The sequence below is a fragment of the Mycoplasmopsis gallinacea genome (assembly GCF_900660495.1).
GTDB lineage: Bacteria > Bacillota_I > Bacilli_A > Mycoplasmatales > Metamycoplasmataceae > Mycoplasmopsis > Mycoplasmopsis gallinacea.
The window spans coordinates 115,344-230,686 of sequence record NZ_LR214950.1; the positions used below are offsets into that span (position 1 = coordinate 115,344).

At 27.7% G+C, this 115,343-nt stretch carries 70 protein-coding genes, 1 tRNA gene, 1 other RNA gene and 2 pseudogenes (2 of these 74 cut by a window edge); 23 read left to right on the forward strand and 51 right to left on the reverse strand.

Features of this window, described 5'->3' with window-relative positions; all coding sequences use genetic code 4:
* From EXC51_RS00410 to EXC51_RS00430, 5 genes are all read right to left on the reverse strand, one after another.
* Positions 1–5,956, reverse strand: partial view of a hypothetical protein gene (locus EXC51_RS00410; protein WP_129620015.1) — the 5' portion only. It extends 2,630 nt beyond the left edge of the window; only the first 5,956 of its 8,586 coding nucleotides appear in the window; the start codon lies at positions 5,954–5,956; its stop codon lies beyond the left edge, outside the window.
* The gene (locus EXC51_RS00415; RefSeq protein WP_129620016.1) at positions 5,949–15,110 is read right to left on the reverse strand and encodes a hypothetical protein; all 9,162 of its coding nucleotides are present in this window, start codon (positions 15,108–15,110) and stop codon (positions 5,949–5,951) included. The genes EXC51_RS00410 and EXC51_RS00415 overlap by 8 nt, the downstream gene beginning before the upstream one ends.
* Positions 15,111–15,520: 410 nt before the next feature.
* On the reverse strand, positions 15,521–15,787 hold the full coding sequence (locus EXC51_RS00420; RefSeq protein ID WP_129620017.1) for a hypothetical protein: 267 nt from the start codon (positions 15,785–15,787) through the stop codon (positions 15,521–15,523).
* Between the two features lie 108 nt (positions 15,788–15,895).
* Positions 15,896–17,719 (reverse strand): ABC transporter ATP-binding protein, encoded by a 1,824-nt coding sequence (locus EXC51_RS00425; RefSeq protein WP_129620018.1) that lies wholly within the window; start codon positions 17,717–17,719, stop codon positions 15,896–15,898.
* Between the two features lies 1 nt (position 17,720).
* A complete protein-coding gene (locus EXC51_RS00430) occupies positions 17,721–19,496 on the reverse strand; it encodes an ABC transporter ATP-binding protein (RefSeq protein WP_129620019.1) in 1,776 nt (591 codons plus the stop codon).
* A gap of 619 nt (positions 19,497–20,115) precedes the next feature.
* Between EXC51_RS00430 and EXC51_RS00435 the strand changes: the two are divergent.
* A pseudogene (locus EXC51_RS00435) lies at positions 20,116–20,344 on the forward strand (IS1634-like element ISMsy1 family transposase); the annotation flags it as partial.
* Positions 20,345–20,570: 226 nt separating this feature from the next.
* Here EXC51_RS00435 and EXC51_RS00440 read toward each other — a convergent pair.
* Positions 20,571–20,684: pseudogene (locus EXC51_RS00440) on the reverse strand (23S rRNA (pseudouridine(1915)-N(3))-methyltransferase RlmH); the annotation flags it as partial.
* A 126-nt stretch (positions 20,685–20,810) separates the two neighbouring features.
* On the opposite strand from EXC51_RS00440, the gene EXC51_RS00445 reads away from it, so the two are divergent.
* Complete coding sequence (locus EXC51_RS00445) at positions 20,811–22,439, forward strand: IS1634 family transposase (protein ID WP_129619975.1); 1,629 nt, start codon at positions 20,811–20,813, stop codon at positions 22,437–22,439.
* A 164-nt stretch (positions 22,440–22,603) separates the two neighbouring features.
* Here EXC51_RS00445 and EXC51_RS00450 read toward each other — a convergent pair whose 3' ends face one another.
* Entirely contained in the window at positions 22,604–23,038 is a 435-nt protein-coding gene (locus EXC51_RS00450) for a 23S rRNA (pseudouridine(1915)-N(3))-methyltransferase RlmH (RefSeq protein WP_129620020.1), read from the reverse strand.
* A complete protein-coding gene (gene mnmG / locus EXC51_RS00455; protein ID WP_129620021.1) occupies positions 23,028–24,869 on the reverse strand; it encodes a tRNA uridine-5-carboxymethylaminomethyl(34) synthesis enzyme MnmG in 1,842 nt (613 codons plus the stop codon). The genes EXC51_RS00450 and mnmG overlap by 11 nt, the downstream gene beginning before the upstream one ends.
* Positions 24,870–24,920: 51 nt before the next feature.
* Here mnmG and EXC51_RS00460 point away from each other — a divergent pair, with 51 nt between their 5' ends.
* The 3 genes from EXC51_RS00460 (at position 24,921) to thiI (ending at position 28,455) form a co-directional block, all read left to right on the forward strand.
* On the forward strand, positions 24,921–25,760 hold the full coding sequence (locus tag EXC51_RS00460; RefSeq protein ID WP_129620022.1) for an HAD family hydrolase: 840 nt from the start codon (positions 24,921–24,923) through the stop codon (positions 25,758–25,760).
* Between the two features lie 93 nt (positions 25,761–25,853).
* A complete protein-coding gene (locus EXC51_RS00465) occupies positions 25,854–27,320 on the forward strand; it encodes a hypothetical protein (RefSeq protein ID WP_129620023.1) in 1,467 nt (488 codons plus the stop codon).
* Positions 27,313–28,455, forward strand: coding sequence for a tRNA uracil 4-sulfurtransferase ThiI (gene thiI, locus EXC51_RS00470; protein ID WP_129620024.1), 1,143 nt, complete (start codon positions 27,313–27,315; stop codon positions 28,453–28,455). The genes EXC51_RS00465 and thiI overlap by 8 nt, the downstream gene beginning before the upstream one ends.
* Before the next feature lie 438 nt (positions 28,456–28,893).
* Here thiI and EXC51_RS00475 read toward each other — a convergent pair whose 3' ends face one another.
* The 3 genes from EXC51_RS00475 to dcm form a co-directional block, all read right to left on the reverse strand.
* Positions 28,894–30,522 carry an IS1634 family transposase gene (locus tag EXC51_RS00475; RefSeq protein WP_129619975.1) on the reverse strand — a complete coding sequence of 543 codons (1,629 nt, stop codon included), beginning with the start codon at positions 30,520–30,522 and terminating at the stop codon, positions 28,894–28,896.
* 593 nt (positions 30,523–31,115) lie between these two features.
* Positions 31,116–34,058, reverse strand: coding sequence for a DUF262 domain-containing protein (locus EXC51_RS00480; protein ID WP_129620025.1), 2,943 nt, complete (start codon positions 34,056–34,058; stop codon positions 31,116–31,118).
* Positions 34,042–35,301 (reverse strand): DNA (cytosine-5-)-methyltransferase, encoded by a 1,260-nt coding sequence (gene dcm, locus EXC51_RS00485; RefSeq protein WP_129620026.1) that lies wholly within the window; start codon positions 35,299–35,301, stop codon positions 34,042–34,044. The genes EXC51_RS00480 and dcm overlap by 17 nt, the downstream gene beginning before the upstream one ends.
* A gap of 184 nt (positions 35,302–35,485) precedes the next feature.
* Between dcm and EXC51_RS00490 the strand changes: the two genes are divergently transcribed.
* Positions 35,486–46,768, forward strand: coding sequence for a lipoprotein 17-related variable surface protein (locus tag EXC51_RS00490; RefSeq protein WP_129620027.1), 11,283 nt, complete (start codon positions 35,486–35,488; stop codon positions 46,766–46,768).
* Positions 46,769–47,082: 314 nt separating this feature from the next.
* Here the strand turns inward: EXC51_RS00490 and EXC51_RS00495 are convergent, their stop codons facing one another.
* On the reverse strand, positions 47,083–48,870 hold the full coding sequence (locus EXC51_RS00495) for a DEAD/DEAH box helicase (protein WP_129620028.1): 1,788 nt from the start codon (positions 48,868–48,870) through the stop codon (positions 47,083–47,085).
* Positions 48,871–49,501: 631 nt separating this feature from the next.
* On the opposite strand from EXC51_RS00495, the gene smpB reads away from it, so the two are divergent.
* The 9 genes from smpB (at position 49,502) to EXC51_RS00540 (ending at position 58,864) form a co-directional block, all read left to right on the forward strand.
* Positions 49,502–49,942 carry an SsrA-binding protein gene (gene smpB / locus EXC51_RS00500; protein ID WP_129620029.1) on the forward strand — a complete coding sequence of 147 codons (441 nt, stop codon included), beginning with the start codon at positions 49,502–49,504 and terminating at the stop codon, positions 49,940–49,942.
* A gap of 11 nt (positions 49,943–49,953) precedes the next feature.
* Positions 49,954–50,329: a transfer-messenger RNA gene (gene ssrA, locus EXC51_RS00505) on the forward strand.
* 3 nt (positions 50,330–50,332) lie between these two features.
* Positions 50,333–50,407: transfer RNA gene (locus EXC51_RS00510), tRNA-Thr, on the forward strand.
* A 126-nt stretch (positions 50,408–50,533) separates the two neighbouring features.
* A complete protein-coding gene (locus tag EXC51_RS00515; protein ID WP_129620030.1) occupies positions 50,534–52,123 on the forward strand; it encodes an MAG5620 family putative phospho-sugar mutase in 1,590 nt (529 codons plus the stop codon).
* Positions 52,124–52,187: 64 nt separating this feature from the next.
* On the forward strand, positions 52,188–53,528 hold the full coding sequence (gene hisS / locus EXC51_RS00520) for a histidine--tRNA ligase (protein ID WP_129620031.1): 1,341 nt from the start codon (positions 52,188–52,190) through the stop codon (positions 53,526–53,528).
* 11 nt (positions 53,529–53,539) lie between these two features.
* On the forward strand, positions 53,540–55,255 hold the full coding sequence (gene aspS / locus EXC51_RS00525) for an aspartate--tRNA ligase (protein ID WP_129620032.1): 1,716 nt from the start codon (positions 53,540–53,542) through the stop codon (positions 55,253–55,255).
* A gap of 18 nt (positions 55,256–55,273) precedes the next feature.
* Entirely contained in the window at positions 55,274–56,626 is a 1,353-nt protein-coding gene (gene asnS, locus EXC51_RS00530) for an asparagine--tRNA ligase (protein WP_129620033.1), read from the forward strand.
* Between the two features lie 73 nt (positions 56,627–56,699).
* The gene (locus tag EXC51_RS00535) at positions 56,700–57,506 is read left to right on the forward strand and encodes an alpha/beta fold hydrolase (RefSeq protein WP_165001806.1); all 807 of its coding nucleotides are present in this window, start codon (positions 56,700–56,702) and stop codon (positions 57,504–57,506) included.
* A gap of 143 nt (positions 57,507–57,649) precedes the next feature.
* Positions 57,650–58,864: a hypothetical protein gene (locus tag EXC51_RS00540; protein ID WP_129620035.1), complete on the forward strand. Its 1,215-nt coding sequence runs from the start codon at positions 57,650–57,652 to the stop codon at positions 58,862–58,864.
* A 238-nt stretch (positions 58,865–59,102) separates the two neighbouring features.
* Here the strand turns inward: EXC51_RS00540 and EXC51_RS04195 are convergent, their stop codons facing one another.
* From EXC51_RS04195 to EXC51_RS00580, 9 genes are all read right to left on the reverse strand, one after another.
* Positions 59,103–60,026, reverse strand: coding sequence for an ATP-binding protein (locus EXC51_RS04195; protein ID WP_223211640.1), 924 nt, complete (start codon positions 60,024–60,026; stop codon positions 59,103–59,105).
* Positions 60,027–60,178: 152 nt separating this feature from the next.
* Positions 60,179–60,667: an AlbA family DNA-binding domain-containing protein gene (locus tag EXC51_RS04200; protein ID WP_223211641.1), complete on the reverse strand. Its 489-nt coding sequence runs from the start codon at positions 60,665–60,667 to the stop codon at positions 60,179–60,181.
* 229 nt (positions 60,668–60,896) lie between these two features.
* Complete coding sequence (locus EXC51_RS00550) at positions 60,897–61,700, reverse strand: TIGR00282 family metallophosphoesterase (RefSeq protein ID WP_187468994.1); 804 nt, start codon at positions 61,698–61,700, stop codon at positions 60,897–60,899.
* A 590-nt stretch (positions 61,701–62,290) separates the two neighbouring features.
* Positions 62,291–63,469, reverse strand: coding sequence for an IS30 family transposase (locus EXC51_RS00555; protein ID WP_129620037.1), 1,179 nt, complete (start codon positions 63,467–63,469; stop codon positions 62,291–62,293).
* Between the two features lie 110 nt (positions 63,470–63,579).
* On the reverse strand, positions 63,580–64,554 hold the full coding sequence (recA, locus tag EXC51_RS00560; protein ID WP_129620038.1) for a recombinase RecA: 975 nt from the start codon (positions 64,552–64,554) through the stop codon (positions 63,580–63,582).
* 122 nt (positions 64,555–64,676) lie between these two features.
* Positions 64,677–64,943 (reverse strand): 30S ribosomal protein S15, encoded by a 267-nt coding sequence (gene rpsO / locus EXC51_RS00565; RefSeq protein WP_129620039.1) that lies wholly within the window; start codon positions 64,941–64,943, stop codon positions 64,677–64,679.
* A gap of 114 nt (positions 64,944–65,057) precedes the next feature.
* Complete coding sequence (locus EXC51_RS00570; protein ID WP_129620040.1) at positions 65,058–65,918, reverse strand: FAD synthase; 861 nt, start codon at positions 65,916–65,918, stop codon at positions 65,058–65,060.
* A 2-nt stretch (positions 65,919–65,920) separates the two neighbouring features.
* Entirely contained in the window at positions 65,921–66,733 is an 813-nt protein-coding gene (locus EXC51_RS00575; protein ID WP_129620041.1) for a YcsE-related riboflavin metabolism phosphatase, read from the reverse strand.
* Positions 66,721–67,587 (reverse strand): pseudouridine synthase family protein, encoded by an 867-nt coding sequence (locus EXC51_RS00580; RefSeq protein ID WP_129620042.1) that lies wholly within the window; start codon positions 67,585–67,587, stop codon positions 66,721–66,723. Before EXC51_RS00580 ends, EXC51_RS00575 begins: the two co-directional genes overlap by 13 nt.
* Positions 67,588–67,720: 133 nt before the next feature.
* Here EXC51_RS00580 and EXC51_RS00585 point away from each other — a divergent pair, with 133 nt between their 5' ends.
* Positions 67,721–71,026, forward strand: a complete 3,306-nt coding sequence (locus tag EXC51_RS00585; RefSeq protein ID WP_129620043.1) for a coiled-coil domain-containing protein — start codon at positions 67,721–67,723, stop codon at positions 71,024–71,026.
* Positions 71,027–71,081: 55 nt separating this feature from the next.
* On the opposite strand, the gene EXC51_RS00590 is transcribed toward EXC51_RS00585, so the two are convergent.
* The 5 genes from EXC51_RS00590 to EXC51_RS00610 form a co-directional block, all read right to left on the reverse strand.
* Positions 71,082–71,945, reverse strand: a complete 864-nt coding sequence (locus tag EXC51_RS00590; RefSeq protein WP_129620044.1) for a PTS glucose transporter subunit IIA — start codon at positions 71,943–71,945, stop codon at positions 71,082–71,084.
* Positions 71,946–72,052: 107 nt separating this feature from the next.
* Positions 72,053–73,654 (reverse strand): MHO_4530 family protein, encoded by a 1,602-nt coding sequence (locus EXC51_RS00595; RefSeq protein ID WP_129620045.1) that lies wholly within the window; start codon positions 73,652–73,654, stop codon positions 72,053–72,055.
* Positions 73,654–75,840 (reverse strand): ATP-dependent helicase, encoded by a 2,187-nt coding sequence (locus tag EXC51_RS00600; RefSeq protein ID WP_129620046.1) that lies wholly within the window; start codon positions 75,838–75,840, stop codon positions 73,654–73,656. Before EXC51_RS00600 ends, EXC51_RS00595 begins: the two co-directional genes overlap by 1 nt.
* Positions 75,841–75,872: 32 nt before the next feature.
* Positions 75,873–76,526, reverse strand: a complete 654-nt coding sequence (locus EXC51_RS00605) for an RDD family protein (RefSeq protein WP_129620047.1) — start codon at positions 76,524–76,526, stop codon at positions 75,873–75,875.
* Positions 76,527–76,534: 8 nt separating this feature from the next.
* On the reverse strand, positions 76,535–77,548 hold the full coding sequence (locus tag EXC51_RS00610) for a glycosyltransferase (protein WP_129620048.1): 1,014 nt from the start codon (positions 77,546–77,548) through the stop codon (positions 76,535–76,537).
* 214 nt (positions 77,549–77,762) lie between these two features.
* Between EXC51_RS00610 and EXC51_RS00615 the strand changes: the two genes are divergently transcribed.
* Entirely contained in the window at positions 77,763–78,599 is an 837-nt protein-coding gene (locus EXC51_RS00615; RefSeq protein ID WP_129620049.1) for a DegV family protein, read from the forward strand.
* Between the two features lie 76 nt (positions 78,600–78,675).
* The gene (locus tag EXC51_RS00620) at positions 78,676–79,269 is read left to right on the forward strand and encodes a hypothetical protein (RefSeq protein ID WP_129620050.1); all 594 of its coding nucleotides are present in this window, start codon (positions 78,676–78,678) and stop codon (positions 79,267–79,269) included.
* A gap of 67 nt (positions 79,270–79,336) precedes the next feature.
* Here the strand turns inward: EXC51_RS00620 and EXC51_RS00625 are convergent, their stop codons facing one another.
* The 9 genes from EXC51_RS00625 to EXC51_RS00665 form a co-directional block, all read right to left on the reverse strand.
* Positions 79,337–79,897: a hypothetical protein gene (locus EXC51_RS00625; RefSeq protein ID WP_129620051.1), complete on the reverse strand. Its 561-nt coding sequence runs from the start codon at positions 79,895–79,897 to the stop codon at positions 79,337–79,339.
* A 248-nt stretch (positions 79,898–80,145) separates the two neighbouring features.
* Positions 80,146–80,418 (reverse strand): hypothetical protein, encoded by a 273-nt coding sequence (locus EXC51_RS00630; RefSeq protein ID WP_129620052.1) that lies wholly within the window; start codon positions 80,416–80,418, stop codon positions 80,146–80,148.
* Between the two features lie 5 nt (positions 80,419–80,423).
* Positions 80,424–81,146, reverse strand: coding sequence for a CDP-diacylglycerol--glycerol-3-phosphate 3-phosphatidyltransferase (gene pgsA / locus EXC51_RS00635; RefSeq protein WP_223211642.1), 723 nt, complete (start codon positions 81,144–81,146; stop codon positions 80,424–80,426).
* Positions 81,112–81,666, reverse strand: coding sequence for an MHJ_0274 family protein (locus tag EXC51_RS00640; protein WP_129620053.1), 555 nt, complete (start codon positions 81,664–81,666; stop codon positions 81,112–81,114). The genes pgsA and EXC51_RS00640 overlap by 35 nt, the downstream gene beginning before the upstream one ends.
* 11 nt (positions 81,667–81,677) lie before the next feature.
* Positions 81,678–82,001: a hypothetical protein gene (locus EXC51_RS00645; RefSeq protein WP_129620054.1), complete on the reverse strand. Its 324-nt coding sequence runs from the start codon at positions 81,999–82,001 to the stop codon at positions 81,678–81,680.
* Positions 82,002–82,028: 27 nt separating this feature from the next.
* Entirely contained in the window at positions 82,029–83,534 is a 1,506-nt protein-coding gene (mgtE, locus tag EXC51_RS00650; protein WP_129620055.1) for a magnesium transporter, read from the reverse strand.
* A 4-nt stretch (positions 83,535–83,538) separates the two neighbouring features.
* Positions 83,539–84,120, reverse strand: a complete 582-nt coding sequence (locus EXC51_RS00655; RefSeq protein WP_129620056.1) for a diadenylate cyclase — start codon at positions 84,118–84,120, stop codon at positions 83,539–83,541.
* Positions 84,120–84,356, reverse strand: a complete 237-nt coding sequence (locus tag EXC51_RS00660; RefSeq protein ID WP_129620057.1) for a hypothetical protein — start codon at positions 84,354–84,356, stop codon at positions 84,120–84,122. The genes EXC51_RS00655 and EXC51_RS00660 overlap by 1 nt, the downstream gene beginning before the upstream one ends.
* Positions 84,357–84,501: 145 nt before the next feature.
* A complete protein-coding gene (locus EXC51_RS00665) occupies positions 84,502–84,933 on the reverse strand; it encodes a bis(5'-nucleosyl)-tetraphosphatase (RefSeq protein ID WP_129620058.1) in 432 nt (143 codons plus the stop codon).
* Between the two features lie 118 nt (positions 84,934–85,051).
* On the opposite strand from EXC51_RS00665, the gene EXC51_RS00670 reads away from it, so the two are divergent.
* Entirely contained in the window at positions 85,052–85,726 is a 675-nt protein-coding gene (locus tag EXC51_RS00670; RefSeq protein ID WP_129620653.1) for a deoxynucleoside kinase, read from the forward strand.
* Positions 85,710–86,360 carry a deoxynucleoside kinase gene (locus EXC51_RS00675; protein ID WP_129620059.1) on the forward strand — a complete coding sequence of 217 codons (651 nt, stop codon included), beginning with the start codon at positions 85,710–85,712 and terminating at the stop codon, positions 86,358–86,360. Before EXC51_RS00670 ends, EXC51_RS00675 begins: the two co-directional genes overlap by 17 nt.
* A gap of 41 nt (positions 86,361–86,401) precedes the next feature.
* Here the strand turns inward: EXC51_RS00675 and EXC51_RS00680 are convergent, their stop codons facing one another.
* From EXC51_RS00680 to EXC51_RS00720, 9 genes are all read right to left on the reverse strand, one after another.
* Positions 86,402–87,214 carry a hypothetical protein gene (locus EXC51_RS00680; protein WP_129620060.1) on the reverse strand — a complete coding sequence of 271 codons (813 nt, stop codon included), beginning with the start codon at positions 87,212–87,214 and terminating at the stop codon, positions 86,402–86,404.
* Positions 87,215–87,229: 15 nt separating this feature from the next.
* Positions 87,230–87,778: a hypoxanthine phosphoribosyltransferase gene (gene hpt / locus EXC51_RS00685; RefSeq protein ID WP_223211643.1), complete on the reverse strand. Its 549-nt coding sequence runs from the start codon at positions 87,776–87,778 to the stop codon at positions 87,230–87,232.
* Positions 87,768–88,436 (reverse strand): deoxynucleoside kinase, encoded by a 669-nt coding sequence (locus tag EXC51_RS00690; RefSeq protein WP_129620062.1) that lies wholly within the window; start codon positions 88,434–88,436, stop codon positions 87,768–87,770. The genes hpt and EXC51_RS00690 overlap by 11 nt, the downstream gene beginning before the upstream one ends.
* Positions 88,437–88,466: 30 nt before the next feature.
* Complete coding sequence (greA, locus tag EXC51_RS00695) at positions 88,467–88,949, reverse strand: transcription elongation factor GreA (protein WP_129620063.1); 483 nt, start codon at positions 88,947–88,949, stop codon at positions 88,467–88,469.
* A gap of 33 nt (positions 88,950–88,982) precedes the next feature.
* A complete protein-coding gene (locus EXC51_RS00700; protein ID WP_129620064.1) occupies positions 88,983–89,720 on the reverse strand; it encodes a BC85_0335 family putative methyltransferase in 738 nt (245 codons plus the stop codon).
* Complete coding sequence (gene ruvX, locus EXC51_RS00705; RefSeq protein ID WP_129620065.1) at positions 89,695–90,147, reverse strand: Holliday junction resolvase RuvX; 453 nt, start codon at positions 90,145–90,147, stop codon at positions 89,695–89,697. Before ruvX ends, EXC51_RS00700 begins: the two co-directional genes overlap by 26 nt.
* Entirely contained in the window at positions 90,135–92,759 is a 2,625-nt protein-coding gene (gene alaS, locus EXC51_RS00710) for an alanine--tRNA ligase (protein WP_129620066.1), read from the reverse strand. Before alaS ends, ruvX begins: the two co-directional genes overlap by 13 nt.
* An 8-nt stretch (positions 92,760–92,767) precedes the next feature.
* Entirely contained in the window at positions 92,768–93,883 is a 1,116-nt protein-coding gene (gene mnmA / locus EXC51_RS00715) for a tRNA 2-thiouridine(34) synthase MnmA (RefSeq protein WP_129620067.1), read from the reverse strand.
* A 152-nt stretch (positions 93,884–94,035) separates the two neighbouring features.
* Positions 94,036–94,872 (reverse strand): histidinol-phosphatase, encoded by an 837-nt coding sequence (locus EXC51_RS00720; RefSeq protein ID WP_129620068.1) that lies wholly within the window; start codon positions 94,870–94,872, stop codon positions 94,036–94,038.
* A 39-nt stretch (positions 94,873–94,911) separates the two neighbouring features.
* On the opposite strand from EXC51_RS00720, the gene EXC51_RS00725 reads away from it, so the two are divergent.
* Positions 94,912–95,658, forward strand: coding sequence for a MurR/RpiR family transcriptional regulator (locus EXC51_RS00725; protein WP_129620069.1), 747 nt, complete (start codon positions 94,912–94,914; stop codon positions 95,656–95,658).
* Between the two features lie 225 nt (positions 95,659–95,883).
* Here the strand turns inward: EXC51_RS00725 and EXC51_RS00730 are convergent, their stop codons facing one another.
* The 6 genes from EXC51_RS00730 to rpsF all read right to left on the reverse strand — a co-directional run bounded on the left by EXC51_RS00730 (position 95,884) and on the right by rpsF (position 100,224).
* Positions 95,884–97,563 (reverse strand): PTS transporter subunit EIIC, encoded by a 1,680-nt coding sequence (locus tag EXC51_RS00730; RefSeq protein WP_129620070.1) that lies wholly within the window; start codon positions 97,561–97,563, stop codon positions 95,884–95,886.
* A 113-nt stretch (positions 97,564–97,676) separates the two neighbouring features.
* A complete protein-coding gene (gene rplL, locus EXC51_RS00735; RefSeq protein ID WP_129620071.1) occupies positions 97,677–98,048 on the reverse strand; it encodes a 50S ribosomal protein L7/L12 in 372 nt (123 codons plus the stop codon).
* A gap of 52 nt (positions 98,049–98,100) precedes the next feature.
* Entirely contained in the window at positions 98,101–98,598 is a 498-nt protein-coding gene (gene rplJ, locus EXC51_RS00740) for a 50S ribosomal protein L10 (protein ID WP_129620072.1), read from the reverse strand.
* Between the two features lie 366 nt (positions 98,599–98,964).
* Complete coding sequence (gene rpsR, locus EXC51_RS00745; RefSeq protein ID WP_129620073.1) at positions 98,965–99,219, reverse strand: 30S ribosomal protein S18; 255 nt, start codon at positions 99,217–99,219, stop codon at positions 98,965–98,967.
* A gap of 28 nt (positions 99,220–99,247) precedes the next feature.
* Positions 99,248–99,781 (reverse strand): single-stranded DNA-binding protein, encoded by a 534-nt coding sequence (locus EXC51_RS00750; protein WP_129620074.1) that lies wholly within the window; start codon positions 99,779–99,781, stop codon positions 99,248–99,250.
* A gap of 32 nt (positions 99,782–99,813) precedes the next feature.
* Positions 99,814–100,224 carry a 30S ribosomal protein S6 gene (gene rpsF / locus EXC51_RS00755; RefSeq protein ID WP_129620075.1) on the reverse strand — a complete coding sequence of 137 codons (411 nt, stop codon included), beginning with the start codon at positions 100,222–100,224 and terminating at the stop codon, positions 99,814–99,816.
* Positions 100,225–100,484: 260 nt separating this feature from the next.
* Here rpsF and topA point away from each other — a divergent pair, with 260 nt between their 5' ends.
* The gene (topA, locus tag EXC51_RS00760) at positions 100,485–102,347 is read left to right on the forward strand and encodes a type I DNA topoisomerase (protein ID WP_129620076.1); all 1,863 of its coding nucleotides are present in this window, start codon (positions 100,485–100,487) and stop codon (positions 102,345–102,347) included.
* A 178-nt stretch (positions 102,348–102,525) separates the two neighbouring features.
* Here topA and EXC51_RS00765 read toward each other — a convergent pair whose 3' ends face one another.
* Positions 102,526–104,154, reverse strand: coding sequence for an IS1634 family transposase (locus EXC51_RS00765; RefSeq protein WP_129619975.1), 1,629 nt, complete (start codon positions 104,152–104,154; stop codon positions 102,526–102,528).
* A gap of 836 nt (positions 104,155–104,990) precedes the next feature.
* Here EXC51_RS00765 and EXC51_RS00770 point away from each other — a divergent pair.
* On the forward strand, positions 104,991–115,343 hold the 5' portion of the coding sequence (locus EXC51_RS00770) for a lipoprotein 17-related variable surface protein (RefSeq protein WP_129620077.1). The gene runs 4,404 nt beyond the window's last position; 10,353 of the gene's 14,757 nt are visible here — the first part of the coding sequence; the start codon lies at positions 104,991–104,993; its stop codon lies off the right edge, out of view.

The window sequence follows — 115,343 nt, forward strand, 5'->3', positions numbered from 1 at the left end:
GTTCGTTTCAATTTTTTTCTTTTTGGTTTTCAAATTCTTTATTTGCGTAATAAATTTTCAAGTTAACATCTTTAATTGTTATATTTTCAGGTAATTTAGTATTTGCTGTTCCATTATTTTCAGTAATAGTTTTTAAATCATTGATTGCTTTAGTTTGATAACTTGAGGTAGCACTTCAACTTTGAGTAGTAATTTCGCTGCTTAATTTTTCAGTTTGTACTAAAAGAGCTTTAACTTGATTTAATTTTTCTGTGCGAATTTCATCAATTTTTTCTTCAAGTTCATAAGCTTTATGAGCTTTTGCGTTTTCATCATTTGGATTAGCCGCAATTACTTGTTCTGCTGAATCAATAATTACTTTTAATTCAGCATAAAGCTCTTTAGATCTTGGCGTATCGATGATATTTGAATTATCACCTTGTTGTCTTTCATTGTAATAGTAATTTGCAAGATCAATTCTTCTTCTTAATTCTTTTGAATCTTCAAAAGCTTGAAGAACGATGTTGTTTTTGCTTGCATCAATTGAATCACTTTCGCCAGTTACGCTGATGTATGAATCATTAAGAGCTCTGCTAAGGTATTTATCCTTAATAGCTTTTAATTTTTCAGAATCATCACCTGTTTGTGCTTTAAATTCAGTAAGGAATTGATTTAAAAGCGCGTTAATAGGTGCTTTATCTGTTTGTGAAAGACTTGATGTTTGAATTGTTTCTTTGATTTTTTGGTAATCAACTAAAATTTCAATTTTAAGCATCTTGATTTTAATTGAATCGATAAGCTTAGAAATTTGATCATTAGTTGTAAATGTTAAAAATCCTGCTTTTGCTTTTTTAATTTCAGCACTTAAAGATTCAATTTCTTTGTTAACTTCAGTATCAGTTGAAACATTTGATGAAATTTTTTCTTCAGCTTTTTTAACAATAGTTGAAAGATCAATAAATTTGTTTTGAAGTGTTTGTTCAATTATTTTTTTATAATCATCTACTGTTATAGTTGCAGATGTTAAATCAGATAAAGATGTTGATTTTAATACTTTATTTTTGTATAAATCATCCACTCTCTTTTTAAGAGCATTGTAAAGATCTAAATGATTGTTTTTAAGATCTATATTTTCAAGACCATTTGTAGAATCATTTTTGTACTCTTCAATTAAATTATTAAGCGCTTTTCTTTCATCATTTAAGTTTTGAATTTGAGCATTTTTATCATCTAAATTGTTAATTACATTTGTAATTTCAACGTTGTCTTTATCTTGTGAGTAAGGCTTTTTAGCTGTATTTTGTCATAATGCTTGAATAAGAAGTTTAGCGTCTACTTCATTACCTTCAAAAGTATTTGTTAAGTTTTTGTATGTTTGAATTTGTTCTGAAATCTCTTTGTATTTTGTAACAACTTCTTGAGCTTTTTCTGCTCTAATTTTTATCTTATCAAGTTCATCTTTTGATTTTTCATTGAAAGCATCTTGTTGAATTTTGTCTAATCAATTATCAACTTCAGTTTTCTTGATTTCACTATCTTGACCGTTGTATACGTAATAATTAATATCTTCATTAGCTTTACGTGTTTTTTCGATTATTTCATGAATTTCTTTTATAACAGCTAATCTTTCTAAGTATTTATTAATTTCAACTGTTTTAGCATTAATTGCTTCTGAATTATCACTTTGCTCAACAACAAGTGCTTCACCTTCATTAATTAAACGAGTAAGTTCAGTATTTAACGATTTCGAGAATGCTGAATCACTATTTTTTGAAAGGAAATCATCATTTGCCACTTTGACAGCCTTAGCAAATTCTGTAATTGCAGGTAATTTATTTTCAAAAAGTTTAACTTTTTCGTTAACTGATTCAAAAGTATCTAAAGTAGAAGCTTTATTTACTTGATCAAGGAAAGTATCATAAACACCATTTAAGTTTGTAAGTCCATTTGGATCATAAGCACCAATAGCATCTTCTGTTTTTTCTCTCAATCTTTGAATAAATCCTAACGATTCATCTCTTTTAATTTCGAATGTTTTATATTCTTCGAATTGTTCATCTAAAACAGATTTTTTGTTTTCAATATCTTGTTTTGAATCAGTAAAGTTAACAAGAGAATTTGAAAGCATATCATTAAGGAGGTTAATGTCGCTTTCAAGTTTATCTCTATCACTACCTCTAGTTTGTTCTTTAGCAAGTTCCTCTTTTAAAAGCAGAATTTTTTTAGCAACTAATCTTTGAACATCAAATAACTGAGTTGCTGAATCTACTTTTTCTTTAGTCGCAACTGGATCATAGTTACTGAAAGTATTTTTTGGATCATTTAATTCAGTAAGAACATTATCTGTGAAAAGATCGACAGCTTTTTTAACTGATGCATATCCTGATTTAGAATCACTTGTAAGTTCATTATAAGGGTTATTTGAATCATCAGCATTTGGCGCTACATCTGATTTTAATCTTTGAGTAGATTTAATTGCTTCATCACGATCAAATTCAAACTGAATTTTGTCATGCATATCATCAAGATCTTGTAAAGTGGTTATTGGATCATCTTTTAAAGCATTGTATTCATCAATTGCTTTAAGATAATATGGTTTTTCACTTTCTGGAAGATTTTGTTTATCTGCATATTTAGGATCGATTTTTTTCTTAAGAGCTTCGATTTTGTCAACTTTTTGTTGATATGATTCTTCGTTTTTTCTAATTTCGTTTTGGATATCGCTTAATTTAGCAAGAATTTCATCATTTTTAGCTTTAATTTCTTCAGCTGTAGCAATGCGAGATTCTAATAAAAGCTCAGCTTCGTGTTTAAGTTGTTCAAGGTCATTTACAAGTTGCACTTGAATTGCTTTATCTTTAATTTGATCAAGAACAGCTTGAACATCTTCTTTAACTGAATTATTAAGTTCTTTTTTAGCTTCTTCTTTAACAAGGAAATCTTTAAGAGCATCTGTTTTAGCCTTAATTTCGCTTGGTGAATCAGCAAGGTTAATTCCGTTATTTTTAATTGCTTCTTTAATTTGATCAATTAATTTTTGGTTTTTATCAGTATTTCCCTGATCAGCAATTAATTGATTCATTAAATCTGCAGCTTTTTTAAGTTCATCTACAAGAGGGTTAAATGCTGCCACTTTTTCTTCGGCAAGCTCAATATCGCTAGCTTGGTTTTTGTTAGCAAGAGCATCTTGAACAAAATCATCAACGGCTTTAATACCTTCATTAATTTTGTTTTCTTCTTCGGTTGTAGGGTTATTAACTTTGTTATTTTGAATTAAATTATTTAAAGCAACAATATTATCTTTAGCTTTAGCAACTTTTAAGGCATTAACTTCATTTAAAGCATCATTGTTAAGTTCTGCAACTTCACTTGAGTTAGGGATGTTATCTGATTTAATTCCGTCAATAAGATCGCTAATTTTATTTTCAATTTCATTAGCTTTTGGAAGTTCTTCAGCTGAATAAGCACCTTTATTCGGTGATTCTTCTGTGTCAATAATAGCTGGTTTAAGAGCTTTAAGCTGTGTATCTTGAAGATCTTTTAGTGAAGGAAGAAGTTGCTCAAGTTTAGCTAAATCTTCTTTAGTTTTATCAATGTTTTCAGGGTTTGTTTTATCTCTTTCATAAGCTTCTTTAATGCTATCTAATTTATCTAAAAGAGCTTTTTCAATTGGTGTTAAAGGATTAGAAGTTTTTGTATTTGGGAATGTTTCATTGATTTTCTTTTTAAGATCATTGAACATTTTGTTTTGTTCTTTTTCACTAATTGCATTTGCTAATTTATCATTTGCAGCTGAAAGAGCTTCATGAGCTTGTTTTAACTGTTCTTTGGTTGTGTTTGGATCTTTTAAAATTGCGTCAAGAGCAGCTTTTTTAGATGCTACATCTTGCATTTCTTTTTGTGGTTTATCAACTAAAGTGTTAGCTTTGGCAAGAAGATTGTCACTTCTATCCATTGCATCAATAGAATCTTTAGCAATAAGAGCTTTTTCGGTGTTTTCTTGAACTTTTATAGCAATTTCTTCAAGGGCAGCTTTTGCTTGATCAGCATTTTCTGCATTTAAAGAATTTTTAAGAGTCTCAGCTTGTTTTTTGAAATTATCTAAATTAGTAGCGAAAACTTTTTCCACCTCTGTAGGTACATAATTTGGATCATTATGAACATTGAAAATATCATCTAAATGATCTTTTTTCTCATCAATTAACTTTTGCACATCAATGTATTGATCAACAACTGGTTTGATAGTAAGAAAATCGTTCATTTTCTCAATTGCATCTTTTAAGTTGCTAATTGTAATAGGATCGGTTGCACTTGAAAGTTTTTTGGTTAAATCATCAAAATCAGCAATTTGTGCAAGCATATCTGCTGCGTAATCGCTTGGATCGTTGTTATAAAGATCTTTTAATGCTTGAATTTGGCTATTTAAGTTTTGAGCTTGGTCTAAATAATCATTTTTAAGTTCATTTGATCAAGCTTTGTAAATTTGTTTAAGCTCAGCAACAGGGATGGTCCCAAGATTTTTAGTTGCATCAATTTTGTTTTCAAGCTCATCTAAATCAGATGAAATATTTGGTTTAAGATTTTCTTGATCTTTTAATCACTTGATGTCATTTCTTAAATTATCAAGCTCGTCCATCATAATTTTTGAATCTGAAACAGCTTTATCAAAGACTTTTTTCATTTCATCAAGGATTTTTTGAGCTTCTTCTTTTGAAGCGGCTTTTCTGAATTTATCTTCTAAATTATCAAGTTTTAATTTATCAATGTCAGAAAGGAATTTTTTATCATAAGCATCATCAATTTGTGCTTCTAAGTCTTTAAATTCATCTTCTAAAGCTTTAAGTGAATTATATTTATCATTAATTTGCTTTTTAAGATTTGCAAGTGATTCAACATCACTAGGAAGGTTATCTAAATCTGGCAGATCTTTTCTGAATAAATCATCAAAAATATCAAGTTGCTCAGTGGCAACAAAATCTTTAATTGCTTTTTTAAGTTCTTCAGGACTCTTACGGTAATCACTTTCTTTTAATAAAGTGGTTTGTAAGTTTTGAATTGCTTCATCTAAATCAGCTTCTGAATTTAAGTTATTTTTAACATTATTGTATTGATTTATGGCATCTTGAATTTCTTGTTTAAGTTTTGGGTTAATATCTGAATTTAATAATTGGTTAGCTTTATCAACAAGCGAATCACCAGTGTTTATTTTTTTATCTAATCTTTGTTTAAGTTCTTCAAGTTTATTTAATTTATTTTGAACAACAATTTCTTTAGTTTCAAGGTCATTTAAAGTAAATTCGTATTCATTTGAGTATTTTTCTAAGCTATCAACTGATTCAAGAAGATCATTTTTTAAGTTAGGGTAAGGGAAAGTTTTTTCAAACTCTCTCGCTTTAGCTACTAATTCATCAGCAACTTGTAAGTATCCATTTTGTTTTGCAAGCTCTTCTTGAAGTTTTCTTTGATATTGTGCAAGCGCTTCAGAAATATTGTATGAAGGATCGCTTTCGTATCTTGCAAAAGCTTTTTCAAGTTCAATTGTAGGACCTAAACTAAAGTTACTTTTTAAAGTTGTTTCACGTAAAAGGTTTCTTTGCTTTTCTAAAATATCCTTAAGAATTAAATAATCTGCTTTAGGCATATTTGGTGAAAATGCATTTGATAATTCCTGAGCTAACTTATTTAATGAATCAGACATTGTTTTAATTTTTTCTCGATCAGTTAAGCTTTTGTTATTTAAAACAACATTATAGTTTTTAATGTTTTCAAATGATTCGGAACTAATTTTGTCTTTAAAGTAGTTTGATTTACTTGCTTGCTCCATTGCAGAGTAGCTATAACTTAATGTAACTAAAGCTGAATTTGGGTCAAGACCCATAGTTTCTTTGATAAACACTAAGTGCATGGTAGAAGCGGCTGCAGCTACAGCAGCTGCAGCGGCTACACCACCAATTATTTTTTTAGTTTTATTACTCATTTGTTTCCCTTTCTTCATCATTTTGTAATTCAAGATCTGATTTATAAATTTTAGCCATGTAATCTGTATTAAATGTATTAACGAAGTTTGTTGATCCAAAAGTCATTCCAAATGAATCATTTACATCATTTGAAGCACCATTCGAATTTTTACTTGTGATATATGTTCCACTTTCATCTACATTTCAAAACGCATCTGTCTTTGATCTAGGACCACTAGGACCACCGGTTGTGTTTTCAATTTTATAAGCAATATCCTTGTTAACGTATTTTGAAAGAACATCTTTAGCCATTTGTAATGATTTTGTGTAATTTTGTTGCGCATCAGTATCTGAATATGTATATGAATTAGATACGTAAGCAACCATTCTATTCCCTCAAGGAATACCAGCAATAAAGTATTTAGCATTTGATGAAGGCACAATTTGAAATAATCAAAGAATAATTCCCATTTTCTTACTATCAACATCATAAACTGGAATAGCAATTAAGTGAGGCACATATGAAATTGCACCATAGTTATCTGATGGTAATAATCTTCAGAATGTAAGGTCTGAACTTTTAGCATAGTTTTTGCCTTTGTATCTAAAGTTTCCATTATTTTTAACTGAAATGTTGATATTAATTCTTTCTTTTTGGATATCTAAAGTACGTTTTCATTTTTTAACTTCTTCAGTTCATTTTGCACCTTGTTCATTTGAAGGATATTTTAATACTCTTGTTTTAGCAGCAGATAAGTTAGGATCTAAATCAACAAAAGGATCATTTATTTGAATTGTTTTTGCTTTTAATTCAGTAAGTTTAGATTCTGAATACATTGGTAAATAAGTTTGTTCATTGTAAAGTGATTGTAAGTCATTGTATCCTGAAACAATAACACTAGGTGCTGTTTGTGGTGTAACTCCACCTTTTGCATAGTCAAATAATATTCCACCTGGAAGGTTTTCGACTGCAGTAGATTTTCAGTCTTTACCCATTTCTCCAGATCAATCACCTTTGTAGAAACCTCTTGTATTTGTGAATCAATTGTTATTAATTTTAATTTCTGAATAAGTTTTAAATCTTGATTCAGCTCCTGTTCAGTAAACTATAACTTCCCCTGTGTCATTAAATACTGAAGTTGTTGAATTATTATTTGAAGGCATTGTGAATTTAACTAAAATGTTATATCTTACATTTTTGTAACTTGGGTTAGCTTGAACAATGTCTGTTAATAAAGGTTGACCATCTTCATCAATGTATAAGTACACTTTAACGTTGTTGCTATTAAATATTTTGCTATTTTGTTTTACAATTGAGAATTTGGTAAATAAACTTAAGAATGATTGTCCGTCAACTAAAAGAGCTTTTTTATCAACCCCACCAACTCTAACTGTTGTATATGAAGCGTCCTGAATTTTATTTACAGCATCTGTTCAATCATCAACATATTTACCAGAAACAAGTTCTAAATCATTGTAATTGTAGTGGTATGAATCTTGACTTGGTTTATTGTAAAGGTATTCAAAAAGATCTTGTTTATTAACTGGACTGTTTAATCAATCTCTAAATCCTTTAGCAGAACTTAAAGCTCTTTTTACTTTAAGAAGAACCATTGATGGTGAATTTAAATCAGCAGCATCAAGTTCTTTTTTAACTAATGAAGTATTTGTGTCATTTTTGATTTTTTCAGCTTGAGCGCTTTGAACATTAAATTGTTTTTTAAACTCAGCAAAGATAGCATCTTTTTGATTTAATGCACTAGCATCAAGTCAAAGATTTAAGTACTCATCAATTTGAGATCTTCTGTTGATGTAATCAATATAAATATTTTTAAGTGCTTTATTGTCAGAGTTACTATCACCAAAAATTAATTTATTTCACTTTGTATTTTGATCTAAGATCGCTTTTGAATAATCTAAGAATTTATCTTTTGAAGCAACAAGAGCATCTTTATCAGCATCATTAACTGGTTCATCTAGTGGGTTTACTCCTCGAGATGCATTTGTTGCGCTATCGAAGCTTGTTGTATTTAAGAATGAATTTAAGTATTGGCTACTTGAAGTGTCAAAATGCATATCATCAATGATAGTTCTTAAGTTAGAAGGAGTTGTTCCATCATCACCTGGAGTTGGAGTTGTAAGCTCTTTTTTAGCTTCATCAAATTCTGTTTTAAAGCTCTTAAGTTTTAAGGTTGTACTTTGTTTTACAAGTGTATATTTAGAGTTAAGATCTTTTCTTTTCTCTTTAAGTTCAGTGATTGTATTACTGTAATTTTGATATTGCTCTTCTGAATAATTAGCAGTTGAATCTGTATAATCACTATCAATATTTCATGAAGAAGGATCAAAACTTTCAATAGCTTGAATGCTTGCAATCAATGAATCGATATCGCTTGATGATAATCCATATAATTTAGCTAGTTCAGCTTTATCAATTGATTTAGACTGAATTGCAGAATCTACACCTTTGAAAATTTGTGAGTATTGTTTTGATCTTACAAGAAGTGATCTTAAGCTATTTCTTTCATATTCAAATAATGCTAAAAGTTGAGCTTTAATTTTGTCTTTTGATTGCTTAATTAACTCATTGCTTTTTCTAATGAATTCAATTTCTTCAATTTGCCCTTGGTTATAAAGAGTTTGAAGCTCATCGATAGCTTTAGCATCAAAATCATCCATTTTTGGACCATGATTAAATCCATAATTGCTATCTACATATGATTTAATATCTTTAGCAACATCAAGTTGTGCTTTTAATTCTCTACGTTTTTGGTCTTTTAATTTAGCAATAAGTCCTGTTGAACCATCATCGATTTTGTCAATTTCAAGTGATTTTGAAATTTCGTCGTGATTTGATTTGGTAAGTTGTTCTTTGGCTTTGCTAATTTCTTGATTTAATTGCTCATAAAGATCATTCATTAAAGCTGTATCATCATTTGCGCCTTGTTCATTTACTTTTCTAGCATCATAAATTGCTTGAGCTTTAGTAACAACTTTCTTAAGGTTAATTGAGTTATTAAGCGCAACTTTTAATGAAGTATCACTATCACCTGTTAAGTATCTCTCTTTGAAGTTTTTGTTAAATTCTTCAGAAGAATAATACGAATTTGTATAGTAAATTTCTTTGAAAATGTCATTTAAGATTTTTTGAAGTGGCGCAGATTCATTTGCTTCAAGATATACATTTTCACTATTAGCAAGAGCTGAATCTCTATTTTCCACTTTATATGAATCAAGTGTTTTTTGGCTTGTTACATATGTTTTATAAAAATCAAGTTTATCAATTTGGAATTGTAATAATCTATTTCACTCATTAATAATGTTTTGATCCACATTGTTTTGGTACATTGAAACAATGGCTTTAGAATTAACATTTAAATCACCTTTAATAAAGCTAATTTCTTCTTTAATTTGGCCAATTAATGATTTCATATGTGCATTTTCTTTAGCATAATTATCAGTTTCAATTTCAGCTACTTTAGCTTCTAAATCGTTTACTTTATCAGCAATTACTTTGTATGGATCAACTACTTTATTTACAGCTGAAATATAATCTGAATAATTATCTAAATCAGTTGTAGTATAGCTTTCAGAAATGTAGTTAATAATATTAAGGTATGCTTGACTGATTTTGCTATTAGCAACTGCATATTTAGGTTCATCTTTAGACAATTTTGTATTAAGGGTAGTGATATTAGCTAAAATGTTTTGAATTTTTAATGCTCTATTTGTAAATAGTGCATTTTTTTCTTCAATTTGAGCTTCTAAATCACTAACTTTAGTATTTAATACTTGATTTTTTCAAGTTAAAGCAGTATTTTTTAAGTTAAATCTAGCATCATTGCTTGTTTCTTGTGAAGCAACAACAAATAATGCTTCAGCTAATTTGTTTTGAAGATCAAGGTTTTCTTTGTATTTAAATAAATCATATTGAATTTGGTAGAAAGCTTTTTTAGCTTCATTTTTAGTTTCTTCAAGCTGTGTTTGTGCAGCATCTAATTTTTCTTTAAGATCAACAATTAAAGCCTCAATTTCAGATACATTAGCTTGCGCGCTAGTTACGCTAGATTCATCAAGAGATGAATCATAGCTTCTTTGAGCTTGAAACTCAGTAACTCTTTCTTTAGCAATTTCAAGTTCTTTAACACGTAAGCTAATTTGATTGCTATATCTTGTAATTTGTATCACTAATTCATCAAGTGTATCAGTAATTTCTTCAAGTTTTGCTTTATCAGCTGCAATTTTAGATTTAATTGTTTCATTTTGCTCTTGAGCTTGAATATGTTGCTCTTTAATAGCTTCAGCATCACTAGAATCTAAATTATCTGAAGTTTCTTTAGCAGCAACTTCTGAATTTAAAATTGATTCACCAATGTTTTTAGTGTCAAAATCATATCCAAAATCTTTTAATGAGTCAGGAGCAACATTTAAAGCACTAAATTTAGCTTTTTTAGCTGTGTCATTATCTTTAATATTTTTATAATCATTATTAATAGATTTTTCTTGAGTTGTAACTAAGTTTTTGAAGTTATCAAGTGAAACTAAAATAATTGCAAGTTCTTTTTTGACGTCAAGAATATTAACTTCTTTATTTGCATAATCAATTGAATCTGCAAAGTTTTTAAATACTTCAAGCGAAGCAAGCATTTTAGCTTTAACCGAGTCTTTAGTTAAGCTACTAAAACTTTCTTCGATAGCTTCTTCATTAATTTTGAATGTTAAATTATCAACATTTCCAAATCCATCAGAATAAGTAAGCGCTTCTAATTTATCTTTAACGCCTTTATACTCTTGATCAAATTCTTTAACAGCATTTAAAAGTGCTTGGTAATTTTTAACTTCTTCATTTAATTCACTAATTCCTAATGAATCGGGTTTTAAATACTTAGAATTAGCTCTTTTTTGTAAATCTTCATTAAATCTATTTTGAAGAGCTTCAATTTTTGAATCTCTAGGTTCACTAAGAGAATCGTTAATATTTTGGGCAAGCTGATCAACATTACCTGCAAGAACTTTAATTTCATCAATGTTTTGATTAATTTTTTTGTAAACATCTTCAATTTCTTTAATAGCATCTTTACCTTTAACACTTGCAAGTTCAGTTTGTTTTTCATTAAGAAGTTGTGTAAGATCTGCTAATTGACTTGTTCCATATGAATCATTAGGAATTTCAGCTTTTAATGCTTCAAGCTTGTCATTAACTTGTTTACGTAATTTTTCTTCTTCAACTGCATTATATCTAGCTGTATTAAGGTTTTCAGCTTTAGCTTGAATTTGAGCTTTATCATCATTATCAGGATCAATTAAGTTATCATTAATTGCATTGATAATTTCATCTTTGTTTTGAGTTTCACCATATGCATCAAGTAAGCTTTTTGACTCATCAGCATAAGTTTTAAGTGAATCCATTTTACTAATATATTCATTTAACTGCGCTTCTGTTAATTTAGGCTCTTCTGAATTTACTTTTTCAAGTCAATTATCCATTGCTCCCTGGATATTTTGAGCAAGTTTTTCAGTTGGGCTTTGATCACCTTCTTGGGTTGAAGTTGTCTGTGCAAAAGTATCTTTAATAGCTTCAATTTTAGCTTTTTTATCTTCAAAGACATCTTTAAGGTATTCAAGCTTCATTTCTTTCATAAGCTCTTCAATTTGGCTAGGAGTAGCTGCATTAATAAAGTTATCACCTTCTTTTTGAGCAGCAATTTTAGCTCAAGCAGCATTAAGTTTATCTAAGTTATCTGCATTAATTCCACGTTTTGAAGTAGCTTCTAATGTAAGTTGATCATATAAAGCTTTTGCTTCTTTATATTTATCATCTAAAGCTTTTTCTAAGTTTTGTTTTTCAGTGGTTCCTAAATCATTAGCTCTTTGGATGTCTCTTTGAAGTGCAACAAGTTGAGCAGCTGTTAAATCTGGATTAGCAAATCTTTCTTTGAAAGCCGCAATTTTCTCTTCAAGACGAGGTTTTGAGGTAACAAAAATTGCTTTGTCAGCCTCTTCATTAGAATAAACTTTTTCAATTTCTTTAAGCGCGTCAGCAACACGTTTTTTAGCTTCAATTTTGTTTAATTCTTCAGCAATTCTTTGGATTTTTGCATCAATTTCTGAAGATGGATCATCTAAGTTAATTGTGTTTGCCTCAATAACTGCTTTAAGTTGGTCAGCTACTTCTGGATAAGTATCAATAAGTTCCTTGTATTTTGCTTGTGCTTCTTTTAATTTAGCAGCAAGTGGAATGTTGTTTTGAACTTTCTTAGTTGTATCTTGAATAGTTTTAATGTTTGTAGATGGATTTACAATTCCTTCAGCTAAATTTTGCTGATTGGTAATGTTATCTGTAATTACTTTTTCTAATTCTTTATACGCTTCAGGATCAGTCTCTACTGAAGGTGTAATATAAGCTTTTAAATCATCAAGAGCATTTTTAAATTTAGCTTTTTCTTGAGCAATTTGTAAATCTTGTTTTTCTTTAATAGCAGCAGCTTTTAATTCACCATATTTACCTGTACCAACAGCTGGATCTGTAAGATTATTAATAAAATCATTAATTTCATCAAGTTTAGCTTGTGCCTGTTCAATTTGGTCAGCTGGCTTATTAGCCCCAAGACCCATATCTTCAGTTTTTCTAATTTCATCTTGTAAAGCAAGACGTTCTTTTTCTAAATCAGCAGCAGCTTTAATGTTATCTTGAAGTTTTTTAATAGCATCCACAGCAGCATCATAAGCTGCTTGGTTAGTGTTTGGATTATCTAAAATGGCTTTTTGTTTTTCAAGTTCTGCTTTGAATTTTTTCTCAAGCTCACTTGGAATTACACCATTACGGTAAGGAGCAAAACCATCGTTAATTGCTTTTAATGCTTTTTGATAGTATTGATCAGAAATAAGTTTATTTCTTTTATCTTTAATTAAGTCTTCAAGTTCTTTAACTTTTTCAACTTCACGCTCAATATCATTTTGATATGGATTTTTAAATACATCATTTTGAGCTTTTAAAAGACGGTCTGCATCATTAATCTCTGAAAGAAGTTGTCTTTTAATTTCTGGGTTAGCATCAAGGCTAGCAATAATATCTAAAAGTTTATCTTGCTCATCCATTAACTTTTGTAAATCAGCTTTTGGAGCTTCAAGAGCTTTAATTTGGTCATAAAGCTCGTCAATTTGTGCTTCTTTTTCTTCATTAGTTAAGTTTGGATTTGAATGAACAGCATTGATTTTGTTTAATAAAACATCAATTTTATCTTTGTAAAGATTTGCTTGAGTGTTTCTATCATTTCCATCTGCCATTGATGGAATTGCATCTTTAAATTCATTAGTTTCTTTATTAATTTGAGCTACTTTTTTGCTTAAACGTGCATCATCAAGTAATTTTTTGTACTCTTCAATTCTTGGTTCAATTTGATTGCTTGTAGCGCTTGAATAATCATTTGTAAGAGGTGTAGAAACTATTTCAAGAGCTTTTAATGCTTCTTTAATTGCTGGTAATACATCAGGGTTGTTTTGTGCCTCTTGCCCTGCAGCAATTAAGTTTTTAAGTTCATTTTTATTTGCATCTCTAAGTTTGTCAAAAAGCTCTGCAACTTTATCTTCAGCTTCTCAAGTGCGATCTTCTTCCCCATCAAGAACGTCTCATTGCTCTAAAGATTGCGCTTTTAAAGCTTCAACTTCAGCTAAAATTTCATTAAGAAGCTCTTTATCTGAAAATTCACTTGGAAGTTTGGTATTTACTAAAGCTTGTAATTTTTCTAAATCGCTATTGATTTTTTGGGCACGAGTTAATTTCTCAATTACATCATCAATTTTTTCATTTTCATCTTCAGATAATGCTAAAAGATCTTCACCATTAATTGAAGTCATTTCATCTTTTAATTCAGTTTCTTGTGGTGTAGAAATTAAGTTATTTGCTTTTGCTTGATCAATTAATGAATTAGTTTTATCAATTGATTTTTGTTGGCTTTGTGCAAAATCAATTTTAGCCTTAGCATCTTTTTTAAGCTCAATAAGTTTATCTTTAGAAATATTCGGATCATTTAAAGCGTCAGTAATTTTAGCAAGGCTGCTAATAAGAGTGTTATTTAAATTAGCATGATCAAGAGTTGGAGCAGCATCAATAATGGCTTTAACTTCATCTTTTAATGTTGCTTTGTCTTTGTTTTGATCATTTAATTCTTCTTGAATTGAATCTACTAATTTTTCAAGTTCTTTTAAATCGTCAAGTTTGTTATTTGCGTAAGTTACATCTTTTGAAGCTGCAGCTTCATCGTATTTATCCACTTTAGCAAGTAATTTTTCTTTTTCAGCATTGCTTAAATTTGAATCAAGAACGTTTTGTCTTGCAATTGCACTTTTGTTTAAATATCTTTGATACTCAAGCTCTGTTTCTTTTTTAATTTCTGAAAGATTTGAAAGTGCATCTTCAAGATCATCTGTAAGTTGCGAAACATTCTCAGCCGAAATGCTGTTAAGATCTAAAGCTGCTTCAAGAGCGTTAATAAGTCCTTGAACTTTAGCTTTATCTTCTGGTTTGTAATTTTCTGGATTTGCAGCAAGTTCATCTTTAATTTTTCATAAGATGTTTTGTGCTGGTACAATAATTTCATTTTGACGATCAAAAATTCCTTGAGTTTGCTCTTTTAACTTCTTCGCAAGTTCAAGTTTTTCAGTTTCATTAATATCACCATTTTTAAGTGAGTTAATAACATCTCTGTTGTTATCTAAAAATTGAGCTTTAAGTTCTGGATCTTTGATTTGATTAGTGATGTCTTCTAAAGTTTTCTCTACCCCTTCTTGAGAATCCTTTCTAATAGCATCATTTAAAAGTGCATAATCAAAATCACGATCAAGTTTATTAGCAAGTTGTTGAGCACTAAGTGAGTTGTAATCTGGATTTTGCTTATTGTGTTGAATTTCAAGTAAAATTCCGTATAACTCATCTTGTGTTTCTTTGCTTAAAGTAGATTGCTTAGTTTTTGGATCAATATGTGAATTAAGGTAATCAACAATTTTGTTTTCAAATTGTTTAATTTGACCAAATTCTTTATTAGCATAAACTTCGCGGTTATTTTTTGGCTCTTCTTTTAAAGCAAAAACAACTCCAGCTAAACCTGCAGCTGCAATAGCACCAGCTGCACCAACTGCAATAGCTGTATTAGATAAGGTTTTCTTTTTGTTCATATTTACCTCTCTTACTTATTTTTCAAAGTAATGTAAATTTATATAGTTGTTTATTTTTAAATATATAAATTTTGTTTACGTATATTTTTTACTTATATTTAGTAATACTAATATAGTAAATTAGTAATATATTTCTATTTTAAAGATTTAATAACAAAAAAAAAAAAAACAAGTCTAAAATTTGTTTTTTTGTCCCTAAAATATGGTATAAAAATAATTTAAGGGATTTTTTTATTGCAAAAAATAAAATATTCATTTTTTTAATTTAAAAATTTCGTTAATTTTTAAAAAGTTGTTTTTTGTGTTTTTTTTGGCACTTTTTTTAATTTTTGTATGAAATTACGTGCTTTAATGATAATTAAAAAATAGCAAGGGTTAATTTGCTATTTTTTAATTATCTGAAATACAAATTAGGCTGCTTCACCAAAAAGTCCTCTTTGTCTTTGGAGAACTGTTCATAAACGACCATCTACTCCTGTGTCTTTATATTTATAAAAATCAGCGATGTAAGCAATCTCAAGGCAAATTAAAACAAGTAAAACAACAATTAATAAAATCATAAGTGCTACTAAAATTTTTTTCTTTGTTGTTCAAACTGTTTTTTGTTCTTCTTGTTGATTGTTTTCGTTTTGTGTTTCTTCTTTGATTTCTTGTACTTGTTTTGTTTCTAATGACATTGTTTATTCTCCTTGCTTAGTCAGTTTTTCTAATTATAATACAAAAGCGCTATTTTATTAAATCTATTTAAAAACTGTTGAAATATTTTTTTAAACCTATTTTTAGGGCTAAAAATCTTTTTTAGCTTCATTTAGAATTGAGTTATATAAATTAAAATATTTTCCTTTATTATCTAAAAGTTCAAAATGTCTTCCTTGCTCAATAATTTTCCCTTTTTCTAAAACTACAATATTGTCAGCATTTATAATGGTGCTAAGGCGGTGAGCAATAATTAATAAGGTCTTTTTGTTACTTAAATATTTAAGTGCTTCTTGAATCTTTTTCTCAGTGATAGTATCGATATTTGAAGTAGCTTCATCCATAATAATAATTGGTTTTTCTGAAATTAAAGCTCTAGTAATTGAAAGAAGTTGTCTTTGACCTTCAGAAAGATTTCGTCCATTATTAATTAAAATAGTTTCATAACCTTTTGGAAGAACACTAATAAATTCATCTATTTTAGTGAGCTTGCAAATTTCTAAAAGCTTTTGATTGTCAATATTTGGATTGACCATTTTTAAATTATTAAAAATGGTATCTTCAAATAAGAATGTATCTTGAGAAATAATTGCAATTTTGTCTCTTCAAGATTTTTGATCAATTTTAATTGATCTTTGATTATCAATTAAAATATCTCCACTGCTTGGTTCATAAAATTTAGCTAACAGTTTGGAAATAGTACTTTTTCCACTTCCAGTATGCCCTACTAGTGCTAAACTGGTTTGTGCAGGTATTTTAAAACTAATATTACTTAAAACAACATTATCTTTTAAGTTTGGATAGTGAAAATTGACATTTCTAAATTCAATATCACCTTTAATAAATTTAAGAGAATCAAGTTTTTCATTTTCAAAAGGAATTTTATATTCTAAAATTCGTTTGATTCTATCCCAAGATGAAAGACCATTTTGTAATGTATTTGAAAAGCTAAGTACAGTCATAATTTGACTAGTTAGTGATGAAATATACATTGAAAAAGAAGTAATTACCCCAAAATCTAACTCTTTAATTCCATAGCTTGGAATTTTATTTAAGAAAAAATAAGTGCTTAATGACACAATAATTAGCTGATTTACAATGTTAATAAAATTATAGCTTGGGTGTAAAATGTGTCAAAAAAGAACTGATTTTCTTCCTGCATTTCGTTCGTTTAAACTAATTTGTTTAAACTTTTTATATACTAAATTTTGCTTTTGATGGATTCTAATATTTGGAAGTGAATCTAAAATTTCTTCAATATAACCGTTATATTCTCCATATGCATCTTGTGCTTTTCTAAAGTGTTTTTTGGTTTTTGAAATTATATAAATGAAAATAATACCAGTTAGTGGAACTAAAATAATTGAAATAAACCCTAAAATTGGTGCATATAAAAACATTAAAGTGGCATTTAAAACAAAAGTAAAAATGACCCTTAAAATGTTTGAAATAATACTTGAAAGTGAGTTAGCTAAATTTTCAGTATCATTGCTAATTGCAGCCATTAAATCACCAGTTTTTTCATTTTCAAAAAAGTTCATTGGCAGACTTTGAATTTTCAAATACAAAGTTTCTCTTAAGTTTTTAGTATATAAATTAAAAGCTTTTGAAAGCATCAGTGAGTTAAAAATGGAAATGAGCTTTTCAAAAATGTAAAAGAAAAACAAGATAATAACTAAAAGGAAATAGAAAGAATATTGTTCTTTTCAAATCTGTTCAAAGCTGTCGCTACTAAAAAAGTGGCCTACTAAAAAACCGATATATCAAGAAATTAAACTACCAATTCCAGCTGTTAAAAAGACAAAAAGAAAAAGTAAAAATCATTGCTTTTTACTAAATGGTAAAATTGAGAAAATTTCTTTAAGGTCTTTAAATGAAATTTTCTCACTGCGTTTTGATATTCTGATTCTCATTTTATTTTTCCTTTTGACTTTCGAATATTTCTTGATAGTATTGATTATCTTTTAAAAGCTGCTGGTGAGTTCCGCTTCCTACTATTTTACCTTTATCTAAAACAATGATTTTATCTAAGTTTTCAATTGTTCTAATTCTTTGTGAAATGATAATAAGGGTAATATCTTTAAAGTTGTTTAAAATTTCTTTTTGAACGTTTTTATCAGTTTGATTGTCTAAAGCACTAGTGGTATCATCTAAGATTAAAATTTTTGGTTTTTTAATAATTCCTTGCGCGATACTAATTCTTTGTTTTTGACCACCACTTAAGTTAATTCCGTGCTGACCAATTATTTGTTCATAACTGTTTTCATATTCATTGATAAAGTGAGATTGTGAAATATTAATTGCTTGATAAATTTCAATTTCAGAAGCATTTTCATTAGTTAAAGTAATGTTTTCTTTAATTGAACCACTTAAAAGCATATTCTTTTGCATAACTGCAGAAAGATTGCTTTTTAAATAATTTGTATCAATTAAGTTTAGGTCATAACCACCAATTTTAACTGTTCCTTGATCCGGAAGAATTTCTCTAGTAAGTAAATTCACAATCGTACTTTTTCCACTTCCAGTAGATCCAATTATTCCAAGTGAAGAGTTAGCCTTAACATCAAAAGTAATATTTTTAAGAGCATCTACATCTGGATTATTAGGGTAAATGTAAGAAACATTCTCAAAAGCAATCGATCAATTAGTAGGCTTAATTTCACTAATAACATCTTTAATTTTGCTTTCTAAATTTAGTACTTCATAAATTCTTTTTGAGCTAGCGCTGGCTCTAAATAGTTTATTTGATTCAAAACACACTTGGAAAATCCCTGAAGAAATAAGTGAAAGGTAAGCTAAAAATTGATAGATATTTCCAACTTGGCTTTGGATATTATCATTTGTATAATTTTTGGCCATGAATCCAAAAATTATAAATACTAAAATATTTCCAATTGAAATGCAAGCATGAATAATCGGTCATGCTAACGAATCTCTGAAAGATACTTTGTAATTTAGATTAAGTAAGTTATTATTTTCTTTTTGATAATGCTTAAATCTAGTTTCTTCTAAATTGTAAGCTTTAATTAGTTCAATTCCGTTAATATCTTCTTTTGCATTATTTGCTAATTTATCTAAAATGTAATTTTCCTTTCTAAATAAAGGAAAAAGAAATTTAATTGCTACAACTGAACCAATAATTACAATAGGGATATTTACAAAAATAGCAATTGATAAATGTAAATCTAAATTTAACGAGAAAAAGACACCTCAAATAATTAAGAATAAACCATTAAATAAAGAACGACATAACACAAAAAATCCAGAATTGATTTTACCAATATCATTTCCAAAATAAGTAATGATTGCAGCTTGTGAAAGATTGGTAATATCATCTTTGCTTAAGTGAATAATTTTGTCAAATAACTTTAACCTAATTAAATGACGAATATGGCTAATTGTATATTCACATAATCTTTGTGAAGCGAATCATAAAATTAAGTTAAGAAGTCCTGAAGCAAGAACTAAAATGATTAAAAATTGATACACACTTAAAAAAGAAGGTGGATAAATTTGTCAGTGAAAAATTCTAACAACTTCAATAACGTTGTTATGATCGCTCATTATAATGAATTGCTTTATAAACTGCGGAATTAGCATTTCAAAAAAGCTTGGCAGAATTGAAATTAAAGCACAAAGCAAAATTCTCAGCTTTGTTTTTGTATTTAATAAATTCAAAATTCTAATCATAATAAAATATTATAAACATTTAAAATGAATTAAGCTGGTGAATAATTCTTGTTATAGCATGAAAATTTGTGCTTGTTAATTCTTTAATCATAAAAAGATATAAATTAGAAAAGTCACACGCAAATTTAATGCATGTGACTTTTCTAATTTATAAAATAAATATCAATTTAGATGTTTTGATCATATTATCATAATTATTATATGTAATAATATTCATATTATTTGTATATTGTTTATACTCTTATATTTGTTTCTTTTGTGTTTCTTTTGTGTTTCTTTTGTGTTTCTTTTGTGTTTCTTTTGTGTTTCTTTTGTGTTTCTTTTGTGTTTCTTTTGTGTTTCTTTTGTGTTTCTTTTGTGTTTCTTTTGTGTTTCTTTTGTTTATAACTTCTCTACTTTATAGTATGAAGTTTTAAAGTTTATTAATTTACTATATACATTTCACTGGAAAAATTATTAATATCCTCTTTGTATTTTAGGTTTATTTGCTTCATGGGATTTACAAACTGCATTGTCACTATTTATTCATTTTTTGCACTAATTTTTTATAATTTAAACATTAAAAAAGCATTGTTATTTTTTTGACACTTAACTTGCGCGTCACTTTTCCAATTTTTGTTTGAATTATTGCATTTATAAATTAAAAAAAATTTTATAAAGATAATGGTGAGATCCAAAAACTCACAATGAATATGTTTATAGATGCTTTGAAACTTATAACAATCACAACGAAGACTGTGAATGATAAAGTTGTAAGTGAAATCAAGAATAATTTAGACCCAGTGCATAAGGAATTAAACAAAATATATAGTGATTTTCAATATGCCGTTGATAGTCTATCATTGTAATTTAAAAACGCAAAAAACGAATACGCCTTATTTGTAGGTGTATTCGTTTTTTCTTCATTACAACTTGGAAACTCAGGATATAAAAGTTTAATTATTTTCAAATTTTTCTATATTTTAGTCTTATTCGTTTTTTTAGTTTGTAAACTGTCAAACTATTATTACTAAAGTAATTGTTCCTAAACCAAAAAGCCACGTCATTACAGCGCGACTTTTTGGATTAAATGAATTATTTGTGATACTTAATATTATTTACAATTGAAAAACCACGGTAAATTTGCTCAATAAGCATTACTCTGAATAATTGATGTGGAAAAGTCATTTTTGAAAAATTGACTTTCCTTTCCTGAGTTTCCAAGTTGAGCCTATTTTTTAGGCTTATTTTTTATACATATATCAAAGATATATGACCTAAAGAAAAAAATGTTTTTTTACTTACATTACACACATAAAATGATATAATAAGAGCATGAGTTACAGTTTATGCAAGAAAAAACAAAATGGAAAATATTATTTAGTTTTAGCTATTTCTAAAGGTTTTAAAAAAGGTTATGGAAATCAGGTTGGTCTAGGATACTGAGAAGATATCAAAGAAAAGTATGGATTATCTTCAATTGAAGATATGAAAGAAATAGCAAAAAAAGTAGATACATCTTTAGATAAAGCTATTGCAAAAGAAGAATTTTTTAAATTATTAAAACCCACTTCTGTAAAAACAAGTATCCAAAATATTGGAGTTGATTTAATTTATAAAGTTATTAAAGAATTAGATTTATTTTCAGTATTGCCAAAAAGTAAACATAAATCGTTAGAAGAGGTTTTGGAATTTTTCATAGCAACTAGAATTATCCTTCCAAGAAGCTATATGTCACAATATAAAAATAAAAGCGATTTTATAAATGATATTAATGTTAAAAAATCATCAATATATAACTATCTTGATGTTATTTTTGAAAATAAGAACTCTGTTTTAGTCAATTTATTTCAAAAAATAAATGAATTTACAAATCGCAATAATAAAGTTATTCACTTCGATAACACAACAGTTTATTTTGAAAGCTTTACAAGAGAAGGGATGAGAAAAAACGGTTTTTCAAAAGACGGAAAACACAATGAAGATCAAGTAGTCATAGCAATGGCTGTAGACGAAAACGGAATACCAATACACTATAAAGTTTTCCCAGGTAACACGGCTGATGGTAAAACAATGTTATCCTTCGTTTTAGAACTTCAATCAATCTATAAAATAAAGGATATTACAATAGTTGCAGATCGTGGAATAAATAACAACGCAAACTTACGTTTCCTAGAACAAAAAGGAATTAAATATATATTCCAAAAAAGATTAGATACATTAAGTATTGGGATGAAAAAATTCATTCTTGAAGACAAACATTATGTTTTTAGAGATGAAATGTTTTGAAAAGAACAAATTGTTGAATCTGTTTGAAATAAAAATAGATTTAATGGTAAATACAGAAAATGATGTGTGTTTTTCAGTCCTGGGAAAAAGACTTTAGATAAATTAAAAAGAAATAATTTTATTGATAAATTGAATAAGAAAACTGTAAATGGAGAACTGCCACTTAGTTCTTTAGTTCCAGAATATAAAAAGAAATATATGGACATTGATGGCAAAACAGTGGGTAAATTAAATTGAGAGAAAATTAAGAAAAAAGAATCTGAAGATGGTTTTTACATTATTGAAACCAATATTCTAGATTTAACACCAGAAAAAGCTAATGAAATTTACAGAAAACAATGAAAAGTAGAAGAAAATTTCAGAACATTAAAATCTTCTTTACAAGTTAGACCTGTTTTTGTTCATAATGAACAGCATATACTTGCACATCTTTTATTATGTTTCATTGCTCTTGTTGTTTTAAAATACTGTCTTTATAAATTAAAGAAATATTATGAAATCAATGGAGAAATACAAAAAGTGACGTTAGATTTATTTGTGGATTCATTAAGAATGATGACTATAACAAAAAAAGAAGTAAATGGAAAAGTGGTACAAGAAATAATTAATGATTTGGATGAAAACCACAAAGAAAATATAAAAATTTATAAAGATTTCATCGCATGTATGAGTTAATTCTATGTGTGTAATTTTAAATGTAAAAAAACGAATACACCTTATTTATAGCTGTATTCGTTTTTTATAGTGTCTCAACTTGGAAACTCAGGATTATTACTAAAGTAATTGTTCCTAAACCAAAAAGCCACGTCATTACAGCGCGACTTTTTGGATTAAATGAATTATTTGTGATACTTAATATTATTTACAATTGAAAAACCACGGTAAATTTGCTCAATAAGCATTACTCTGAATAATTGATGTGGAAAAGTCATTTTTGAAAAATTGACTTTCCTTTCAAAATAAGATTCATCTACTCCATTTGATCCGCCGATAACAAAAGTTGTATTATCAATATTAGTAAAAAGTGAAGCAAATTCGACTGAATCATATTGTTTGGCTTTAGTTGATAAATAGATAACATTAGAGTTTTTTGGTATCTTACTTAAAATCATTTCAGTTTCTTTTTTAATTTTTAATTCAATATTATCGATTTTTTGTTCCTTAATTTCAATAACATTGACTTTGCAGAAAAACTCAATTTTCTTGACATAATCATTAAAAAGAACTTGGTATTCTTTACTAAGTGAACCAACTGCAACAATATTAAGCTTCATTGTTTCCTTTTTTAGATTTTAAGTGAAAAAGAAGCATTTGAATATCTGCTGGATTAATTCCGCTAATTCTTGAAGCTTGTCCTAAATTAATTGGACGAATTTTTTCAAGTTTTTGCTTTGCTTCAGTAGCTATATTATTAACTTGTGAATAATCTAAATTGGCTGGAATTACAATTTTATCTAGCTTATTCATTTTATTTGCTTCTTGCTCTTGTTTTTTGATGTATCCATCTAATCTTACAATTGTTGTTAATTCGTTTTTGAACTCAAAATCACCAACAACATCACTAGCGGCTACTTCAGGACGAGCAAGCACTTTTAACATACTTACACCATTTGTAATTCCGTATTTAAGAGCTAAATCACTTTTTGAAGAAACAAATGAATTTTCTAATTCAGCAATTTTATCTTCGATTTTTTTGTATTTATCAAGAACTTTTTGATAATCATTATCACTAATTAACCCTACCATATGTCCATATTTAGCAAGACGGATATCTGGGTTATCATTTCTAAGTAAAAGGCGATATTCAGCTCTAGAAGTAAGCATACGATATGGTTCTTTAGTTCCTTTAGTTACTAAATCATCAATTAAGACACCAATATAAGCATCATTTCTTAAAAGCACAAGACCTTCTTTGTTTTCAAGTTTTTGTCCTGCATTAATCCCTGCAATAAGACCTTGAGCAGCAGCTTCTTCATAACCGCTAGTACCGTTGATTTGACCTGCGGTGAAAAGATTTTCGATAATTTTAGTCTCTAAAGTAGGCTTAAGTTGAAGTGGGTTAATTGCATCATACTCAATAGCATACCCTCATTTTTGAACCTCACAGTTTTCAAGCCCTGGAATGGTTCTAAGCATTTGGTCTTGAACATCAATTGGCATTGATGTTGACATTCCATTAACATAAATAATACTTCCATCAGCTGTTTCGGGTTCAAAAAACACTTGGTGTCTTTCTTTATCAGCAAAACGCATTACCTTATCTTCAACACTTGGACAATATCTAGGTCCAATTCCTTCAATTAAACCTGAATACATTGCAGAGCGGTGGATATTATCTTGAATAATTTTATGTGTTTGAGCATTTGTGTAAGTTAAATAACATGAAATTTGCTTATCTAATTTCACACCAGAACGAGCAGAGAAACTTAAATATGAATCTTCTAAGTTTTCTTTTTCAACTTTTGAAAAATCAATTGAATGAGCATATACCCGAGCTGGAGTACCAGTTTTTAATCTTTGAATTTCAAAACCTAAATTAGCAAGCGACTGACTTACTTTTGGTGTAGTTTTTTGATTATCAGGTCCAGAAACTGTTACTTCATCACCACGAAGAATTCTTGAATTCATATATGTTCCAGTTGTGATAACACAAACTTGAGCATTTAAAACTCCATTTTGCTCTAAAACAATCCCGGTAAATTTATTACCATCAGTAACAATATCAGTAGCAACATCTTCGATGATAGTTACATTTGGATGTTTTGAAAGTGCTTCAAAAATTATTTGTGAATATTTTTCTTTATCAATTTGAGCTCTTATCGCTCTAACTGCTGGCCCTTTTGATTCATTAAGCATTTTAATTTGAATCATTGCTAAATCAGAAAAATACCCTTGAACTCCTCCAAGCGCATCAATTTCACGTGTAATAATACCTTTGGCAGGCCCTCCGATCGAAGGGTTGCATGGCATCATTGCAATTCTTGTTTTATCAAAAGAAACAAGTGCAACTTTATGACCTTTATTTGCAAGTGAAAAAGTTGCCTCAACTCCAGCATGTCCTCCACCAATTACGACTGCTTCAAAATTTAAATTTTTATTATTCATAGTATTTATTATTTTACTAAAAAAATTAAATTAATTTATAATATAAAAACTATGAATAAATGAGTAATTTTTAGCGATGTAGATGGCACAATCTACCCATTTCCTAATAAGGAACTTTCAAATGAAATTATTAACAAAACTAAGGAATTAGCTGATAAAAATATCCCTTTTGTAATCAATACTGGTAATGGTCCATATGAGAAAATACAAAGATTAGCTAATGAACTTTCAGGAAGATACATTGTTTGTTCTAATGGAGCATTGATTTTTGACAACTTAGAAAAAAGAATTTTAAACATTGAATATATGCCACTTAAAGAAGTGGAAAAGGTATGACAAATTTCTGATAAGTTAGGTATTGGACTTTACTATTTTGGAACTCATCAATACTACTTAAAAGACTTTAGCAAAGAAAATACGGAATTTCTAACTCGTTTTTGTGAGTATGACCAGTGAAACACTGAAGGAAAAATCAATCAAGACATTCATAAAATCGAAGTTTATGGAAATAGAGATGAAATTGAAAGATTTTACCAAGAAATATCAAAAATTGATATTGACTTAAATGTTTGCAACTTAAAAACTCACATTGAAATTACTAAAAGCGGAATTTCTAAAGCAAGCGGAATTAAATGACTTTGTGATAATGTATTTAATTGCAATCTTGAAGATGTTATGGGAATTGGTGATAGTCCAAATGACATTTCAATGCTTGAAACTGTTGGTTATTCATATGTTATGGATAATGCTGATCCTGAAACTAAAAAAGCAGCTAAATATTACACTTCAGATGTACGTCAAAATGGACTTGCTGAAGCAATTGATGATTATTTATACCGTAGCGATTATGAATTAAAAAGAATGATTTCACAACAAAAGTCAAAAAAATAGGTAGCAAAAATGAAATATTTCATAATATTTTTAATTTGTTTATTCTTAATAACACTTGTGTTATTAAGTTTTTTACTTTTTAGAAATATTTATATGAATAAAACTTTTAATAAAGTTACCAAAATTAAAAATGAAATAAATTATCTTATTTCTTATAATCTTTCAACACTTTCAAAGTATCAAAGCATTAAAAATGAAAATAAAACTTTTGATAAAACTTATGATGATCTTAATTCGCTAAATCAATTTATCAGCAGCTTTGTAACTACCTTAAAAAACATTTTTGACCAAATTAAGGAACATTATAAAAACAAGCAAATCATTCAGTTTTATCGCAAAGTGAAAGAATTTAATTACAACCACAATAAATTTAAAGGTTATAATAGCAAATTTGAATCACTTACATTTGAACTTAATCAAAAATGAAACACTTTTGATAATGATTGAGATCGACTTTTAGATGCACTCACTGAAACGCAGTATTTCCTTGATTCAAGCAAGGAATTTATTCCTAATACTTATGAAAAAGCAATTGTGCTCAATTATGAATACCGCTCTAATTTAACTAGCTTTAAGAACCTAAGAAAAAGCGGAGATTTTAAGCATACTAATGAACAAATGATTGAATTTTCAAAGCAAATTCAGCAATATATTCAAATTTGTGATTCACTTAAAAAATTAGACTGAATTTTGTTTGTCGCACTTCCAAGTCAAATTAAGTTTATTAAAAATAAATCTAATTCTTATGATCATAAATTTTATGATAATCTATCCAAAGAAGTTCTAAGTTTGCAAAATGAATGAAATGAGCTTTCTTATAATCAAATCATCCACAAAATTAAAGCAATTTATCAACTCCTTTTTGAAATAGCAAGGGAAAATCATAATAAAAACTTAGTTGAATCTTTTAATGAAAATAACGCTCATTTTTTAGAAACTATTATAAAAGAGATTCAAGAAGATAAAATTGATCAAAATGTATTTAATGAGCTAAAAAACATTGCTAAAAGCATTTCTATAGCTAAAAATTACTCAAAGACTCTAAGTTTATACAAAGAATTTATTGACAAAGCTTCAAATGCATTCCAAAGTAGGCAAAACAAAGAAATAAAGCGCAGCTCCTATTTTCACAAAATGCAAGCTTTTAATATTGAAGTATTACAAACTATATCTTTATACAAAGAATTAATTGAAGATAAAAATTGAACCAGTAGTTTTAAAGCAAGAAAAATAAAGCTTGAACTTGATAATTTTTACCAAGAAAATTTATTAAAATTAACTAAAGAAACAGTGATTAATCTTAGTGAAAATAAATACAAATGAAATAACTGAGTTGATCTAATTTCACAGGGAATTAAAATTGTAAGCGAAAATTCAGCTTACAAAAAATTAATTAATGAACTAAGAAAAGTTTTAACTGATAAATATCAATATTCATCTAAAAAAAGTGAATCTATTAATGAAATTTTTACATTAGCTCAAAACGAATTAAAAAACAATGATTATAAAATGCTTTATCGTGATTTAAAAGATAAACTTAAGGAGAAAAAATATGTATAACAAGATTTTAATTAGATATGGAGAACTTGTTCTTAAAAAGAAAAATCGAAAAACTTTCATTAAAACATTAGAACAAAACATCCAACACATCACTGGTGAAAAACCACAAGTAGAATTTGATCGTATGTACCTAAATTACACTGAAGAAAATTTAAAAAACTTAAATTATGTTTTTGGAATTAGCTCATATTCTCCAGTGGTTGTGGTAGAAAATGATATTGAAATTTTTAAATCAACTATTTTAAAAATGGTGGATCCAGCTGCTAAAACATTTAAAATTGCAGCGCGTAGAAACTTTAAAAAATTTGAACTCACTTCAGATCAAATTAATCATGCTTTAGGTGGTTTTGTTCTGAAAAATACCCAAATGAAAGTAGATGTTCACTCTCCAGATCAAACTTTTTATGTTGAAGTTAGAAATGGACGTACTTATATTTTTTCAAAATATATAAATGGGCTTGGTGGACTTCCTGTTGGCGTATCTGGAAGAATTTTGCACCTTATTAGTGGGGGATTTGACTCTCCAGTAGCTGCTTATGAACTTATGAAACGGGGACTTAAAGTTGATTTTTTAACTTTTATCACTCCTCCACAAACTGATCAAAGAACTATCGAGAAAATTTCAAATCTTACTAAAGTACTTGCTAAATATCAACGTTCATCAACTCTTTTTATTTGTGATTATAGCGAACTTATGAACTACATATCTTTTGTTTCTAAAGAATCATATAAAATCACTTTAATGCGTCGTAGTTTTTATCGAATTGCTGAAAAAATGGCTCTCCAAAAAGGCTATTTAGCTGTTTCAAATGGTGATAACCTTGGTCAAGTGGCTTCACAAACACTTGAATCACTTGCCACAATTGGAAATGCAACTTCAATTCAAATTTTCCGTCCGCTTCTTACTTTTGATAAAAACGAAGTTATTGATATTGCACGTAGAATCGGTACTCATGATATTTCAATTATTAAAGCTAATGAAACTTGTGAGTTATTTGCCCCTAAAGAACCTGTGACTAAACCTTCTTTACAAACTGCTTTAGAACTTGAAAAAGAGCTTTATAACTTACCAGAAATGGAGCAAGAAGCTTTTGAAAATGGTATTGAGATATTAAACTTCAAATATAGAGATTAATGAAAATTGCAAGCAGTTATTGCTTGTAATTTTTATAATTTATTATAATTTTGTTTTACAATTTTATTTTCAATTATCACTCTGGTTGATGTATAATGTAAAATGTATCTAATATTATTGTTAGATATCTATATAACTGTAATTAAGTTTTTAACTTAATATTGCGCGCGGGTTCCATGCGCAAACCTGTTGATACGGTCCTTTATATGTGTATTTTATAGTATCATAACAAAATCCTGAACCCAAAAAGAGACAAGTGATTGTCTCTTTTTTATTCAAATTTTATTCCTGTATACTAAGTTATATAAAACAACGAGTAACTCTATTATATAGGATTATTCGTTGTCCTGAGTTTCCAAGTTGAGACACTATAAAAAACGAATACAGCTATAAATAAGGTGTATTCGTTTTTTTACATTTAAAATTACACACATAGAATTAACTCATACATGCGATGAAATCTTTATAAATTTTTATATTTTCTTTGTGGTTTTCATCCAAATCATTAATTATTTCTTGTACCACTTTTCCATTTACTTCTTTTTTTGTTATAGTCATCATTCTTAATGAATCCACAAATAAATCTAACGTCACTTTTTGTATTTCTCCATTGATTTCATAATATTTCTTTAATTTATAAAGACAGTATTTTAAAACAACAAGAGCAATGAAACATAATAAAAGATGTGCAAGTATATGCTGTTCATTATGAACAAAAACAGGTCTAACTTGTAAAGAAGATTTTAATGTTCTGAAATTTTCTTCTACTTTTCATTGTTTTCTGTAAATTTCATTAGCTTTTTCTGGTGTTAAATCTAGAATATTGGTTTCAATAATGTAAAAACCATCTTCAGATTCTTTTTTCTTAATTTTCTCTCAATTTAATTTACCCACTGTTTTGCCATCAATGTCCATATATTTCTTTTTATATTCTGGAACTAAAGAACTAAGTGGCAGTTCTCCATTTACAGTTTTCTTATTCAATTTATCAATAAAATTATTTCTTTTTAATTTATCTAAAGTCTTTTTCCCAGGACTGAAAAACACACATCATTTTCTGTATTTACCATTAAATCTATTTTTATTTCAAACAGATTCAACAATTTGTTCTTTTCAAAACATTTCATCTCTAAAAACATAATGTTTGTCTTCAAGAATGAATTTTTTCATCCCAATACTTAATGTATCTAATCTTTTTTGGAATATATATTTAATTCCTTTTTGTTCTAGGAAACGTAAGTTTGCGTTGTTATTTATTCCACGATCTGCAACTATTGTAATATCCTTTATTTTATAGATTGATTGAAGTTCTAAAACGAAGGATAACATTGTTTTACCATCAGCCGTGTTACCTGGGAAAACTTTATAGTGTATTGGTATTCCGTTTTCGTCTACAGCCATTGCTATGACTACTTGATCTTCATTGTGTTTTCCGTCTTTTGAAAAACCGTTTTTTCTCATCCCTTCTCTTGTAAAGCTTTCAAAATAAACTGTTGTGTTATCGAAGTGAATAACTTTATTATTGCGATTTGTAAATTCATTTATTTTTTGAAATAAATTGACTAAAACAGAGTTCTTATTTTCAAAAATAACATCAAGATAGTTATATATTGATGATTTTTTAACATTAATATCATTTATAAAATCGCTTTTATTTTTATATTGTGACATATAGCTTCTTGGAAGGATAATTCTAGTTGCTATGAAAAATTCCAAAACCTCTTCTAACGATTTATGTTTACTTTTTGGCAATACTGAAAATAAATCTAATTCTTTAATAACTTTATAAATTAAATCAACTCCAATATTTTGGATACTTGTTTTTACAGAAGTGGGTTTTAATAATTTAAAAAATTCTTCTTTTGCAATAGCTTTATCTAAAGATGTATCTACTTTTTTTGCTATTTCTTTCATATCTTCAATTGAAGATAATCCATACTTTTCTTTGATATCTTCTCAGTATCCTAGACCAACCTGATTTCCATAACCTTTTTTAAAACCTTTAGAAATAGCTAAAACTAAATAATATTTTCCATTTTGTTTTTTCTTGCATAAACTGTAACTCATGCTCTTATTATATCATTTTATGTGTGTAATGTAAGTAAAAAAACATTTTTTTCTTTAGGTCATATATCTTTGATATATGTATAAAAAATAAGCCTAAAAAATAGGCTCAACTTGGAAACTCAGGATAATTTTGTTTTACAATTTTATTTTCAATTATCACTCTGGTTGATGTATAATGTAAAATGTATCTAATATTATTGTTAGATATCTATATAACTGTAATTAAGTTTTTAACTTAATATTGCGCGCGGGTTCCATGCGCAAACCTGTTGATACGGTCCTTTATATGTGTATTTTATAGTATCATAACAAAATCCTGAACCCAAAAAGAGACAAGTGATTGTCTCTTTTTTATTCAAATTTTATTCCTGTATACTAAGTTATATAAAACAACGAGTAACTCTATTATATAGGATTATTCGTTGTTTTATAAAAGTGTAATTCAATAAATAAAAGCTTCTTTTTCTTTAACAGAAAAGCTTCTAACATTTCTTTTGCTCACTTACTTTTGCTATATAGGAAACTTAATATAAAAATAACGAATATAACTATTTTCTAGTCTTATTCGTTATTTAGATTTCAAAAGTGTCAAATTATTTATCAGATTTTCCAAGTGAATAAATATCTTGAATTAAAGCAATGATTGCTTTATTTCTATTTTCAATTTTTTCTTTAGTTCACTCTTTCTCAATTTTGATAATTTCAATTTTTTCATCATGGTTTTTATATTGATTTTCAAATAATTCTGGTAATTTATCTAAATATTTATCTTTTACTTCTTTAATTGTGAATTTCACTCCTGCAAAAGACATCATCGATCTTTCCGTATGTTTATATAATTTTTCATATTTCTCAGCAGGAGGATTATTTTTACCTTTGCTGTTTGCCTGCATATTTAAGACAAAACCATTACCAATAGAATCGATTAAATTAGAGTCTTTTTGTGCTTTTTCTATTTCAGGATCTTTTGAATCTTTTTGTATTTTTCTAGAATAAAAATGCTCTCAGCTTGAATTTTCACTAAATAAATTTAAAAATTTTGTTAATTCCGAATTATCTTTTAAATAGCTTCAATTTGGAAAATTATTAAAATCATTCATTAAAAAACATTCAACTCTTCTCATAAGCATTATATAGTCTTTATTGCTACTTGTAGTTCTTTTAGATGGTTCTGAAAGTCTATTTTCTATATCTTTAGCAAAAGTACTAATTATTTCTTTAAATTTACTTTGCGGATTAATTCATTTATAAAGTTCTTCTCTTAAATCTTCAATATTTTCGATATTATCACTACCATCACGATGTTGAATTTTATCAGCTCAACGTTTAACAATATCCCTAATTGATTGACCTTCGAAGTAACTTGTTTTTCAAATTCATCTAAATCTTTCGATTTCAAAAAGTCATCTTATAGCTTTATTGAAGTTGATTAAATTATCATCTTTAGACGCAAATTCATTAAAACTTATGATGTTAAATTTTTGTAAGATGCTATAAACAATTAAAAATAAAACTGTTGTATCAGCAACTTTAGTAAGGCACATAAAAGGGAAAACAAAAATTAACATATGTTTATTTGCTTCACTAATTTCTTTAGCAAATACCATTTTCTGTGAATCAAATAATTTCTCTAATTCATTAGTATTTTCAGTTAATATGAATTTAAAAATTCAAAGATCTTTTGAAATCACATCTAAAAACTTTTGAAAGTCTCCATTAAATTCTTTGTGTTTAGTTTCAATGAATTTTTTGAGAATGTAATAAGCTTTATATTCATTATTTCTTTCACTATCACAGTTAAGATTGTGTTTGTAATTAATAAAGTTAGCAAAAATTTCAATTTTCTTATCATCTTCGATAGTTTCGTCGTTTTTTACTTTATAAAAATGCTCTGATATATTTTTCTTAAATCTTTTTACACAACCAGGATGATTGAAAGGGTCTCAAAGTTTATAAATTAATGAATTAATTAAATCAATATTATTTAATCTTTGACTAAGGAGATTCATTTTTTCAAAAATTTTATCTTCATACTTACTTTGCACAAACATAATGTTGAAATAAAGATTCTCAAGAAAAACCTTAGTTAATTTTTCAATTTTTTCCTTATTAAACCCAATTTTACTATTTAAAATGCTTCAAATGTGATCTAAATTATTCTTTATTTTAGATTTAAACTTTTTTTCAATATCAGGTACAAAAACTTTCCTAATTTGGTTAATATCGCTTGAAAATAGTGTTTTTAAGTATTGATATGATTCTGATTCTTCATAATCTCTAAGATTCATTCAATGTTTTTTGTTTTTGAACATATCAGCAAAAACTTCAGGAATAAGAATTTTATGTTCATTATTAACATTATAATGGAGAATCATTTTATATAGTGCATATGAAAACAAAATCAATGTCATTGTTCTTTGTTGTCCATCAACAATGTTTAAAGTGTTGTTTATCTGTGAAAATGTTATAGAACCTAAGAAATGTTTTTTATTTTCTTCTTCGATTAAGACTTCAATATCTTCAAATAAAATATCAATTAATCTTTCATTTCAAGAATAATTTCTTTGATATAAAGGTAAGAATATTTCGTTTTTTATAGTAGAAAAATGAAGTAAATAGTTTAAATTGAACACAAAAGATTTAAATGGCGTATTATCATCAACTATATTTGAAGAACTATCTAAATTTCCATTGAATTCATAAAAACCATTTGTATAACCTAATTTATCAGGAGCGAAACTAGAATAATCAAAATGTAGTATTTCTTGATCTTTTTGTTTTTCTTTTATCCCTAATGCTGTGATAAATTTATCTAAAATTAATTTCGTATTAAACGGATTTTTTCCAGTCCAAATATAATTACAAAATTCACCTCAACGCTTTATTACATTTGCAGATCTATTTTTCTTGTTTAAATATTCATTAATTAAATTGTAGTAAGTATCTCCGAAATTCTCTATAAAGTTTTTACTAAGTGATAAAAGAATTGAATTCATTCAATTACTATCACTTATATCATAAAAAATTTCTCTTTGATTATTAGTTAAATAACTTACAAATTCCACTTGTTTTGATTTAGTTTCCTTTTTCTTAGCATTGTAATCATTAATGATATCTATATAACGATTTAATTTATTGGTGATTTTTTTAAAAATATATTCTCTAGTTGTATTTTCTCAATTCGAAATTGGATCGTCCTTTAATTTTTCGATAAATTCGTTTTTTAAATAAAAAATGGCTGGTTCATTATCTTTTGAATTTGTCTCTAAAATGTCACAAATTTTTAAAAATTGCACAACTTGGTTTAAAGTGCTCTCTGATAAGTCTTTCTTGTAAAATTCAAACTCTTCTTCAGTGCCATCTTTATAAACAATTGCATTTATTGTTAAATGACTTATTAAATCTCCATTTATATAATCATTTGAAATATGAGGGTTGTGAAGTCATTTTAAAATCGCATTGTCGAAATATCCTTGTACATTTGTACCGATATCTCAAATTTCAGTTAAGAACTTTTCTTTACTTTTTTTCGCCATTTTTATCCCCTTTATTATTTAATACATGAATATTTCAAATTGCTTCAAAAATTCTTTTTAACACATTTACATCAATTGAATTTCCTGCTTGTCTTCATAATGCTTCTTTAGTTAAAATTCCGCTATTTATAAATGGTTTTAGCTTGTCAAAATCCTTATCTTCAAATCCCATAATTTTGTAACTTTCTCTTGGTGAAACGAACCTATAGTCTAGCTTTTTAGGGTTATTTGCTTTTAAATTTAAATATCCAACATTTGGAATTCGATCTTGCTTAGTAGTTAGTGTATTAATGGTGTATTTGTTTTTATGTGCAAATTTTAGGTCATTGAGATTTCTTCCTTCCTTAATCATTCTGACTCTAGAAGGCGTGTTATTAACTAAATAATTATTTAATTCTTCAAGGTTTTTATTATTTAAATCAAAGATTTTATGATACTCTTTTTTTCTTTGCTCTAAAGTAGTTAATTTATGCTTGATACCTAAAGAAAGCAAGTATTCTTTATATTGATCATCATTTTTAAAAGGGGTTTTAATGCTTTTAAGCACGCTAATAGCAAATACCCTTTCTCTTTTTTGGAGCGACCCAAAATCATTAGCATTAAAAACTGCTGTGAAAGTTTTATAACCTAATTTTTTCAATTCCTCTTTTCATTGCTCATATTCAGCATGGTATTGATTAACTAAGTTTTTAACGTTTTCTAAAAGTAAATATTTAGGTTTATTTTTAACTTGCTTTAAAATCTTTCCAATTTGTCACACCAAATGACTTGTGCTTGAATCATCATTAATCCCTTTAGAACGCCCCATATTAGCTACCGAAAGCCCTTGACAAGGGAATGAATAAGTAAGTAGATCAATTTCATGCAAATCTAAAACTTCCCCTGAGACAGCATTAATGTCAGGGAAATTGTTATTTAAAGAGTTTGCTACAACTAATGCCTTCTTAGTTTTAATTGGTAATCTTTTAATGTATTTTATAGGAGTTTTAGAGTTGCTGCTAAAAATCCTTTGTGATAAATACTCATCAATTTTTGCTTCAGAATCAAACTTATTTTTGCATATTTTTTCAATTTTTGCTTCACTTAAGCCATTATGAATTGATGCATAAGAAATAATCGCTCTTATATCTCAATCTGATGTGGCTACTACTTCAAATTCACTCTTTATTTGCTTGTTAACTCACGAAATGCTTTTGTGCTGAGCACCTATACCAGCGAAAGCTTCAAAGACTTTAATTTTCATATTATAGGAATAGACAAAAAAGCTGAATGCTAAGCACTCAACTTTTTCGTATTTTTAAATGAATTAACAAAATGAAAAAGTGGATTTAAATCGAAATTATTATGCAAATAAGTTAAAGTGTGGTTTCTATATATATATATATATATATATATATATATGAATATATATAGAATAGGAGATATGTATGAAAAATAAAGCATTAAAAAGGAGTCTTTTAATTGTACCTGCATCAGTACCATTAATAGGACTTGTTTTGCCTCTTTCAATGAACACAAGTTCAAACAATGTGTCAATTGAAACTAGTTCAGGCGCTAGTTGAACTTTTGATCAAGTTAATATTAATGTGCAAGACAATATTTGAAAGAACTATAATTCACTTCAAACTTCAAATCATAATGCCAGATATGCCCCATATAGATATATAAATATTTTTAATTCAAACGGTAATTTGAATTTTAATGACGAAAATTCTAATTGACAATATAGAGCAGTTGGAGATTCATGATTTAGATTATTTGATGCCTCAAATCCAGGTTTCCCAAACAATGTAAATGTTTCTGATTGAACAGGAAGTGGTTACGCAACAGAAAGCGGAACACTTTATTCTTGACAAGTAGATGGTTTTAGTAATCAAAATGTAGATTATGGACCATGGTGAAATGGAAATGGATATAATCCAGGTGCCGATACCAAAAGATTTAAAATAGGTTATAACTTAGTTAATAAACCATTACATGGTTCTGCGACTCATGGTGCGCAATCAACATTCTACACAGGAGCATTTTATTTTTCAAATGATATGAAATTAGCAAGTGATATTAAAATTCACTTGTATATTAAAGTTGATGATAGAAATAATTCAACTGTTTTAAAACAAAAAACTTATACTATCAAATTAAAAGAAGAAAAAAATGCTACCTTATCTGATTATGATATTTCGCCTTGAATTGGAAAAGTACAAAAAGTGAATAAAGATTCTCTTCAAGCTTCTAAAAATGGAGATAGTTTAGAAGCATGATTAACTAATTACGCATACTTACCTTATTACCAAAATACTCCATCATCATATACAAGTGGTTTAAGTTCAGATTTGCTCCAGAAAAAAAGAACTTGAGATAATTACAAAACATCAGATAAACATAACGGAATGTATGATATTTTAGTATCTACTCCAACCAATATGTCAGATATTAGATCAAATGGATTTAAATTATCAGAAAATAGTGGTACTTGAACAAATTTTGGTTTATATCAAAAAAACCTTATTAGTAATGCGAGACCAGCAAATATTATATACAACAATCAAGGTGGTTTATTTGTCTTCAATATTGAAATGAATAAAAAGCTTGATTATTTAGTTGCCGGAGCAGTAGCAGAAGTAGAATTTGAGCCATATAATGATGTAGCTAACCCAAGTAATACAACGTTTTTTGGAAACACTGGATCATCAACAGGTAGAAAATCTTTCTTTGGATCAGCAGAATATCGTGAAAAAAATGATGATGGTGATCAAAGAATTGTTTCTGGATTTTGAAAAATAGCTGACAGATCTGAATCTCAACTTAAAAAATTCTACACTTTAGAAACTATTGATTCAGCACTTGGTTCTGATATTTATAATCCAAATAGTGATGCATTTCCAGCCACAACTTTAAGAATTACTGAAAATGGAAATTCAAATATTAATTATGACATTTCTAAAAATAGAATTAATAGAAACAAAAAAACAATTAGTACAAAAAGTATTTATCAAGATACAAAAGCAGTAAAGAACACAAATGCTTTACGGTTAAAAAGTACAATTTCTAGTGCAGATGCTAAAAAATGAAAAGTAAAAAGCGGTAGCTCATTAACATCAACTCCATTATCATCAAGTAGATTTGATAGTAATGGTATTGAATTTAGTCCAATTGTTTATACATATACCGATCTTGAATTAGCTAAAAGATATGTTGATGCTAAACAATGATTAAATAAAGGACAAAAAGATTATTTAAAAATATTATTAGATAATGAATCAGGATTTACTGCAAGTAATCAATATTCAAAAAGTGCTCTTTTAACTGAATGAAAAGCTAAAATTGATACTCTTGATAAGCAACAAAAAGCAATTGAAGAAAAATATAAAGAGATTCGTGATTTTCCTCTTAGTAATAATGTTTATGATTCAAGTTACAATGCAAATATAACTAATAAAATTATTTATGCTTTAGCTACTCAATCATCTAAAAACTCTTTAGATTCAGTAATAAGCAGAAATATTAACAAAATTAATTTCCGTTCAAGTGAATACAATACCGAATCTGGTGCAATTGATAGAACTACTTCTACAGAATATTCAATTTCTAGTCCAAGCGGTGCATCATATAATAGTTTAAAAACTTCAATGGATGCAGTTTACAATGCACTTGACAATAATTTCACTGCTGTAAAAAATAGTGGTAAAACTGAAATTGAAAAATATTTTGCAAGAGTAGCACAATATCCAATTACTGAACAAAATTCTTCAACTTATAGCGGAAATTATAATAAAGCTAAAAACCTTATTATTAAGACAATTAAAGCTCAAGTTAAAAACCTTAGTTCAAAAAGCGAACTAAATCCATTTGTTAATTTAGATGCTACAAATAAGAAAATTAATGCAATTATTGATTTAATAAGTAAAGTTAATAAATTAAATAATCACAAAAATTCAGTTAAGTCACAAATTGAAACTTATAAACAACCACAAAATGACTTTAATAATTTAGGTTCTTTTGAGTTTGCAAGTTCTACAAGTCAGATTGATTTAAAAGCTCTTGATACATTTGATAAAAACTTAACAAATGCTTCTGATAAAACTATTCAAAATATTTTTGCATCAACTGCTATTCTTACTAAGTTTTATAATGATAATAATGAAATTTTTGCTCAACAATGAATAGAAAAAGCAAAAGGTCTTGACGGTGCAATTAATGAATTTGATACCGAAATAGATAAATTTAATTATTTATACGCAAATCAAAAATCAAGTGCTAAAAACGCTTTACAAAGTGCTTTAAGTTCAAACAAGATTTTTACTTATAATGAAAATACAGCTACACTTAGTGTAAATAATGAATTTATTAAAAAAATAAATGATCAAATGACTAGTGCTTTTGCAACAGCAAAAACAACAGCTAAAAATCAAATTTCAGCATTAGATGAATTAACAGAAACAGAAAAAACTCAAGTTAAACAAGAAATAGACAATGCCACTCTTTACAAAGACAATTATGATGCAAATCAACCATTTGCTGACAAAATTTTAATAGGTTCAGATAAAAATATTAAAATAATTGTAGATAAATGAACTGATATTAATAATGAAAGAGCCAGAACCAGAATTAAAGACTATACTGCTACTTTTGATTATCCAAATAAAAATATTGAACCTACAACTGCTCAACAAAACTTAGTTTCTCAACAAAGTATTTCTCCTGATGCAAACGGTTTAGAAACTGAAATTATTTCTATTAACGGTAATAATGACACTGGAACTTTAACTGTTACTTATAGGATAGTAAAATCAAGTGATAAAACTAATGTTTATACTCAAAATAAAACCTTTGATATTACTGGTTTTGCTAATGAACAAAATCAAAAAGATGCGGCAAAAAAAGCAATTGATAATTATAAATATTTAAATGATGCACAAAAAACAGCACTTAAAAATGAAATTGATCAAGCTAATCTAGATCAATTAGATCAAATTGCACAAAATGCAAGTGATTTAAATGATGCAATGAAAGCTTATAATGATGCAACTAATAATATTGAAACAATTAAACAAAGTACAGATTATACTCAAGCAGATAATCAAAATGCATTAGATAATGCTGTAAATCAACAAAAAACTGATGTTAATAAGACTCAAGGATCTAATTTATCATTACAAGAAGTTAAAAATAGAACTAAAGCAATTCAAAATGCAATTAGCAATTTAAATGGTGATGAAAGATTACAAAAAGCTAAAGATGATGCAATAGCTAAAATTAATTCTGATTATTCATCATTAACTGATAAACAAAAAGAAAAAGCAATTGCTTTAATTAATGAACAAACAACAATTGATGGTGTTACTAGTCAAGATGGAATTAATAGTGCATTAAATTCATCAATGAAAACCTTACGTGATTACATAGAAAATCAAAATAATGTAACAGCAGGTAATAATTATACTTATACCACTAACGCTTTAAGAGAAGCCTATGATGGTAATCCAACTAAAGATGGTAATCAAAAAGGCGGAGTAATTAAAGAAGCTGAAGATTTATTAGATGCTTTAAATACTGACAATAATGATAATTTAATGAATAAATCTAATATTGATTTATTAAATAACAAAATTCAAACTGCAATTAATAATTTAAATGGTCAACAACGTTATGAGAAAGAATTAGCAAGATTAAATGATTTATCTCTTGCTTTAGCTAAAGTTAAAGATGCAAATCAAGCTACAGATACAGCAAGTGAAGTTGACACTAATGAAGTTGAATTCATTGCTTCAACTATGCCTGAAAATGTAACTACTGTTGATTTAGTTATTTCAAATACAAATGAAGTAACAGGTAAATTAGACTTAAGTTACAAATATCAATCAACTAAAGAAAATCTTGAAACCGTTAAGTCAACTAAAGTTTATACATTAAATAACAATAATGCTTTAAGTACTCTAACAGAAGAAGTGAGATTAAATAATTTAATTGATAATGATAGTGTTGCAAAAACTATTTCATTTAATGGTAATAATCAAAATCAAGTAGCTGTTGAAGAAGTAAATACTTCTAGCTTTATAGGAACAATCGATCCTACAAACGAAGCTGAAATTGTAATTGAATCAGTGGAAGAAGATCCAAATGATCCGCACGCTGTGCTTGTAACTTACAAATTGCAATCGACTAAAGATAATTTAGGTGATCAAACAGTTGTTTCAAAAACTAAACAAGTTAAAATTGACGGCTTTATGAGCAACAAAGAAAAAGAGCAACAAACAATTAATACTTATACAAGCGCTAACTTTGTAGGAACTCCAGATAGCAAAAAATTAGCTTCATCATTTGTTGCATCACCACGTAATGTTAATATTACTTTTGCAACAAATGATAATGCAAATCATACAAATGAAACTATTGAAATTCAATCAGTTAAATCATGAGATGATGTTAATGGTACATTAACTGCTGTTTTTGTAGTTAAAAGCAATAAACATGGTGAAGAATTAACTTCTACAAATAAAGAAATTACTATTACTGGTTATTTCACAGAAGAACAAAGATTAAATAATTTAATTGACAATAAAGACAAAGAATTTAACTTTAGTGGCACAAAAGCTAAAGATAAAACTACTGTTGATGAAGTTACTAAAGATAATCTTTCAGGTTATTTAGCAGAACAATTAAATGGTCAATTAACTAATATTAATAATCAAAATAATGTTGAATTAGTAATTGATGAAATTACTAAGAAAAATCCGGATGGAACTATTACTTTTAATTATCACTTAAAATCAACTAGAAGTGATATTCAAAACAACACTGTAGTTTCTAAAACTTTAAGTGCTACAATGTCTGGATTCCAAAGTAATTTAGATCGTGAAAAAGCTGATTTAGATGCCAAAACTAATGATGATCTTAATGTAGTTATTGATAAAACTCAAATGGCTTCAAGTTTCAGTCCAGATCAAATTCAATTAAATCCTAAAGATAATATTATTAGTGTTGTTGATAAAACAATTACAGGTTACAATGATGTAATTGGATCAATTAAACTTACTTATAAACTAAAAAGTAATAAAAATGGTCAAGATGTTTATTCTGAACCAAAAGAAATTATTATTACTGGACTTAAAACTGAAGCTCAAAGATTAAATGAACTTTTAAATAACTTAGTTGAAGGTGATATTACTTTCAACGGAACTAAAAATAATCAATTACCTTCAGTTAGTCCAGCTAATGATAAAGCTAATTATTCATACGATGAAACTAAACAAAACACAAATAAAGCTAGTGCATTTATTAATTCAATTACACCAGATGATTCAACTGGTCAAAATACTTTAAACTTAAAATTAGTGACAACTAAAACTCAAGATGAATTAATTTCAAATTGAAATGTAACTAATTATGAAGCACCAGAAAGTCAAAGCAAAGACTTAGTAATTACTGGTTTCAGAACACAAGCTCAACAAAACAAAATTGATCAAGATGCTGAAAAAGCAAGATTAACTAATTTAGTTGCTAATGCACAAATTACTTATCCAAATGGTGATCAAATTTTAGCTTCAAGTTCAGTAGTTAGTGCAATACATAAAGTTATCAATTCAACAGATAATAATGCTGAAATTATTATTCAAAATATTACTGATCAAAATGACTTAAATGGTTCAATTACAGTGGCTTATGTAATTCATAGTACTAAAGGTGGTATTTACGAAAATGTAAACACTGATGTACAAACTGTTGTTTTAAACAACTTTAAAACTGAGCAACAAAGATTGGATGCTTTATTCTTAAATAAAGTTGCTACAGCTTCATTGACTGGTATTGACACTGCAAACTACAGACAATATTTACCAGAAGAAGTTTTAGATCATTTAACTTTAGCTGTTGCTGATTTAGAAAATGCTAGGGTAGAAATTGTTTCAAAAACACCAAATAATCAAACTAATAGCATTGATTATAAATATCGTTTAGTTTCAACTAGAGGAATGGTTAGTGGCCATGATCTGAATACTGTTACATCAACAGAAACTAAATCAGGATCATTAGTTGGCTTTAAAACTTTAGCACAAGCTGAAAAAGAAAGACTAGATAAGCTTAATCCAAATGCAACTGATGATGGTTATACTCATACAATTGATTACTCAAATAGAAATCAAATTCTTGCTTCAAAAGTGCAAATTAGCGATCAAAATTGAACTTGAAGTGTAGAACCAAATACTGATCATACTTTTAGCGACCAAAAAATCATTGCTTATGATGATATTACTGGTAAATTAAGAGTAAGATACAAATTGCAATCAACTAAATCAGGTTTATCTGATGTTAAATCAGAATATAAATATGCAACCTTAACAGGTTATAAAACTGAATTAACCAGATTGAATGATTTAGTAAAACAAGCTAATCAACCAGTTGCTATAACTGCAAAAGATGAAGCTAAAAAAGATGGAACAGATCAGAAAAAAGCTTCACAATTAACTTCTGATGATTTCAATGCTACCTTAACAGAATACGGGCAAAATGAAAATGTTAAAATTGAAACAATTTTAGACACTCAAAATGCTAACAATGAAACTGGAACAATTCAATTAGGTTATAAATTAATTTCTACACGTCCATTAACTGGTACAGATGGTTTAATTTCAGGAACTTGAGATGATACGCCTCAAGAAGCACCTACAATTAAATCTGAAACTTCAAATCCATTATCAAGTTTTGATGGTTATGTAACTAATAATGATGAAGAAGAAAATAGAATTGAAAGATTAATTGCTAATTTAGTAATTGATTATCCAGGTAAAGAACAATGATTACCTCTTTATAATCAAACAAATGTTATTCCTTCTGGAGTACAAGTAAAATTAAGTAATAATCGTGAATTAAATGCCGAAGGTATTTCAATCAAAGAAAATTCAATGAAAATTGTTACTCGTGATGATAGAAAAGGTGAAATCACTGTTAGTTATACTTTAGTTTCAAATTCAAGACAAGATGTTGAAGTTGAAATTAATCAAACTAGAAGTAAAAATGCTAATACTATTACAGGTTTCAAAACCGAATTACAAAGATTGGATGAATTAACTTATAGTTGAGAAAATGCAATCCAAAACAAATCAACTATCAGTCCATCTGATGTTGATTTAAGTAATATTACTCCAGTTTCAACTAACGATGATCAAGCTAAAGATGTTGTAATTACAAGTTTTGATGATAGAACAGGAACTTTAAATGTTCAATACAACATTTACTCAAAACGTACTGATTTAACTGATATTCATGTAGTTAATAAAGCTGCACAAATAACTGGTTTACAAACTGAATTACAAAGATTAAATGCTTTAATTGTTAATGATCAAGTATCTAAAACAATTAATTATGTACCAAATGATAAAACACAAATCAAAGCAAGTTCATTAGTTGCCAAAAAAGCTGAAGTACTTGCAAATAATGATAATTCATACTTTACAACCTTAATTCAAGATCCAGCTACTTCAAAAGCAAAAATTATTATTAAAGATATTACTTCTGATGATGAAACTGGACAATTAACTGTTAAATATGTATTGCAGTCAACCAAAGATAATTTAACTGATATTGATTCAGATACTGAAAATACAGTTGAAATTTCTGGTTTCTTAAGTAATTTACAAGAAGCTAAAAATAATTTAAAAGCTAAAATTGATGAATTAGTGCAAAATAATAAATTAACTAGCGAACAAGCTCAAGCACTTAAAGATAAAATTGATAGCAATGAAACTGATTCTATTGATAAAGTTAACAAAATCGAATTAGAAGCAGATAAACAAGTTTTAGTTAATGAGGTGGAAAAAGATTTTGTTCACTTAAACAAAGCTCAATTAGCTGATGTGATTAACAAAATTAATGAAGCTGCAACTCTTGAAGAGGCAAAAACACAAAAAGCTGCAGGTCAAACCTTAGATGATAAAATGGCTAAATTAGATGAAATAGTTAAAAACTATGAAGCTAAAAAACAATTAGATAAATATACCTATGCTTCAGAAACACCTAAAAATGCTTTTGACAAAGTAATTGAAGATGCTAAAAAATTATTAGATAAAACTAATGCTACCGATTTAGGTACAGATAATTTAGATAATTGAATTGGCAACGAGGAAACTAACACTAAAGGTGAAATTCAAACTAAATATGAAGCTTTAGATGGTGATATTCAAAAAGCTATTGAAGAAGTAACTGATAATGAATACTTATCTCCAAAACAAAAAGAAGATTTAATTAATAAACTTAATTCATTAGATCCTAATACTTTAGAAAAAGCTAATGATGATGGTACTAAATTAACTTTAAACGATATTAAAGATGAAATTGCTCAAATTGAAGCTCTTAAAAAAGAAGCAATTAATCGGATTAAAGCATATGAAAACTTGAATCCACAACAAAAAGATGCATATATTAATCAAATTAAATCAAGCGATAACAATCAATTAGAAACCATTGAAAATAATGCAACTGCTTTAGATAACAAAATGCTTGAGTTAAAACAAGCAATTGAAAATGTTAAAGATGTACCTAATTCAAGTGCATATCAAAACGCAGATCAAAATAATAAAGATGCTTTTGATAATGCATTAAATGTTGCAAACAAAATTAAAAATGGTAAAGAAAACACTGATCCAAATGATACATTTAATTACAACGCAAATTTAGATGCAGTACAAAAAGCAATTGATGATCTTAAATTAGCTAATACCAATATTAATCGTGATGAAGCTCTTAAATATGTTGACAATGCACCATATTTAAGTGCAGATGAAAAAGTAAAATTTAAAGAACAACTTAACCAAAATCCAATCACAGATGAAACTATTGCAAAATTAAAAGAGCAAGCACAAATTATTAATGATGCCAAAAAAGTTTATGTAGATCAAATTAAAGCAATTGATAATAATGATTTAGATCAAAATAATAAAGATGAATATATTAATCAAATCATTAATAAAGAAATGACATTGGATGAAAATAATGTAATTACTAATCCAGAGGAATTTAGCAAAATTGTTTTTGATGCACAAAAAGAAGCTTTAATGAATAAAATAGAAAATAATGTAAATCAACCTGATTTACCAAATATTCTTAATCCAAAACAATTAAATGAAGCTAAAGAAGCAATTAATAATGCAACTGATTTAGCAGAAGCTCAAAAAGCTTATGAAGATGCAATTAATTTAAGTAAAAAAATGGCAGCTTTAGATGAATTAGTCAAAAACTATGAAAAATCAATTGCTGATCCAAATAACACAAAATACAATAAAGCTGATAATAAAGAACAATTTGATAATAAATTAACTGAAGCTAAAAAATTATTAACATCAGATTCAGATAATGGAGTTGATAATAAATTATTGGAAGATTTATTATCAAATAATGACAAATCGTTACAGCACTCATATGAAGAGTTAAATGGTTTAGAAAATGATTTAATTGAACAAATTAATAATTCAGAAGTTTTATCACCAAATGAAAAAGCTGATTTAATAGCTCAAGTAAATAACATTGATAAACATAATGATGAACCAGGTCAAGTAGCTACATTGCAAGAGAAACTTAATAAATTAATTGCTGATAAAAACAATAATATTAAAGCTATTCAAAATCTTGAAAATCTGAATCAAAGTCAAAAAGATGATTTAATTAACAGAATTAAAAATAATGACTTGATTGATAACCCAGCAATTTTAGATGAAGCTCAAAATCTTGATAATAAGATGAAAGAGTTAAAAGATGAAATTGGAAAAGAAAACATAATTAAAGGTTTAAGCCACTATAACAAAGCATCTGAAGAAAAACGTAATAACTACGAAAATGCTTTAAATAATGCTAAAAAATTAGTGAATAATGAAACTCCAAATGGTTATAATAGTGCAAATACTTCATTTGCTGAAACTCAAGAAATTTTAGATAAACTTAAACAAGCTTTCAAAGCAATTGATGATGAAGCTAAGAAAATTAATGATTTATATGATAAGTTAAATGCCAAAATTATTGAGTACCAAAAAGATGTTGATAATAAAGAATTGCCAAAAGAAATTCAAGACATTTTAGATGAATTAGTTAATTATGGCGAAGATGTTAATGGCATTGATAAATTGATTGAATTAATTAAGCAAGGTAAATCGCTTAAATCATTACACGAACAATGAAATAATTCAGATGTTAAAAATCCTGACACTGAAAAAGCAATTGAAGACTTAAATGCTAAAATTAATTCAGTTACTGAATTAATTAATTTAATTGAATCAAGCAATTTAAATAGTAAATTAGATACAAGCAAAGATTTTGTTCTAAATCACAATCAATATAATATAAACTTTGCAGAAGCTGAAATAAGTTATTTTGATGCTCTTAAAAATGTTGATAAAACTAAATTTATTGATGCAACTAATAAGTTAGAGCAATTAGAACAAACTAAGTTTGTTGAATTTGCTAATAGTATCTTAAATACTTCATATTTTGATACTTATAAACCAGAAAGCAATTTAAATAAAAAATTAATTAAAGAATTATTAAAACTTAATTATTATCCATTAAATAAAATGGAAAAATCATTATTTGAAATACTATTAAAAGAAAAAGCAGGTGTTGAAGAAAAATTAAGTTGACTTTGATATTTAGCTTTAGGTTTAAGCACAACTCTTGCAGCTATAATGATTGGCGTTTTAGTTAAAAAAGTAAAAAATAATTCTTAATTTTAAATTAAAAAAATATGGAATTTGTGTTCCATATTTTTTATTTATTTTAACAACGTTTAAAATTAATTGACATTACAAAAATAACTTTTAATGAATCAAAATCATCCATTGATGATTTTGTGTTTGATATAACAGTGAAAGAATTCAATAGGTGCGAAATTAAAAACAAATAAAGTTCTGAGTTTCCAAGTTAAAACTGTTTAAAAAACGAATACATCTGCTATATAGACGTATTCGTTTTTTTGTCTTAAAAATCTCTGGTTTACAAGTTACTTCAATTATGAAATAAAAATTAGTCACTGTCTGTTTTTTTATGCATCTAAAAATTCAAATATTTCTCTGAATTCTGAAATTTCTCCACGTTTTAATGCTTCATTTAATTTTTCGTTAGTTGAAGCTCCTGAAAAAACTTTTTCACTAGTTTCATAGTTATAATGACAAATCATTAAGGTTACATGAACTGCTGAATTATCTAATAATTTTAAGCTATTTAATTTCTTTGTTTCAGAAATGTATTCATGATATGATTCTAAAATTTTTTGAGTTTTATCTTTATCATAATCATTAGTAGCATTTTTTATTTCGATCGTTATATTATTTTCACCTAAATGATTTTTATATTTAATTGCCATATCAGGATATGAGTTTGCGATATTTAAATCAACATCATAGTATTCAAAACCTAAACCATGGTGTACTGGATTTTTAGTTCAAACTGTTATTTTCTTGACTCTATCACTATTTTTAACAAATTCTAAAAATGATTGGAAAATTGCATGTTCAGTTTTGGAATCAAAAAAATGTAAATGTTCATATTTTTTAATTGGATTGTAGTAAGCATATTTATAACGTTCTTCTGAATCTATTCTAAGTTTATTAGAAGCTTCTGTTTTAAGCATAAAATCATTATTGAAAGGTAATGTTTTATAGTTTGATAACACATATTCTTGCTCATTATTTTGACTCTTTACAAGTTTAATTTGGCGTTGTCTTTCTTCTTTTAATTGATGTAAATAAATTTTAAAGAATATGAAGTAAAACATTTGTTTGGAAATAGCAAAATCTCAACTAATGTTTTGATAAATATTTTCAAGTATTTCCTTATTTATTAAATTCTTGTTGATATTAAATTGTTCTTCATTATAAATTTGCAAATCAATTGAGTTTTTTAACTCTCTTGATATTTTTCGCTTAGTTGTTCCGTTAAAATCAGTGATTCTTTCTTCATCAGGCGTGATAAAACCATATTTTTGATATTGTTGTTTGAAATTTTCATATGCTGATTTAACTTTGACCTTACTTACTAATTCAAAAGCTTTTTCAGAATATTCTTTAGATAAAATTGATTTTTTTAAAATTCTTTTATCAATTCTTCCGGTTATAAATTTTTCTGTTTCAAAATTTGGTCTAAGTTTCATGTTTATACGAATACTGTCGGTTGGTTTGATGCTATTGCTATAAATATAGTAATTTCAACGAATTGAATTTTTATCATTTTCAATTTCATCTTCCTCAATAACTTTATATTCTGGATTAGGATTTCTCTTTATTCTTCCAATTACTTGAGTGTTTAGATTTTTTGAAGATACATCTCTTAATTGAACAAGCATACATGCTCTAGGTATGTTTCAACCAGTAGCTGGACCTATTTTGAAAATAACTACATCTATTGGGCTTAAGTTGTCTGAAATAGATCTAAGGTTAACTTTACCTCTTAGATTACTTTCAGATTTATCATCACTAAAATAAGTAACCCATGAAAGATTATATTTATCTAAAATGTTTTTAATATTTTGGATTTTAGAGTTAAAAGTTTCTTCTTTGCCAGAATACTTATCTTCGATTTGGATCAACATAGCTGGATTAATACCTATTAATGATTTTTCATTTTCAGAATCACTATATGCACGTTTAATATCTAGGAATTTTTTACATGCTATTTCAAGCAAAGCATTATCATCAATTAATTCTAAATCTTCTTGTTCGGCTATTCCATCATTTAACTTAAGTTGGTTTTTTAATAATTTAATGTTATCTTTTTCTAAATCTGCTTCTTCGATAACAACTTGATTATGCATTCCGTTTGGTGTTGCAGTCATCTTAATGATATAATCAGCTGTTTTTTGCGTTAAAAATTCGAATTTTGCACTTGAATTAACGGTGTCAGAGTTTAAAATATTTTCACTATTTTTATTATCAATATCTAGATATTTGGTGCTGTTTACACGTTTACTTAAAGCATCACCACCATAGTGAGCTTCATCTCTAATGTAAATAATGCCTCAATTATTATCTTTGATTTCTTTTAAAAAAGCACTGTATATACCACGTTCTAAACTAGGACACGAAATATGGACACATAAACTAGGACACGAAATATGGACACAACCATTTCGCGTCCTAGTTTAGTTTTATTTCTGTTTTGTATCTAATTATTTTTCTGACACTGACGCGATAAAGGTTTGCAAGTTCTTTGTTTGTCCTTTTATTTCAAAGTCTTAAAAAAACCGACATTATGTGGGCTTTTATCTCTTCATAATCACTCATTTTTTCATGTGTTGTAATTTTAAACACACTCATAGTCACTCCTTATTAATTAAAATTTTATCTAAGATGTAGATTTTATTTTTAAAACTCTAGGGTGTGACATTTCGTTTAATATTTATTAAAAACTCAGGTTGAACTCATTTTTTTATACCCTTTTTTAAAAAATGATAAAATAAAAAAGGTATGAAAATAGTGTCAAATAATAAAAGAGTTTCGCATAATTATGAGATTTTAGAACGTTATGAAGCAGGTATTTCACTTCTTGGCTGAGAAGTAAAAAGTGCCAGAGCTTCTTCAATTGATCTTTCAAATGCGTTTTGTTCAATTTATAAAAACGAAATTTATTTAAAAGAGGCTTATTTTAAGCAATATATGCTTGTTAAAGGTGATGAATTTCGTGATCGTAAATTACTTATGAACAAACGCGAAATTAGAAAGTTAAAATTCATTTCAGAAACTCAACCAGTAACAATCATACCTACTAAAATTTACTTTAATAATGCTTCTAAAGTTAAAGTAGAAATAGCTATTGCTAAAGGGTTGAAAAAATACGACAAGAGAGAAAAAATAGCTAAAGAAGAAGCGCAAAAAAGATTGCAAAAAACCTTAAAACTATATCAATAGTCCTATAACATGGGGGTGTAATGGTTTCGACACATTTAGGGACTTACATAATGCAGTAGTGTGGCAGACTATAATTGCTACTAGGCTTTCTTAAACGGAAAATCAAAAGAAAAAGAATTCAATGCATTTGCATTAATGAATTCACAACAATCAAATCTTGCTTTTGCTTAATTAAATGCAATCAAGTTGCTTTAAGTAACTCCTTTAGCTTAAAGTAGGTCTTAAAGGATATATAACTAAAACTGACAAGTTAGTTATGAATTTTTGTCAAATTGCAGGGATTAATTTTCTTTCATTTTATGCTTGCAATTACAAAATGAAATAAACTGTAGATTTGTGTATGAGCTTTAAGTGTGGACACGGGTTCGACTCCCGTCATCTCCACCATTTGCTGTTATAGTTTAATTGGCAAAACGTTTGACTCGTAATCAAAAATTGCAAGTTCGATTCTTGTTAGCAGCACCAATATTTTTAGTTCTATTTAGATACCATATTATTGAAAAACTAAATGACACTTCACCAAAAGGTGAAGTTTTTTAATAATGATTTTTTAAGCTTTAATTATTTAATATAATTAAACAAAGGTAAGAAATGAATAAAAAAGACATAATAATTAAGTGAATCCAAACTTTTAACATTACCAAAACTTCTGTACCTAAAAACACAGAGTATTTGGAAAATTTAGCAGCTGAAGATGAAGCGTTTTGACAGCTTCCGCACTTTAATAATAATGGTATTTGGTTAAAAAATGAAGAGCAACTTTCTTACTCTTCAATTAACCTTTATGTTGTTTTATCTTTAGTAAACACAATGCTTGTTAAAAATAGAGACAAAAAAGATAAGAAGATCTTTTTATTTTTTGATAAGACAATTGACAAAAATATTGAAAAAAACACCATCTTCTTTTTAAAAAGTAAAGACTTTTTTGTTTACAAGCCTAACTATGTAACTATTGATGAATTAATTACTCTTTATAGCATTAGAGAAAGTCAAATCCCAATTGCAATTACTATAACTTACAATGCTTTTAGAGATCTTTATGTTGTTAAACTTTATGAAGATGGTAAAGAAATTAATCAAAAAGACTATCAACAAATTTTAAGATATTTAATTAATGAAAAACACTCTTTTGAATTTATTCAAAACGAAGAAGTGTTTGAAATTAACACTGATAAAATTTTGAAGGAAATTGTAAATGACTTCAATTTTCTTGAAGAAAAGAATAATTTATATCTTAATGAAACCCTAAATGTAGCAACTATTATCGAAGATTCAAACACTAACTTTTTCATATCTTCACTGCTAACTAATTTCAATATTAAGCACACTAAGTTAAACCCATTTCTTCATAATAAAATCACTCGAGGTTCATTATTTTTTAATCGAATTTTGCAATCAAAATTTAGATATGATATGGTTTTTACTATTAATAAGCAAAATAAAATTTCAATTTATGCTAAGTATCAAAACAAGTTAGTTAAATTAACAACTGATCAAATTATTTACTTTTATTTAAACTTTTTCTTTTTAAATTGAAAAAATAGCCTTAAAAACAAAAGTAAGAAACTTTTTATTCCAATTGATAGTGGTTTTTTAGTCACTAATTTAGTTAAAGGTTACCGCTTTGAAGCTCTATACGAAAATGAAATTAAAGATAATTCTAATATCATTTTCGGAAGTGATGGAACTTCATTTTCACACAACCGCTTTAATCTTTTTCAAGAGAGCAACCTTAGTTTCTTGCTCAATTTCATTCACCTTTTTTATATTTATAAAAATAGCAATACTATTTTTAATTACAAGTACAAAAAAATGCTTGAATTTGGTTCAGAATATAAGGTTAAAACATTAAGAATTTCAGCTCCAGATCCAGAACATCTAAAAGAGAATGTATATGATTTTTTTGCCATCGGTGAAAAGCTATCAAAAGAATTTCAAATCGATAAAATTATTAAAAATGATTATGCTTCAGCTAGATTTGATCACCTTTTAGCTCTTGAAATTTCATCTAATGAATGCGTTGGAAAAGTGTATTTAAAATACGATTATTATGAGAAAAAAGTGTTTGTAAAATGTGAAGTTCATCAAGAAAAATTCCAAAGAAGAGCCATTGCAATTTATCAATTTAAAAAACTTATTAATTCGCTTAAAAACAAAGTAAAAGTTTTGATTAAAAGATAAACAATTTAATATAATTTAAAAACTATATATAACTATTTAAAATAGTTAAAATCAAGGAGATAAAATGTTTTCTAAAGTAAAAGGAACTAGAGACTTAAACATTTGCGAAACAACTTTCAAAGACTATAATTTAAATTTAATTAAAGATATCCTTAATGAATATGGTTTTCAAAGAGTAGAAACACCAATTATTGAACATTCAGAACTTTTCAAAAGAAGTGTTGAAGGAAGCGATTTAGTTAATAAAGAAATGTACGATTTTATAGATAAAGGAAATCGCGAAATTACTCTCAGACCTGAAGGGACTGCTTCATTTGTACGTGCTTATGTGGAAAATAAATGATTTGCTAATAATATGCACCAAAAATTCTATTACTATGGACCTATGTTTCGTTATGAGCAACCACAAAAAGGTAGATATAGACAATTTGACCAACTAGGAGTGGAATTTGTAGGTGATAAAAATCCTTACAAAGATGCTGATGTCATTGCGCTTGGAAATTTAATTTTAAATGAAGTAGAACTTAAAAACTTTAGATTAGAAATTAATAGCGTAGGTGATGAAGAAAGCAGAAGAAAATACCAGCAGGCATTGCAAGAATACTTTAAAGATTTTTATAACGAACTTAGTGAAACTTCTAAAAAACGTTTTGATCAAGGAAATTGCTTAAGAATTTTAGATGATAAAGAAGATTCACAAAAACCATTTATGCAAAATGTGCCGCAGCTTAAAGATTATCTTTCAGAAGCTTCAAGACAATACTTTAATGACTTACTTGCAATCTTAGATGAAAAAGATATTAAGTATGTTGTGTCAAATAAATTAGTTCGTGGGCTTGATTATTATGATGAAATTGTTTTTGAGTTTATTGCTATTGACAAAAACGCAGGAAGTCAAAATGCTGTAATTGGTGGTGGAAGATACTCAAGATTAATCAATCAACTTGGTGGACCAGAGCTTTCAAGTGTTGGATTTGGTCTTGGAATTGATCGCTTACTTTCAATTTTATATGATAATAATAACTCAATTCAAGAGCAAAGTAAAAAAGCTAGCGAAGATTACTTTGTGTATGTTGCTTTTTCAAATAATAAGCTTGCTCTTAGAAACTTCTTCATTATTTTAGATACTTTAAGACAAGAATTTGGATGATTGCGCTTTTATTTTGAATATGATCTTGTTAAGTCTAAAAAAGTGCTTGATCGTGCAAATAAGGTTAATGCTCGCTTTTTAATTACTGATAATCAAGAAGGTCTTATTTATGTCAAAGATCTTCAAAACAAAAATTCAAACATTCACACTGAATTTATTGATCCACAAACTCTCGAATTTGAAGAGGATATGTTAGAACATTTAAGTGAGATTTTTGAAGAAGAATACCAAAAATTACAAGGTGAATTAGAATAAAAAGGATGAATATGAATAAATTGATTAAAAACAATCAACTACGTTTAAGTGATGTTGGTAATGAAGTTACTCTTTATGGATGAGTAGCAAATAAACGTCGTTTTGGTGAAATTAATTTTGTGGATTTAAGAGATAGATTCGGAATTACTCAACTTGTTTTTAATGAGCCAATTAATTTTCCAAAAGAAACAGTTTTAGAAGTTAAAGGAACTGTTGTTGCTAGAAAAGATCCAAATGATAAAATCGAAACTGGTCAAATTGAAGTTATTGTTTCATCATACAAAATTTTCTCAACAGCTAATGAACTTCCATTCCCAATTAGAGATGATATTGATGTTAAAGAAGAACTTAGATTAAAATACAGATTTTTAGATTTACGTCGCCCAATTATGCAAGAAACTATTTTACTTAAAAATAAAGTTTATTTTGCAATGCGTGAATACTTACAAAGTCAAGATTTTAATGAACTTGAAACACCAATTTTATCTAAAGCTACACCAGAAGGTGCTAGAGACTTTTTAGTCCCAACACGTAAATATAATTCATTTTTTGCTCTTCCACAATCTCCGCAACTTTTCAAACAACTTTTGATGATTGCTGGTTTTGAAAGATACTACCAATTTGCTCGTTGTTTTAGAGATGAAGATTCAAGAAAAGACCGCCAACCTGAATTTACCCAACTTGATATGGAAGTAAGTTTTATGGATGTGGAAGTGTTTCAAAGTAAAATTGAAGAGATGTTCAAACACTTTATGAAAAAAGTTATGAACGTTGACATTCAAATTCCATTCCAAAGACTTAAATTTGACGACTGTATCCGTGATTATGGTTCAGATAAGCCGGATTTAAGATATGAAGTAAAAATTAAAGATGAACCTTCTTTCTGCAACTCAACTGAATTTAACATTATTAAAGATGCTCCAAGTAAGAGATACTTACAAATCGAAGAAATAATTTCTAAGAAGGATTTCAAAAAACTTGAAGAAATTGCTAAGAAAAACAAAGTTAAAGCTTTATTCTATTTCGCTATTGAAAATGGAGCAGTGGTTCACTCAAATTTTGCTTCTAAAGTTGCTAATGAAGTAAATGCGTTTATTAAAGATAAAAACATTCAAAATGGAACTGTATTTTTCTGTTGTGATAAATACGAAAATGCTTCACAAGCTCTTGGTGCTCTTCGGGTAGAACTTAATAGTTGATTTAACTGAGCTAGAGAAGAATATAACTTCTCATGAATTATTGATTGACCAATGTTTGAACATGATGAAGAGACAAATACTTGAGCTGCAGCACACCATCCATTTACTCAATTTGATCATGATCTGGAAGATTTAGATAAACTTCCAATGGATAAAATTAGAGCTAAAAGTTATGATCTTGTGCTTAATGGGTTTGAATTAGGTTCAGGAAGTGCTAGAATTTATGACCAAAAAACACAAGAGAAAATGTTTGATTTAATTGGAATTTCAAAAGAAGAACAAAAATCTCGTTTTGGTTTCTTCTTAAAAGCTTTTGAATACGGAGTACCTCCACATTGTGGAATTGGTCTTGGGATGGATCGTTTAATTATGATTTTAGCAAAACAAAAAACAATTAGAGATGTTATTCCATTCCCTAAAAATGCAAAAAATGATGACGTATTCACTGAAGCTCCATCTTCAGTTACCCAAGAACAACTTGATGAACTTTTTATTGCTTTAAATAAAAAAGAAGAACAACAAGAATAATAAAAAATAGGAGAAAAAATGCATTCAATAAAAAAATATTTATTAAAACCAGATTTTTACGATGGCTGAGAAGTAACATTACAAGGATGAGTTTCTTCAAATAGAGGAAATAAAAAAATTCGTTTCGTTTCATTAAACGATGGTTCTACAGTTAAAAACATTCAAATCGTTTTCAAATCAGAAACATTTGATCTTGAGTTAGTAGATTCATTAAGAACAGGTGCTGCTTTAGTAGTTAAAGGAACTCTTCATTCAACACCTGAAGCAAAACAACCAATTGAACTTCAAGCTTCAGAAATTGTTAGCTACAAAAACGTTGATCAAGATTATCCAATTCAAAACCAAGAAATGAAAATGGACGTATTAAGAGAATTGCCACATATGCGTCACCGTACAAGTTTAATTAAAGCAATTATGCTTATCCGTTCAACCCTTGCTCAAGAAGTTCATAAATACTTTGCAGCTAGATATTTTTACTATATGAACAGCCCTATTATTACTTCAAATGATGGTGAAGGAGCAGGTGAAACATTTAACGTCAGTGATGGTTCGAAAGATGGGTTCTTTGGAAAAGGAAACAAAGCAACATTAGGTGTAACAGGACAACTTCATGGTGAAAGTTATGCTATTGGAATGAACAAAATCTATACTTTCGCGCCTACATTTAGGGCAGAAAACTCAAACACAAAACGTCACCTTGCAGAATTTTGAATGATTGAGCCAGAAGTTGCTTTTTATGATTTACATGATGCAATTAAACTTGCTCACAACTTAATTAAAGTAGTTGTAAGAAACGTATTACACAAAAACAAATTTGAACTTGAATATATCGAAGAAACATTGCAAAATGGAATTATTGAAAGATTAGAAAAATTTGTTGAAAGCTCTCTTAAAATCGTGGATTACAAAGAAGTTTTAGAAATTTTAGATAAAGTAAAAGATCGTTTTGAAGATAAAAATATTCACTTTGGTTTGGATCTTGGTTCAGAACACGAAAGATACTTAACAGATGAATACTTTAAAGCTCCAGTTGCAGTTATTAACTTCCCTAAAGATTTTAAAGCTTTTTATATGTATCAAAATGAAGATGGAAAAACAGTTGCTGCCTTTGATCTTTTAGTGCCAGGAGTTGGTGAAATGGTAGGTGGAAGCCAAAGAGAAAGCGATTATGACAAATTATTAAAAAGAGTGCAAGAACTTGGAATCGATGAAAAAGACTTACAATGATACCTTGACCTTCGTCGTTTTGGGCACGCTGCATCAGCTGGATTTGGAATTGGTTTTGAACGTCTTGTAATGTACGTAACAGGTATTGAAAACATCCGTGATGTTATCCCTTATCCAAGAACCGCTGGAAATATTAGAATGTAATTTTAATCCTTAATAAAAACGAAATATGGCAATCCATATTTCGTTTTTATTTAATATAAAGTACAATTTATTTATGAAACAAATAAATTTTTTCAAGTATCAAGATTGCCAAATTGAATATTTAAAAATAGACAATAACTCAAAAGAAAACATTTTACTTATTCATGGTTTTAGTGCAGATTTTGACTATTATCACAAATTTTATGATTATATTGATTCGCATAATATTCATGCTCTAAACGCACCTTTTCATGGTAATAGCACTGGTTCAAAAGTAACAATGAATATGGACTATATCTTGGAAATTTTGGAATTTTATATTACAAGCAACAAACTTAAAAATTTAAACATTATTGGTCATTCAATGGGCGGCGGGCTCGCAATGATGCTAGTGAAAAAATTTGGAGATATTATCAAAAACATCATTTTAGTTGGCCCAATGAGTAGATCGGGCCTTGTGAAAACAGAAGTATTTAAAGAAAGTTTTTTTCCACGTAATATCAAAGAATATGAAAAATTAGCTGCTTTATGTTATTACGATCCAAATATAGTGCTAAAAAATCCAGAATATATGCAAATGCTTGATAATTATTTTAAGAATAATCAAGAAAAATTAGACTATATTTATGAACTAGGACACTCACTTCCTAACTTAGAAAATATGGATAAAATCGATGAAGGAATTGCAAATTATAAAGGAAATTTATATTTATTATATGGTGATCATGATGGGATTATAGATACAGAAAAAATCAGTAATTATTATCATTTTCTTAATCCAAATACTAAAACAATTATTTTTCAAAACGCTGGACATAGTCCTTGATTCGAAAAAGAAAATAGCTTTTTTGGATTAATAGATTTACTTTTAAACAGATAATAATTTCTTTTATTTATTACCTTTAGAAAAACAGTGTGCAAAAATTATTTTTTATTCAAATTTTTTACTTATTTGAATTTTGTGCTCTTTTTTTTTTTTTTTTTTGAGTAAAATTTTATTAGACACTTAAAAAGGAGCAATAAATGAAATTATTTAATAAGAAATTTCTTACTAGTTTTGGTTTAGTTTTAACTACCTCAGCATCACCATTAATTTTATTTTCATGTGGTAATACTAATGCTAATGTTAATGGCAATACTAAACCTTCAACTGACACTTCAAAAACACAAGAAGAACCAAAAAGACCAGTTAATGATACTTTTACAGTAAATTATTCATTAGATATTGCTAACGTAGCTGATTTAAAAACTGCATCAAGTCAATTAAGTGAATATGAAACAAAACTAAGGGAATTTGAATCTCAAGGCGCAGAAATTAAAAAAATAAAGTTAAACACACAATTAAATATTGGAAGTTTCCATTTACCTCAAACACCTAAAGCAGTAACTTTAACAAAAGATGAATATATTGAATTAGTTAAACCATTTTTAGATGATAATAGTCCTTTTTTCTCAACTAACTGAGAATTATCGCTTCCGGTTCAAGTAACAAATGCTACTGAAGCAAAAGAATTCGAAAAAGAATTTCAAAATTTCTTCAACAACTTTTATGTAACAGAACAATGATTTAAAGGTGAATTAAAACCTTTAACAGACGCAGCTAAAACAAATAGATTAAATCCATTTATTAACAAAATCACATTAGCTGATGCTCAAAAGAAAAACAAATTAAATGAGTATAATGCAGTAGTTGCAAAAATTAAAGAATTCATTAAACAAACTGCTAATGTTCAATTAAGTGATGATTTACAAATTATTGAAATTGACCCAGATTATGGAGCGAACTGAGGTATTACATTAAAATTCCAAACACAAAGCGGAGTTCAAACAGGTAATATAAGACTTGATCTTAAAAAAGCAAATGCTTCATGAACAGCTGCACAAATTGAAGAAAAAAACGCAAATAACCAGTGAATTAAAAGAGCTAAAAACGAAATTAATAAAGTTTTAGCTAACCAAACAGTTTCAGCATTATTAAAAGTATTAAAAACTCAATTTATCTTAAACTTTAACGAAAATGAAATTCAAACATTAGCTACAAAAATTGTTGAATTAGTTCAAGATTATACTTTTAAAGCTATTCCTGTTTCTTTCGTAATTCCTAATTTTGTTAAAAATGCTGTTAAAAATAAATTAGTATCATTTATTACACCAATTATTAAATCTAAATTATTAACTTACACAAACAATACAAAAGTTAAATTAGTAGAAATTGCAAATAGAAGAAATTCACAATAATAAAATGATCCTGTAATTACTTACAGGATTTTTTATATATTGAAATTTAACTTTTCGACAATTTTCATTGCTTAAATTAGGACTTAGTATTGACTATAACCTGAACAAGAAAATGCAAGAGAAAAGTATGGATCAAAGGTATGTTTTTTGTGTTTTTTGATACCATTCGCATTGAAATGTAAATTGCAATCAATCAATCAATGCATTGAAACTAAAGGTTATTGTTAATTTATAAATTTTATTTATTTGATTTTACGACTACCCATTTACCTGATTTAGTAGAACCCTCTCTTTTAATCAGATCATTAGATTTAAGTTTTCTTAAGTGATATCAGACGCCATCCTCTGTTATTTCTTTAAACTCATTTGCTATCTGTTTTGCAGTAATATTTGTATTGTTTTTTATAAGAAGCAATATCTGTTCTTTAATATTAATATTTTCTTCGTTAGTTTCAGAAGTTTCTTTGGTAGTTCCATCGATTTCTTTGGTAGTGCTAACGTTAAAGTCTTTCAAAAATTCTGAATTTATTGTCATAACTGCATTGGTGTAATTGTCATTTTCATTGTCGGGATAAAATTTTAGTTCAGGAGAAGAATTTTTAAATAGAGCGTCTTTTGCTCTTCTTATACCTGAACCATAATACTCTATTAAATTTAATTTGAAAAACATATCTTTAATTTCTTTATTTAGATATTGTCTTCTGTCAAAACTTCTTTCATTATTTAGAGCTTCAATAGTTACAGGTGGAAGAGTTCTGTTGTGATTTACAAAAGAAATTCTATCATTATAAATAATATATATCCCTACATACTCAGGTGTATCATATTCTTTATGTAAAATAGCATTAGTAGCAAGTTCTTCAAACGCTGTAAGTGGATAATTGTAAATAATCTTATGTTCAATTTTATCAGATTCTCTAATGGTAAAGGAAGCCATAATATTGTCTTCGAAATATTTACTAACTTGTTTAGCTTGTATTCAAACTGGTCCATCAAATCTTTTTGATTCCATTTTATCTGTGCCATCAATTTCTCTTATGATTTCGACATGGGCATTAGTAATAAATTTATTTGGTGTTTCAGCAAACATCAACACAGCAAAATTTTTAGCTCTATAACCACCATACTCACTTTCACTCACAAGACCCATGCTTTTAGCCATATCCAACTTAGACATTTCTCTAATGTCTTTTTTTGATCCTATCAGAAGTAAATATTCTTTCATGTATTCATAGTTTAAATAGTCTATAGTTGCTGTATCATTTAAATTGGAACTAAAAGAAAAATTTGCAATTTTTTTAGTAGTTCAAATTCTTATGTTGGGTTTGGCAATCTTGAATCTCTACCAACTCTAATATATCTTCCCGGTTTTAGATTAATATCTTTATCTCTTTCCGCTTTTTCAGTTGTTTGAAACGGTCCATTAATACCGCTCTCTACTGCAATAACAATATAGTATTCATCGTCAATTTTATCAGTAATTATATGATAATTGATTTTAGGACGAATATTAGATAGGAGAGATTTTAATTCATTTTCAATAACTTCAATTTCAGACTCTTTTATACCTATTATTGGCCTTTTTGGAATTGCCTTTTCTCTACTTTCTTTATTATAAATCTCTTCAATCCCTATAAATAATAGACCTATCTCATTATTCATATAGTTATTAGCAAAAGCGCAAGCAGTTTTTAGAATTTTATCTTTAAAATTCGCTGACTTTTTATATTCGATAAAGCTATTTTCTATATTTTGTTTTTCAAGAATGTTATGAGCCATTCTCTTTATATCTAAAAGACGCATATTATTTCCTTTTCAAAAATCATAATGTTATCTATATTTAGATTATAAAAAAAGTAGTACAAAAATTCATAAATGCTTATAAAGTAAAAACCTATCAAATCAAAAAACAAAGAAATAAAAACACAATAAAAAGCCTGGATTATAACCATTCCTTTTATTGTGTTTCGGATCGCTCCATCACAATTTAAATTAAAATCGATTAAAAGAGATTTAGTTTTTTGCTTTCTAATTAAAGCTGAATATCATCAATTCTTATCGGTGATATTTTGTTTTCTTTTTCACTCATTTCAATAATTACTGCGTTAAATTGAGTATTATTTGGACTAACTTCAAACTTTTCCTTACTTCCATAACGCATTTTTTTATACACTTGTTCATAGTTAGCACCAATTGCAGCATTTTGTGGTCCGCACATTCCAGCGTCACTAATGTAAGCTGTTCCATTTGGTAATGTTCGATAATCATTAGTTTGAACATGTGTATGTGTGCCGCAAACTGCATTGACTTTACCATCTAAATATAAACCTAAAACATTTTTTTCACTTGTAGTTTCAGCATGAAAATCTACAAAACGAAAATCGACATTTTCTGTACTATCTAAAAGAATATCGACACTATCAAAAAAGTTTAATGCTTCTTCTTCGTTTCAAGGTGACATTAAGGTGTTAAAAGTAATTCCCATTAAAGAAATTACTTGCAATTTAAAACCTTTAACATCAAAGGTTTTGCTTCCTACCCCTGGGTAATCAATTGGAATATTTAAAGGTCTAATTACATCTGAATTCTCAATGAAATTGTAAATATCAGGATTAGCTCACACATGATTCCCCATTGTAATGGCATTAATACCTATATTTTTGAGTCTAAGATAATCTTGATTGTCAAGACCCTTTCTACCAGTTACGTTTTCACCTTGTGCAATTACAAAGTCAATATTATTTTGTTTAATTATTTCTGGTAATACTTTTTCAACGGTTGTAACTCCTGGTTCACCGAAAATATCACCGATAAAAAGTACGTTGATTTTTTTCATGTTTATATTATATATGTTAAGAACAAATGTTTAATATATTAATTAATAAAAATTGGAAAAGTGACGCGCAAGTTAAGTGGTAAAAAATAACAATGCTTTTTTAATGTTTAAATTATAAAAAAATTAGTGCAAAAAATGAAGAAATAGTGACAAAAGCAAAATCAAAAGCGCAAGCCCTTGTGGCTTGTTTTCTTATAAATTTTGAAGTTCTTTTGCTTCTTTTCTGCGAAAGAAAAGGAGGCCCGTGCGGCAGCACAATCATTGAATCTGTGTCTAAAGATAGACATAGCACAACACCGCAAAAAAATAGCATTTCACATTAAATGGGCTTCAGTCACTAAAATCTAGTTTAGGTCTCAAAGACCAAAGTTTCCCTTTTACCCATATTAATTTTGAAGTTCTTTTGCTTCTTTTCTGCGAAAGAAAAGAAAAGAAGGCCGCGTGCCAACGCAATTAATGTATTTGTAACAAAAGACTGTCATTACAAGACTATTCTTATTTAAACTGACATTTACACAAAAAATAGGTTTTATTCACATAAATTTAGTTTAGGTCGTCAATCTTGAACTTAGCATTTATCGATATTAATTTTAATTTTCTATCGCTAATATTCTTTTGTATTCATCGATTTGTTCTTTGAGTCAAAACACATATTCTTGTGTGAGTGAATTGAAACTTTTACCCTTCGGAATAAATCTTCTAATGTATCTATGAGCATTTTCAATTGAACCTTTTTGATATGAAGCATAAGGTTTACATTTAAATAATTTTTTCTTACCTACCACTTTATGAAGAAGTGTGTTTTCGCTACCATTATCTACTGTCAAAGTCTTTATTTCAAGATTGTATTTTCTTATTAACATTTTTAATGCTTTGTTAATTGATTTTGCATCTCTTTTGGTTAAAGCGATATATAACTCTCTAGTTTTACGGTCTAAAAGTGTAAAAAGAACAAACTTATCTTCTCTTTTACCTATTACTGTATCAGCTTCAAAATGCCCTTTTTCTAGCCTTAAATCCGCTTCTTCAGGTCTATATTTTAGGTCTCTAGCGTGTATCAAGGATTTTTTACCTTGCTTTAATGTAGTTTTTGTATAGCCACCTCTTGATAAATATAAAAGCGGGTCAAGAGGAAGCTTTATTCTTTGTTGCTTTAGAGCTTTGTAAATTGTGCTAAATGTAGGACAAAAAGTATCTGGATTTGTTTGTTTGAACGAGTTGACCATAAATTTCACAGACATTTTACATTTAATGTTTTTAGAGTTTTTGCTTGCTTTTTTTCTTAATTCTTTAGTTACATCGTTTCAATATTTCTTGAAGTAACTTCACTTATTTTTTTGTGATTCTGACACTATCATTAACCTTTTAGTTTTATAACTGAGTAAATGATTTGCTAATTTTCTAAAGGAGAGAAATTTAGTTATAAAAATTTTGTCTCCACAATTTTTGCAAATAAATTTATTTTTTAAGCTTTTATGATAGTCATTTTTTTCAATCATTATTGCCATTTTTTGTTTAATTGTTCTAGATTGATAACCAAAATATTTCGCTGCTTTTGATATTGAATTCAACACTAGAACTTTTAAAATAATTTCTCACATTAATAGTATAGATATTTGTTTATCTCTAAGCAATCTTTTAGAAGAAACATTTGAGTGAAGACGTTTTATCTCATCATCTGTTTCTTTTATGATAAAGTGACGTGAGTTTTCAGCATTATTTTTTACACAAATAATATTTAGTTTAGATAAATCTATCAATTTTTTCATATAATAAAAATGTGTCCTTTCTTTGCAAGCATTATTATTTTACACAATGGACACAAAAAAGTCACATGCATTAAATTTGCGTGTGACTTTTCTAATTTATAATATATTAATTAACTTTGATTAAGTTTTTCTAAAATTTCTTTCTGAATTTCCTCATTATTTAAGATGTATTCTTTTAAAGATTTTCTTCCTTGTGCAATGTTTTGATTATTGTAACTATATCAAGCACCTTTTTTAGCGAAAACCCCCATTTCAGTACCTAAATCCGCTAATTCACCAATCCGATCAATCCCCTTTGCAAAAACAATTTCACTTTGAGCTGTTTTATAAGGTGCAGACAATTTGTTTTTGACTACTTTAAATCTAACTTCATTTCCAACAAATTCTTTTCCGTCAGCTAAAACTGTACCTTTTCTAACTTCAATTCGAATGCTTGAATAAAATTTTAAAGCCCTTCCACCTGTAGTGGTTTCAGGGTTACCAAAAATTACACCAACTTTTTCTCTAATTTGGTTAATAAAAATTACAGTTGTATTATTTTTGTTTAAGCTAGCAGTTATTTTTCTAAGTGCCTTAGACATAAGGCGAGCTTGAAGTCCAATTTGTTGATCTTTCATTTCTCCTTGAAGCTCAGCTTCAGGAACTAAAGCGGCCACGCTATCTACTACTATTAAATCAATGTAACCACTTTTAGCGAGCATATCAACAATTTCAAGTGCTTGCTCACCTGAATCTGGTTGGCTCAAAATTAAATTATCAATATCTACACCTATGTTTTTAGCATAAATTGGGTCTATTGAATGCTCAGCATCAATAAAAGCTGCTATTTTCCCTAGTTTTTGTACTTCGGCTATGCAATGGAGTGATAAAGTTGTCTTTCCACAACTTTCAGGTCCATAAATCTCAATAATTCTTCCTTTTGGTATTCCATTAATTCCTAGTGCTTTATCTAAGGCATAACTACCGCTAGAGAAAGTTTCAATATCTAAAACTTTAGAATCACCCATTAGCATAATTGCTTCTTTTCCAAATTTTTTAGACACTTCATTTAGAGCGTTTTTTATAAGTTCTTTGTTTTCATCCATTAATTATCCCTCCAGTATTAATATAAGCAAAAATTCAATATAACTGGAAAGTGTACAAAATAAAAAATATATCTTTGTTTTTCCACTTTACAAGAGAAAAACCAAAGATATATTTTCAAATATTATTTACGTAAGTTAAGAGCTTCTAAACACTTGTTGTATTCTTCAAGGTTTGTTTCTTTTAAGTGTTTAAGTAAAACTTTACGTTGTGAAATTTTTGCTAAGAAACCTCTACGTGAGTGGAAGTCTTTAGGATTTACTGCAAAGTGTGATTTTAAAGATTCAATATCTTCTGTTAAAATAGCAATTTGAACAAAAGCATTTCCTGTATCTTTTGCATTTTTCCCATATTTAGCAACAAGTTCTGCTTTACGAGCTTTTGAAACCATAATTATCTCCTTTAGTTAAATTATGTTTTAAACCGAGCTTAATTTGAACATTAAACTAAGTATAAAATTTATGTTTTATTAGTGCTATCATAATAGCTTTTGTATTATATCATTTTAATTTGAGTTTTGGATTAGATTAATGAAAAAAGCTTTGATGCTTAAAAAATCTTTTTCATCAACATTATCTAACTGACTATTTGAAATAATTCTAAATTCTTTAAAGACTTGAATTAAGACATTTGTATCATTTTCAATCTTAAATTTAGGATCGAAAGAAATAAAATGATAGCTATGATCCATTTTAACATGAATTATTCCGTATATCCCAACACCATTATCAAAAAGCAGTGAAGCTCCATAAATACCAGGATGCATTTTCACTAGTTTTTCAGAAATTTTCAACTCCATTTTTTGGCTAATTGAGGCTGAAAATCCATAGTTAAAAACTAATAATTTATTGCTATCTTCAATGTTTCCATATTGAATCAATTCTTTAATTAATTTGGAACTAATTTTAACCCCATTAACTTTTAATAAATCAACAATTTCAACTTTTGAATCTAAATTATAGCAAGAAATGTCATTGCAATTACTTGAAGCATTTTTTCCAAATTTAAAGTCCTTACCTACAATTATGGTGCAAGGTAAATTTTTTGTAAGTGCATAAATAAAGCTTTCACCATTAAGCTGGGAGATTTTTTGGAAATTAAGCTCCACAATAGCATCAAATTTTAAGTCAGATAAACTTTTGTATTTGTAATTATTATCAGTAAAAATTTCACCATTAAATTTAGGCATTCCAATTTCATTATTAAATGTCACTAAGATGATTCTTTGGTTATCTTTTTTTTGCTCTAAAGCTTTTTTATATAGGTTGTAGTGGCCTAAATGAAAAGATTCAAAGGAACCAAGAATAAAAATATCATCTTTTTGCGGAGCAAAATCTTGAAATTGGTAAATTATTAAATCGTTCATTTTTAGATAATTTCAAGTTCCTTAAGTTTTAAGTAAGTACCATCATATTCACAATCAAGAGCAATATCTTTAGCTACTTCTTTAATTGGTTGTTTTGCACATTCCATTGCAACACCATAAAATGCATCTTTAAGCATTTCATAGTCATTTTCACTATCGCCAAAAGCTATTAAATTATCAAGAGATAAACCTAATTTATTTGTTAAATATGAAAGAGCATTACTTTTGTTAATTGCAATTGGTCCAACAAAAATACCTTTACTTCAAATGGCAGACACTTCCATTTGAAAGTTATTTTCTTGAATGATTTTGTTTATTTTCTCACTTACTTCATTTGGATGTTCTGTATTTAAAGTAATTACATATAAATCATCTGTACCTAAAACTTCTTTATCAAAGTCATGGTAATTATCTTTAAATGGACGAATAAATCATGAATTTAAATTGACATTAGGTGATTTATAAACCTTATTAAAATCGGTAATTGAAAACCCTCTAACATCATCTTGAATTAAACGGTAAAGTTGAATAACTTCATCTTTAATCAAGGTTTTTTTATACACAAATTCTTTGTTTTGAACATCTCAAATAAAAGTCCCATTTGCTCCGATGAAATAATCTGGGTTTAATTGTTCTAAAAAATCACCAATAGTTGCAAATTCTCTAGCTGTTGCAAGCACAGAAACAATTTTATGCTCTCTTAATTCTTGGAACATTTTTCTAATGTTATTAGAAAAACGCATATGCCCATTTGGTAATAATGTACCATCAACATCAAAAGCTGCAATTTTTACTATATCTTTTATTTTTTTCATAATAACCTCTCAGGAAATACTTTTTTCGGGTAAATTTTACCGTTTTTAAATTCACCAACGGCACAAATTAAACTGGTGCTTTTGTTAATTAATAAAACCTTTTCTAAGTTTTTCATATTAGTGGAAAATGCTTTAATTTCCCTACCAAAAGATAAATCAAGAACCTGCTTTTCATTTAAAACAAAGTTGTTTAAATCAAAAATTAAATCATAAGAAATTTCGCTATATTGTGCAGGTTCTAACTTTTCTAACTTAACTAAACCAACTGCATCTCTTTTAAGATAGCTCATTACCATTTCGGTCTTGCAAAGAGCTGCAATATCTCTTAAAAGAGAGCGAATGTAAGTTCCTTCAGAAACATCAAAAGCAAAGGTAGCTTCTTGTTTTTGATCATCAAATTCAATAAGCGAAGCATTTAATATTTCTATTTTTTGCATTTTAAGCTCTACTTCTTTATTTTCCCTTGCATATACGTAAGCTCTAACCCCATTAATTTTTTTAGCACTATATTTTGGGGGCAATTGTTCTTTAAGTTGCTTGATTTTTTCAAGAGCAATTAAAAGATTTTCCTTAGTTATTAGCACAGGATTTTCTAGTTTATGAATTTGCTCTGCATCTGTATCTAAAGTATCTGAAAAATAGCCAAATTTGCATTTTGCAACATATTTTTTATTTTTGAAGTTAATAAACTCTAAAAGCCTTGTATCTGCATCAGTAGCTACTAAAACTAATCCTTGTGCTAATGGGTCTAAAATTCCAGAATGACCTACTTTTTTAGCACCTAAGCTTCTCCCGAGTTTCCTTACTTCAGAATTTGTATAGACACCACTTTTTTTGTAATATTTATAAAACATTTCTTTACCTCGAATGTGTATTTATATTTTACAAAATTGTCGCAATATCGTTTATAAATATTCAAAAACAAAAATTTAGCTAAACAAAAAGGCACAAAAGTTAATTATTTCTCCATCTAACAATTATTTTTATATGAATAACGGAGGAGGAAAACAAAAAATGTTAATCAAAAACGAAAATAGTTCGTTTCTTTTCGGGAAAAGAGATGAGACTACTAACAAAAAACGCAAAAGAAATTTACTTTGAGCATTGCTCGGTGTTAGTGTTATTAGTTTATTAATAACACCTTTTGTAGTTACTCATTGTGCAAATGTAGAAGAAATCAAAAACAATGAAAAGAAAATTGAAACTTTGAATTGGCAAGTAGCTAAAAGAAAAAATGAAATTAACTTGCTCAAAAATGATTTGGATCACAAAAATAGGCAAATTGAGACTTTAAGTGCCAATATTGCTACCGAAAGGGAAAAGTTAATTACAGCTAAGTCAAAACTTGTAGCATTAGTCGGTAATTCAAATGAAGATTTTTATCCAAGTGCTAATGGAGAAAATGCTTCTGAAAGTTCAATTGTTGGAAACTTAAATGCCCAAATTTCTAGTTTAAAAGGCACAATTAGAGAAAAAGAAGCTAAAATTTCACGCCTTGAAAAAGACTTAAAAACTTTAAAACAAGATTATGAAAGTTTAAAACTGAAACTCAAAAATGTTGAAAAAGAAAACGTCCGGCTTTTAAATGAAATTGAAAACATTATTGCAATTAATAAACAAAAGATGGATAAATTAAATTTAGAAATTTCTCATTTACAAGGTGAAAACGAAAAGAAAATGAATATTATCAAAGAAAAAGAAACTCAAATTATTTCTCTAAATAGCAACATTTCTAATTTAAAATCAAAAATTGTGCAGCATGAAAATACAATTAAAGAAAATGAGGCTAAAATTTCTAATTTAAATTCAGAACTTAAGTTAAATAAAGAAATGTTAGTGAATTTCTTTATGGACTATCGAAGCACAATTAATGAATTACTTTTTGAAATAGATAAATTAAAAGATAGCAATAATAATTTTGTAAATAGTCTCTTTGCTAATATTAATGAAAATCTAGATCCAAACAATCCAGATTTAGCAGAAATTAGTAAGTATTCATTACCAAAAGATACATATTTAACCTTAATAAATGGTGAAAAAATCATTATCGATGAAAGTAAAGAATTATTAATTTCTTCAAGCTATGCAGCTTGAAATAGTTTAGATTTTGAAGATAAAGCTCTTCTTGATAAGTTTTTAAATTCTGAAAGCAAGGAATATAAAGAAACCTTAATCTCTGAACTAAATAGCAATAATTCACACTTTAAAAAGCATCTTAAACTTGTTAGCTTAATAAAAAACGCAATAATAAATAACACAAAAGTCTTAAATGAAAGCTTAACAAAGGTAATAGAGTTAAATAATCAAAGAGATGAAAAATTAAGAAAATACTTAAATGGTTTAATCAATAAAATTGAAGAATTAACGGGTGAAAAATACCATCCAACTCGTGATTTTGGTGTTAATGGTGAAAATGCAGAAGGAGGATTAGTTTATAAATTAAGAAGTGAGATAGTTAATTTAGAAAACATTATTGCTATTAATAAAAGCAAATTAAACGAGTATGTTGGTAGTTCAGAAACAAACTTTATCGCTGGTGAAAATGGAGAAAATGCACTTGAAAATTCTTTAGTTTATAAATTAAGACAACAAATCGAAGATAAAACTAATTTATTAAATAGCAAAGAAAGCGAGCTTTTAAACAAAAATAGTGAGCTGAAAAATAAAGCATTAGATATAAAAAGATTAGAAAAAGAAAAAGTTAGTTTAATTAGCGAAATATCAGCTAATAAAGCTGAAATTAGGCAGTTAAAAGATGTTAAAAAACAAAATGAAAAGAATATAAATGAACTTAAATCGAAAAATATTTTACTAGAAAAAGCAGGTGTTGAAAAAGATGAAAGTGTTAGAAAACTCAATCAATTATTAGCAGCTTATCTTAGTGAAATTTCTGATTTAAAAACCAAATTAAAACAGGCTAATAACAATAATGATGAAGCGCAATCAACGATTTTAGAAATGAAAAGAAAACTTAAAAAGTTAACCGGAAGTGATGATCCTGCTTTTGATGTTGGAATTAGCGGCGAAAATGCACTTGAAGGTTCATTAATTGATAAGCTAAATAAAATAATTAAAAGTAAAGAACTTTCAATTGCCAGATTGGAAAATGAATTAGAAATTGAGAAAACAAAAAGCATTGAGCTTGAAAAAATGTGGAATAAATTAAATGTAAGAGAAATTTCTAATTCATCACTTCTTTCTTCGACAAGAACCACTTTTTATCCTGAAGGGCATATATGACAAGGGATGGTAAAAAATAGATATAATACACATTTTAAAAGAATTCTTCATGGTTTTGATTCAATTGATAGTGATGCTCTTGCTTTTGATATGTATTTCAGTAAAGATGGTCAATGAAATATGAGCAAAATCTTGAGAGCATATAAAGAAAAAGATAAAACTCTTAATCCACCAACTTATTTTGCTGAATTTGTGCTTAAAAAAGATGGGTTTAAAACCAAAGCAGATATAGATCAAGAAATTGCATTATTAGAACGGAGAAAATTTGAACTATTAGAAGGGATTCAAGATCTAGAATTAGAATATTCTGATGAAGATGATATTGAGAGACTAAGAACTGAACTTAGAGAAGTAGAAAGTAAAATTGATAGAACAATTGATAAGTACTTAATTAATAGAACTGATTTTGCTTTTGGAAGCGAACTAACTGGACAAGAGCGCTTTACATTATTATTTGCAGGGATCGAACATAAAAATATTACTCTTAGCGAAATTGAAAATAACATAAGATCGTTTAATCAAGATACAAGTAATCAATTTATAAAAACTTATCGCGTAAAACAACTTGTTGCAAGTGAAAAAAGTTCCACTTTCCACTTTAGAGAAAGTGAAATTGAAATTAAATGACAACCAATTATCAAAGTTTCTAGAGATGAAAGAAAAATTATCTTTAAAACTTATGCATTGCCTCTTTATATTACAAATAGAGCAGGAAATGATAAACCTACTTCATTTACCTTATCATTATTTGAAAGAAAACCGATGCCAGATATAGAATATATCTTTGCAGACTCATGATATGAAGCTACTCATGATAGAAAAGTACCTACCACAGTTCCAAAAAGATATTTAGTTTATGATGATGATGATAGTGGAGATTCTTGAGGAAGCACCGCTGATCCAAAATGAGAAGAAAAATATGAATGAGACTTAAATTCTTTTGCTTTACGAAATATGGGAAATGTTTACTTATATGATGCAATCACTGTCCCAAAAGACTTTAACTCAATGAGTGAGCACATTCCTACTTCGATGGTTCTTCAACTTAAATAATGCTTAAAAATAAGAAAAACTTGCCTAGAAAGGGCAAGTTTGATTTTTTTACTTATTAGATTTTTTCAAGTTTCATGAATGTGTGAGAAATTGAAGCTTCTGGTCTTAAATCTTTAAGTTTTTTGTATTGTGAATCACCTGTTGCAGCAACAATTAAATGAGTATCAAGATTTTCTTCTCTCATTTTTCTTAAGTTAACTGACATAATTTTTTCACCAGCTAAAACTTTTGAGTTTAATGGTAAAGCATCTTCAAAACCAATTCCGTTAAGTTTATAGCTATCTAAACCAATTAATACAACGATTTCAGCACCAAAGTCACCTTTTAAAATGAATTGGTTTTTGTTAGCTGGAAGCATTGTTATTGTTCCGTCAAAAGGAGCAACGATGTTTATAAATCCATTAACATCTTCGCCTTCCATAATGATCGCAGCACCTTCACCAACCATTCCTTCTGAAAATACACCATCGTTTAATTCTTTAAGAGTAATTACTTTTCCACTTGTAGGAGCTTTAACTCTTCTAAGGTTAGGAATTTCTGCTTCTTCTTCCTCTTTTTTAGATTGTTCTACTACTTGTGCAATTTTTTGATGTCTGTTTTTTTTCATTTCTTTTTCGTATTCAGCTTTTAATGTTGGCACTGAGTCTTTAACTAATTTGTTAAATTCTTCAACACCTACACCGTAAACGATTTGAACGTGGTTTTGACCTTCGAAGTAAATTACATATTTGAACCCAAGATTAATAAGTTCATCTTTGTTAATTAATGACATATCTTTAACGTCATATCTTAAACGAGAAACACAGTTGTTGTATGCTAAAACGTTGTTGATTCCACCAAGAGCATCGATTAATTTTCTTACGTTAGCTGGAACTTCTACTTTGTTTTTTCTACAAAATAATTTTTTAAAGAATTCCATTTTCGCCTCCCTAATGAGTTTATAGTTATTAAATTTTATTAAAATTTAATTTTTAAAATCTTAATTCAACTTTAAATTTAAAAAAATTGTGGAATTTTTGCACAAATTTATTTGGTTGAATAAGTACCTAAAATATCAGCTTTTTTAACAATAAAACTATCTAGATTCTTAGGTAAGTTTTCGTAAATTGTTTTAGTGTTGTTCTTTTTAGCTTTTAAAGTAATGTTAATGCAATCAAATAAAATATCTGTTTTATCAATCTTGCTCGCAATTTGACCGCCAATAACAATTAATTGAATTTTAAGGTTGTCAATTAAATTCAAAATCGGCTTATCAATGGTATTAACATAAATTGAAGTTGGGATTTTATTTTCTAAATTTTCAGCAATAATTGTTTTTAATTGATCATAGTTAAAGACTGAATCGTAAGCGTACACAAGACATGAAGGTGATTTTTCATTGTGTGTGAATTGATCGTGAATAAATACTTCTTGAGATACTTTAAAAAGTGTTTTTTTAGAAACATTTGGTAATTTATTTTGGATATAAGTATATCAAGCTAATTCAAATCGAAAATTTAAGTAAGGAATGTTTTTAAAGAATTTCTCTAAACTTGGATCAAAATCTTTAGTAATGATTTTAGCAATTTGAATATCCGAAGCATTTTGTGAGTTGTAATTGATAACATTTTCAACAACAATTCCAAATTCATTCGAAGTATTTTTGCGAATGTAAGTTACATATGAATCAAGGAAATTTTTATATCGATCACTTTCAATGAAACTTTTATCCATATTGATGTAGCTTTCATAATTGCTACGGTCATTTAAAATGTTAAAAATAGAGTAATTAATTAAGTTGGAAATGTTGTTTAAATCTTGGTTTGCTGAGATTTTTCCATATTCAAAAATAGTAGCTGCAATAAATAATTTAGAAGAGACAAATGATTTGTTAATTTGGGCAATAATGTTTGAAAAATGTGTATAGTAGCCTTTGCTTTGTCTTTTCTTAGGTATCACGACAAATAAAGAATCACGGTTATAAAAGAACTTGTGTTTTTTCTCGTTTATGGCAAGCATATTGTAGATACTTGAAATATCTTCGGCAGCAATTTGGTTAATAAAATAATAAGGTTTGAGTGCAAAAGCAAGCACGTAATTACTTTCAGAATTGGTTTTGAGTTCTTGCAGGTTATTTTTAAAATAAGGGAGCACAATTCGATTGTCAAAAACTTTTTTACGGTTTCATTTAATTGAACAAATGTAATTTCCATTACCCACGTTATTAATGGTTAAAAAGTAAGGCTCATGTTTTTTTAATGTTGTATCAAGTCTGATAACAATTCGTTCAAATAAAGTTAAATTTTTGCTATTGTAAAAATTGTTATTAAATTCGATTTCAAGCTCTTTTTGATCCTTTGGATTGTCGATGTATTCGCTAATGATATCCTTAGTTTTTTTATCAAAGAACTTGTAAAATTCACTAAGTTCAATGTATGAATATTGGTTGAATTTAGTTTTCTTGCTATCAAAAATAATTGAGAAAAAATGATACTTTGCACTTAATCTTAACGCCCTTTTGTTGATGTTGTCAATTTTAAAAAGAATGATTCCAGATGAAGAACGCAAGTAAAAGAAAAATAAGGTAGCTATGAAAATAGATACCATTATTAAGAATGCAAAAATCGAAAGCAAAATAATTAAAAGCATTAGTTTGAGATCACTTTAATTGAAGGGTGTTCCTTATTAAGTGTTCTTTCCTTTCCGTCTTTAATAAATGAAACAACTATATCTTGTCCAATTACTTCAAGAACTTCACCTTCACCAAATGCAATATGGCTAATGATGTCTCCTTTAATAATTTTGCTATTTTGAACTGTTTTTGATGAACTATCATCATCTTTGTTTTTAAAATCTGTATATAAAATGGTTTTGTTAATATCAATACCCATTTCTTCAATGAAACGAGAAGGTTTTTTATCTTCGTTTGTAGTAATTAATTTTCCCCTACTATCACTAATGAAAAGTTGTTTTTTAGCTCTTGTAACGGCCACATAAGCTAATCTTCTTTCTTCTTCAATTAGATCATCTTCAGCATTATTAAGTGGGCTAAATTCACTAAGGCCTTCTTCGTGAATAATTGATTTTGAAGTTGGGAAAATTCCTTCAGTAAGACCTACTAAAAAGACATTGTCAAATTCAAGACCTTTAGAAGCATGAATCGTCATAAGTGAAACGTAATTGTTAATGCTATCACTATCATCAGTAACTGATAAAAGAGACACCATATTAAGGTAATCTTGAACTCCCTTACCTTTGTTATTTTTCTCTCAGTTATCAATTGAGTTAATCAATTCTCTAACGTTATCAGCAGCTGATCCACGAAGGTTTTTGTTATTTTCAATGTATTTGTAATAGTTAATACTTTCTAAGAAAGTGTTTAATGTAACACTAATTTTGTTAGACTCTAAAGCTTTTTTGTATTTTAAAATCTCTTGGACAAATGGGAAAATTGACTTAGCAATTAAAGTTTTAGGCACTGGAAGATCTTTAATGTGTTTATAAATTGCGGTCATTAAAGAAATACCTTTAGATTTTGCAAATTCTTTAATTTTAGCAAGATATTTTTCACCAATTCCACGATTTGGTACATTAATAATTCTTTCAAGCGCTACTTCGTTGCCATCAAACATTACTCTTAAAAAAGCAATAGCATCTTTAATTTCTGATCTTTGGAAGAACTTAGTTCCATTAAAAATTTTGTGATTAATATTTTCGTTAATTAAAGCTTCCTCAAAAGGACGTGAGTAGTAATTAGCACGGTATAAAATAGCGATATTTTTAAGTTGAGTTTTTTGTTTTTTAAGCTCATTAATTTTTTGGACTACTCATCTAGCTTCGGCTTCAACATTAAATCCGTGGTAAAATTCAATTTCGACACCTTCTTCATTGTTAGTTACTAAATCTTTATTAAACCGGTTTTTATTGTTTTTAATTAATTTATTAGCTGCTCTTAAAATAACTTTAGTAGAACGGTAGTTGGTATCAAGCACGATTGTTTTAGCATCAGGAAACTCTTTGTCAAAATTTAAAATTAAATTAACATCAACCCCTCTTCAGTTGTAAATGGTTTGGTCTGGATCTCCAACGATTGTTAAGTGAGTATTTGCCCCAACAATTTTACGAATAATGTCATATTGAATTTGTGAAGTATCTTGAAACTCGTCAATTAAAATATATGAAAAGTATTTTTGATATTCTTTAGCTACATCTGATCTTACATCAAAAAGAATGTTAGTGTTGATAATTAAATCATCAAAATCTAAAGATCCTTTAGTTGCAAGTTCATTAAGGTATTCTTGGTAAATTTTAGGAATAAGATCTGAATCAGTATCATTAAGATTTTCTTGCATTTCTTTCATATTGTAGTGATTATTTTTAGCTCAAGTGATGTATTGGATCATATTTTTATAACTAATTTCATTAGTTGAAACATCTAATCTTTTGTAAATATCAGCAAGAATTTGTTTTTTGTCAAGTTCATCAATAATTAAGAAGTTTTTTTTATAACCAATTTTGTCAATATGGCTTCTTAAAATTCAAGAACAAAATGAGTGGAAAGTAAAAATATGCACTTTTCCACTTGAAGTATCTTGGATATATTTGTTAATTCTATCACTCATTTCATTGCTTGCTTTGTTAGTGAAAGTAACAGCAAGAATTTTACTTGGACTAATTCCAAGATCATTAACAAGATAAGAAACTTTTCTTGTTAATACTTTTGTTTTACCACTTCCAGCACCTGCGATGATCCTTAAATTTGTATCAAAATACACCACAGCTTCTTTTTGTGATTCATTTAAATCTGATAACAAATCAATTTTTTTGGTAATCATATGTTTCCCTTTCTTTTTTTGATAGCTTGTAGCTAAAATTTATCAACTTGATAATAAACAATGTTGCGGTATTTTTTATAAAATGGATAAATTGGAATATCTTGAATTTTTTTACTCTCTTGCACTATTTTTCAATTAACAACTCTAGTTCCGCTTATAACTTCACTAACCCCATTTCGCTTTGAATTTTTAATAATGATGATGTAATTCACTGCCATAATCACAAATCAAATTGAGATAAAGTATCCAATTACATTTTTGAAAACATTCAGGATGCTTAAAGTGTTGTCGCTTTCTTTAATATTTCCCATTTCTGATAATTGTAAGGGGCTAAAAAAGATAACACTAATTAAGAAGATCAAAATTCAAACATAACAACCAACGATGTTACGTTTTAAAAATGATAGAACTTTAAATTTTTTATTAGAGTTATCGATTATTTTAATGCGAAAAACAAGCATCATTAATGTTTTTCCTTTAGTGATTATTGGTGTTAGTAAATAATAAGCACTAATAAGTAAAATAATTAATAAAATTGGTAGCTTAATATTATAAAAATTTGGTGTAAAACTTTCTTTGTCAGAGCTAGTTGCAAAAAAGACAATTAGAGCTGAAAAAGAAAAAACAATCACGAAATCTAAAAAGTTAGATAAAAATCTTTTTCAAAAAGGAGCGTTTTCGTACATATTATTTCTTATTCTAATGAACTTAATATTTTGCTTTGTTTATTTTTTCAATTGTTTTTAAGTGCTTTAACTTCGTTATTAACAACGTTCATATATAAATTCGAAGCTGTAAAAACCTGGAATTCATTATTTGATTCAAGTTCCTGGATTAATTTAAAGTGCTTATCAATTAAAAGTTGACTTCTTTTTTCAGAGATTTCATTTTTCTCTGATCAAATGTTTTTATAGGCAAAAGTTGTTCCTGATAAAATCCCTGAAAGAATTAATTTTAAAAAGTAATACTTAGCATATGTTAATTCTTGAGTTAATTTAATGTTGCTATTTTTAAGATATGAAATTAAAAGGTTGAAGGTTCTTAAAAAGTGATTTGACACAAGTCATACATCAGAACCTAAGTTTTCCTTAAAGATACGATAATCTAAATAAATGTATTTTTTAGCTTCGAACATTAACATATACATAACTTCAAGACAAAACTTAGTATCATTTTTATTTTCAACTTTGTACTTCATTAATTTTTTAGCAAGGCTTGTTTTAAATACTTTGTTAAATATCATCGGGAATGTATAGGCAAGAATTTGTTGGTTATTAGCAATTTTCATTTCTTTCTCTGCTTCAAGTCTTTTGGCTGGTTTTCATTTAATTGAACCAATGATTCTTGGCTTGAATTCAATAACATCAGCTGATTGTTCTTTAACTGCTTTAATTAAGGTGCTTATGTGATATCTTTTCAAGTTAGTTGTTGAATTTAAAACAGTGAAATAATCACCTTTAATGACACGGAAAGCACTAATTAAATTATGCTGGAAGTTGTTAATTTTTGAATTGTAAATTACCACAAGCCTTGTTCCAAAAAAGCTTTTGTAGCTCTGGAGCACCTTAAAGATTTTTTTAGCTTCAGTTTTTTTATTTAAGCAAATAATTACTTCAAAATCTTGGTTATCCTGGCTCTGCAATGATTTTAAAAATGTATCAACTGTTTTTTCGTTTGTATTATCAAGCGAGATTAACGAAATGGTCATTTTGCTCCTTTTAAGTTAAAAAATAAATTTGCTATAAATTTAGATAACTTATAGCCTTAAAATATATATTAAAATTTTACCATATTTGCCACCTGTTACTTTGCTTTTGTATATAATGAATATTTAAAGTGTTAATTTTCCAGGACAAATGACAGAAAATATTTTTATGCTACATAACATTAACAAATTCAAAATTATCTATATAATATGATTTATGAAAACATTAGGTATAATAATTGACTCTTTTAGTGGAATTACACAAAAAGAAGCACAAAAACAAGGTTTTTATTTCTTACCTTTACAAATTGAAATTAATGGAAAAGTTTATGAAGATGGCATTGATTCAACTGAAAATCTTTTAGAAAAATTACTTACAGCTAATACTTTCTTAACTTCACTTCCAAGACTTGATCGAATTGAAACTTCAATTACTGAAGCTTCAGAAAAATTTGATGAGGTAATTTACCTTGGGATTAATGAAAATCTTTCTTCAGCTTCAAGATATGCTAAAACCATTGCTCAAAACTTTAAAAATGTTCATATTTTTGATAACCATTTAGTTGGAAGTCAAATTACAAAAGTTGCAAATTTTGCACTTGAACATTTCAAAAAGCACCAAAATATTGATCAATTACTTAGCGAAATGAACCAAATTAATCAAGAATCATTAACTTTCCTTGTCCCAACTAATTTAAATTACATGATTAAAGGTGGGCGTTTAACAGGTGTTAAAAAATTCATTATGACTAAAATTGCAATGATTCCAGTTCTTGAGTACAAAGAAAATGGTACCGTATCACCGGTAGCTCTTAAAAGAACATTTGCAGGTGCGCTCCAAAAAATCACTGAAAAATTAGTGAAAATTAAGGATTCTTTTGACATTTCCCTTATTTGCGGAATTGATCAAAAAAATAATGATACAGTCAATAAAATAGTGCAAGAAAACGATATTAAGCTTGATACTGTTCAAAAAACACCAATGACAATTGCAATTCATACTGGACCTGAAGCTGTTGCTTTAATTGCAATGCCAAAACTTGCATTAAAATAATTATTTAGAATGTAGAATTTAGTTTCTACATTTTTATTTTGAAGCGAATTTATTAAAATATAACTAGGAGAAATAAATGATTGAACAAAAAGAATTTGAAGTTATTAAAAAGTTTGTAATTAAGCATTTTAAGTATTTTAAGGAACCATTTATTATTAACTTTTATTATCAATTTGGGTATCAAAACTTATTTAACAAAACTTTAGCAGACAAAAATCTCAAAACCATTTCTGAGATCTCAAATAATTACGAATTGATTATAAACGAAAATAGCAATAGCCCACTTTTATATAACTCTAAAGGTGAACTTACACCTTTAGGACATAAATATAACCGTTTTTTTAAAGTAGTTAACATTTTAGAACATAGCAAAAAATATGGTTATTTTAATGTAAATGATAATTCACCTTATATTGATCTTAATTTTGAAATTATTGACGCTGGATTTGGATTTATGTTGCCAGAATTAGTGCATGAACAAATTTTAAATGAAATTCTTAGCTATAACAAAATTGATCATTTAAAATGAATTTTAAGCAACTATTTTAGTTTAAACACAAACTTTAATTTATTTAAGCAAGGTCTAGATTTTGATAATTCAAAAATGCCTAAATTTGTGGATAAAGAAGAAAAAGAGTTAATCACTTCTTTAATTGATAAACTTATATAAAAACACCCTTCCTAATTATTAAGGAAAGGTGTTTTTATATAAAGTTAATTAGCTCTCAAAATGATAATTATTCTTTTCTAAAAGGTAAAGTGTTTAAAATTCTTTTATTTTTATAAGCCCTTCTTCTATTTGTTAAATATATAGCAAAATAAAATATCGTAGAAAAGTAAACTAGAGGAAAAAAGAATTGGCAAAAAATTATAGGAATTTGAATTAAACTATAAACTGAAGAAGGGACTTCTCATTTAATGATTTTAAAATTAAGATTGAATATCCAAAACATAACATAGGATAAAATTAATACCAAAATTAAAATAAAAACAGAAAATATTATTAAAAATAATTTGTTTTTATATTGCTTTGTATTGTCAATTTCATCATTTTTATATTTTCTTCGATAACTATAATGGAATAAACTAGATAAAATAAAAGATAGAAACGACACAAGCACACAAATAGTGTTGAAAACTTTTGAAAATATTTTAGAATCATTATCTGTTCAAGTATAAGCAGATACGGCCATTAAAAAGAACGTAGATAAAAGAAAAGAAGAAATTAGTGCAAAAAATAACGCATTAACATATTTGTGTTTAGAAGTTGGGTAAAAAATAAATTCAATACCAAGCATTTCAAACCCCCATTCTCATAAGTAATTTTCTTATGAAACTATATAAATACATAAATAAAATATCTTAATTTGATTTTATCTAAATCTTGACTGAATTATTATTTATAAAAATAATTACCATTTTTACTTAGATAAATAACAATTTTTATACAAGGAATTAAAAGCGGCGGTGAGCACTGTCTCTAAATGGGTGTTATAGATATCTAAAATAACAAAAAACCTTTCCTACTTTGTAGGAAAGGACTTAATTAAATTATTTTTATCACTATCAAGTAAATTAAAAATGAAAGAATTGAAATGATAAGTAAAATGCTTAAAATAGCAAAGACATACACAACTTTAGAACGAAAGTATTTAGCTTTTTGCTCTGGTGTAAATTTATTCTCTTCAATAATTTCTTCAGCTAATTTTTGCTTGTATTTTAAAGGTTGTTTTTCAATCGTTTCAATGTCAATTGACATTGTTTTACTTAGTGTATCTTGATCAATAAAATCAAAATTTTTGTTTTGGTTATGTTTCATAAAAATTATTTTGATTCTCTAATAATAGGTCAAATTTTTCTTACGTATAAAAATCCAGAAAAGACGCTAAAACCAGCAGCAACTAATAAAGGAATCGAAACTATAAAAGGAGCTCAGCTTTGTGCATTTTTGTGAAAGTATGTAATTTTTTCAATATTAAATGAGAAAACAAGTTGATAAATGAAAACAATAATAATTCCAGCAGTCATAATTAATGTTTTTAATTTACCTCAAAGTGAAGCTTCAACGCTGATGTTATTTTTAGCCATTGTAACTCTTGAACCATCAACAATTAAATCTCTAATTACAAAAATTAAAACTATTCAAAAAGGAACGTAGTTCATTACTGCAAAATAAATAAGTGTTAAGGTTGTAATAATTTTATCCGCAAGTGGATCTCATAATTTACCAAATTCAGTTACTTGATTGTTTTTTCTTGCTAAATACCCATCAAGAAAATCAGTTACCATTGCACCAATAAAGAAAAGAAGAATAACAATATCAATTGCACCTATTTTTGTGTATAAACCATTTAATGAATATGTAGTTATTAATGCATCAAAATTAACGTTAGAATTTTCTACACCTTTCATATATGACCATCAAAATCCATCTGATGTTCTCAAGATATAAATATTTGCAATCATTAAAAAAATCATTGGTATAAAAAGAGCAATTCTAAGCAAGGTTAATTTATTTGGTAGATTTAATTCTTTGAGAAATCTCATTTTCATACTCCTCGTTAATATCGCTAATAATTTTATCCATATCTCTTATTTCTAAAACATAATTTTCTGGTAAGTTTTTGAAAGCTTTTTCGAAATATTTAATTTCATTTGCTTGCTTGTTTGCTCAAAGATTTGATTTGTTGTCTTTTAAAGCTACATAATTAATTAAGAAATCTTTATATTTTGGTTCATTTGTGATGTATGTTTTAAATGAATCGCTAGCAGCATAATTTTTTAAGATATTATGTGCGCTTAAAGTGATATCACTCATTTTGTATTTACCAATACTTACTTCAAAATTATCAAGTTGTTCTTGGTTTAATCTAATGAGTTGATTTACTTTAATAACAATTTCACGGTGAAAAACTTCACCTTCATTTTTTAAAAGCTCAGCAGCTTCTTTAATTTTTTTTCTTTGAATTTTTTCTTTAATAAATGAATAAATGAAAAATCCAATTAAAAGGGCTAAAAAGACCCCTAGAATAATTCATATTACAGCATTGTCTAAACCTAAATTCATTTCTGTCCTTTCTATTTTTTCAATTTAATTGATCATTTACCTTCTTTTTCAATGGCAAATTCTTTCATAATTAAATCAAGTTCTTCTTCTGTATAGTTTTTACCTTCTTTGATTGCATTATGTAAGAAAGCGCTATATCCTTTAAAATCAAAGGTAGTTCTAGGCTCTGATTTTTTATAAGTAATTCTTCCACCATTTGAAAGTGGTTCATCAACTTCAATTTCAATATCTTTAAATTCTTGTTTAAGAAGTTTATTAAGCTCAGATACTTCTTTTTTAGATTCAAGTAAATCTTCAGCGAGCAACTTGATTTTTTCTATATCAACTGTGTTCATATTTGTTCCTTACTTTATTTAAAATTACTATGATATTGGTGCTATTGCCTGATGGAAAACTCCGGATTTAGACCCAATATATAAGAATAAAATGTTTATTCCAAAGAAAATTAAAGTTGAAACTGCATCTGAAAGAGTGGCAAGAATTGGCGCAGACATAACTGCAGGATCTTTTTTAAATTTGATAGCTAAAATTGGGATAATTGTACCTAAAAACTTAGATAAAATAACAACTAAAAATAATGAAAGTGAGCTAGCTAAAATTACGAAAATAATTGGAACTCATTGAGTATTATCTTTAAAAATCGCAAAATAGATAAATAGCCGAATGACATTCACGATAAATAAAATAACTCCAATGACTGCTCCAACTGCAATTTCTTTACCAATAACACGTTTAAGGTCTTTATCTTCAATTTCACCTAGCGCACTAGCCCGGGTAATTGTGGTTGAAGATTGTGAACCGGCATTACCAGCACTACCGCTAATAATTGGGATTAACGAAACAATAACTGCAGTAGAAATTCCAGCATTAAACATTGCGATCATATTTTCACTTAAATCGGTGAATTTTTGGATGATATACTGGCTAATTGTAGCTGAAATCATCAAAATAATTAATCAGAAAACTCTGGATTTAACAATTTTTAAAACTGAAGTTTTTAAGTATCCTTCTTCTGAACCTTCTGGGTTAATCCCAGCAAGTTTATACATATCTTCAGTAGCTTCTTCTTGAATAACGTCAATAACATCATCGGAAGTAATCATCCCAATTAAAAAGTTATCTTTTGAAACAACTGGTAAGGTTGAACGGTCATGTTCAGAGAAGATTTGCGCTGCATCTTCTTTATCGTCATAAGGGTGCACAGTAGCAACTACTGTATAAAGATCTTCTAAAAGATCATCTTCATCATTGTTAAACACAAGTTCTTCAAGCGTAATTGAACCTAAGAAAATTCCTTTTTCATCAGTGATGTAGAAGCTGTGGCTCATTTCAGCATTTTTCTTATAATCACGCTTGATTTGTCTAAGTGCTTTTTTACAAGTTCAATTAGACTTAAGAATGGAAATATCCACGCTCATAATGCTTCCTACTTGATCATCTGAATAAGTTAGGATGCTATTAACTTTTTCTCTTTTTTCCTGGGTTGCTTCAGCTAAAATCTTTCTAGTTAAATTCACTGGAAGATCTTCAAGCAAATCAGCAAGTTCATCAGATTGAAGTTCTTGAATAATTTCCATCCCTCATTCTTCGGTAAATGAGTGCACTAACTTAGTTTTAGCATCATCTTCAAGGTATGAAAACACTTCGGCTGCAATATCAGTTTTTAAGGTTCTAAAGCAAAAAAGCTGAATTTTTAAATCAAGACTTTCAAGGGCTTGAGCTAAATCAGCAATAGGGTATTCTTCGAAAAATTCTCTAAGTAAACGGATTGATTTATTATCAACAAGTTGTTTAATTTTAGCTTGCAAGAAATCAATTGAATATTCTTGCTCATCTAAAACTTGTTTATCTTTGTCAAAATCAGCCATTTAATTAATCCTTAAGGTATTTTATAAGTTCTTCTTGGAATTCTTCGATTTTTACTTCAGTGTGTAAATCACCCCTAATTAAAATTACTTTTCCGGTTTCTTCAGAAACAACGATTGTAGTTGCGTCACATTGCTCTGAAATTCCAAATGCAGCACGGTGTCTTGAACCATAGCTATTTTTTAAACTCTTACGTGTGATTTTGTAAAAAGTAGCTGCGTAATAAATTTTGTTATCACGAATTACTACAGCTCCATCATGAAGCGGAGAGTTTTTATTAAAAATAGCAATTAAAAGAGCGCTTGAAATATTGGCATTTAAAACGATCCCATCAGTTCTAAGGTTGTCAATATTATCATTGTTTTCAATGGTAATTAAAGCACCTACTCTTCTTCTTGAAAGGTTTTCAACAGTTTCTCTTAGTTGGTTAATAAGACGAATCTGACTACTTCTACCTAATTTATCGTATTTAGATTTAGTAAATTTATTGGTGATGAAATTGGTTATGTATGGATATAAAGTGATTGAAAGCAATGCAACTAAAAGGATAACCACAAAAATTAATAATGTAATAATAGTTTGATGCATTATACTCAGAATTTAATATTGTAGGCAATAAGAGTTAAACCTACAATCACAAAAACAGTTGCGATAGCACCTAAGATATTAAAGAATAAATCTTTTTTATATCAAGGTAACATTTTTTGATATTCTTTGTGGCCTTGTTCACTTTTTTCTGCTTCAGCTTCAGCTCGATCAAGTTCGATCTCTCTTTTTCTTACTTCAATTAAATCCAATTTTTCTTTTTCAGATTCTTTATTCATCTTACACCTCCTTTTTACAAAAAAAATAACCCTTTTTATGGCCTATTTTCTTGGCAATTTATAGTAAAAAATAAACATGTATATGTTTATTTATATTATAAATTAAAAAAATTATTTTTAAAAATTTAATTTAGCGCAACTTGTTTTATTTTAGTCTATTTTTTACCTTAAAATCACTTCAAGCAAGCTTTAAAATGTCACTAACAGACTTTTTACTAATTAAGCACATAGCGCGTGAAATAGGTACAAATTTAGCTTTTAAAAGTTCACTTTTTAAATATTTTGGTTCGCTATTTCCGTTGTAGTTTGCTAAAAAATAAACTACAATTTTGCTTTTACCACTTGGCAAAATGTAGCTATTTGAATATTGATATTTTGTATCAATATCAATACCTATAAGTGAGACTTCTTCTTTCACTTCTCTAATTGCAGTTTCTAACTCATTTTCACCAGCTTCCATATGACCTTTAGGGAAACCTCAATCTTTATTAATTTGCTTAATTAAAAGAACTTTTCATTGCTTTTGAAACTTTTTAAAAATAATTGCACCGCAAGATTTTTCATCGTATTTTTTCATTTCTTTATTATAGATTTTTTTGACTTTTTTATCCCTATAAAAAGTCAAAAAATGAACTTATTAAACGGTGGTAAATTATTTAATGATATAATGAATTAAAGTTTTTAAAGGAGTAAAAATGATTGTAGCAGTTAGTGGAATGATATCTTCAGGAAAAAGTACTTTAGTGAAGCAATTGGCTCAAAAATGTGGTGTAAACAACTTAATTTTAGATGAGTATGATGCAAAAGATTTTGTTTTTGAAAACCTTTTAAATTGATTTTTACAACACAAACCTAATGTTGGATTAAGTTTTGATATTTATGTTATTGATAGCCATGTAGAACGGGTACATCAAATCCGTAAAAAAATGGTTAAAAATAATCTTGAAAATAGTTTTATTTTCCTTGATCGCTTTCCACTTGAACATTGCATTTTTGCTTTTGTGGATTTTGGTTATATGCAAGATAAAAAATACTTGCAAGTGTATAAAGCAGGTCTAAATGAATTAATTACTCCTGAATCTTTACCTGATTTTGTGATTTATTTAGATATGGATTTTGAGACCTTTAAAAAACGTCTTTTTAAAAGAAATCGACCAGCAGAAGTAAATAATTGAAGCAAGAACATTACTTACTGAGAAAAGCTTCATAGCATTTACAAAAAAGAGTTTATTAAAATGTGTGAGGAATTTAACGTTCAGTACCAAATTATAGATACAAACGGTAAAAGTGAAGAAGATGTTTTCTTGCAAGCGCAAAAAATAATTAATGATGTAAAAAATCAAAGAGGTAAAAATGAAAATAGCAATTAGCGGAATGATTTCTTCAGGAAAAAGCACATTAGTTAATCATTTAGCATCTCATTTCAAAAAAATAGCTCCTTCAGATTCTTTAAAAGAATTTAAAGAAGATGATGAAGTTTTTAACAATCTTTTAAAATGACATCTAGAACATATTCCTAACGTGACATTAGCTTTTGAAACTTACGTTTTAGATTCACATATTAGTGAATTAGAAATTAAAGAAGCGAACTTAAAAGGTAAATATGAACAGTATTATATCTTTTTGGATCGCTTTTCAGTAGAACATATTATATTTAGTCAAATTGCGTTTGAGCCTAATTCTAGGCAATGAAAAGCTTATCAAAAGATAGCTAATAGTTTAATTAATGCTAACAATATTCCTGACTTTGTAATCTTTTTAGATTTAGATTTTCAAACCTTTAAAAAGCGGATTTTTGCTCGAAATCGGGAAGCTGAAATAGCTAATTGAGAAACTAATGAAGCTTATTACAAAAAGCTTCATAGCAACTATAAAGATAACTTTATTTCTTTATGTAACCAGTATCAAGTGCGCTATGAAATTATTGATACTAATGAACTTAATGAAGAAGAGGTTTTAAAAAAGGCAATTGCGCTCATTGATGCTTTTGAGCTTAAAAAATAGGTATAAAAAACTATCACAAGTCTTTGTGATAGTTTTAATTTCTAATTATTGTTTGCTAATTGTGATAATTTGAAAATTGATTTTTTGCTTAATGTCATAGCTCAAACAAGAGCAAAGTGAATTAAGTAAGGAATTGATTGTAAAATTGGATGTACAAAGATTCCATTTGAATTGATGTTGTTAAATTGGTTTGAACCTGGAGAGATAAAGCTCATTACATAAGATACGATGTGGCTTGTTTGATTATTATATGAATTATCAATTAAAAGAGTAAGACCTGCTCAAGCCATTTGTAATCCCATTCACACTAAAAGAAATACTAAAAGTCATTTCATGCTGTTAATTCTTCTGATAAAGAAAATAGCTACTAAATATAAATAAATTGCTCTAAATGTGAAAAGGTAAGCTGAACCAAGAATTTTTGAATCATCATCTAAGCTATTATAAGCTTGAAAATCCACTGGTCAGTTTGTGCTATAAACCACAGCAAGCATAATGTAGTGTAAAAGTAAGAATCAACCAAGGATTACACCGGTAAGACCAACAATGTATCCTTGTGATAATTTTTCTTTAGTTTTAAGGTAATGACCTACAAAAACAAGGGTAGCAGTAACTAAAAATAAAATAAGGAATGAAATAAGACCAGGAAAATCTTGCATTGCAAATAAATTATTTTTAAATGCTACTGATGAAGTAAATTGCTCATTGTTTTTAAAGTGATCAACTGTATCTACAAACACCTTAAAATCAATAAAAATAAATAAATATAAAGCACTTAAGATTAATGATGCAAGAATAACTCATTTGTAAACATTAAAGGCATGAAGTACTTTTTTAAAAGTTAAATTGTTCATATTTATCACCTTTCTTTATTTGATAAACTTTTTGTCCATTACACCGATGTAGTTAAGGTTTCTAAGTTTTTCTTGGTAATCAAGTCCAAACCCAACTAAGAAAGCATTTTCTACTTCAAAACCAAATTTATCAGCTTTTAAATCCACCTTACGGTTATATGGTTTATCCATTAAAGTAAGGATTCTAAGCGATTTTGGATGTCTTTCTAAAAGCATTTTTTTGATTTTATCAAGCGTAATTCCGCTATCAATGATATCCTCAATAATTAACACATCTTTATTTTCAATATCATTGTCTAAGTCCATAATAATTTTAACACTACCGCTAGAAGCATGTGAACCGCTATAGCTGCTTGCAATCATAAAATCAAGCACATGATCTACATCAATGTCTTTTATTAACTGAGCTAAAAATGGGACAGATCCTTTTAAAAGCCCAACTAAAATAAGATCTTTACTATCTTTATAAGTTTCATTTACTCACTTTGCACATTCTTTGATTTTGCTTTCAATAAAACTTTGGTCATATAAAACTTTTTCAACTCAAGGGTGTTTACTTTGCACTATTTCTCCCTTTTTTGTAAGCATCAAGAAGCTCTAAAGCTTTCTCAAAAACCTGCTCTTCGTTTAAAATGTTTGTATCGATAATTTCGTATTTAATGTTGTATTTAGTAGCAATTTTAATGAATGTTTTTTTGTAAGTATTATAAAGGACTTGGAAGTAATCTTTGTTTTTTTCTCAGTTGTTAATTTCAACTTCTCTTCCTCTTTCAAAAATCCTCTTTTTAAAATTTTCAAAAGAAACATCTAAAAAGATTGCGAATTCAGGCACATCATGCTCGCTTACTAAATTGTTAAAAAGAGCATCGTAAGAGCGAATAACTTTTTTAGGCAAATGGCTTAAATTTACTTTGGCAAAAACGTAATGCTCTGCACTAAAACGATCTAAGAAGATAAAGTCGCTATCTTCTTTTAATTTCTTTTCATTAAAAAGTTTTACAGTATCACTAACACAAGCAATATGCTTTGAAACGACATAAGCTTGGAATGCTAAGTCCAAATTTTCTTTTCTTTCATAAAATCAGTTAAGCATTTGATTAAAGACATCATCATCTTCCATAAATTCATCTAATAAAATTGAATTTTCTTTAAAATGATGCGCAAGTTTTTTGGATAGTGTACTTTTTCCACTACTTATCATTCCAGATATTCCGATCAGCATATTAACTCCTTGTTATGTAATTATTATTTCTTAGTTTTGTTTAAATGAATCAATTCTAATTGTGTATTTAATAGGTGCTTCAACTTCAAGAACATCACCTACTTGGTGTCCCATCATTGCGCTTGCAAGTGGGCTTACGTTAGAAATTTTTCCTTCAAATGGATTTGAATCGTGTGAACCCATGATAATAACAGTTTTGCTTTGTCCTGAATCTTCACCTTCAACAATTGTGAAAGTAACTTCACAACCAATTCCAACATATGCAGATTCTGCATTTTCAATAATTACAGCATTATCAATAATTTTTTCAAGTTCTGAAATTCTACCTTCAACAATACCTTGTCTTTCTCTTGCTGCATCATATTCAGCGTTTTCTGAAAGGTCACCTTGAGCACGAGCTTCTTTAAGAGCTGCTTGCACTTCTGGACGTTCAACGTTAATAAGGTGCTCGTATTCGTCTTTATATTTTTTTAATGTTTCTTGGGATAAATAAATTTTTTCTACATTTTCCATGTCTTACCTCTTTTAATAATTTGTAAATTAATTTTACTTTATTTTATTTTCAATTGTTTCACTTTTAACAATAAATAAAAATTTACTATCTAAATGTGAAATCTCTCATCTGATATCTGAAATGTAAAGATGGTTTTTAAGCGACTTAATTTCATGGTTAGCAAAAAGGTCAATTTTAGCAGCAATCATTCCGTTAGGCTTTAATTTTGAGTAATACTTATCAAATAATTCGTTAATATCTTTTTCAGTATTTGTAATTACTAAAAAATCAATCGCTTCATCTTTATATTCTTTAAATGAATGTGGAAATTCACTTGGAAATTGCTCTTTAGCTTTATCAATAGTAGCTAAATCTAAATCTGGATTAATAAAATACACATCTTGCTTAGTTTTTTGAGCTAACGCAGCATAAACAAATGGATCATTTTGCGCAATGATTAAAACATCTTTATATGAATTACGATAAACTGTGTTAATTAAAGCTTCAACATCTAAATCTTTTGCTTTTGACTTAAAAAATTCTTTAAGTTCAAAAGGCAGAAGTCCAACATCGTTTCTTAATGATTCAATTTGAATCATTGCTTCAGCTTTAGCTTTATCAGCATATTTTTTATTAATTTTATACACTGCAACTCTGGTAACTATGAAAATGACAACAGCTAATACCAAAGCAACTACTGCACTAATTATTAAAGCATTTCTGGTAGCTGGCGAAATGTTGTTTGAAGAAGTTCCTACTATTTCATTAGCTGTTTCTAATAGAATATTCATCTCATTTACCTCTGTAATAATCTAAGTAATCTTGCAAGATAATAACTGCAGCGAGCTTGTCTTTGTGTTGTTTTCTTTTTTGACGTGTCATTCCAGCGTTAATCATTACTTCTTCAGCTCTAATTGTGGATTTTTGTTCATTAACATACATAATTGGCAAATCAAAATTTTCTAAAAGCATTTTGCAAAAATCTTCTACCATAAGGGTTCTTTGACTTTTTTCACCACTGATTTTAAGTGGATAACCAAGGACAAATCCACCTATTTTATAGGTTTTTAAGTACTCTTTGATTTTATCAATGGCACTATTAAAATCATTTTCTTTAGGGAAAATAAAATTTTCAAGACCTGAAGCGATAATTTCACTTTCGTCAGTTATAGCAAAGCCGCAAGTTTTAGTTCCTAGATCAATTCCTAAAACTCTCATTTAATACCTTTAATAACTTCAGTTATATCTTCGCTTGAGCTAATTTTACCCATTGATAAAATTGCGTTTCCACCACCTCTACCGTTTAAGATAGCAAAAAGAGCTTGAGCAATTTTGTTTGAATCTTGAGCTTTAGAAGCTACTACAAGCATTTTTGAATCCCCTTCTGAAGAAGCAACTACTACTGCAAGCGGATTTTTTTCTCTAAGTGTTGTAGCAATTGTTTTAATGTGAGCTTTATCTAAGTTTGAAACAATAATAAATTCTTGGTTATTAATTGTCTCTTTAGATACATTTTCGTAATCAAAATCAACATTTGATTCTTTTTCTTTTAAAAGAGTTTTGTAATCTTCTCTAATTTTTTCAATTGCATTTTTAAGATAATCAATAGCTTCTTCTTTATCTTCAGGGATGTTAAGTTCAAAAGCATAATTTGAATTAAGTTTTTCATTTCTTTCGATAGCTTTATTAGCTTCTTCAATGAATTTGTTAAGTTCTTCTTCTAAGAATTCTTCAACTAAAATGTTTGAGCTAATTGCTCTTACCCGGTAAACTCCAGCAGCTTTTTTCTCTACGTTTGTAATTTTAAAGTTTTCCAGTTTAGCAGTATTTGAAAGGTGAGTTCCACCACAAAGGTCAGCAGTAATTCCTTCGAATTGAACAATTCTTACATTTTTAGGATCCATATATTCAGCTTCTTCTAAAGTCATGATTGCACCCATTTCTTTAGCTTTATCTGTGGTCATATTTAGGTAATTACGTTTAACATCTTTAGCAATGTATGAGCGAACTAATTTTTCAATTTGCTTAATTTGCTCATCGCTTGGTTTATTATCAGCTGGCATATCGAAAGTTAAACGTTCTTCATTATTATCTGAACCAAGTTGTTTAATTGAATCACCTAAAATAGTTCTTAAAGCACAGAAAAGAAGGTGAGTTCCACTGTGGTTTCTTTCAAGTCCTAATCTGATGGTTTCATCAACAAAACATTCAATAGGATCAAAAACATTTACTTTTCCTTCAACTTTGTGAATGTGATTTCCGTGTTTGTCTTTAAATACATCTAAAATAATGATTCTATTTCCGTTTTGAACCATATATCCACGGTCATGTTTTTGACCACCACTTGTAGCATAAAAAGGTGTTTGTTCTAAAATAAGGTAGCTAATTCCGTTAGAAGATTCAATATTTTTTTCAGTATCTAAAAGAGCTAAAACATTAGTTGTGTTATGGGTGTGTTCATAACCAATGAATTGATCCATTTTTTTAGTAATAAGGGCAAGTGAGTTAATTACCTTATCCATTCCTGAAACTTTAGCCCCCTTAGAAGCTTCAGAGTGACGCTTACGAGCTTCTTCGAATTGTTCATAATCAATTTTGATGTTATTTTCAGCTAAAATTTCGCTGGTAAGCTCAATTGGGAACCCATATGTTTCAAATAATTTGAAAGCTACATCACCAGGGAAAATTTTAAGATCTTCTTTTAAAAAGTCATTTAAGATTGCTTTTCCATTTTCAATAGTTTTTGAGAAAGCAAGCTCTTCATTTTTAATTACTTCAGCAATTGGCTTGGTTTCATATTCAAAAGGAAGTGAGTTTTTTACAACTTCTACAAGTTCATTTAAGAAAATTTCTTTATGAACTTTTAATTGCATTGCTTTATAAACACTTCTACGAATTAATCTTCTTAAAATGTATCCACGTCCAACGTTTGAAGGTTTAGCTCCATCAGCAATAGCATTAACAACTGTTCTCATATGATCAGCAATAACTTTAAATGAAGTGTTAATTTCTTTTTGCTCTTTATCATTAATAAAGTAGTTATTAGTATCATATTTATAATCTGTGTATTCTTCAATTTTAGCAATTATAGGTAAAAATAAGTCAGTATCATAATTAGTAGGAGCATCTTGCATAATTGACACAATTCTTTCAAACCCAGCACCAGTATCGATATTTTTTTGTTTAAGCTCAGTGTAATTTCCTTCACCATCTGAATTGTAGGTTGAAAAAACAATGTTTCAAATTTCAATGTAACGATCATTTTCAATATCTTCTTTTAAAAGTTCAATTCCACGTGAATCATACTTTTGTCCACGGTCATAAAAAATTTCAGTATTTGGTCCACAAGGCCCTGACCCTACTTCTCAAAAGTTTGTATCTTTAGTTCCTGGGATTAAATGTGATTCATCAAATCCATGGCTCATTCAAAGATTTTTAGTTTCTAAATCTTCATAGTAATAAGTAAAGTAAAGTTTAGCTGGATCTAATTTTAAATGCTCAAGTAAAAATTCAACAGCAAAAGCAATAGCTTCTTTTTTAAAATAATCACCAATTGAGAAGTTACCAAGCATTTCAAAGAAAGTATGGTGTCTTGCTGTTACTCCAACATTTTCAATGTCATTAGTTCTAATAGATTTTTGTGAGTTTACAAGTCTACGTGAAGGTGGAATTTTTTTGCCTGAAAAATAATCTTTTAAAGTAGCAACTCCACTATTGATTCATAAAAGTGATGGATCATTTTTAGGAATTAAATTTTGTGAAGGAACTAAAAAGTGATCTTTGCTTTGGAAAAAGTCAATTCACATTTGTCTAATTTGTTTTGAATTCATAATAACCTCTAAATATATGTTAATTGTTTATCATCTAAATAAACTTTTTCAATTACTGCACCACCAATGCATTTTTCTCCATCGTATAAAACAACTTGTTGCCCCGGAGTAACTGCTTGTGATTTTTCTGGATAGTATATTTTTACTTCATTGTTATCTAAAAGTTCAATGCTTACTTTAATATCATTTTGACGATATCTAAATTTAGCTGTTAAATTATTTGGATCATAATCAGTATTATTTAAATTTAAATTTGAAGCAATAAGCATATTCGAATCAAGATATTCGCTTCTAGAAGCAGGAGCTACATATAAAATATTTTGTTTCACATCATGACCGCACACATAATATGGCTCAGGCATACCGCCAAGGTTTAAACCTTTTCTTTGACCGATTGTGTAATAAAAGCACCCAACGTGTCTTCCAACTTTTTTACCAGTTGTTATATCCACAGTATCACCATCTTGAGCTGGAATGTAGTTTTGAAGGAATTGACCAAAGTTTCTTTCGCCAATAAAGCAAATTCCAGTTGAGTCTTTTTTATTAGCAGTAGCAAGTTCTAATTCGGCCGCAATTTCTCGAATTTTATCTTTAGTTAAATCTGCAAGGGGCATAATAACTCTTGAAAGTTGCTCATGTGAAAGCTGAGCTAAAAAGTATGTTTGATCTTTGTTTTGATCTTTAGCACGATAAAGATGTCCATTTTCAACTTTAGCATAATGACCCATAGCAATATAATCTGCACCAAGCTTTTCAAAAGCATATTTTGCAAAAGCATTAAATTTGATGTATTTGTTACATAAAATATCTGGGTTTGGAGTTCTTCCTTTTTTGTATTCTTCAATAAAGTTTTCAAAAACATTATCTCAGTATTCTTGAACAAAGTCAACTCTTTCAAGTTTGATACCTAATTTTTGAGCAACCTTAAGAGCGTCATTGTAATCTTGCTCTTGAGTACATACTTCTTGATTTAAATCTTTATTCCCTAAAATGTCATTGTTGGTAAAGCTATCTCAATTCCGCATATAAAGGCCAACAACATCGTAGCCTTGTTTTTGTAACAAGTATGCAGCTACTGATGAATCTACTCCACCACTCATTCCAATAACTACTTTTTTACTCATTATTTCTCCTTTTATAAGTAAAAATATATTTTTACTTAATTTTATCTTAATTTTTAAAATTGCGGGCGTGTTTATTATTTATTTTATCAAGTTTTTCAAAAATGGGTCTAAACAAAAAGTAGCAACTATAAAAATTGCTACTTTAAGGATTTTTAAGCATTATTTAAAAGTTTTTTCACTTTTTGTTTATATTTTTCAATATCAATTTTTTCAACCAAAAGATGATCAATTTTTCACTCTTTTAAAAGGTTATAAGTTTTATCTACAATTTCTTTATCATGAAGCTGTTTAAGGTGGTGTGTATCTGATTCAAGAAGAATTTTAACACCTTTTTTAGATACTATTTGTCAAAATTGCTCAATTGGATATTTATTTCTAAAAGCACTTCCAATCATTCTTGGACCTTTTCAAAATCCATTAATATTAAATCCAAGCGGGAAATCAAGTTCAAGTGCTAAATCGCAAATTTTGTTTGCAAGTTCTTCGCAATGCTCATCTCATTCAACATATGATTTCATATAAAAATCAGGGTGCACTGCATAAGCAAATAAACCAGTTCTCATCCCTGCGCTTAGCGAATCTCAATATCTTTGAAGCTCTTTTGCTGTATTGCAATTACGGTTATAGTTATTCTCTGGGTCTAAATTTTCCACAGCATGAATTCCTAAAATTAAATAATCCACATCTTCTCTTTGTAAAACTTGGCGATACCAAGAATCTTGATTTGGAAAATATTCACTTTCAAAACCAGTGTAAATTTTAATATTTGGATATTTCTTACGTGCTTTTTCAATATCTGCAATGTACTGATCCATTTCACTTAAATGCATACGTGAATTATCTTTAGAATCAAGTTCTCCAGGGTAGGGGATGTGATCTGAAATACCCACTTCTAAGTATCCACGAGCAGAGTATTCTTGTAAAAGATCATCAATTGTCACATCTGCATGTTTACATAAATAGGTGTGATTGTGGTAATCGTGTTTCATAAAATCCTTCCTTTTATCTTTTTATAATATAATTTGCATATGATTAGTAATATTAAAGAATCTTCACTTATTAAAAAGTTATTAGGTTATTCACATCGTGATACCAATTCAGGTCACATTGCAAAAACTTTACTTATAAATATTCATCAAATTGATAAATTAAATTCAAGCGAAATTGCTGAGCTTTGCGCCACTACTCAAAGTAGCATTAGCAAGTTTGTGAAAAAATTAGGGTTTTACTCTTTTAGTGATTTTAAAGGAGAAATTGTTAAGTATCGTAATAAAGTTCAACTTAGTAAAACTCAAGGATATTTAAAAAATCAAGAACTACTTAATAAAACAATTCACTTTGCTCAGTTATTGCTTAAATTTGATTTTACTAAAATCATTAACGCAATTAAAAATGCTAAGAAAATCATTATTAATGCTTCTGGTGGAGCTTTGAGAGTTTCTGATGAATTTACCACCCAACTTCAAAGAGCAGGATATAACGTTTTTTTACCTGATAGCTTTTCAAATCGCTACACACAAGCTATTGTCTCTGATGAAGAAACTTTAGTGATTTTTATTTCCAATTCTGCTACAACAATGGAAACCTTAATTCCAACTTTACTTTGCAAAAACAAAGGTTCAAAGATTGTAGCAATTACTAATAAAATTCCTAATGATTTTGCAAATGAATTAACTTTAAGTTTCCAAAAATTTAACTCAGAGCAAAAAATTGATCCATTAGATTTTCATTTATATTTAAATATTGTCTTTACTTATTTGCTTAATTTACTTTAAAAACCGCCTAAAAGGCGAATTAAGAACATAACGCAAGCTAAAGCACAAAGCAAAAAAACAAAAGGTAAATATTTCATGAAAGTTTGGTATAGCTGTCTTAAGTATTTTTCATTTTCATCTACTACGTAGGTGATTTTTTTCTTTTTTCGTAAGTAAAAGAGCAATGCAGCTACCATTATAAATAGAGCTGCAAATACCCCTGTAAAGATTATTATTCAAATCATTTTATTTTTTAAGATTATTCATAATACGGCTATAAACCATTGCTTTAGCACCAAAAACAGATTGCACTTGGTCACCGCTTTCAACTACACCCATTGCACCAAGCGCTTTAATTCTATCACGGTCCACTTTGTCTTTATCAATAACTGAAATTCTAAGTCTTGAAATGCAACTTCCAATTTCGGTCATATTTTCAAAGCCACCGTAAGCATTAATTAACTCTTTTGATAAATTAATGTCTTCTTCTTTTTCGTTTTTAAGAAGCTCATTAGTTTGCTCGCTTATTTGTTGAGTTTCTTCTTTATCTTTATTTGCTGTTTTTTCTCTAAATTCTTTTTTACTCATTAATTTAACTTCGTTTCCATTTCTACCTGGTGTACTTAAATTCATTTTAGTAATTAAGAAATAAAATATCACAAGATATTCAACAAAGAAGACAGGTCCAAGAACTCAAAGCATTCATACACGATCAATAATTTCGTATCCTGAAAGGTTGTAAATTAATCATGTAATAATTCCTTCACCAGTTCCTGAAACCATACCTGCACCTGCAAGATACATAAACATATATGTAAATCCAGTCATAAGAGCATGCACAAGTCAAAGCACTGGTGCTACGAAAATAAAGGTAAATTCAATTGGTTCTGTAACTCCTGAAAGCACAGCTGAAGATACAGCACCAAAGATAATTGGAGCAGCTACTTTTCTTTTATCTTTAGGCACAGCTAAAAACATAGCTACAGCAGCTCCTGGAAGAGCAAAGATATTAGTTGGATATGTTCCGTTTGAAATCATAGAATCTTGAGCGGTAATTCTTTGACCATGTTGAAGTTTAGCAAGTAAGATTGTGTAAAATCCGTTAAATGTTTCTTCTTTACCTTCAACAATGAATTTTCAAGTTCCACCAGCTGGTGTGTATCTTAAAATAGCATTTGGAACATTGTGAAGTCCAAATGGAAGAAGTAATCTGTTGGTAAATCCATATAAGAATGAACCACCAGCTCCCATTAATCTAATTCCTTGTCCCATTTTACCAATTGCATAGTAAATATATACTCAAATAGCATTAAAAGGCAACCCAATAATAAATGAAGTTAAAAAGGTTGCAACTGGAGAAAATTTAGCTCCTCCAAAGAATGCGATTGCTTTAGGGAATTGTAATCTGTATGTATATTTGTGAGTTAAATAACCGATATAACCAGCTAAAATACCACCAAGAGCATTTAAATTGAATGAATTTGAATATTTTCCAAACCGTTCAATTAATTCTAATTTCCCTACTTCTTTAGGGTCTAAAAGTGATTTTAAACTTGAATATTTTAAAAGCACATTTCCTGCAAAATAAAGACCAATTAAGGCACATATTCCACAAAGAGCTGAAGAAGCTTTTTCTTCTTTAGCAAGCCCAGCAGCAATACCAATTGCGAAAAGAATATCTAAGTTATAAATTGGAGCCATACCAATTAATTTAATAGCATTTGCAGCTGCAGCAAAATTAGCATCTTTCATTGCACCTGTTTTATTACCAGCAGAAATCATAATGTAACCAATTGCACCAATAATTGCCATAATTGGCAAAATTGAAACTGGTAAGATTAAACTTCTACCAAATCTTTCCAAACCACTACGGAACTTACTTCAAAAAGTTCTAAGCGGATCTGGGATAGTTACTTTTTTAATCATCAAAAACCTCCATAACTAAATTGTGCATAATTTTTGAGATTTTTTTATTCTTAAATAGAATAAAAAATATGAGCCAAGGCTCATATTTGAAATGATTTGTGTGTTAAAAGAAATTATTCAACAACAACGTCAGCACCAGCTTCTGCTAAAGCTGCACGGATAGGTTCAGCTTCTTCAGGTTTGATGTTTTCTTTGATTGTTGCAGGTAATGCATCAACGATTTTTTTAGCATCCATTAATGAAAGTCCTAAAAGATCTTTAACTACTTTGATGATTGCAACTTTTTTACCGTTGTCAGCTTTAAGAACAACTTTAACTGATGATTTTTCAGCTTCTCCACCTTCAGCAGGAGCTGCAGCAACAGCAACAGCAGCTGTAGGGTCGATTCCAAATTCTTCTTTCATTGCTTCAACAAGTTCCATAACTTCTTTAATTGACATTTCTTTTAATGATTCGATAAATGTTTCTTTTGTTAATTTAGCCATTATAAATACTTCCTTTCTTTTTTTAATGCTTTTTAACTTTTTTAGAATTTAATTATTCTGATTTTCCTTCACTTACAAGTTTAAGTGATAATGAAATTTGTGATAAAGGAGCCATCAATGAACGTGCAAGAATTGCAAGAGCTTCTTCGTATGAAGGAAGAGATGCAACTTGTTTAACACCTGCAGCATCAACAACTTTACCATCAAATGTTCCGGCTTTAATAACCATGATTTTGTGTTTTTTAGCAAATTTTACTAATAATTTAGCTGCACTCATTTCGTCATTTTGAGAAAATGCAAAAATGTTTGGACCAACTAAGTGTTCTGATAAATCAGCATATCCAGCTGCTTGAGCAGCAAGTTTAAATAAACGGTTTTTGTATACTTTAATTTCAACACCCATTGCTTTAGCTTCTTTTCTTAATTCACGAAGTTCAGCAACAGTAAGTCCACGATATTCAGCAAATGCAACAGCTTGTGAAGAAGCGATTTTATCTGAAATTTCAGCAACAACTTCTCTTTTTGCTAATTTGAACTTTGATTCTGACATTAACTGCCTCCTTTCAAATTATATTTGTTGCAATACAATAAGGAATGAGATACACTCGGTAACATATTAAGCCTAAGCCGTTACTGTCTTTATGTATTGCTTATTTATTATAATCAAAAAATTTTTATTTCAAAATGCTTTTTGAAGATTTTATAACCCTAGCAAAAGGTAATAAAAAGCTTGAAACACAATTAAAAATTATATTTCAAGTGAATTAAACCACTTATTTAAAGAATTATTTTTCGTTTTTGTATATTCCATAAAGTAATGCGTCAATTCCAAGTGTGAAAATTGCCTTTAGTTATCTCATAAAGAAGTATAAAAAATTCACCTCTTAAAAGAGATGAATTCATGATTGTGAGTAAATTATTTTGCCATTCTTGAACGAATAACGATGTAAGGCATTAAAGCCATAACTCTTGCTCTTTTAATAGCTGTAGAAACTTTTCTTTGGTGTTTTGCACATGTTCCTGTTTGAGATTTTGATTTGATGCTTCCTGTAGCAGAAACATATTTGTTTAATAATTCAACATTTTTGTAATCTACGTAGTGTGTGTTTGATTCGCAAAATTCACATACTTTTCTTCTTGGTTGGAAACCTTTTTTACGTTTGAAATTCATTTGTACTCCTAAAATATTTTAAATATTATTATAAGTCATCTTCGCTACTAAAGTGTTCACCAAGTTGATGATCAATTTCAGAGCTTTGTGAAACTTCTTCATTAAGTGTTACAGCTGGTGTACCAAAGCTATTTTGAGCTTGGTTATTATTTGTTCTTGGTGTGAATGTATTTCTTTGGAAATTATTTGATGATGAATTTTCTCCAGAATTTCCAAGTCTTTCATTAATTGATTGACGATTTTCTAAAATACGAATTCTTTCCACATTAACTTCATAAGATCTAACTAAAGTATTAGTTTGGTTTGATCTATAAGTGTTTGAATACAAACTCCCTTCAACAGCAACTAATGTCCCTTTAGGGATTCTATTAGCCATTAAATCAGCTGTTCCATTTCACCCTACAAGAGGAATAAAGTCAGTAACTTCATTATTACTATTTGAACTTCTACCGTAGTACTCACGGTTAATAGCAAGTGAAACACGTGCATAAGGCACTTGTGAGTTTGTGTAGTTTAACACAGCATTTGATGTTGTACGACCAATTAAAATAACTTTGTTCATATTGCCACCTTGTAATTTAAATATTCAATGAATTAGTTTTGTGAAGATTCTTCTTTGTTTTCTTTACGTGGTCTGTTGAATGTTCTTTTTGCACCTTCAACTGATCTGTTTCCATCTTTTTTGAAGTATGGTTTTTTGTTGAATTTTTTAACTTTTTTGTTTAAACCTTTTTCTGAGTCAAGGTTAATTGCAAGAAGTCTTCAAATTTCTTTTACGATATTTGAACGACGTGTAAGTTCTTGAACGCTTTTAGCGTCTTCTGTTTCTACGTTAGCAAGAACGTATTGAGCATGTTTTGATTTGTTAATTTCGTAAGCTAATTCGTTTCTCTCTAATTTTTCAGCTTTAACTGAGTTTTCACCGAATACTTCATTAAGTAAATCGAATGCAACTTTAACGTCAGCTTTAGGATCAACGATAAGCATAATTTCGTATTTTGTCATTTTTTCTCCTTCTGGTCATTCTGGGCAAAAAATTGCCAAGGAGTATTTTTCATTAAGTTAAAAATATACTCTTATATATTATAAATTAATAATGAAAATAACTAACTAGACCTATGTATTTTTTAAGGCCTATATTATAGACTTATTGGAAAAAACGGTCAAAAAATTGAAAACTAAATTTTTCTTTTTTAACTAGGATTGCGCATAGTGATTAACTAAATTTTTTCAATTTCATAAAAATTTGTGTATATTATATTGATATGAAAAATTTAGTTATTGTTGAGTCACCAAATAAGGTTCAAACCATTAAAAAATATCTTGGAAAAGATTATGAAGTGCTTGCTAGTGTAGGTCATATTTTAAAAATGAAAACTAGTGGACAATTTGGACTTGGAATTGATTTTGAAAATTGAGAACCTGAATATTCACTTGATTCTACTAAGAAAAAAGTAGTAGAACAACTTAAAAAAGGTGTTAAAGAAGCCGAGCATGTTTATATTGCAACTGACCCGGATCGTGAAGGGGAAGCTATTGGAGAACATCTTGTTAATTATTTAAAGATTCAAGATAAATATTCACGTTTAAAATATAATGAAATTACTGAAGAAGCTATTTTAAATGCTTTAAAACATGTTGGAAAAATTGATGAAGCTTTAGTTGATGCTCAAAAAGCACGGAGAATGCTTGATCGGATTATTGGATTTAGATTAAGTTACCTTATCAAAAACAAACTTAGCAATTCTCCAACTAATCCATCAGCTGGAAGAGTGCAATCAATTGCTTTAAAATTAGTTATTGATCGTGAAAGAATTATTCAAGCTTTTATTCCTGAGCAATATAGTAAATTAACAGCTATTTTAGCTGGGAGCAAATTAGAAGCTTTTTACTTTAACCCTGAAAATCCAAGCGAGAAAAAAGATTGAATTTTTAAACAAGAGCTTGATAGCCTTAAAACTTACTTTGAAAAAGCTGATAAAAAATTAACAGTTGCAGATGTTAAATCAACTGAAAGAAAAGTAAGTGCTATTCAACCATTTAAACAAGCTGTTTTATACCGTAAAAGTCCTTTTTCATCAGCTGTAACTCAAATTGCGGCGCAAAAGCTTTATGAAGGTTATGGAGATGGTGGACTTATTAGTTATCCACGTACTGATTCAACTCGTTTAAGTGATACTTTTGTGCGTCATGGACATGAATTTATTGCTAAAAAATGAGGTAAAGATTACATCTCTGAAGAAATTAAAGGTTTTAGCGGTGACCAAAACGCCCATGAAGCTATTCGTCCAACCAGCTTACATCTTGATCCAGAATCAGCTAAAGCACAATTTAGTGAAATGACTGAGCAAGAATATAAGTTATATAAATTAATTTATGAAACAACACTCCAAGCTTTAATTAAACAACCTAAGAGAATGAGCACATCTTACACATACATTAATGGTGAGTATCAATTTAGAAATAATTTCTCAAAAATTACTTATGATGGATATTATGTTGTAACAGGAATTCCTGCTGATGATATTGATCCAGGATTTAAAAAAGGTGATGTGCTTGATGTAGATAGTTTCGTTTTCACAGATCATGAAACTAAACCAATTCCTCGTTATAATGAAGGAACATTAATTGAAGCACTTGACGAAATTAAAGTGGGTCGTCCTTCAACTTTTGCTACTACAGTTAAGATTTTAAAAGATCGTCAATATGTAGAAACTAAAGAGGGAACACTTTGACCAACTGAATTTGGAACTATTGTTTTAGATAAGTTAATTAACTCATTCCCAAAAATCATTAATGAAGATTACACAGCTAAAGTCGAAGAAGAACTTGATCAAATTAGTGAAGATAAACTTGAAAAAAATACAGTTATGGAAGATTTCTGAAAACGCTTTGAAGAAAGTTATAAAGAAGCTTCTGAAACAATGGAAAAAACAACTTTAAAAGTAACTCAGCTTGATGAACCATGTCCAGATGATAATGGAATTTTGCTTGAAAGATTTAATAAAAAAGGACAAAAATTTATAGGATGTAAAAACTTCCCAAATTGCAGATATACTCGAAGTATTGAAGGTGAAGCGCAAAAAACATTCAAACGAAGTTTTTATAAAAAATCTGCTTCTAAATAATTAATAATTGCCCACATACCAATTTTTGGTATGTGGATTTTTTATACTTTTTATAACATCATTTATAGTAGTAAAATTACATTCAAACCTGAGTTTCCAAGTTGAGACACTATAAAAAACGAATACATCTATAAATAAGGTGTATTCGTTTTTTATATTTAAAATTACACACATAGAATTAACTCATACATGCGATAAAATCTTTATAAATTTTTATATTTTCTTTGTGGTTTTCATCCAAATCATTAATTATTTCTTGTACCACTTTTCCATTTACTTCTTTTTTTGTTATAGTCATCATTCTTAATGAATCCACAAATAAATCTAACGTCACTTTTTGTATTTCTCCATTGATTTCATAATATTTCTTTAATTTATAAAGACAGTATTTTAAAACAACAAGAGCAATGAAACATAATAAAAGATGTGCAAGTATATGCTGTTCATTATGAACAAAAACAGGTCTAACTTGTAAAGAAGATTTTAATGTTCTGAAATTTTCTTCTACTTTTCATTGTTTTCTGTAAATTTCATTAGCTTTTTCTGGTGTTAAATCTAGAATATTGGTTTCAATAATGTAAAAACCATCTTCAGATTCTTTTTTCTTAATTTTCTCTCAATTTAATTTACCCACTGTTTTGCCATCAATGTCCATATATTTCTTTTTATATTCTGGAACTAAAGAACTAAGTGGCAGTTCTCCATTTACAGTTTTCTTATTCAATTTATCAATAAAATTATTTCTTTTTAATTTATCTAAAGTCTTTTTCCCAGGACTGAAAAACACACATCATTTTCTGTATTTACCATTAAATCTATTTTTATTTCAAACAGATTCAACAATTTGTTCTTTTCAAAACATTTCATCTCTAAAAACATAATGTTTGTCTTCAAGAATGAATTTTTTCATCCCAATACTTAATGTATCTAATCTTTTTTGGAATATATATTTAATTCCTTTTTGTTCTAGGAAACGTAAGTTTGCGTTGTTATTTATTCCACGATCTGCAACTATTGTAATATCCTTTATTTTATAGATTGATTGAAGTTCTAAAACGAAGGATAACATTGTTTTACCATCAGCCGTGTTACCTGGGAAAACTTTATAGTGTATTGGTATTCCGTTTTCGTCTACAGCCATTGCTATGACTACTTGATCTTCATTGTGTTTTCCGTCTTTTGAAAAACCGTTTTTTCTCATCCCTTCTCTTGTAAAGCTTTCAAAATAAACTGTTGTGTTATCGAAGTGAATAACTTTATTATTGCGATTTGTAAATTCATTTATTTTTTGAAATAAATTGACTAAAACAGAGTTCTTATTTTCAAAAATAACATCAAGATAGTTATATATTGATGATTTTTTAACATTAATATCATTTATAAAATCGCTTTTATTTTTATATTGTGACATATAGCTTCTTGGAAGGATAATTCTAGTTGCTATGAAAAATTCCAAAACCTCTTCTAACGATTTATGTTTACTTTTTGGCAATACTGAAAATAAATCTAATTCTTTAATAACTTTATAAATTAAATCAACTCCAATATTTTGGATACTTGTTTTTACAGAAGTGGGTTTTAATAATTTAAAAAATTCTTCTTTTGCAATAGCTTTATCTAAAGATGTATCTACTTTTTTTGCTATTTCTTTCATATCTTCAATTGAAGATAATCCATACTTTTCTTTGATATCTTCTCAGTATCCTAGACCAACCTGATTTCCATAACCTTTTTTAAAACCTTTAGAAATAGCTAAAACTAAATAATATTTTCCATTTTGTTTTTTCTTGCATAAACTGTAACTCATGCTCTTATTATATCATTTTATGTGTGTAATGTAAGTAAAAAAACATTTTTTTCTTTAGGTCATATATCTTTGATATATGTATAAAAAATAAGCCTAAAAAATAGGCTCAACTTGGAAACTCAGGATCATTTATAGTAGTAAAATTACATTCAAAAATTTGTTTTATTACAAGCTAATTAAAAACAAAAGTAGTTAGCAAAAATATCAAAAATATCTATATTTTTGTATAAATATTGCATTTTTTAGGTATCTAAAAAAAAAAAAAAAACATTTTAGCCCTGCATAATAGGGTTATATGCCTTTTTTGTGATATTATATTTTAATATAATTATTTTTGTATTTTTAATAAATAAAAATAAAAAATTATTTTTTATAAAAAGGGGAAATTATGAAAAAAGGAAAATATCAAAGTTCACATTGGCAACGGGAATGATAATGACTTCATTAATATCCTTATTACATTTAAGGGTAATGCAATATTAAATTCGCTTAATTAACCTAATGATGAGATTAATTAAGTAATTTTAGTTAGGCAATGCTTCAGGTGACATTTTTAATCCTGTTAATTTAACAGACTCTACGAAATTATTAAATAGTTAAGATATAAATTTTATAAGTAAAGCTTGATGATTGGATTCTAATGTTCCAAGTCCTAATACATTTAAAAATATTTACCAAGATTTAATGTTGATCTAGCACTAAAGAAGGTGATTATCTTGTTAGGAGAATCTATTTATCAAAAGATATAACTTTAAATGGTGTATTCCTAAATTCAAAGTTTAGAGTAATTTAAGAATCTGGAGAAATTTATATTCGTATATATAAGGTGGTATGTTATGAAAAATAGAAAAAAGATTAAAAAAATTGTATTAGCAGTTAGTGCTACAAGTGCATCTTTACCTTTTGTATTTTTACCTATTTCTCAAACTAATACAACAGGAAGTTCACAGGAAATTGATAGTAAATACATGAGTTATAGCCAATATAACAAAGTGCAAGACGATGGTATTTATACTAATTACAGTACCGTTGAAGGTATGTTTTTTGAAGGATGAGCTATAGGGAATAAAAAACAACCTATTTACATTGGAACAAATCCAAAATACAGTAAAGATGAATCTGGGTATAATAAATCTAAATACTATATCAATGAGAGAAATAATTGATATAGATTGTATGACTATAACGCAAATAAAGAAAAATGAGATAGATATAGGGATAATTATAATCCAGCATGAGATTTATTAAATCCCTCTTTAATTCTTAATGATAGCACAATTAATACAAGATACAATTGACAAAAAAATGATAATAAAGATTCTTCATTTTTTAATGGAGATGGATGAGATTCGGTTAATGATACAAAATCTTTTAGGGTTGGGTTCAATGTTGACAAATTAAGATCTGATGATAGAAAATTTTTAGTAGGGCTTTGAATTTCAGAAGATTTAATTTTAACTGGAAATATTAAAGCTATTGTTTCAACTAGAAATACAAATAATCCTTTTCAAGAAGCGATTGCTAATCCATCAAATGTTAGAACTTATAATATCTCTGTTGATGAAAAATATGATGTAAATGATGTGAAAGACAAAACAAATTCTGCAACATGATATGGAAAAGAAGAATATAAATATAGAATAAATCCTTGAATTTCTAAATCTTATGATTATACAGGTGTATTTAAAGAAGGTGATAATCATTCAGGGTTTAAATTTTATAGCTCTAATAAAAATAATGAATATGCTGAATTCAGTAGATATTATGTTGATGGTGAGGATAAATATACAACAGGTAAAACCTGATTAAATTCCATGCATTATGGATCTTTTTATAAATCTTTTCCAAAAGAAATAAATCAAAATATTACTAATCAATACGGTATATTATGAGGTGGTGTTGCTAACGATTATTTCAGAAAAAGAACCATTGCTAACATGATTATTCATGATGAGCCATCATTAGATGGTGATTGAAAATATGCTCCTGTAGCATATGCTGGAAACGAATATAAATTGGGATTATTTCAAAAACAATATAAAGATAATAATAACTATATTTATAATTCTCTCAATAATAATGCAGGTTCATTATTAATTTTGGAAATAAAATCTGAAGATAAAAGTACAGCAGGTTTTACACCATCATTACAATTAGAATTTACAGTAAAAAGAAATCCAAACACAATTGATAATAACGGAGTACGGAGCGGAAATAATGCTAATCCTCTTTCAAGAGACTCTTCGTCTAAAAAAACATATATTGGATTCGGACAATTTAAATATGAACAAAGTAAATGAGCTAATAGACAGTTTGGTTCATTTATGAAAATGGCAGATCGCCAAGCATATCAAAATATTAAATTCAATACCACTGAAAAATTGGTTAAAAGCGAATATCTTTTAGATAATGATAAATTACCTAATACTACTTTATCTTTAATTGAAGATAATAATGGGTCTGAAAGACTAATTCATTCAGTGAATAAATCAAAGTATAATGAAGTAATAAATCAAGACAAAATTCTTGCAGAATATAAAACAAAAAATAATGTTGATTCCTTAACTCAATATTCAAATATAAACAATTTAAGACTTAAAACCAGTTTTGCAAATTCTGAAGACAATAAAAAATGAAAAATTATTTCTGAAAATTCTTATTCAACTCAAAATCCAAATATTTTTTCTTTTAATACAACAGATGGTGATGGTTACCTTAATTTTAATGAAATTAGCTACGATTTAACAGATTATGAAAAATTAAAAAGATTTGCAAATGATAGAACCAAAAATAAATGATTAACTATTAAACAAATTAATTATTTATTATCACAAATTGAACAAAACGAAAACTTTAATAAAGCCACATATTCTTTTAACGATCCTAAATGATTTGATTATTTCAAGGAACAAATTTCTAATTTAAATAATTTACAAGGACAAGCAGAAGCAAAAAGAGCTGAATTGCGTAATTTAATTTTAAGTACTACTGATAAAACTGAATGAAATAGTGAAATTAGTAATAGAGTGCTTTTTGCTTTTTCAGATCCAAGAGAAGCTAAATCTCCAGCATGGAATTTGTTAGAAAGAGAAGGATATTGAAATTGACAAGCAAGTTCATTACAAAGAAAATATAATATACAATCAGAATTAAATTCAAATAGCGAAGCAATTGATAGAAATGATGATTCAAAAGTGATTTTGCAGACCACAACTGAAATTGAAAAATTTATAGCAGATGTAAATAATGTTATCAATAAAATTAAGGAAACAGGAAAAAGCAACTTAGAAAGTGAATTTATAAATACTTTGAATAATCAAAGTATCACAAATTCCACATGAAGCAAATATAATTACAATCAAGGCACTAAATTCATAATTAATGCGATTAATTCTGTAGTTGCAAATCGAAATACCCCCTATGATTTAACAACTTTTACACCAACTACAAACCAACAATATAAAAACGATAAAACCTCTATTCTTAATAAAATTCAAAATTTATCTACTTTATATGATGCAATCCAAAATATTCAAACAAAAATTCAAGATTTAAAAAATGACAAATTGGTTTATGGAAAAACATCAAATAAACCAGCTATTAATGATGATTGATACAATAATTTTGTAGAAAAATTGCAAAATGCTAATAATATTCAAAGTGACTCATCTTATGCTTTTTCATCTCAAAATAATTTAGATACTTTTAGAACCAATAATGCAAATAAACTAAAAACTAATTGAACTGATAAAATTCTTGAATTAAATGGAAATAAAAATCAATTTACAAATGATATTAATTCATTTAACTATTTAGATAGTTCTGCCAAACAATCATTTATTCAAAGAAAACCAGCAGAAAAAAACTTTGTTTATTCTGAAATCAATTATCAATTAACTGATAATAGAAATACAATTAATAATCAATTAACTTCATTAATTAATGAAGCATTTACTCAAGCTAAAATAAAAGCAAAAGAAAAAATCAATAGTTTTGCTTACGTTTCACAAACACTAAAAACCACTGCTTCAAATAATATTGATAGTGCTGAACTTTATAAAAATACAACTAATAACGCTCAAGATAGTTGAGTATATTTTGGTAATGACCAAAATTTAAAAACTATTGTAGACGAATTAGAAAAACAAAATAATTATCATAAACAATTGATTGATTATTTAGAATCTTCATCATTAAATGGTAAAAATAATGTTTTAACTCAAAAACAAAAAGAAGCATTTAAAAATGATATTCTTTCTAAAAATTTTGCTGATCAAAACGAAGTTAATGAATATAAAAATTCTATTAACAATGTAAATGATGCAACAAAAAATTTAAAAACTTATGTAACTAATTTAAATACTAATACAGATAAATATAATTTTGCTTCTCCAGATAAAAAACGTAATTTTGATGCTTATAAAGAGATTGCTGATTCATTAGTAAATAATGTAAGATCAATTATAAATTCAACACACATTTCTAAATTACAAGAAAATTTAACTAATGCTTATGGTGCCCTAGATGGTGATATTTTTATCAATAAAGTAAAAGAATTAAATTACTTAACTACTAATTTACAAAATCTTATAATCAATCAAATCAAAGCAGCAGATCCAAGACAAAGAAAAGCAATTTATGAAAAGGCAAAAAAATTAAACGATGATTTTGGCAAAACTGATTTAACTTCAATTAATACATATAATTCAGCTAAATCAACTCCTGATTATACTAATGGCTCAAAAGCAAGAAAATCTGCTTTTGATACTGCTTTAACTAATCTTAATGCTAAATTAAACACATCTAAAAATAAATTGGAACAACCAACCCAAATTCCAACAAATTACACAAACTTTATTGAAAATTATATTAGTCAATACGATCAATTAAAATCTGCTATTGCAACCGCTTATAATAATATTGATGGGAATGAAATTACTGCGGAAAAAGCAAGATTAAATGCAATTGATTTAACTTTTGATTATCCAAGCAAAGAAGCTGTTTTACCTTCAGAAATTAGAGATTCATCAATCACTAATAACTTACCTAATAATAGTAAAGCAAATGTTGTTACAAGTAATATTGCAAAAACAGATTCAAATGGTACAGTATCTCTTAATTACCAATTAGTTTCAACGGATCCAAAATTTAGTTATTTACCAGCTGATGAAAAAATTAAATCAGATTCTAAATCTGCTAATATTACTGGATTTTTAACTTCAAGTCAAAAAGCTTTTAATGATAAAAAAGCTTCTTTAATTGAAGCAATTAATCAAGCAAAAAATAATAATAAAATTACCGAGAGTCAAAAACAAAAATTAATAGATGCAGTTAATAAAGCTACAAGTCTTGATGAATTAAATAAACAAGAAGCAAAAGATAATGAAATTTTCAAATTAACTTCTACTTATGAACATTTAAATCCAAAACAAAATCAAGAATTATTTGAAAAAATCCAAAATGCTACAAGTATTCAAGATGCTCAAACTATTTTTGCAAAACAAGAAAATGTTAACCTAAATAATTCAATGAAAAAATTGAAATATTTAGCTAGTGAATATACAAACAAAAAATCTAATGTTGATTACAAAAGTGCAACTAATCAAAGTCAATTTGATGCTATTTTCAATTCAGCTAATGAGTTAATTTCTTCAACTACAAATAATGGGACTACTAATCCTTCATTAAATACTTTAATTGGGAATATTAATCAAAGTGGTTCACTAAATAATAGTTTTGCTTTACTTGATGGAATTAAAAATAAAGCAAAAAATGATATCAATGGATTAAATTATTTAACAAAAACACAAAAACAACAATATAAATCAGAAATTAATAAAATTTCTGATTTACAAAGTAGTGAAAATAAACAAAATGCTGTTAATAAGGTTTTAACTAAGGCTAAATTAAATCAATATAATGCAACTTTTGATTATGCTAATAAATCAAAAATTACTCCAAGTCAAATTGTTGATAATAATGTGTCTAAAGTCATTGTTTATAATGATTCTTTAAACAGTCCAATAATTACAACTGATCAAATTGTAATTAAAGAAATTGTTAAAAATAATGCTGATGGAACCGCAACAGTTAAATATGTTATAAAAGATGCAACTGATCAATCTTTAACTTCAGAAGTTAAGGAAGCAACAATTAGAGATTTTAAAACTGGTAATCAAGCAGAAAAAGAAAGATTAAATGCAATTAATTCTGTAACAGTTAATGCAACTCCACAACAAAAACAAAATCAAGCTTCAAAATTGACTAATCCTCAAGAATTACAATGAGATATTCAAAATAGTCAAAATGCTGAAATTGTTGATAAAACTATTGTTGGTTACAATGATATTACTGGTAAATTAAAGGTTTCTTATAGACTAAAATCAAAAACTTCAACAAATATTTATTCAGATATTAAATATGCAGAAATTGAAGGTTTTCAAACAGAGAAACAAAGACTAGATGCATTATTAACTCAAGAAAATGCAATTTTAACTATTACTAACAAAAAAGTGCCAACTGAAGCAACTTATGGCACTGACTTTAATATTAGCTTTAAAGATAGTAATGCGCACAAAGCAAGCTTCAAAAATAGTCCAAATATTACTAACAGAAGTGATAGAGATGGTCAAATTGCTTTTGACTACACTTTAAAATCTGATAGACAAGATTTAATTACTATTCCAGAAGAAGTTAATCAAGCAAGCGAAGTTGTTTCAACTAAAAGTTCAAGTTTTACAGCTTCAGGACTGTTAACTGAAAAACAAAGATTAGATCAATTAATTGATAATGATCAAGTGGCTAAAACTATTACTTATCCAGATAGCCAAAATGTAATTAGATCTGAAATTAATAAAGATAATTTTGTAACTCAAATTACCCAAGATGCACAAGCTAAAATTGTAATTGATAGTTTCAGTAACAACGCAAACAATCCAAAAGCCATTGATATTATTTATCATTTAGTTTCAACTAAAGATGGTGTAAATGCAATTTCTAAAACTAAAACTCTTACTTTAGATGGCTTCCAAAGTGATGTTGAGCGTGAACAAAAAACAATTAATGCTTATACAGAAAATGATTATACTTTCACATCTGATAACACTAAATTAGCTTCATACTTCAAAGATAATGCCAGTCAAATTCAAATTAGTCCTAAAACCACCACTAATCGTGAAAATGAAACAATTGAAATTCAAAGAGTTGTGGCTTACAATGATGTTGATGGAACTTTAAAAGTTGAATTTGTAACTAAAAGTAATAAAAATGGTACTTTATTAACTTCAAACACAAAAGTAGCAACTATTAGTGGCTATAAAACTGAAAGCCAAAGATTAGACGATTTATTAAATAATTTAAGTCAAAATAATATTAATGTTGCCAAAGATAAAGCAACCACTTTACCTTCTGATGCAACCACAGCAACTGATTACACTTATAGTTTGAGTGAAACTGAAAAAGCAACTTTAAATATTGTTGATGCTATTAGTCCTAACAATGAATTGGGAAAAGTAACTTTTACAGCCAAATTAGTTTCATCAAAAGCTAAAAATGAATTAATTTATGATGCTGAAAATACCAATTTACCAGCAATTACTACTCCTGAAACTTCAATTACAAAGAGTTTAGAAATTACAGGCCTTAGAACTCAAGCAGAACAAGATAGACTTGATAAAGAAGCTGAAGTTGCTAGATTAAATAATTTAGCTGCTACTTTCTATTACACTGATAAAGCAACCACTTTACCTTCGGAGGCTAATAAAAAACAAATTACTTCTAATATAACAAATCAAGATCCAGAAGCAACAGTTCAGATTAAAAATATAACTGCTTATGATGAAATTACAGGTTCAATTACCTTTGAATATACTTTTGATTCAGCAAAAAGTGGTATTTATAACGGTGTTGAATCTGAAACAAAAACTGCTACTTTAAATGGATTCAAAACTGAAAAAATGCGTCTTGATCAATTATTAACTGCTCACAAGGCTCAATTAGAGGCTAAAATTAATACTTTAGCAACTAATGCATACAAAGATAATTTAGCTTCAAATGTAATTAATAATTTTGTAATTGAAGATGAAAATAGCAATTTAACTGATGCAAGAATTAATGTTACACTTAAAAAAGCAGATGATGTTAAAGGTCAAATTTCTTATACTTATAATTTAGTTTCAACTAAAACTTTAAGTAATCAACAAGACTTATCAACTCAAAATTCAGAAACTGCATCTGGAATTTTAAGCGGCTTTAAAACTAATGCTGATGTCGAAAGCGAAAGATTAAATAGCACTCAATCATACACCATTAACTATGCAAATAAAGCAACAACTTTAGCTTCATCATTAAAAGATGATGCTATCAGTAATTGAACTTGAAATAAACCAGATGATGCTGATTATGAATTTATCGATCAAAAAGTAATTGCTTATGATGATGTTAATGGAAAAATTAAAGTTGAATTTAAATTAAAATCAACCAAAAATAATTTAGGAAAAGAAGTAATTAGCGACAAAAAAGTAGTTGAATTAACAGGTTTCTTAACTGAAAAACAAAGATTAGATAATTTAATTAAAGCTATTGAAACTTCAAGTGTAATTACTAATAATGAAGATGCTTTAACTAAAAAACCTTCACAATTAACTGATAATGACTTTACAATTACTAAACCAGAAGCTTGAAATAATGAAAATCTTAATATTGCTTTAGTAATTAATAACCAAGATCGTGATGATGAAAACGGAACAATTAAAGTTAGTTATCAATTAAGCACTACCAGAACAGATTTAGTTTCTGGTTATGATAACGTTGATCAAAATCTAGTTTCAGATAATGCACCAAAAGTGACATTTAATAATTATTTAACAACTACTCAAGAAGAAATTAATCGTCTAGATGCAATTAATCCAACTTATAGTAATTTAAATAATGAATTATTACCAAGTCAAATTAATACTAATAATAGCAATACTGCATTTAGTATTAATTTACCTAATGGTGCAGAAGCACAAGTTGTGAATTTAGCAATTGATAGCCAAAATGATAAAGATGGTTCATTAACTATTTCATATCAATTGCAATCAACTAAAAACAATTTAAATACTTTACAATCTGCTAAAAAAACTTATACATTTAATCAAGCAAATAATAATCAATACTTTACTGAAAAACAAAGATTAGATCTTTTAGCATACAGTCCTACTTTAAGCACACAAACACAAGCAACCAAAACTGCTTCAGAAATTAAAGCTAGAGATATTGAATTTGCAAATGTAGAAAATGCTACTGTTTTAATTTCAGATGTTAATATTGATTCAATTAATGAAGTAACTGGGGAAGTACAAATTACTTATTTAGCAACTTCACAAAGAGCTAATTTAACTGATGTTAAATCAAGTGTTAAAAATGCAACTTTAAACACTTTAACTGAATTACAAAGATTAAATAATTTAGTGGCTGCAAGTCAAAAGGTGTTTAATTTTGCTGGTGATAAAGCACAAAACTTAACTACTGTTGATGAAGTAACTTTAGAACAATTATCTGGATATTTAGCTCAAGAAATTGATAATCAAAAAACTAACATTCTAAGTCAAAATAAAGCTAAATTAGTAATTGATTCAATTGAAAGCACAAATAGTGAAACTGGAGAAATTGTTTTAAATTGATATTTAGAATCAACTAAAAACAATTCAAATAACCAAGTAGTTAAAACAGCTAATAAACAATATACATTCACTGGTTTCCAAACAGCTAATCAGCGTGAACAACAAGAATTAAATGCTTTAGAAAATATTGATTTCACTTTCACATATGATAGAAATAAATTAGCTTCAGAACTTAAAACTAATCCAAGTGGAATTAGCATTCAAAGCACTCGCGGAGATACTACTGCAGAAAGCGTAAAAGTAATTGCTTATAATGATGTTACTGGTGAATTAGTTCTTCAATATGTTGCTAAAAGCACTAAAAATGGTACTAATTTCACTTCAGAACCTAAAACTGTAACTTTAAATGGATTTAAAACCGAACAACAAAGATTAGATCAATTAGCAGATAATTTAAGTAATACTTCATTGATTTTTAACAATGATAACAGTACTAGAGTAAATTATTTACCTTCAAATTCAACATCAACTACCCAAAATAATTATGTTTATGCTAATAGTGTTAATGATCAAGCTTCATTAGATAATATAACTTTTAATGCTAATGACGAAACTGGTTCATTAACAAGTCAAATTACTTTAATAAGCGACAAATCAAGAAACGATTTAATTTGATCTGAAGATAATCTTAAATATAACGATTATCAATATTCAACTATTACTTCAAAAGCTAAAGAATTAATTCTTACTGGTTTTAGAACACAAAATGAGCAAAATAATTTAGATCAAGCTGCTGAAAGAGCAAGATTAAATGATTTAAGTGCATCATTTGATTACACAGATAAAGCTAATGTACTCCCTTCTGATTCTGTTAAGAATGCAATTACAAGTCAAATTAATCAAGCTGATAGTCAAGCAACAGTCAAAATTATTCAAATTAATACTAAAGATGAAATTAATGGTCAAATTACAGGTAAATATGTTTTTGTATCTGGAAAAGGTGGTATTTACAGTAATTTAGAATCTGATGAAAAAGAATTTACAATTACTGGCTTTAAAACAGAAAGTCAAAGATTAAATGATTTATTAGCCACAATAGAGGCGCAAGCATCTATTCAAAATGTAAGTGCAGATCAATATAAAAATCACTTACCTCAAGAAGTTTTAAATCAACTAATTTTAAGTGCAAATAATTTAACTAATGCACAAATTCAAATTGTTGATAAAAACGCAAATAGTACAGATGCAGCAATTGATTATACTTATCGTTTAGTTTCAACTAGAGGATTAGTTAATGGTCAAAATCTTAATGATGTTGCAAGCACAGCAACTAAAAATGGTCAATTAGCAGGCTTTAAATCATTAAAAGAAGCTGAAAAAGAAAGATTAGATGCAATTGATATAAATAATACTGACGATCAATTTAGTCATACTATTGACTATGCAGCTAAAAATTCACAATTAGCTTCATCATTAACTCAAGCAACAGAGCAAAATTGAAATTGACAAGTTAACCCAGATAACGATCATCAATTTGTTGATCAACAAATCGTTGGTTATAATGATATAACTGGTGAATTAAAA